Raw genomic sequence first — 115,343 nt, 5'->3', positions numbered from 1 at the left:
GTTGGTCAAGAAATTTACAGTAAGACTGGAACACCAATTCACCCAATGGCACCTTTGTCAAAGTTGCTTTGGTTGAAAGCAGAGCATGCTGATATTTACAATAAGGCAGCTCATTATCTAGGAATTAAGGAGTACTTGTTTAATCGTTTGTTCGGTGCAAACCGCATGGATTACTCAATTGCTTCAGGTACTGGATTATTCAACATTTTTGACCTAGAGTGGGATAAGCAAGCTTTGTCAGTTACTGGTGTTACTGCAGAACAATTGCCAGAACCAGTGGATCCATACACGATTGAAACTGGTATGAATAAGGCATATGCTGCCGAAATGGGCTTGGATATCGATACGCCATTTATTTATGGTGCTGGAGATGGTCCATTGTCAAACTTGGGTGTTAATGCTATTCAAAAGGGTGTTGCCGCTGTAACAATTGGTACATCAGGTGCTATTCGTGTTGTAACTGACGCACCTAAGATTGATCCAAAGGGACGTACATTTACATACGCACTTGATAAGGATCACTGGGTAGTTGGTGGACCCGTAAACAACGGTGGGGATGTCTTCCGTTGGGCTCGTGACAACATGTTTGATTCAGAGAAATCAACAGCCGAACTATTGGGAATTGATTCATATGACTTGCTAACAGAAATCGCATCTAAGATTCCAGCCGGTGCAGATGGTCTATTGTTCCACCCTTACCTTGGTGGAGAACGTGCCCCAATTTGGGACGCAAACGCACGTGGATCATTCTTCGGCTTGACGCACAATCATACTCGTGCACACATGGTTCGTGCCGTTCTTGAAGGTATTATTTTCAATATCTACATGGTTTCACTTGCTTTGGAAGAAGTTGTTGGTGATTTGACAGCCATTCAAGCTACGGGTGGTTTTGCTCGTTCACCTTTGTGGCGTCAAATGGCTGCAGATATCTTTGAGCAACCTGTTACTGTGCCAACAGCATTTGAATCAGGTGCGCTAGCTGCAACTGTTATGGCACAAAAGGCTTTGGGTCTTGTTGATAACTTAGAAGTTATCGGTGATATGATTGGTGAAGCTAATACTTACCAACCAAACCCTGATAACTATGAAGCTTATCGTGAATTGACACCAATCTTTATTCGTTTGTCACGTCAATTGCAAACAGAGTATTCAGCAATTGCTGATTACCAACGTAAGCACATTCAGAAATAAAATATTTAATATTTAAAATATAAAGCAGCTAAATTCTTGTTGAATTTAGCTGCTTTTTTAATATGAACATTTTTTTGGTAATGAAAATTATTTGTCATCAAAAAACGACCATGATATCGTATAACTAGTTAAATAAGGGAGTAGGTATTAATTAATGGGACAACAGTTACCTGAAAGTATTAAATCAGTCTGGCGATTGCAAGCATTATTGAATTTATTAATCGAAATTATTATTACGGTGGCACTATTTTGTGGCTTTTATTTTTTTAAGTGGCCAATGTGGATTGTAGTTATTATTGCGGTTATTTTTATTATTTGTTCAATTGGGGAGTTCATTTTGATATCGTATCGCTATCAATTTTGGCGTTACCAAATTTCAGATCACGATGTTGAAATTACAACAGGCTTCTTTATTCGTAAAACAACAGCTGTGCCAATTTTGCGTATTCAAGATGTTACCTTGTCAGCGGGACCACTATTGCAATTTAAAAAATTGCAGTCAGTCAAGATTCATACGGCAGCTGCGGTTCATGAAATTGGTGGTGTTGATCATCAGACGGCAACCAGATTAAAAACAAAAATTATGGATCTTGCAAAAGAGGAGGATGTTTATGACAGCTAAGCCAAAACATTTACATCCGGCGGCAATGATTGTTTTTTTGATTCAAGCTGTCAAAAATTGGTGGCTGCTATTGGTATTGGGAATTGCTAATCAATTATGGTGGTGGCTTTTAGGTGCAGTATGTTTAGAACTAGTCTTTGAAGTCATTCGGTATGTGACGTTTACTTATACGATTGGTGAACACGAGCTTGTGATTAAAAGTGGTTTAATTAATAAGCAGCAATCACATTTAACGTACCCTAAGATTCAAACTTTCCAAACAAAACAATGGTTTTTCATGAAACCTTTAGGGTTAGTGAGTTTAAAAATTGAAACTTCTGCACAAACTAATAATAGTGCTGAGGCTAATCTACCAGTAATTAGTATGGCCGAGGTCGAACAATTAGAAAAATTGAAGCAAAATGCAACAAATAATCCTATTATCTCTGAACAGGTAGCTGATAATGATGAAATAGAGTCGCAAAATCAGAATGAAAATATCAAGCAACGCTATCAAATTAAATGGCGTGACTTGAATTTATATGCTTTAACATCTTTTAGTATTGTGCCAATTTTATTAGGAATTAGTGTTGTTTATAATCGATTAGAAGATATTCTACCAGATGATTTTATGGCCAATATTGTTGAAAGTTTTGGTCAACAAACGAATCAGGTCATTTTTTGGGACATTATTATCGTGCTACTATTAGCAGTTCTTGCTTCATACTGTTTTATTGTGCAACGTTATTATCACTTTGAGATTACAACGCATGGTGAGCAGTTAACAACGCAAAAGGGATTTTTTCAAACTGATAGAGTGACCGTTCGTTTAAATCGAATTCAAGGTATTGTTTTTGTACAATCTTGGTTACGACAGTTACTACATTTGACGACAGTTCAAGCATTAGTTGCTGCTAATGCATCTGATAATGAAAAAAGTGGTGACGTAACTGTTATACCAGTTGCAGAATCCAAGGCGGCCCATGGGATAATACAGCGATTCGTGACGTGGTTACCTTTAGAGCATGTTGCATCAGCAAATTGGTTGCAAGCAAGTCGACGTGGTAAGTGGGCGATGATTCGTAATGTTGGATTACCTGCGTTGGTGATTAGCATCATTATCTGTATTTTATGGTGGCCGTATGGCATGATTTCATTGTTGTTACTACCATTAGCGTGGGCACTAGGCAGTTATGTTGGTCGCACAAATGGTGTGGGTATCTTAAAGCAGGATATGTTGCTTGTTCAGATTGGTCATTTCTTCGGTAAGAAAACGTATTATGTGCCAAAGAAAAATATCCAATCTTGTCAGGTTAAGCAAAGTATTTTTATGCGACGTACTACACTAGCACATTTAACGATTAGGGTACGTAACGGGGACGTCGAAACTGTACTCGAAGTTCGTTATTTACCACTGCGAGATGCAAATAAAATATATAAATGGTTTATAGGATAAGTCATCAAAAGTCCTGTATTCAGGAAAAAATGCTATAATATTCTTAGAGTATTATAACATTTTTATTATATTTTAATAAAAGCAGTAGGAGGGGCTTATGGTAATGGGTAATAAAAATCATTTGAACCGACTAATTTGGTTATTACCATTAGTGGTCTTTTTAAGTTTTGTAGTACCGAGTACAACAATTCGTGCGGAACAGACGGTTAAACGTATGGGGGTTGACGTTGCGTTAGATAAACAAGGAACGGCAACTTTTACTGAAAATTGGACGGTTACCGCTGATGAAGGTAGTGAAATTTATAAGACGATTAATTTGGTAGGACCACAAGAGTTATCTAATTATCAGGTTAGTATGGATGGTCATACATTTAAACGTGTAAGTACATGGGATCCTGATGCTGACAGAAAACAAAAAGCGTATCGCTATGGTCAAAACGAAGATGAACTGAATTGGGGAATTACCAAGTATGGTACGCATCACTATAAAATTCAGTATAAAGTGACTAATTTTGTTGAACAGACAAAAACCAAACAAATGATTGCTTGGCAATTTCTTAATAGAGATGTTGCCATTTCGCCACAGCATTTAACAATAAAGCTGCATGATAACAATAAAAGTTTTGCAGCCAATAAAGGTTATGGTATTTGGGGATTTGGTTTTGAAGGAAACACAAAGTTTAGTAAGGGTGATGTGTTAATTAAAAATACGAAACCTTTGGATGAAGATAATCGTGTCAAAATCATTATGAAACTGCCACGTCATACGTACGCAACTGCTAATAAATCTGAACGTTCATTTGATTCATATATAAAAGAAGCATTTAAGGGCAGCAACTTTGATTATGACAAATATAAGGCAGGTAAGACTGAGACAGAAAAATCATTTAGTTGGGATTGGTTATGGGACGTTGCATATGTGACACCACTTTTCATTGTTATTTACTTCGGTGTTAGAAGTGTTATCAAGAAAAGAAAGTATCAAAAATATTATCCAAGTTTAAGGAAATTAACCAAGGAAACACAAGGACAGTATGAACGCGAATTACCAACAAGTGACATTTGGCAAGCCTATTCCTTTATTGCCTCACTAGTTGATAAATATAAACTTGCTAAAAATTATTGTTCTGTCATGGTATTAAGTTTGATGAAACGTAACCTAATTACCTTATCTGAGGTGGATGATGAGACGGTTATACATCTTAATGACACATCAAATTCTGAACAATTGCCATCAGGTTTGGCGAAGTTTTATGACATTTTACAAACAGCTGCAGAAGATGGCGAAGTAACAAATGAAATGTTAGCTAATTATTTTAAAGATGATTTTGAATCTTCGCAGGAAATTTGGCGTCTGCTCCTAATTAATAGTAATGATTATGGTGAGCAACATAATCTTATTTATCCTATCAATCAGTATCAGACAAATAAGAAAAGTGAAACTAAGGCAAATAAGTATGCGCAAATTCATAACGGCAGTGCTTTAACACCTGATGGTTTGGCCGTTCGTAAAGATTTTGTTCGATTGAAAAATTATTTACAAGATTTTACGTTATTAGAAGAGCGTACACCTAAAGAGGTCGGTTTGTGGGATGATTTGATGTTAGCGGCAGCAGCATTAGGCATTGCTGAACAAGTTGCAACTGACTTGGAAAAAATTTATCCAACATACCGTGAAGAAAGTATCTACTATCAGTCAGCTACTGATCCGTTCCACTATGCTTACGCCTTTAGCACACAGTCACTAATGAGTGACTCTGATAGCAGTGGTAGTGGTGGATCTACCAGTTTCGGTGGTGGTGGAAGCTTTGGTGGCGGTTCCGGTGGCGGTGGTTTCCGTTAGCGATAACACACTATATTGTTACAAAAGTAGGTAAATAAAGGGGGAATTTAGATGGTTTGGATTATTATTATCGTGCTTGTTGTATTAATAGTTGGTTGGTTGATTGCTATTTACAATAATTTGATAAAGTTACGAGAAAATGTGCGTAATGCAATGGGCCAGATTGCAGCACAGGTTGAGAGTCGTTGGGATGCCATTACTAATCTAATGCAAGCAACACAGAAGTATCAATCATATGAACAAGAGACGTTAGAAAAAATTGTTAACGCACGAACAAGTGTGACAGATCATGCATCAGTGTCAGACATTGATGATGACCAGCAACAATTTGCAAGTGTCTTAGGGGTTGTGAATGCACTAGCTGAGCAATACCCAGATTTAAAAGCTAGTGGTGTGTACCAACAGACCATGACAGCTGTTGATGAATTTGAGAATAAAGTTCGTTTATCACGAATGGTTTACAACGATACCGTGACGAAACTTAATCGAGCAATTCAAATTTTTCCTAACTTTTTAATTGCTGGACCAATGGGCTTTACCAAGGAAACGTACTTTAAGAACACTGAAGGAAAGCAGGAAATGCCACAATGGGAGCAAAAAAACTAAAAAAATATGGTATTTTGACGAGTATTCTCTCGTTAATGGTATTTTTCTTAGTATTTCTGCCTAAGGTAGCGGCTGATCAGACTGTTAATAGTATGAATATTAATGTTGCGTTAGATGAACAAGGAACGGCAACTTTTACTGAAAATTGGTCAGTCACCGCTGATGAAGGTAGCGAAATATATAAGACGATTAAATTAGTAGGACCACAACAGTTATCCGATTATCAGGTTAGTATGGATGGTCAGACATTTAAACGAGTGAATACTTGGGATACCGATGCTGACAGACAACAAAAAGCATATCGTTATGGTCAAAATGGTGATGAATTGAATTGGGGAATCACTAAGTATGGAACACATCATTACACAATTAAATATAAGATAGCGAATTTTGTCGAACAAACCAAAACTAAGCAGATGATTGCTTGGCAGTTTTTAAATAAAGATGTTGAAATCGCACCGGATCATATAAAGGTAACAGTCAGTGACCCAAGTCATCCGCTATCAGTCGATAATGGCTATGGTATTTGGGCTTTCGGATTTGAGGGAAAGACCGCTTTTAAGAATGGTCAAGCGACGATGCGCAGCACGACAGCAACTACTGAAGACGATTATGTGAAAATGATTGTGCAGATTCCTAAGAATACTTATCAAACAGCGTATAAAACAACACGTAGTTTTGATTCGTATATGAAGGAAGCGTTTAAGGGCAGTGATTACGATTATCACGATTATAAAAATGGTGAAACCATTGGTAATGATAAAGGGGTCAGAATTGCTTATATAGTGATTGCTATTATCGGTATTGGCTTCTTTGGCATCATATTCTGTTTCTTTAATAGTTATCGCACGTATCGTAAATACTACCCAAAGATGACGACATTACAAAAACAGACTAAGCAAGAATATTATCGTGAAATACCAACAAAGAGTATTTATAATACGTATGTTTTCTTTAACGCCTTGTTACCGGCGACTTCGGTACTAGATAATTTCTTAACAGTGGCATTGTTACAATTGCTCAAAGATGGTCAAATTGTCATGCAAGATGAGCCAAGAAAACATGGCAAAGATCGGGCACAATTTGTATTGACTGATAAGGCTTTGGCAGATGATGCGCCTGCACCAATTAAGAAGTTTTATCAGATAATGACTGAAGCAGCTACTGATGGTGTTGTCACGCAGAAGGCTTTGGCAAAGTATTTGAATGGCGACAGTAAGCGTCATCGTCAATTAACCAAAGCTTATACAAGATATAGTCGTGAATATGGTGAAAGTCATAATCTAATTTATGCTAAGAAAACGAAACGCACTAAAACAGGTGATCGTAAGCGTGACCGTGCCAATAAAATGGCATCTTGGCTCGTTGATTTTCAAATGAAACCTGCCGGGGAAGAAGTTGAAAAAAACCTGGCACGTTTAAAGAACTATTTGCAAGAGTTTACCTTATTAGATGAACGAACACCACAAGAGGTTGGTTTGTGGGATGAATTGATGATTGCAGCAGCAGCTTTTGGTATTTTAGAGGAAGTGGCTGATCAATTGGAGCAAGTTTACCCTAATTACAGACAGGATAGTGTATACTACTACGGTTCGCTACATCCGTTTGTGAGTGTTAGTCACTTTAGTAGTACAGTAGCAACTCAAACGCGTTCTTCCGGTGGCGGTGGATCAACCAGTTCCGGCGGTGGCGGTAGCTTTGGTGGTGGATCCGGCGGTGGCGGTTTCCGTTAAAATAATTAAAATGTGAAGAAAGGATGACTATTTTATGAAATAAATGGTCATTCTTTACTATATTTGTTGTGTTTAGTTCGTGAAAAGGTGTACAATAATTTGGTTGAGTAATCGCTTACAATTTCATGTATGCGAAAAAAATTTTTGATTGTAGAGGTTAGTAGATATGTTTACTATGCTAACAGGATTGACGATTGACAAGTCAACAGGACTATATCAATGGTTAATGAGTGGCTTTAACGTTTGGCCATTTTTGATTTTGATATTAGGTATTGCTGTTTTGTTATTCTTCATCCTAAAGATGAACGTTAATACTTTCGTAGCATTAATTATTACATCTATTTTAGTTGCACTTGGCTTGGGAATGAATCCAGCCGGTATTGCCGATGCCTTAAAGGATGGTATTGGTGGTACGATGGGGGAGCTGATCATTGTCTTTGGATTTGGTTCAATGATTGGACGTTTGGTATCTGATTCAGGTGGATCATACCGAATTGCCACAACTTTAATTAACAAATTTGGTAAGAAACGTTTGCAGTGGGCTGTTGCCGGAGCATCGTTTATTATTGGAATTTCGTTGTTATTCGAAGTTGGTTTGGTTGTCTTGATTCCGATTGTTTTCACAATTGCGCTTGAGGCTGAAGTTCCTTTGCTTTATCTAGGTATCCCAATGGCTGCAGCTTTGTCAGCAGCTCAAGGATTCTTGCCACCACAGCCATCACCAACGGCTGTTACCAACATTTTGGGTGCCAACATCGGTATCGTTTTGATGTATGGTATTGTGGTTGCCATTGTCGCAATGTTAGTTGCCGGTCCTTTGTTTACACGAGTTATTCAAAAGATTGAACCTAAGGCATTTAAGATCACTAAGAAATTGGATGCTATTGGTGAAGTTAAGCACTTTAAGTTGGAAGATACACCATCATTTGGAATGGCAATTTTGACATCATTGATGCCTGTGTTCTTCATGCTTATTTCAACCATTTACACTTTAACGGTTAATGGTGGTAAGCAAGTTTATTCAGGTAAGATTGGTGACGAAGCTTGGCAAGCAATGACGCATGCCGCACAAAGTGGTTATATTACTGACCCATCAGTCTTAGATAAGATTATCGCAATGTTTGGAAACCCAGTTGTAGCGATGGTTATCGCAATGGCATTTGCCATCTGGTCAATGGGGCCAAAGCAAGGGCGTACGATGGGTGAAGTTGGTGACTCAATGAGCAACGCCTTAAAGTCAATTGCTAACTTGTTGATGGTTATCGCTGGTGGGGCTGCATTTAAGGGTATCTTAACTGCTGGTGGTATCTCTGATGCTATCGCTGCAGCCTTCTCACACACATCACTTTCACCAATTATTTTTGCTTGGTTGATTGCGATTATCTTACGTGTATCTGTTGGATCAGCAACGGTTGCTGGTTTGACAACTGCCGGAATTGTTGCACCATTGGTTGCTAGTCAATCAGCTGTTAACCCAGCCTTTGTTGTTTTGGCAATTGGTGCCGGTTCTGTTGGTATCTCACACGTTAATGATGCGGGATTCTGGATGTTCAAGGAGTTCTTCGACTTGGATGTACCACAAACTTTGAAGATTTGGACAGTTCTAGAAACATTAATTTCTGTTGTGGGATTAATTGTAATTCTAATTTTGTCAGCTATCTTCTCATAATTATTAATCAACCGTTATCATGGGCAAAAGACTCTGATAACGGTTTTTTACTATAAGGTTTTTTAAATACGTGATAGAAAAGCTGGTAACTCAAAGTTGGTAAGTTTATACTTGAAAACGATTGCTTATATAAGTAGTAGATAATTTAAATGAAAGCGAAAATACAAATAAGGTGTTTTCATTAGAGTAGGTACCTTTGTGTTTACAAAAGAAATTCAAAAAGGGGTGTTTGTACATGTGTTACCAACGCAACAATTTGCAACAACCCACATTGCGATAAACTTTACGCAACAATTAAATCAAGAAACGTTGGATGGTCGTGTGCTAGCAAGCAATATGCTTGAAACAGCATCAAAAAAATATGACTCACAAACTAAATTATCACAAGTTTTAAATGAAATGATGGGAGCCGCCTTCGGTACTGAGGTCTTTAAAATTGGGCAACTTCATACAGTTAGATTACAGCTTAATTTAGTGCATGATAGTTTTGCACATAGTGAAAATACATTGTTAAATGAAGGCTTTAACTTTTTAAATGAAGTTATTAATAGTCCTATGGGGAATAAAGCGGATGGTTTCACAGCGGTCATATTTAATCGGCAAAAAGAAATTGCCTTAGATGAAATCGCAGGTTTGAAAGAAGATAAACCGTTTTATGCTTTGCGCCAAGCTTTAAATGCTTATTATGGGACTAGTGTGCAAGCATCGCCAGCATTTGGAACAGCTGAAAAAATAACAAACGTGACGCCGCAAACGGCATGGCAAATTTGGCAAAATAGTGTCGCTGGTGATCGCATTGATATCGTGGTTGTTGGGGATGTTAATCGGGATGAGGTATTTACGTTAGCACAAATGCTAAATTTTGTACCACGGACAATTAGGCTAGAAGCACATTATCATCAAGCTTTATTACCACAGGTTAACAAAATTACGGCAGTTGATGATGTTGTGCAAGCACGTTTGGTGTTAGGTTATGTATTACCTGCACAAGCAGGTGAACATGCTATTGCAACTGTTTTTAATGGTATTTTTGGTAGTTTAGCTAATTCACGTCTATTATTAAATGTGCGTGAAAAGTCAGGACTTGTTTATGGTATTTCGTCTGATTATAATCCTTATACTGATTTGTTATTAGTTGAAGCTGGGGTTGATCAGACGAATTTGACACTTACTGTGGCTAAGGTCAATGAAGAATTACAGCGATTACAACAAACGTTAGTCTCTGACGAAGAATTGAAAATTGCAAAACAGCTGATTAAAAATGCTTATACGATGACATTAGACCAACCATTATATTTAGCTGATCGAGTATATAATCAACAATTATTACAAAAAGTCATGAGCACTGAAGAGTTTTTGCAATGTATTGATGACGTAACTGCAACTCAAATTCGTGATTTTGCGAAAAAAGCAATTTGGCAATTACATTATGAAATGGTTGGAGGAAAATAAAATGGCTAATAAAACGCATGATTTTTTACCGGTTGAACATCATATTACGCTAGATAATGGATTACATGTTCATTTATTACCACGACCTGAATTTCATCAAATTGTTGGTGTAGTCGGTGTTGATTATGGTGCGCGTGATAGTTCGTTTATGCAAAATGATAAAAAAGTGACACAACCAGCAGGAATTGCGCATTTTGTTGAACATCGCTTGTTTGCACAACCAGATCATGATGCGTTTGCTCGTTTAAGTGATCTTGGTGCAATGGCAAATGCGTTTACAACACAAACTCGTACTAGTTACTATGTCGCAACAGCTGTGGATAATTGGGCGCCACTACAGGAACTACTAACTTTTACGCAAGAGCCTTATTTTGATTTGCCATCAGTTCAACGTGAGCAAGAAATTATTACGCAAGAGATTGATATGTATGAAGATGATATTAACTCGCGTGTTTACCGTATGATTTTAGCACGTTTATATCCAGGCGATCCGCTTGGTTTAGATATTGCAGGAACGGCTGAATCTGTTCACCAAATTACACCGGAACAGTTAAACTTCGCGTTTGCAGCTTTTTATCAACCACAAAACATGGATGTTGTCGTTACGGGTGCCTTTGATGAACAAAAAATGTTAGCATTCATTAAACAATCACCAGCAGGACAACGTAAAAGCGAACAGTTGGTTACTAAAATTACACCCACTTTACAACCAATTAATACAGATACTTTGGAACTAGAATTACCAGTTGCTCGTAATAAAGTCGTATTAGGACAGCGTTGGGAATTAGATTTTGACACAATGAATCGACGGGACATATTAAAAACGGCGATTGTCGGTAGTTTAGCGATTGATTTGGTCTTTGGTGATTTTTCACCTGTTTATATGACGTGGTATAATGATGGCCTAATAGATGATAATTTTAGCGCAGAATTTGATACAGAACGTCAATTTGCTTATATTACAGTTGTGGCAGATACGGCAGAACCTACGGAAGTGGTCGATCAAGTTTCATATATATTGGCTAATTTGGTAGACGAAGTAACTAAGTTACAAGCTTATTTTGAATTAGTAAAGAATGGCATGCTGAGTCGGTTAATTAATAAGCTAAATGAATTAGAGGAAATTGCGATTCGTTTTGAAGGTCAAACGTTTGATGATGCAACATTACAAGTTGAAATTGCGACCCTTCAAGCATTAACATTTACCGATATGTTAGCGGTTTTGAAAACAATACCGGCTAGTGATATTGCCAGCATAATCATTCGTTCGGATATGACAGAATTATGTTAAAATAAATAAGAATGCAATTATAATTATTATGCTAAATTTAAAAAGTTAGGATGAGATATTTATGAACGAGGAACGCAACAGCACGATTGGACAAGAGCTCCAACAGGCTCGTCTTGATAAAGGTTTGTCATTAGATGATATTCAACAATCAACAAAAATTCAAAAACGTTATTTAGCAGCAATTGAAAGTGGCCAATTTGATCAATTACCAGGTGCTTTCTATGAGCGTGCGTTTGTGCGACAATATGCAACAGCTGTCGGTTTAGATGCGGTTGCTTTCATGAAAAAATATGAGAATGAAGAAGAAACACCTGCAGAACCCGATTTAAGTGCTGCACGAGTTGACGCTGATAATGTTACCCGTACTGGCATGCACCAACCTGAAGAGACAGTAGCTGATAAAACGCGTAATATGATGCCTAAAATTATCATTGGGGTCGTTATTATTGCCATTATTGCCATTATTTGGGCAGTTATATCTTCCTTTGCTGGTTCTGCTAAGGAAGAGTCAAAGCAACAGTCAAATGTTTCAGTTTCAACATCAAAGGTTGTTGAAAAGTCTTCTTCAAAGTCATCTAAAACGACAGCATCATCTGTTAAGTCAGATAAGTCATCATCAAAGACGGCTTCTGCAAAGTCATCATCTGAAAAGAAGCCTGCTAAAGCTGGTAAGATTGACCTAGGTACTGGAGAAGTTAGTGGTGCTGCTATTAACTATGGTTCAGTCAAGGTGCCAAACAAGGCAGTGAAAATGCAATTAAAGGCTGTTGATGGCTCATCATGGATGCAAGTTAGCGATGCTTCAGGCAAGGTTCTATGGAATGGTACAGTAGAGGATAAGGATACGCAAGAAGTTGAGATTCCAGAAACTGCAACTGGTGTAGTTGTCTCAATTGGTAATGCATTAGCAACGCAAGTATCATTGAATAACCAAAAAGTTGATTTGCAATCACAAAATGCTAGTGTATGGCGTTTGGGCATGACTTTTACACGATAAAATATAGGAGTAATTAAGAAAATGAATTTACCTAATAAACTAACTGTATTTCGAATTATTTTGATACCAGTGTTTATGTTGTTATTGTCGTTACCACTTGATTGGGGTACGATAACATTTGCTGGTGCAACTTTGCCAGTAACACATTTAGTTGGCGCAATTATCTTTATTGTTGCTTCACTAACAGATTTGGCTGATGGTAAGATTGCACGTAAGCAACACCTAGTAACAAATTTTGGTAAATTTGCTGATCCATTAGCTGATAAGTTGTTGGTTATGACAGCTTTGATTTACTTTGTTGCATTTGGTTGGGTACCAGCTTGGATGGTTGCAATTATTGTTATTCGTGAACTAGCCATTACTGGTTTGCGTACTTTGATTGTTGAAAACAATGGGAAGGTATTGGCTGCTGCCATGCCTGGAAAGATTAAGACGATGTCACAAATGATTTCAATTTCTTTCTTCTTGTTGCATGACATGATCTTTGCAGCAGTAAATATTCCATTCGCAATGATTATGATGTGGATTGCTTTGATTGCAACAATTTACTCAGGTATTGATTACTTCTACAAGAATCGTGAAGTATTCTCAGATGGTTTTAAATAAAAATTTTTAAAATAATATTGAGGTTAAGGCTTTTGTTCGTCTTAGCCTCATTTTTGTTCTATACTAATAAAGGACATTTTTACTAAATTATGCCTCTTTATTTGCTGGAAAGGAGATTGACCATGCAACAACAATTAGTTGGTCAAACGTTAATTGCTAAAGATCAAACAATTACCTCTGCGGAATCGCTGACAGCGGGGTTATTTGCGGCAACATTAGCGGAAGTTAGTGGGATATCAGCAGTGTTACCAGGTGCATTTGTGACCTACGCACCGACAGCTAAAACACAGTTAGTTGATGTTCCTAAAGAAATGATTGATACTTATGGGGTTGTTTCTGGCCAGGTAGCGAAGGCGATGGCAATGGGAGCAAAAAATAAATTAAACACTGATTGGGCAATTAGTTTTACTGGTGTTGCTGGTCCTGATGCATTAGAAAATCATCCGGCAGGAACTGTTTTTATTGGTGTTGCGACCCCTATGGGGACTGCTTTAGCGCAGGAGTACCATTTTAAAGGTAATCGTCAGTCAGTTCGTGAGGCAAGTGTTGCAGCCGGATTTGATTGGTTAGCAACATTATTAGTATAAGAAACAACAAATGGTTAAACGTTGAAAAAGCGTGTTGATTAGTTTATACTATAAATACGTTAAGTTAAAACTAACAAGTGGAGGCCTAGATACATGGCAACAGGGAAGAATATTAATCCAAATAAAAAATTAGAGGGTAAAATTACTGATCCAAAAGAGCGTCAAAATGCGTTAGATGATGCTTTGAAGAAAATTGAGAAGTCTTTTGGTAAGGGGTCAGTTATGAAGCTTGGTGATAGCAAGTTCACTAAGGTTGAATCAACACCAACTGGTTCATTAAAGTTAGATGTTGCTCTTGGAATTGGTGGTTATCCTAAAGGTCGTATTGTTGAAATATATGGTCCTGAATCATCTGGTAAGACAACTTTGGCACTCCATGCGGTTGCTGAAGCACAAAAGAATGGTGGTATTGTTGCCTATATTGATGCGGAAAATGCAATGGACGTAACATATGCTAAGGCGCTAGGCGTGGATGTTGATGAATTGCTACTATCACAGCCTGACACTGGTGAGCAAGGATTGGCTATTGCCGATGCCTTGATTGCATCTGGTGCAATTGATATGATTGTTGTCGATTCTGTTGCGGCTTTGACACCTAAAGCCGAAATTGATGGTGAAATTGGGGACTCATCAGTTGGGTTGCAAGCACGTATGATGTCACAAGCATTGCGTAAGATGTCGGGTGCTATCCTAAAGACTGGTACAACGACAATCTTTATTAACCAATTACGTGAAAAAATTGGAGTTATGTTTGGTAATCCTGAGACAACACCTGGTGGACGTGCATTGAAATTCTATTCATCAGTGCGTTTGGATGTTCGTCGTAAGGGTGGTATCGATGCAACTAAGGCAGATGGTGATAACGTAAAATCTGTTGGTAACCTAACACGTATTAAGGTTGTTAAAAATAAAGTTGCTGCACCATTCCGTGAAGTTGAAGTTGAAATTATGTTTGGTAAGGGAATCTCAAAGACAGGTGAGATGATTGACTTAGCTGCTGATAAGGATATTATTATTAAGTCTGGTTCATGGTTCTCTTATAAAGGTGAAAAGATTGGTCAAGGAAAGGTTAATGTTATTCGTTGGCTAGAAGAACCTGAACATAAAGCTATTTATGATGAAATTTATGATCAAGTTCGCTTGGCATATATTGGTAGTCAAGACGGTTCAGCAGATGCACCGGATGCAGCAGATGCTAAGCAATCTGAAGATGATACACCGTTGGAAATTGACGAAAAATAATAACGGTCGTTATGAAATACAAAGAGACTAGATAGTTTTATCCTGGTCTAAAAAAGACTTGTAATCTTATTGATGTTTATTCAGTAGGTTACAGGTCTATTTTGTTGTCATTGAATTTTTAATTGTATAATAATATGTTGGTATATATGAATTTATAGCATTAGATGTTACATGATAGTTTTATAAATGACTGGCTTATCAGTCTAAAGTGGTGTAACATAGAATCACTAATTTTATTGGGGGAAGTTGTTATGACGCCGTACGAGGCAGAACAAAAACGTTTAGATTTTGTATTGGAAAAAATTCAAGATGCTAAAGCGGAAAACAAAGCGCAGATGACAAGTGCAACCGCAAAAAAAGCTGATGTAGATGATGGTTGGAAAGATGTTCGCTTCAAATCATCAACATACAGTAGTTTATTTGAAACAGCGATGTCTGTGCGCCAACAACAACAAATGCTACAAGAACGTGAATTAGCGATGGACTCAGCTGAGCATCAAGCAGTTGTCTTAGATCGTTTACAAGAACGTCCTTATTTTGCACGAATTGATGTCCAAGAAAAGGGGACAGATAAGGTTGATCAAATTTATATTGGATTAGCTTCATTTTCTGATGGCCCAGATAACTTTTTGATTTACGACTGGCGTGCACCAATTTCTTCCATTTATTATGATGGTGGTTTAGGTCATGTAACTTATGACACACCAGATGGTAAACAAGATGCTGAAGTTTCATTAAAACGTCAATTTCAAATTGAAGATGGTACGGTCGTGACAATCTTTGATACGGATGAAGCTGTTGGTGACCAGATGTTGTTGAATGCCGTTTCTGGTGAATCAACGACTAAGATGAAGTCAATCGTGACAACGATTCAAAAAGAACAAAATAAGATTATCCGTAACACAGCAGATGATTTATTATTTGTTCAAGGTGCAGCCGGTTCTGGAAAAACATCCGCTGTATTACAGCGAGTAGCTTACTTGTTGTATCGCTATCGTGGTCATTTAACTTCTGGACAAGTCGTCTTGTTCTCACCAAATCAATTATTTAATGATTATATTGATCAAGTGTTACCTGAACTAGGTGAACAGAATATGGTGCAAATGACTTTCTATCAATATGCATCACGTCGTCTGCCTAAGTTACAGTTAGAAACATTACAGGAACGTTTTGAATCACAACCAGCTGGTATTGAAAAGCAAATTATTGATCTAAAAGGTACGAGTGTTTACTTTAAGGCTATGCAACGTTATGCAAAAACGTTAAATAAACAACATATTAAGTTGCGTGCAATTAAATTTAGAGGTAAAGAACTAATTAGTAAGCAACGTATTGCCGAAATTTACTATTCATTTAATGAAAATTATAATCTAGGTAATCGTCTTCAAGCGACTAAAGAACAATTAATGAAGATTTTGCAGGGTAAAGCAGGTAACGAAGTACATGCTGATTGGGTTGAAGCTGAAGTGCAAAACCTAAGTAAAGAACAATATGATACGATGTTGCGTGATAACCCACGTGAATTCGAATCAGATGAAGCAGAATATAAATTTATTGCTAAGCAAATCGTGATGAAGGCATTTACGCCAATTATTCGTGGTGTTAACCGCAATCACTTCATTAATATAAATGAACAGTTTGTGCACTTCTTGAAGTCAATGCCTAACTTTATTGACATGTCAGCATATCAAATAACTGCCAACGATTGGCAAACTGGTATTAAACAAACTATTGATAAAATGCGCCAAGGTGCTTTGCCAATGGCTGACATGACACCATACATGATGCTCTTTGATTTGATAAAGGGTAGCCGTGGTGAACGTGACATTCGCTTTGTCTTTATTGATGAAATTCAAGACTACACACCATTCCAATTAGCCTTTTTAAAGTTCAGTTTCCCTAAGGCTCGTTTTACGATGTTAGGTGACTTAAATCAGGCAATCTTTACTAAAGAAAATGCTGTTAGTTTGCAAGACGAATTGGCACAACTATTTGATCCAGAAAAGTCTGAATATATTGAATTGACACAAACGTATCGTTCAACACAACAAATTACAGACTTTTCTAAAGATATTTTGTTGCATGGGGCCCAAATTGATGCGTTTGAACGCGAAGGGGCTTTACCTGTTGTATCAGTAGTAAATTCATTAGACGAAATGATTGACGGTACGGTGCAACAGTTAGCTGATAATTCGGCAGCTCATGAAACGACAGCGATTATCACGAAAACATTAACTGATGCACAGACTGCGTATGCAGCTTTACGTGATAAGGTTGACGTGACAGTTATTCGAACTGAGAATCAACGTTTGGTACCTGGTACGATTATTGTGCCAGCTTATTTGGCAAAGGGGCTAGAATTTGATGCAGTTATCATGTGGGATGCTTCAGCAAAGGTTTATAATGGTGATGACGAACGTCAATTGGTTTATACAATTGCGTCACGTGCAATGCATCAGTTAACGGTCTTTGCAGTACAAGAATTAACACCATTGTTAGCTGGTGTGTCAGATGACTTATACGAGAAGAGGTAACACCCATGGCAACAGCACCTTTGAACTTTGCTGTTTTTGATAGAAAAGATTGGCAACAACTAACGAGTAAATACGTTGCGCCTGACAGTCTGAAAATGACGCCACAAATATTGCAAAATATTAAAGCTTATAATGACCGTATCGCCGTAGATGATGTTTTTGATGTTTATGGACCGTTAGTAAGCTATATTAAGTTGCGCTATGACCAATACCATCGTGATATTAATGAACGGGCTGATTTTTTAGGTCGCCCAGCGGCACCAGGCCCTTTTATTATTGGCATTGCTGGTTCAGTTGCTGTTGGTAAGTCAACCACGGCTCGATTGCTACGGTATTTATTACAAGTTGCTTTTCCAAAGAAGCAAGTTGCATTGACGACAACTGATGGTTTTTTGCTTCCAAATGATAAATTACGTCAAATGGGGATCTTCGATCGTAAAGGGTTTCCTGAATCCTATGACATGACGGCTTTGCTATCGTTTATGAATGATTTAAAAGAAGGTAAGTCGCAAGTGCAATCGCCTAAATATTCGCATGATCAATCTGATGTCTTGGTTGGAGAATACGATGTTTTTGAAAACCCTGATATTTTTATCATTGAAGGTATTAATACTTTGCAAGCATCAGCTGCAACACCAGTGTATATTTCGGACTTCTTTGATCTATCAATTTATGTAGATGCAAAAACCGAATGGATTGAAGATTGGTATATTGATCGATTCAAAGCGTTGCTGGCAGCAGCTGTGGCAGCAGGGGATGATAATAATTTTTTTGCGGCATACACTAAAATGCCAACCGATGAAGCTGTTTTGGCAGCAACAAAAGTTTGGCGAGATGTGAATTTACCAAACTTGAATGAATTCATTTTACCTACTCGGGAACGAGCTGACTTAGTGTTGCATAAGCAAGAAAACCATGAAATCGACACAATTTGGTTGCGAAAATTCTAAAAACATTACTTATCAAAGTGACAACAATGTAACAAAAAATAATAAAGGTCGGAAACTAACAGGTTTTCGGCCTTTATTTTTGATTAATTTTGTTAAAAAAGGTTTATTATTAACCAGTTAAATAAAAGTAAGAAGAATTCTAAAACCCCTTTACGTAAAGGGTATAGACCGATATGTTACAAAAATGTTACTTAAAAGAATCGTAATAAACGTGCAGTACAAGTTTGCTTAATATAATCGTAATATTTAGCACGCTCATATTGGTAAACTAATAAATGTCGTTGGGTGAGTGACATCCAAAAATAAAAACCCGAGAGTCACGGGTTATAAGTAATGTAAATAATAAGATTTTTTTCAAAATAGGAGTTAATATTCAATTTATGAGTAAAGTTAAGCAAACAGCTTTAGCAGTTGCCGGTGTTGCATCAGTCTTCGTTGCTGGTTCATCAATTGTAGATGCTGCATCAACATATACCGTTAAGCAAGGTGATACATTGTCACAACTTGCTGATAAATTTAACATGACTGTTGATGACTTGGTTAAGTCAAACGACATGAAGAATGCTGATATGATCTTTGTTGATCAAAAGATTCAAGTACCAGATGAACAAGATTTGGATGCTGCTGATGTTTCATCATCAGCAGATGATACTGCGAGTGAAGCAGCTTCAGCCGCTATGTCACAAGCTGCATCATCAGCTGCCGCAAGTTCTGCTGCCGCTGCATCATCAGCCGCTGCTGCAAGCTCAGCAGCTGCATCACAAGCAGCTGCTGAAAAGGCTGCTGCAAGTGAGTCAGCACAACAAGCTGCTCCTGCAACTACGCAAGCTGCAGAGCCTGCACAACAACAAGCTGCACCAACGCAACAAGCTGCTCCAGCACAACAAGCTCAAGCTGCTGCACCTGCAGCAGGTGGTTCAACAAAAGCACAATTCTTAGCTGCTGGTGGTACCGAAGCTTTGTGGAACACTGTTGTTATGCCTGAATCAGGTGGAAATGCTAATGCTGTTTCACCAAACGGTTACCGTGGTCTTGGTCAAACTAAGGAAGGCTGGGGAACTGGTTCAGTTGCTTCACAAACTCAAGGTATGGTTAACTACGCTAACTCACGCTATGGTTCAATCCAAAACGCAACAGCTTTCCGTGCTGCTAACGGTTGGTGGTAAGATTACCGCTTGATAAAATAATAATTTATGAGGAAGATTGAAATTAGTATGTTTCAGTCTTTTTTTTTATGGGATTTAATAAAATCTTAAATAATAATTTGATTAAATTGTGAAATAATCACAATTTAAGTAATTACTTTAGTTGTTTTTTGTAAGTGGTTTCATTGCTTATCTAATTGTATGCTTGATTATCATAAACTTTTTGTTGATTGGTACCATTGTGTTTATAATCACAAAGGTTGTCAAATTACTTGACAAAAACGCTTGATAAAAAGATAAATGAGTTCTAAAATTATAACTTGTGATTAAAGAGAAAAAATATGGAGGAAAAAATGGCACAAAGTAAACAAACAACGCTTGACATGAACGGTAAACCATTTAACCGTACAGCCATGGTTGCTGTATTGTTGATTGGTACATTTGCGGGTGTGTTAATGCAAACGTCATTGGGTACGGCTATTCCAACCCTAATGCATGATTTTGACATTTCATTTGCAACGGCACAGCAGGCAACAACATGGTTTTTGCTAGCAAATGGGGTGATGATGCCCGTATCAGCCTTCTTGTCAACGCGTATTAAGTCAAAAGTATTATATAATATAGCTTACGCGCTATTAACAATTGGTATGGCTGTGACGGCCTTTACACCGGCACAATCAAACATGTGGTGGCTATTCTTGGCCGGTCGTATTATTACTGCGATTGCCGTTGGTGTAACGATGCCATTGATGCAAGTGGTAATGATCAACATTTATCCAGTTGCAGAACGTGGTGCAGCCATGGGATTAAATGGTATCGTTATTGGTTTGGCGCCTGCCATTGGTCCTAGTTTGTCAGGTTGGATTCTTGAAAAAGATCACGTATTCTTAGGATTAACGATTTCTGATTCATGGCGGACAATCTTTATTTTGCCGCTAATTGTTATTGTTATTGCATTTATTTTATCGTTCTTCTTCGTTAAGAATGTGTTACCAACTAAAAAGATTAAACTTGATGTTCTATCATTTATCTTGTCAATCTTAGGATTTGGTGTTTTCCTTTGGGGATTCACAAACGTTGCTACCGATGGTTGGGGCGACATTGCAACAGTTGTCACACCAATTGTATTGGGAATTGTTGTTATTATCCTGTTTATTTGGCGTCAACTTAAGATGGATGTACCATTTATGGACGTTCGTGTCTTTAAGAACAAGCAATTTACGATTACAACCGTCGCCGTTATGATGACGATGATGGCAATGATTGGTGTGCAAATGATGTTGCCAACATATTTGCAAAACGTACACGGTATGTCAACGCTAGATTCTGGATTAGTATTGCTACCAGGTGCTTTGTTAATGGGGATTATGGCACCAATTGCTGGTCGTTCATATGACCGCATTGGTGCAAAGCGTTTGTCAATTGTCGGTTTCGTTATTTTGGCAATTAGTACATTCCCATTCATGTTTATTACAACAACGACACCGGGTGCATTTATTACAACTTTGTATGCAGTTAGAATGTTTGGTGTTGCGATGGCAATGATGCCTTTGACAACGATGTCAATGTCAGTTTTGCCACCTAATGAAGCAGCAGATGCAACGGCTTCAAACAACACGGCTCGTCAAGTAGCTTCATCAGTTGTCGTGGCATTGTTGACATCAGTTACACAAAATATTATTACGAATAATCAACCAAGCAAGGCTTTGCAAGCCGCTAATCCATTACAATATGGTTCAGATATCTTAGATGCTTCAATGAAGGGATTCCACGTATCATTTGCGATCGGATTTGCTTTCTCAATCGTTGGTATTATCTTGGCATTGTTCATTAGTAAGGGTCGTGTTATTCCATATGGTATGACTAACGGTGCAACTATCAAAGGTGAGAAGGAGGCCTAAGTTAATATGATTATTATTGTTCTAACAATTTTAGCGATTTTGACGTATGTCTCATGGATTAACATAGAGCACGTACCAACGCGTGTTATTGCGGGAGTTATCTCAATGGCTTTGTTGGTTGCTTCTATCTGGTTGTTGACTGCAAACATGAGTAATCACTACGGCATGAAAAAAGTTACGACAACTACAGAAAAGACAATCTACTCTGCAGGTGGATCAAAATCACCAGCTGGTATGTTAATTACGCAAGAGTTGGGTACGAAGTCAGACAATTATGTGATGATTTATGCTGATCGTGAAGATGGTAAGGCAAAAGCACATTTTGTTCCTGATAAGAAAAATATGCCTGAATCAGTTAATAAGACGGCAACTTATAAGACAGCTAATGTTGATAAGGCAACTGTTAAGACTGTTACCACTCGTTGGGAATGGCGTAATCACTTCTTTAAGTCAATGTTAGGCTTTGGTGGCGAAGGTCATTCATTGTATAAGCAAAAAGCAACTGTTACAATTCCTGATAATACTTGGGTAGCTTTGTCTGCAAAGCAGGCTAAGCAAGTAACGGCAAAGCAAAAAGCAGCAGCTCAAGATAAGACGGCAGTTGCTGCACAGCAAAAGCAAATGCGTGAAGCTGTGCAAGCTAAGGTTGCAGCATATATGAAGAATAACCCTAAGGTTAGCGCTAATGATGTTGCTGATTACACACGTGAAGCAACTGCTGAAATGACGGCAGATGCAATGAAGCAAATGTTAAAGTAATGAATGAAACATTTATCAAATTATTAATGGGTAACTATTGATATTTGGTAAATGTTTTTTTGTTTTTAATTGATGTTTGTATAACAAAAAATATATATTGTAAAAACAAGTATCATTCATTCGAGACACGTGTTATACTAAGTACATAGTTTGAAAGATTTTGTTTTATGTTTCTAAGAAATAAGGGCATCTTCGTTTTGGATTATTAATTTTTTATGGCAAGATGCCAGGAGGTTTCAGACATGGAACAAGGAACAGTAAAGTGGTTTAACGCAGACAAGGGTTACGGTTTTATCTCACGCGAATCTGGTGATGATGTATTCGTACACTTCTCAGCAATCCAAAGTGATGGCTTCAAGTCATTAGAAGAAGGTCAAGCTGTATCATTTGAAGTACAACAAGGTGACCGTGGTTTGCAAGCAGCTAACGTTACTAAGTTGTAATTAGCGTGCTTTAACCAAGAAAAAGTCTGGGAGATTTCTTCCAGACTTTTTTGTTTGTATTTTTTTGGAGATTACATCATGAAATCATGGACGAAAACAATCGTTTTGCCGGCTGACCAACCAGCAATTTCAATTAAAGCACAATTAATCAGTTGGCAAGTGCCTCGTCGCATACGTGGTAATTTTCGTATGGAACGTCGCATTCTTTTAAATGATTGTTATCAGCCAACGTCAACACTGTTAAAACCATTTGATAGGGTACAGATGACATGGTTAGAAAACGATTTTATAACACCGGATTCGCATTATTTACCTGATGATAGTCAAGTGCTGGATGTTTTATTTGAAAACGATGACTTTATGGTTGTTAATAAGCAAAAAGGCGTTAAAACCCATCCTAATTCTCCTGGCGAGGATGGCACAATGATGAATTTTGCACAGGCATATTTAATGAAACAAAATAAGCATGCTTATATGGTACATCGTTTAGACGGACAAACAACGGGTGCTTTAATTATTGCTAAAGTACCGTATGTTGTGCCAATGCTGAATCAAATGTTACGCGATAAAACGATTAAACGTACCTATTTGGCGTGGGTTGACGGTGTATTAAACGATAATAGTGGTGTTATTCGATTACCAATCGGTGATCATCCGACGAATAGTCGCTTACGAAAAATTAATGGTGAACGTGCCAAAAATGCTGTGACCCATTGGGAGAAAATAAAAACAGTTTATCAACATACGTTGGTACGTTTAAATTTAGAAACTGGTCGTACACATCAGATTCGATTACATATGGCGGCAATTGGGCATCCGTTGGTCGGGGATGACTTATATAATACGCAAACGAATGTGACGGGATTATTATTACATTCTGCTGCTGTTAAGATTCCAATACCATTTTCTACACAAATAAAGTCAATTGGTGCGCCATTACCAGTTAGTTTTCCAACAAATATTAAGTAATTACCGTTATTTATTAAGAAATGTAAAAGTTTTTTCTTGAATTGTAATGATTTTGTTAAGAACATTTGTTATTATTAAAGAACGTTATAAAAACTAATGGAATTAAAAGCACATGAAAGTGTTAATGATTAAAGGGGAAACTTCATCAATGGAAATCAAGTCACACAAGAAAATGTATAAAGCAGGAAAGCAATGGGCCGCAGTTGCAGTAGCAACAACCGCAGCAGGTGTCGCTTTCGTAGGTAGTAATGAGTCTGCTTCTGCAGATGTATGGCAAGCTAACACTGTTGATCAAGTTGCATCACAAGTGTCAAGCAACGGTGGTGTAAACAATTATCAAATTCAACAAGGTGATACTGTTTGGGCGCTAGCAATGGCTACGAATGATACAGTTGATAATTTTGCTGCTGTTAATGGTATTGTTAATCCTGATTTGATTATTGCTGGTCAACATTTTAATGGCGCAAGTGCTGCACCAGTTGCAACAACGGCACCTGTTAACCAACAACCAGCACAGCCAACGCAAACAGCTTATACAGCAGCACCATCTGCTGATGAAGTTGCTGCTTCGCAAGCTGCAGCTAACGAAGCTGTGGCAGCCTCACAAGCCGCTCAAAGTCAAGCCGCTGCTTCACAAGCAGCTGCATCTGAAGCTTATGCTGCTAGTGTTGCTGCTTCACAAGCCGCAGCCGCTTCAATGGCTGCTGCTGAGTCAGGTGCTACTGCTGCAAGTGAAGCTGCAGCTAAGGCCGCTGAGTCACAAGCAATTGCTGAAACTGCCAAGGCTAATGCTGCTGCGCAATCAGCACAATCAGCTTCAGCCGCTAATAACGCTGCCGCAAACGCAAGTGCCGCAGCTAGTCAATCAGCTGCTACTGCACAACAATCACAAGCATCACAGACTTCAGCTACAGCTGCAACGTCAGGTAATGTTGATAATTCAACATTTAGTGCTTTGAAGTCAAAGCGTAGTGGTATGACAACAGAATGGTCATCTGACTTGGCAGCAAAGGCACAAGCACGTGCACAACAAATTGCCAATGCTGGTGGTTCAATTCCAAGTGAACACTGGAGTAATCCAAACGAAGTTATCTCAATTGGCTTTGGTTCAGGCTCACCAGTTGTGGATGCTTGGTATAACGAAACAAATATGACTACTGCATCAGGTACTGGTCACCGTGACTGGGAGATGCGCGCTGGTTCAACTCACTTTGGCTTTGCTCAAGTTGGTGATGTTATCGTTGGTGTTTCAAATTAAGCATATAAATAAACAGGTTGCTTTCTACACTATATATAATAGTAGAAAACAACCTGTTTTTATGTGTATATGAGATTCATTAAGCCCAGTTACCATTACGGAAGACAGGGACAATGCTACCGTCTTGACTAACACCATCAATATTCATGTCAGATGAACCAATCATGAAATCTACGTGAACTAATGAGTCATTTTGCCCCTTAGCTTGGCGTTCAGCGACAGAAATTTGAGTACCATTTTTAACGTTAGAAGGGTACGCTGCACCTAGTGCTAAATGATCAGAAGCATTTTCATCGATTAGTGTTGTGTAGAACACGATATTAGAATTTGAGATAGGTGAGTCGTGAGGTACAAGAGATACTTCACCAAGTGAGGCTGCACCATCATCAGTTTTAATTAGTTGTTCTAGCGTTTCTTTACCGTTAGTTGCGTCAGCGGCAACAACACGACCTTTTTCAAAAGTAAGTTTGATATCAGTAATTAAAACACCAGAATATGAAAGTGGCTTGGTTGATTGTACGGTACCCTCAATATGACGATAATCGGGTGAAGTGAAAACTTCCTCGGTCGGCATGTTGGGTACAAAACGATTACCTGCTTTATTGAATGATTCGGCAGCTTCCCAAACATGATCTTCTGCTAACCCAATGGTTAAATCAGTTTTGGCTGAGTGGTAACGTAATTCTTTAAAGTTCTGGTTATTTAACCAAGTGGCCTTTTCATTAAGGGTATTAATGTGTGCTTGCCAATCAGCAATCACATCGTTATCCAAGCTAATACGGTTAATGTTAAAAATTTCCTGCCATAGCTTATCCTGAGCATCGGTGGTTGAGAGTTCAGGGAAAACTTTCTGAGACCATTCTTTACCTGCAGCAGCGACAACTAGCCAGGCAACGTCATTATTCATTGTTGCTTGACGAACAGCGCTGTTAGCACGTTGATAAGCTTGTTCGTATAATGATACACGATCACTGGCAACGTCACTTAAACCGTCAGGATCATTTGAAACAATGGAAATACGTGATGTGTGATTAGCCATTAATGATTCAGCACGCACAGAGAACCAAGCTGGCATGCTTGAAAGTGTCGCTTCATCAGCATGTTTTAAGAATTCACGTTGTAAAATAGTATCTTTCCATTCCACAATTACTTGGTTAGCGCCAAGTTTATAAGCAGCATCCATGATACGATGCACCAAATCGGCTTGGTCAATTTCAGCGTATACGATAATATCTTGGCCAGGTTTAACGTTGATACCAACCTGGGCAATTAAATTGGCGTATTTATTTAACAACTGATCGAAATGTTTAATTGTCATTGTATTTTCTCCATTTTTTAAGTTAAATTTCATTTTACAGGAAAACATAATGTGAATAAACCATTACGTCAATATTAAGTGGATGTTAAGTATATGAAGTAATTGAATTGTTGCTTAAATATAAACATGATATAATGCTAAAACTACCTATTTAAGGAGGGTAATATGAGTCGTAAGAGAATAATCATAGCTGCAATTGGCTTAGTAATTGTAATAATTGCCGGTTATGCAGCGATTATGTGGTTTAGCGATGATCGTACGTATAATAGAGAATTAAATAAAGCACGGGATGCCGTGGCGGTTCAAGATTGGCAAACAGCCAAGCAACATTATCAGGCATCACGTAAGGTACGTGTTTCGATAGAAAATCGAACAGCGAGTGAACAATTAGATTACCTACAACGAGCTGATAGTGCTATTAAGAAACAAAACTGGCAATCAGCAAAAAGCTTGTACCAACGGGCAATTGATACGGATGGTGGTATTCTTTTGTTGAAAAAGGCCGCTAAGACAAACCAACGCATTGTTAATGCTGAACAGGATACCAATAAATATAAGGCATCAGTATCTTCATTAGAAAAGTCAATTGGTCAAAAAGATAAAGACATAAAGAACTTGAAAAAGCAGGCGAGTGATACTGATGCATCCGTACAGGCAGTTCAAGATTCAGCAAATAAAGCAGTTGCAGATGCAAACGCAGCAGCTGATAAAGCGAATGCAACTGCTGATTCAGCTAACAAGCAAGCGCAAGATGCACAAAAAGCAGCACAAAAGAGTGAAAGCAGTAATAAAGATGACCACAAAGATGACGATAAAGACAAGTAATTTATGGTGTTAGTGGTATCCTATAGTTGAGGGGGTGTGTAAAATGACGATGCAAACAGCAATTTTTGCTGGTGGATGTTTTTGGTGTATGGTTGAACCTTTCGAAACACTACCAGGAATTGAAAAAGTACGCTCAGGTTATACGGGTGGTACAGTAGTAAACCCAACTTATGAACAAGTAGCAGCCCATATTACAGGACATACTGAAGCAGTTAAAGTTTGGTTTGATGATGAGATTGTTTCATATGATTCGTTAGTCTCTCTCTATTGGCAGTTGGCAGATCCGACTGATGCAATGGGACAGTTTGCGGATCGTGGAGATTCGTATCGTCCAGTTATTTTTGTTAAGGATGATGAACAGCGACGAATTGCCGAGGCTTCTAAACAAGCATTAAATGAATCGGGGCGCTTTGATAGCCCTATTGTAACGACGATCGAAGATGCTAAGCCGTTTTATGATGCAGAAGAAGAACATCAACAATTTTATAAGAAAAATCCCTTACGTGAAATGATGATGATGATACCACGTAAAAAGTATCAAAAGAAATATTGGTCAGATAAGGAGCGTAAGTAAGATGACAAAACCAACGGATGCAGAATTACGCGAAAAATTAACGGCTGAACAATATGCCGTAACACAAAAAGCAGCAACTGAAACACCATTTAATAATAAGTATGATGCTTGGTTTGATGATGGTATCTACGTAGATGTTGTTAGTGGTGAACCATTATTTAGTTCACTCGATAAATATGATGCAGGTTGTGGTTGGCCATCTTTTACAAAACCAATTGAAAAGAAAGCTGTTAAGCGACATTTAGATACTTCACATGGTATGTATCGAACTGAAGTCACTTCACAAGATGCAGATTCTCATTTGGGTCATGTCTTTACTGACGGACCGATGGCTGCAGGTGGGTTACGTTATTGCATTAATTCAGCAGCTTTAAAATTCGTACCAGTTGCTGAGTTAGCAGCACAAGGTTATGGTGAATATGCTGCATTATTTGATGGAGAATAGTCGTTCAGTTAAACAGTTGCTTTAAACTGTGAAGGCCACTTTCATGGTGAAACATGATGGTGGTTTTTTGTTTTAATCGCTTTATTTTTATTTTTGAAGAAAAATAAAGTCTCAAAAAGTATTTTAATCTGGTTATGATAGATTTATGACTATTAAATAGAGAGAGCAGATACGATGAATTGGTTACTTTCAAAAAAAGACGAAGAACGTTTAATATTACATCGATACTTGATGACACACCACAGTAGGACTTTTTTAATCAAAGACTTAATGGTGGCAATTAATTGGTCACGATATCGTATTTTACAAGCAGTTCAACAATTAAATATTGACTATCAAAGTATGACACAATCAAAACAAACGTTTATTACGGTTAGTGATGCTAATCGAACAATAACGTTAACAAATTTGCAGTTGATCAGTACTGCATCATTAAAGGGATTTTACTTACGACAATCATTGCGGTTTGAACTATTACTAGATGTTTTTTTAGAGGATATTCATTCTAATGAAGCCATTGCCTTTAGGCATTCATCAAGTACGACCGTTGTTCGCATGACCAAAGAAGCAATGCGATCTGAATTAAAAAGGCAGAAAATAAATATTTCTGAAAACTATCAGCTAATCGGGGACGAACAACAAATTCGAACAGTTATGATTGAATTAATTTATCTAGCATATGCTGACCAACCGCTACCATTTCCTGATGCAACTAATCGAGCCATTGAACAAGTGCAACAAAATTTGATGCCACTATTAACAAAACGCTTAACAATTCAGCGAATTTTATCGATTGTATTTGGTGTGTGGTACACTCGTGTGCAGAATGGCCATTACTTAGGTAAGGTAAAAGATGCTTTATTACGACCAACTAAGGACTTACAAGATAGTGTACAAGAATTATTGGCACAGATGACCCCATATTTAGAACGCTATGCGACAGATGATTCACAGAATCTAGATAATGAACTACGTTATGGCGTGGTGGTGTGTTATGCATTAGGTATTGGTGATACCAGTGATTATTTTGAAAATTTAACTGCCAAAAGTAAACGTCGCATAACCGATTTGTTTGATCAGGTTGGATTGTCATATCGTTTGTTCTTTAATCAAGAAATGTCAGAAGAGCAACATGCGACAATGACAAAGCTGTTAATACCATTGTTTATTAGGCTGAGTTATTTTCCACCACAAGATGATAATTTGCCAACGGATGTTGCATTCCAAACTGATACCTATCCGATTCATGCAGCTTTTACGAAGTCAGTAATTCAAAACTTAGCACAGGTTTCTCGTTATGACGTGACACATTTAATGGGGATGATGTTTAATCCGTTGCTTAATGCTGCGGTGAAGTTGATTTCTGTAAAAGATGTGTTGCCTGTTATTACAATTACCATTGATTTGATTGATATGCCTGCTTTAGAAGAGTATTTAATGCAAATGGTTCAACAATGGCATTCATTGAATGTTCACGTGACAAATGAATTTACGGATAAAACGGATATTTACTTATCAAATGTTATTTTAAGTCAAAAAGTACCTGGCTTTGCGTGGCATACGATACCTGAATGGTCAGAGAGACTTGCTTTACGGCAATTAATTATTGATTTAACTTTAGATAGATTTGAAAACAATGAATTGTTAAGAATTAATCATGATTTTTAGTTTTGGTTTTTCAAGGCAGTGTTTTATGACATAGTAATAGTATTACTTAGCAGGAATAGAGGAGGGGGTATAACTCATGTCAGAAAAGGTATTAATTGCAACTACGGAGTCAATTGCGGGTTATCGCACTGTAGAAACATTTGGTGAAGTTTTTGGATTAACAACGCGTTCACGAAATGTTGTGTCGTCGTTTGGTCAATCAATTAAAACATTAGTTGGTGGCGAAATTAAAGGTTATACCAAACTACAGGATACAGCACGTGACGAGGCAATTGATCGTTTAAAAACGGCGGCAGCCAAATTAGGGGCTAATGCTGTTGTGATGATGCGTTTTGATTCATCATCAGGAGCAATCGGTGACTCAGTAGCTGCTTATGGAACTGCTGTGAAGATTGAGAAAAATTAAAATAAGGCATAGTAAAAATCTTAAACCTATCGTGTTCAACAGATAGGTTTAAGATTTTTTTGTTTATTAAAGGTTTGTGGCTTTAGAAAGCTGCATGCCGTAAGTTGCACATAAGTATTATTTGATATAAAAATAATACATCAGTGGCGACTTTTATGACTCCTTTAAGCCATTTATAGTCGGAAATTTAGCAACTAAGATACCAATTATTTGGTATGAATGATTTGTTTAGGAATTGGGGTAAGTTAATGGCGCAACAACAAAATTATTTAACTGTACCTGATGTACAGAAAATTATGTTAGCCATTTTAAAAGATGTTATAACGTATTTTGATACACATGATTATCATTATGTTTTAACTGGTGGCAGTGCGTTAGGTGCTGTGCGTCATCAGGGATTTATTCCATGGGATGATGATGCTGACGTAGCCTTACCACGTCATGAGTATGAACGGTTTATTCGCGAGTATGAGCCAAATGATACACGGTATAAAATATTAACACCATTAAATACTGAAAATTGGCTGTATGGTTATGCCAGAGTAAGTGATACATATACACAAGCTGACGGTAAGTGGGCAACCGTTAATAATGGCGTTTACGTTGATATTTTTCCAATTGATGCAGTACCGTCATCTGGAATTGGACAAAAAATCGCTTATTATCATATGAAATATTTAGATGTGATGCGAAATTCAACACGACGTTTAGCAATTTCACATAAGGAACCGGCTTGGTGGCTAAAACCTTTGTTAATCAAGTATGCAAAACGACATACAACCGCCTGGTGGGTTAATAAAATGAATCGATTAGCACAAAAAACGAATCGGCGAAATGAAAATAAATCTGATATCTATAGCTTATATATTGTGCAAGGATTGAATAAAACCAGGGAAAATTTTCCTTTGTCAATTTATCAGCAACGTCAGCTAGTAAAGTTTGAAGATTTAAATGTATACATACCGGCTGCCAGTCAACATTATTTAACGCAAATGTATGGCGATTGGCAAGCTTTACCATCTAAGAGCAAGCGTAAAACGCATGCCCGCTTTTATTATAAAGGAGTAGAAGTACATGATTAGTTTATACATACTACTCATTGCAATTGTTGTCGCTATTTTTGGTCTATTTGTAACTATTTTTTCTTGGGTCAAAAAGATTGATCGTTCAAAAAGAATGGGTCACTTTTTTCTTTTCTTCGGTATTATTGTCGCGTTAGTGGCCGGCTTTTCAATTAATAAAGAGCATGATGCTCATCGGGCAGCAGTTGAACATCAAAAGCAAATTCGTGCTGATCAGATGTACGATGCCGAATTGGTGCATTTAAGCGCTAAAAAAGTTCGTATTAAAGATGGTCAAGCCAAAATTAAAATTCATGTGTCAAAAAATACGGCAATTAAGATTACAAGTAGTCATAAGCAATTGCATGATTTGAACTATAAGCCTAATGAAGTAAAAAAAGATATTTTGATAACTTTTGTGATGCCAGGTAAGTATACGGTGACGGCAACACGTGGTGAAAATAAAGTTGTGAAGCATATGACGGTTTTGAAGGATAATGGTAAACAAGTATCAACATCAAGCAGTGAGTCATCTTCAAGCGTAGAGGTCAGTGAATCATCATCTTCTGAGCCAGAAGAAGTCGTACCAGATACAGAAGAGGCAGTTAGTGAAGAGTCAAGTAGTGAGGAAGTCGTACCTAGCGAACCTGAAGCTTCTGAAAGCACAACGCCTGCTCCTGATACCGGTGTTGCACAAGATCCGGTTCCAGCACCATCTTACGAACCCGTTTGGACACCATCATCTGAGGCACCAGCAACTGATAATAGTGATGTAGGCAGTTCCGATAGTACAAGTAGTGAGGCTAGTGAAGATACGAATGCTTCTGATGGCGAGTCAGCATCGATGGAGACAGAATCTGTTGATGAACAAGACATAGCACAGTAAAGATAGGTTAGAAAAATGGTTGAAAAAAAAGTAACCGTTGCAGCAAACCATGTCACCAAGCGATTTGATTTGGCTGAACGACAATCAGATAAAGTAAAAGCTGTCTTTAAATTTTGGGGTAAAGGTATTCCAAATTTTTGGGCAGTTAAAGGGGTTTCTTTTGAAGCCCATGCAGGGGAAACCATTGGGGTAATTGGAACCAATGGTTCTGGTAAATCTACCTTACTAGAAATGGTAGCTGGTCTAACGCAACCAACAAGTGGACAAATGACTATTAATGGGTCAACATCAATTATTGCAATTGGTGCAGGTATGCGTCCGCAGCTAACTGGACGCGCTAATATCCGTTTGAAGGCTCTCATGCAGGGGATGACTGAAAAAGAAATCGATGAAAAAATGGATGACATCATTGAATTTTCTGAATTAGGCGATTTTATTGATCAGCCTGTAAAGTCATATTCATCTGGTATGAAGTCAAAGTTAGGTTTTGCCATCTCAGTTTATTCAGATGCTGATATTGTCATTATTGATGAGGCTTTGTCAGTTGGTGACCCAACCTTTACGCAAAAGTCAATGGAACGTACCAAGCGCTTTAAAGAAGAAGGGAAGACCATCTTCTTCGTATCACATTCGGCAGCTCAGATGCGCCAAATGGCGGATCGGGTAATTTGGATGCACTATGGTGATATCCGCATGGATGGACCTATCGATGAGGTAATGCCTGAATACGAACACTTTTTGAAGCGATTTAATCGTTTTTCAGAGAATGAACGATTAGCATATCAAAAACGTTATAAAGATGCGCAAAAGTCGTTTACGTTAGAACATTTGAAACAGATTGAACGTAATCGACAGCTATTAGATGATCCGACGATGGCAATGCAACGTCAAAAAGAAAATGCGCATGCCTTTATTGAAGATAATGAAAAAATGGGTTGGGTAACCCGTATCTTCTTAGTTGTAATGATTGTGTTGACTGTTGGCTTAATTAACAAGCAATTATTGAATATGTCATGGGCAAATGTTATGGCACATCCAACACATTTGGTGACAAATTTTGCACCATCAAAGTTAGCGCAATTAGACCGTCGTCATGGGCGTGACGGTTCGGCAAGACCACAAGAGGCTCCTGTGTATAAGGTGGCTCAGAATACTTATACCGTTCAAGACGGTGAGACGCTGGCAGGCATTTCACAAAAGACTAATATATCAGTGGAAGCAATCATGCAAGCTAATCAGTTAACAGATCAAGTGGTAACACCCGGGCAAGTGTTAACCTTACCGGTTGAGAGGTAGACGTTTTGAAAGATATTTGGAAAATTTTTAAAGAGTTGGTCAAAAGTTGGCCGGTCGTTCGTCGAATTGCGCGCTATAATAACGATCAAACGTATCGTCAAAATTACTTAGGTGATTTTTGGCACTTTGCGGATCCTGCATTACAAATTGGTATTATGATTTTGATGTTTGCGGTCCGTAATGGTAGTGATAAAGGTAACCCACATGCAACTGGGTTAGCTGGCTATATTGCTTGGATTGCGTTAGGAATGGTGACGTATTTCTTCATGCAGTCAGCGATGTAAAAATCAGCTAAGAGTATTCAATCACAAGTGAATATGCTATCACGGATGAAGTTTTCATTAGCTGCAATTCCATTGACTGAAATTGTGACCGAATTACGTCGGTACTTTGTAATGTTGGGAATGGCCTTTTTCGCAATATTATTTATGAATGTTAAACCATCAATTTATTGGTTGCAGTTCTTTTATTATTTTATTGCCATGTTTGTTTTCTTATACGCATTATCGCTAGTAACATCAACAATTACAGTGTTAGTGCCCGATTTTTATAATGCATATACGGCTGTATTACGTGTTGGGATGTGGATATCTGGGGTAATCATTCCAGTTGATAGCCCAACTTTCCCTTTGTTACTATCAAATATTTTGAAAATCAATCCCTTGTATTACATTATTCAAGGTTTCCGAGAAACTTTGCTAGAAAATCCCGTGTGGTTTTGGCATAATGTAACCGCTAATTTGGTTTTCTGGGGAATTACAATTATTTTGCTAGTAGTCGGGGCACATATTCATATGCGTTTCCGTAGTCGCTTCATGGACTTTGTATAAAGGATATAAAAATGAAAAAGAAATTAGGCATTATTCAGGTTTTGGCAGTTTTAATTATTGGAATTATGATTGGAGCCTTTGCGGAACGTAGCCATGTGTTTGGGTACGCTGATAATACGCCAATTATTCCCAATGGAACGTATCAAACAACCAGTACAAAACGCTGGCAAAAGATGACTGTGGCTGGATCTGAAGTAAAAAATACTAAAGGTGAAGATTTAGTAGTGGTTGATAATCGGTTTACTAATCGTACTCGCGGCCGTTTGGTACTAGCAAGTAAAGATAAAGGCAATCGTTCATGGTCATATTATGTTGCCAAAGTTAAAGAGGGTTGGCGTGTTAGTCCGATTGTAAACGGCGTACCTGATCATGATTCTCAATTTATTGTCTATGTAAATTAGGCAGTTTTAAACCAGGTTAATACCTGGATACATATAAAAATTAAAGAGGGACATACACATGGATAATCAAGTGAAAATAATCATTGATAAATTGGAGAAAACTGATATTAGTGCAATTAAAAAGTATGTTGCCAATATGAGTCAATTAATTGGTAACTCGTTAGCGTTAACTATTTTGGATCCACGTTATAAGGGTGATTATAATACGCTTATTCATGAGTATGAGCAATTATCAAAAGAATTGCCTGGTGTAAAAATTGAAGGTTTTTACGTATCACAATACCTACATAGTGATGTTCGTGATAATGTTAATAAATTTACAAAGGATTACATTGGTGATCAAAAGATGACTGTCGAAAAGAAAGCAGACGGTCAACGTTTGTTTAAGCAGAATGGTGATGTAAGAATTGCCATTATTACAAATAAAGCGGGTCATGTAACGGCTGTTGATTTTGCTAAGCCCGGTGAAAAACGACCTCATCAACGTGTTTCAGTTAACAGTTCTGGCAATATCCAAGTTATTCGTCACTTTGACACAAAAACAAAGTTACCATTGTCTGATGAATATGTTGATACCGAATTAGTGCCACAGTTAATTGTTCACTTTGACGAACGTGGTTTACGGTCAGACTATCAATTAGTTGGTTGGGATGAACCAGTTGTTTATGATGAAGTTGGTTTATATGAGCAATGGTTTGATCAAATCATTGCACCGGATGACTATGTCATTAATTTGAACCGACACTATGATGTGTTATTTGAAAGCAAACATGACGTTAAGAAAGTATTTTTAATGTAAGACTTGGTGGATATGAGTATGGATTTGAAGAAAAAAGCAAAAAGATTGGCTCACGTTGCTGAAGTGGCAATGACGTATAAATATTCTGATCTAAAGAAGACACGCGAATACTATATTCGTCATTATGACCAGTCAATAGTCGATGATAATGTTGTCCTTTATGAGGCTCGTGACGGGCAATCAATCACTGATTCGCCGTTGGCAATTTTTCGCTACTTGGCGTCACATGAAGACTACCATGATTTAAAGCATGTTTGGGTCGTCACAGATAATAGCCAAGAAAATTTAAAGCGTATGGTTGCAAACATTCCGGTTGCATTACAGCGTAAAATTATCTGGGTTAAGCGTAATACTACTGAGTATGCAAAGTGGTTATTACGCGCAAAGTATTTAATTACAAATTCAACATTCCAGTCATTTTGGCATAAGAAACCAGATCAAGTGTATATCAATACATGGCATGGAACACCCCTGAAATTTATGGGGTATGATATTCCGGGCTCAAAAACGTCGTTAAAAAACGTGCAACGTAATTTGTTGATGGCTGATTATATTATCTCGCCCAATGAACATACTTCGCATGTTTTTTTAGATAGGTATAAACTTAATGGTTTGTACCAGGGTGAGGTATTAGAAGGTGGTTATCCACGTATTGATTTAACCTATGCTGATGAAAATGAACAAACGATTAACTATTTAAAACATCATCAAGTTGTTATTGATGAGACAAAGCCGGTCGTGATGTATACACCAACATGGAAGGGTACGTCAATTTCTAACCCATCAGGTAGCATTAATCAAATTTATGAAGAGATTAAAGTACTCCAACGATTAAATCCCGATAAAAATATTTTGGTGAAAGTGCACCCGTATGCATATAAGTTAGCCAGTCAACACCAGGCATTAAAGCAATATTTAGTTCCTGATGAGATGGATGCTAATTTGATTTTGGGTATTACTGATATTTTAATTACGGACTATTCAAGTATTTTCTTTGATTTTATGGTAACTGATAAGCCAATTATTTTTTATGCTTGGGATCATGAACTCTACAGTAGTTATCGTGGTATGTATTTTGATGATGAAGAACTGCCAGGTCCTATTTTAGATGATATTGAGGCTGTGGGGCTAAGTCTACAAAATGTTGATCAAATTCAACGTGAGTATACACCAAAATATCAAGCATTGAAGGATCAAGTTGTGCCATATGATGATGGTCATGTGACAGAACGTATGGTGACAACAATTTTTGATCAACAATTTGTGAAGGGAATTGTACATAAACGTGCCGTTGGTTTAGATAAGCCAAAAATTCTAATCTATCCTGGTGGGATGGGCAACAATGGTATTACAACCAGTGCTATTAATTTGAGCCATAATCTTGATTATGATCGTTATGATGTGACTTATTTTCTGTGGGATAACAATAAAGATGAAATCACTAATAATGTCGATCAACTAGATCAACGTGTACGATTGATTTATCGATTTGGTGTTACGGCCTTGACCCGTCCTGAGCATAAACGGGATCGTTTTGTAAGTGACCATGGTATTAAAGGTTGGTCAGATAGTAACATTCCTAAGCAAGGGTATTTACGTGAGGTTGATCGTTTATTTAATAGTGTTCAGTTTGATACTTTAATTGATTTTTCCGGCTACTCATATAATGGTTCAAAGTTATTTGCAGTTATGCCAAGAAAGCAATTGGTTGTTTATCAACACAATGATTTGTACGCTGATTCACAAAAAGTGATTGATGGTAAACAAGTACATGCTAAAAAATTAGGCGCTTTGTTCACACTTTATCCGGTGTTTGATAAAATCGTGTCGGTTTCAGAAACACTAAAACAAATTAATCAAAAGAAATTAGCGAAGTATGTGCGACCGGAGCAAATGGTAGCAGTGCCAAATTCATTAACGTTGCCTAGTGATGACAAAGAAGAAGATACGGATAACGGCGTCATTATTGAAGATTATCAAGCATCAGCAAAAGCTAATGAATTAACTATGCAGATGTTTCATTCATTAATTGACGTTTCTGAACAAAAGGTGACAATGATCCAGTTGGAACAGCAGGATACGATTCGAGTGCTTGGTCGTGCGCAAATAAATCAGCATTATGTTTATAAATTAGCAATTAATGACTTACCACGTGGTTGGGTGATGGCGCGAGACATTAGTGTACAAGAAAATAATGAGTTACTTAGTCAACAAAATCAAAATCAAATTGGTTGGGTCTATAACAATAAACGTCGCTTGTTTAAAACACCTTATTTAAAGGGAAACGATACAACTGATGTTATTGGACAGGCAAAGTGGTTGAATCACACTTTTGTAAAGATTACAGCGGAGGCGGATACAGCTGATGGTCGTTATTATCAAGTGAAATTACCGCGACAGGCACAATTAGGATGGTTGAAAGCATCCAGTGTGTTGCCTATGCAAATGAGCAATCATTTTGCCATTTATCAATGGTTATGGAATAAGCTTTCGCATAAAGTACCAGAGCAACGTTATGATGTTGGGATTCGTCAATTATTTACTATTGCAGGACCCGTAACGCTAACTAATCAACCATTAGGATTAACAAAACGTGGCTTAAAGCAACGTCAGCTGAAAGTAACTAATCAATTTTATTTGGCAACGGCCATGGCTAAAACTAAAATTGGTACGTATTACCGTGTTAAAGTCGGGAAGAAACAATGGTGGATTGATGAGAGTGCCATGAATTTTCAGTCGGTTGATGTACCGGTAAGTGGCAATAATGTAATTCAATTACAGGATTATTTTGATCAATCATTAATTATAAGTGCGGATGCCGAAGATAATGTGCGAGCAGCATTTGGATCAGTACCGACAGATTTGCAACTTATTGCCGGATACGCAACTGCCAAATTTGTAGATGATAAACAAGTTTATGTGTTAGGTTCTGAATCATTTGGTGAGCAAATAACCTTACCAATTACAATGGTGACAGTGCTGGATACAACGCACTTTAATTATTATTACGAGGTAATGGAGTCGTTTGAGACAAGTTGCTATATCACGCTAGCAGATAGACAAACACAAACATTGGCGGTTACAGGCCAAATTATCGAACTTGCTCGAGTTTGGGATTGGCAGGCAAAGCAGTACATGATTTTTGTTTTAACTGCTGATCGATATGTTTGGGTAAAGGAATCAGTAATTCATAATGACCATATTCGACAGACGACGTTTGAAGAGACAAAACCGGTTGATGAACAATCGGAAGTTCAGTTACAAGCCGATGTTTTGCCAGTTGATGAAGTTAAACCAGTATCAATATTAGATAAACCATGGATAACACGAAAAATTGATATGCATTTTGAAGATAGTCATTTTATTAGCCTAATTAGACAAAATGGTATGACAAATCTAATAACCGATGATGGTCAAACACGCCATATTTCTGAAGTACCTCAGGGTGTTTCAAAGCAGTTGATTTATGCAAATGGACGTAATTGGGCAACTTATGACCATTTTGTATTTGTAGCTGTCGGTAGATTATCACCTGAAAAAAATCAAACGATGCTGCTTGATGCCTTTGCAAAAGTTTACCAGCAACATCCAGAGGCTGAATTGATCATTGTGGGGGATGGTGTCATCCGTAGTGATTTAGAAAACCAAGCTGTCCAGTTAGGGATTGCTGATGTTGTTTTGTTTACAGGACAGGTTGATAATCCTGCTGATTATTTGGCAGTCGCAGATGTTTTTGTTCATCCTTCGTTGTATGAAGGACAACCGATGGTATTACTTGAGGCTATGATGCAACATCGATTAATTGTGGCAACTAATATTGCCGCTAATGTTGGTGTATTAGGGAATCAGACTTACGGTTTGTTAACACAAGATGTCACAACAAATGCATTTGTTATGCAGATGTTATTTACAATGGAACAACAAACAAATATAAAAGAATTTGATATTGCGCATTATCAAAATAGTGCAAAGTTAGCGTTTTATAATATAATTAAGTAAATGATAGAAAAGTAACAAAAAATAATTAAAAAGGATACAAGGATATGAAGCGAGTTATTACATACGGAACGTTTGACATGTTACATTATGGGCACATTAATTTACTACGTCGTGCAAAACAGATGGGGGATTACTTAATTGTGGTTTTGTCATCTGACGAATTTAATTGGGAATCAAAACAAAAGAAAACTTATTTTTCATATGAAAAGCGTAAGCAATTGTTAGAAGCAATTCGCTATGTTGATTTGGTAATTCCTGAAAATAGCTGGGATCAAAAGGTATCGGATGTGAAAGAATACCATATTGATACGATGGTTATGGGGGATGACTGGGCTGGAAAGTTTGATTTTATTGAAGATGAAACAAAGGCTGAAGTTGTCTACTTACCACGTACACCGGAAATTTCAACATCACAAATCAAAAAAGATTTGAACGCAAAGAAATTAGCAACCAGTGTTGACACGTCAACTATTGATGTATCAGGTAAGTAATATTTTTGGTAACCAGAAAATGGAGCCGTTAACTGTATGCAAGTGAAAAGCAGAATAAAAGCACTTTTAAAAAAAATTATAAAACAAAAAACAGCTCGAGATGACTGGACGGATATGAACGTGGTTGTTTTTGGTGACAGTATTGTCGCTGGTCAAGAATTAATCAGGGAAGAAACACCTTATCGAGATGCTGTTTATGCTAAATTGGCTTCTTATTATTTAAATGCACATAAGTTGGAAAATTTTGCTGAAACAGGTACAGGTCAATTTAAAGGACAGCATAATTTAGATCGACTTGCTGGTTGGACCCATAGTTTTGAAGGTAGCATTAATTATTATAAGCAAGAAATTAAACAGGCGGATGTTGCAATAATTGCGTATGGTAATAATGATTGGAAACAACCTAATCCGGATGGATCATTACACGGTTTGACTGAGGTGAAAGATAAATTACGTCAAAATATTAATCGTATTAGAGCAATTAATTCGAAAATTCAGTTAGTCGGTGTTATTGAAACGTTAGCTTTTAGAAAGCATCAACCTGCTTGGCATTTGGAAGGCCCAAATGGTTTTACCTATGCTGATATGGTTGCTGCATACATAGAAGTTTATAAGGAGCAAGGTGTTCCCGTATTTGATATTCGCGATTATCATTTAGGTAATCATATTGATGAATATGTTGATGATCGTGACCATTTTACGTTAGATGTTCATAAACAAATTGCAAAGTCATTGAAAGATTTTGTAAAGCATGGCTATCAATCACCAGCACAACGTTTTGGTGAGACAGATAAATATGTTTTTACAGGTAATTTATTTGCAGATTCTAAAATGCGCCAGGAACTATTTGCAAGAATTAAGAGAAACACCCAAAAAGGAAAGCATGCTGAAATTTTATGGTTCGAGTTGCACTTGAATAATACGGATGATTTAAGTTTGTTAATAAAAGAAAATGGCTTACCGTCAGATATCCAAGTTACTAATATTTATCAGTATTACGCAGCACCGTTGCGCTACGATGGTGGATTAGATAGTTTAACTTTAGAAAATGATATCTTATTAAACGAACGTCAGGTACCATTTATAAAATTTAAAGACGATACTATTTCATATTCTACTGACGGAGAAAATTGGTCTAAACCACTTCAAAAGCAAGATTTTAATGATTTGTGGGTAGCTCATTATGTGTCGTTAAAAGATCAAGTCTGGACTTGGCAAGATGATAAATATGTTAAACGTGGTTAGGTAGTAATCATAATTATTAGGGAGAAGAGTGTTATGAAGTTTTTAGACGAAACAGGGCAAGAAATTACATTAAAACGTTCAACTACATTACCAGGTTATGAAGTAACTTTGGCTGAAGATACTGTTATTGATTCCGCAGTTAATAATCCTTTTTTTAAGGGTATTAACATTTTACAGTTACCTAAGAAATTAAAAGGATTTCGTGATAATCCTGATTTAAAGACGTTGTTAGAACCTAAATCTTTGAAAACAGGTATTAAGCTAGAATTAGCTGATGATGAATTTGCGTTATTTGAGCCAAATTTAGATTTTGTAACTAATAAAAGATTACAAAATGTTAATCGTATTTTTGGAAATGGTCAAGAAATTGTGCCACAGTTTGTTAATTTTGGGTTGAAGAAGGTTAGTTTGAGGTCAGGAATGGCTATTGGAACAATTACTATCATCTCAACGAAGTAGTTATAAGGAGTTAGGATGTCATGGGATTAAAAGAAGATTTTAGAAATGGAACGACCTTGGAGCAAAGATTAAAATTAAAAGCGAAATTAGGCTTGAATATTGACACAGAATATAAATTTGGAAATAAGTCTAAGAACATTAATAATTCAAATAATATGTTTTTAGATAATGATTTGAATGTTTCTTATAATAAATTTTATAAAAATTTTGATGCGGAAGTAAACAAGAGAAAATCATTTCAATATAAAACATCTTATGGGCATTTCAGAGAAATGCCCATAATCGAAAATATGATTATGTACGAAACGTTTCATGGAAATTCAATGACAGATAATCCGTTTGCATTATTTTTAGAAATTGTAAAACAAGACGTTGAAAAAAAATACATACACGTATGGGTATTAAGCCACAAACCAGAAGAAGATATTCAAGTTCAACGATTTATTGAAATGGAGAATTTGTATTTTGTTGATCTTTACAGCGATGAATATCTATCGGCTATAGCTAGAGCTAAATTTTTAATTAATAATACATCATTTCCACCATATTTTTTCCGTAGAGAAGAGCAAATTTATATAAATACGTGGCATGGGACACCTTTAAAGACTTTAGGTAAAGATATGGCAGGTTCGTACGGTCAACACAAAAATCTGGCGCGTAATTTTCTTCAAGCAACGCATATTCTATCTCCAAACCGTTTTACCGGAGAAAAAATTATTTATAGTCATGATATTGATGGAGTTTATCAAGGGGAAATAATCGAAGAAGGATATCCAAGGATTGATTTAGCTCAAAGTACCACAACTAAATATTTAGATGATGTATTGATGAAGGATGTGAAATTTGACAAAAATAAAAAAACTATTCTTTATGCACCAACTTGGCGTGGCGAAGTAGATAGTGTAGGAAATATTAACGATGAACTGTTGGAAAAAGTTTTGATTATGAAAAATTCGTTACCGGATAATTATCAAATTCTATTAAAGGTTCACCCACTGTTGTATAAGTATGTTAAAAATGATAATAGATTTGAAAATATCGTTATTTCAGATTATTTAGATATTAATGAGATATCAGCATTTATTGATGTATTAATTACAGATTATTCATCAGCATTTATAGACTTCTTAGCAACAAAAAAGCCAATAATTTTATTTCAATATGATCAAGAGCAATATTTAGCTGATAGGGGGGTATATATTTCGCTCGATAAGCTCTCAATTCCTATTGTAACTTCTGATGAAGAATTGGAAGTGCTCTTAAGAGATGTAGATAACCTTACTTCTGAGTATATTGAATTTGATGAATTTGCATATACTCAAGTGGGAAATTCAAGCGAAAAAATTATCAATCATATATTTGCAAATCAAAAAGTTGTAACTGTAGATTATAGTAATAGTTTAAAAAATATTTTGGTATGGACGGGTAAGTTAACCAATGAGAAGGTTTACCAAATAAATAAATTAAGTGTATTAAATAAAAATATATTACTTTGGCATCCAGCAAAAGTTTCAGTTGAAGAAGAAGAGTGTATAAAAGGTCTTAAAAGGAATATCAAAATTTTTTACAATGTGGGTGAAATTGTTTTTGACCAAAAAAATTATGCGCTGTATACATTAATTAGAAAAAATGAAGTTCATCAGGAATTAATAACTGATGCTCAGCAAATCTTTAGTTCCAATGTTCGTAGAATGTTTGGGTCTTTACACTTTGAAACAGTAATAGATTTTGATGGAATAAGTGATTTTTGGATTCAACAGTTCTATTATGGATTTCCGGAAGCAAAAAAAATCTTATATCTATCATTAAGTGATATAAATAAATTTGAAACTATTAATAAAAACGTAACAAAACTTATTCCCATGTTTAATAACGTGGTGTCAACTAATGTATTAATTCGTTCTCTAAAGTTAGAAAATACTATTAAGTTAGAAATAGATAATGATTTGAATGATTATAGTTTTAGTGAAGTCAATATTGATGGGAAAAAATATATAGTTAATATACCTTCAAATGATGCAATAGTAACTAATTTTAAGAGCGAATTAGTAGATAGTAAATTTGTTAAAAGTCAAAAACTTTCTGTATTAATTTTGGAACACAATCGAGATAAAAATTTAGTATCCATTCTTGATAAGTACTTTAGTGAAGTTGATAATGAAAAAGATGATTTAGTCATTTATGGAGATGAAAATCAAATAATTAATTATTTACATGATAATAGATTATATCGGAGTAATATACTTGTTTTGAGCAAGAAAATTGATATAAATATAGTTCGTGCTATGTTTACTAACGCTAAAATAATATTTGATTTGGTTAATTTGAAATATGATAATAACTTCGAAGATTTCACGCATAGTATTTCCCAAAATACTAAAATAATTAAGTATGACTCATCAAATGTGCTTAAAAAATATGACGGGTTATATAATACATTTGGCTTCAATAGTATTGATGAAGGGATATTTACTATTAAAGAGTTTAAACATTATCTATCATTACTAAATATATTAGGGAATGATTATATTAATGTTTTGGACAGCGAGTTTAAGTTTAATACTAATAAATTAGCAGATAATAACTCTGCTAATATAAATAATTTGATGGATATCAGTAGGAGTTAATAACATTATGGGAAAAAATTTTAGTAAACTTACTGACAATCAATTAATTCAATATCAAAATAATGATAAAAAAGTTAAGACAATAGCTGATTATACTACATTGTATAATCAACCAATCCCTTTGAAAGAAAATTTATTGTTTGCAGAATCATATTCAGGAAATTATCTATCATATTCCATTGTTCAATTTATTAAACAAGTTATTAAAGAATTTAAAAATATGAAGGTTGTTTTATCAACAACGAATATGCAATCATTTTATAGTGCGTTTTCTGAAAAAGAACAAAAAAGTATTTATGTTGTTAAGCGGGACTCATACAAATATATTTTTGCATTAGTACAATCAAAGTTCATTATAAATGATGGTGATTTTCCTGACTATTTTATTTCAAAAAAGAATCAGATAGTTATTAATACAGCAGAAGCATTTTTAGGATTTTATACCGATGAACTATCAATGTTTGAAAAACGATCACAACGAGCAATCTTACAAAGTGATTATCTATTGATGACAGACTTTGAACAGCAAAAATTGTTTGATAGAATTAAACTTCATAATATTAAAAACTTTTATTTATCTATAATGAAATGCAATTTAGCGAGTCAAAATCCAAAATGGAATGTAATTTTTTTAAAAAAGAATTCTAACCTAGATTCGGATCAACAATTAAAAAAATTTATAAAGGTAAATAAAATTGAAGGTAAAGTAGTACTTCTTGTTCACCCAAGCGAATTGAAGTTTTATAAGTCTCTTGCTGATTTTGGTAAGTATGTTAGACCATTTGATTATTCTATTGTAGATTTTTTAAATAATATTAAATCTGTTTATTCCGATAGTGATATTTTATTGAGCAAAAATATTTTCAATTCATTTGATAAATTTATTATTTTAGAAAATCAAACACTTGAAAACTATTCTCCAGTTCTTCAGAATTCGTCGCATACTGTTAAAGATTTATTAACAAGTAACAAAATTTGGAATGAAGTATCAAACGGTAAGAAAAATATTATTATATATGCAGGTGGTTTCCAAAATAATGGGGTTACGACATCTGCTATAAATCTTTCATATAATATTGATTATAAAAAGTACAATCTTATTTATATTGATAAATCAAAATATGACGAATCTAGTAAAAAAAATGTATCTAGGTTAAATAAATTAAGTACTTTAATTTTTCGGACAGGTGCTACTGATTATTTAATGGAAGAACGCATACCAGCAAGTAAGCTCCAGGCTGTTGAGGGTTATGATTCCTTAAGTAAAAAAGAAAAATCTTATGCTATAAATGTATTTCAACGTGAATTAGTTCGATTATTAGGAAATACAGCAATTGATGTAGCAATTGATTTTTCTGGATATGTTGTTTTTTGGACAAGTATTATGGCTTTTTCAACTGCAAAAACTAAATTAATTTATCAACATAATGATATGTATGCTGAATTGACAAAAATAGTTGATGGTAAGTTAAAGCATGCTAATAAATTGCCACAAGTTTTTAAGTTATATAAGTTTTTTGATTCTATTGTTTCTGTTGGTAAAAAAACGTTAGAATTAAATGCTGAACATTTATCGAAATATGGAAACATTTCACAATATAAGTATGTTGCAAATTCCATAGTAGTTGATGATATTTTGTCAAAAAGTAGGGATAACTCTAATGTTATTAGTTTAAATAACCATGATTATTTGGAAGAGGAAGGAATATTTAAAATGCTTCCAGATATAGATGAATTTAATTTAGTTAATATAGGTAGAATGGGACCTGAAAAAGATCAACAAAAATTAGTTAAAGCTTTTGATAAAGCTAAAAAAGAATTAAAAATTCCGATGAAACTGTTTATCTTGGGATCAGGTGAATTAGAGAAAAAATTAAAAGAACAAGTTTCTATGCTAGGTTTAGAAAGTGATGTTGTATTCGTTGGTCAAGTAGCTAATCCATATATTTTCTTGAAAAGAGCAAGCCTTTTTGTACTAAGTTCAAATCATGAAGGGCAGCCTATGGTGTTGTTAGAAGCATTAACGCTAGAGAAGCCAATAATTGCGACTGATATTGCAGGTAACCGTAGTGTTCTAGGGGATGATTACTCTGATTGTTTAGTAGATAATTCGGTTATAGGTATAAGTGATAGAATAGTATCTTTATATAAAGAAAATAAGATTAATAGTTCGAATGTTTTTTTTGATAGTAATAAATACAATAAAGATGCTATGTCACTTTTTTATTCAATAATTGATGAAGATAATTACAAAGGCCATAAATATGAAAGTTAAAAATGTATCATTAACATTAGTTGGAAATGAGCAGGATATAATTGAAACATTTGTTAGAACAAATATGAATTATTTAGATGAAATGTATATTATTTTCTGGAATAGTATAGACAATTCAAAAGCAATAATTAATCGTTTAATAAACGAAGAACTAAATATTCACGTTTTGAATGGTGTAGGAGAGGTTTTTTCTACTTTTCAACAGGAGAAAATTGTTACCTGGGGTGTTAGAAAAATCCAAAAAATTTTTAATACAAATTTTAATCTATTTGTATTAGATTCAGATGAATTTATAGTAATTGAAAGTAAATTTACTGAGAACTTTATTAATAGAGAAAACCAAGTGTATAGAGTGCCAAGACGTGAAATTATTTTTGATGGGTATAATTATGAACACTGTAATCCGCTATTAAGAGAGTATATCGCTAGAAAAAAATTACAATCTCAAAAGTCTATTATTTTTAATTTAAATCCTAATTTTAATGTAAATTTTGGTATTGGCCAGCATTATATTAGGTATAATAACGAACGAATGTCTACTGAAATCGAATATACGGGCATCGATAAAGGGATTAGAATTGATCATTTTCCCGTGCGATCTCCCGAACAATTTATTAGTAAAAATTTAATTGGCTGGTCGGAATATTTAAAGGCTTATAGTCATATTGCTGAACAAAAAAATCCTGTTGGAGTACATTGGAAAAAAGCTTATAATTGGATTATTGAAAATGATTATAAAATAACATCTTCAATGCTTGAAGAATACCTTTATCATACTCATTTCAGAGATGAAAATGGAATTTTAAATAATGATTCTATCTATATAACAAATAGTGTTCCTTTTAAGAATGTAAAAATAAAATATGGTTACTTAGCTAAAAGTTTTGTGTCTACGTTAGCTTCAGCTATAACGTTGATAGAAGCGAATAAGAAAAAAACAAATAGATCATTCAGTATAATGGATTCTCCACAGGAAAATCTTGAGTTGGTAGGTAATTCAAAAATTTTTGCTTTAGATACAATACCTATCATTAGGAGAGATGGGAATACGGTTTATATTTCGGGCGCAGTGAAGGGTGTAACAACAATAAATAGTGTGGTTGCAAAGGTTCCCATCGAATTAGCACCTAATCGAAATACACAGTTTGTGTCTGTTTCTAGTAAAAATGGAGTGTCTGGTTGGCAATTAGATCCACATGGCAATTTAAAAATTATATTTAATTCTTTGCCCTTGAAATATAATACTTGGTTGCCCTTTAATTTTACTTACATTATATAAAATAGTAGCTCATGTACTAGAGTAACTAATTCATTAAAAATCAAGGGATTAATATTTTTATCTGTTGAATCAACGAAATTAAATATAGCATTCATTGATAGGCATCAATAAATACCTCGTATCTGTGTTTTCATCGATTACATTAGACACCGGTATGTTACTGGTGTCTTTTATTATATAAATATGATTAAAATCCGAATTTATTTTAAAAAATATATAAATATTTTAAACCATTTTAAGCTGAAAATAAAAATACTAAAAGCATAAAAAAAGATATTTTTAATATGTTTTGACAAACAATTCTACTTTTTACACGCAAATCATAGCGACAAAAAACGTTTACATTCCTGAATTTCGGACTTAAAATAATAAGTGAGCCATAATAAAAAATTATGAATACAATAAAATATAATGGAGATACAAATCATGAAGATTAAGTCAGCGGTTTTAAATGGTGTGGATGAAGAATTCAAGTTAACAGATATGATTTTGGATGAGCCCCAGGCTGGTGAGGTGCTAGTGAAGATTGTTGCATCAGGTATCTGTCATACAGACTCAACAGTAAAAGATGGTACAGTACCAATGCCATTCCCAGCAGTTCTAGGTCATGAAGGATCAGGAATTGTTGAGAGTGTTGGTGATGGTGTTACTAATTTCAAGAAGGGTGACCATGTTGTTGTTGGATTTGCTTCATGTGGTGAATGCCAATTCTGTCGTGCAGGAATGCCCGGTGCATGCGAACGCTTCAATGAATTGAATATGGGTGGTGCTATGCGTGATGGTTCACACCGTATTCATACGGTTGATGGTGATGATGCAAGTGTATTCTTTGGTCAATCATCATTCTCAACATACTCAATTGTACAAGAAAACAATCTAGTTAAGGTTGATAAGGACATGGATTTGCGTATCCTAGGACCTTTGGGATGTGGTTTCATGACTGGAAGTGGAACTGTTTTGAACTCTTTGCAACCAGAGCCAGGTTCAAGCCTAGTTGTATTTGGTACCGGAGCTGTTGGCCTTGCTGGTATGATGGCTGGTGTCATTTCTAATGCTGCTCACGTTATTGCCGTTGACATTAACCCTGAACGTCTAGAAATTGCTAAGAGCTTGGGTGCTACTGAAACCATTAACAGTGCTGAAGTTGATCCTGTTAAGGAAATAATGGCTATTACCGATGGTAAGGGTGCTCAATATGCGCTAGATACAACAGGTGTGCCTGTTGTTATTAACAGTGCTATTAAGAGCTTAGCTATTAAGGGTGAATTAGCAACTGTCGCTGTTGGTAAGAAGCCAGTTCCAGTTGACTTTACTAATGATATTGTAACCTTCTCACGTACAATTAAGGGTGTTATCGAAGGTGACGCTATTCCACAAGAATTGATTCCAAAGTTGGTTGACTTCTATCACAAGGGTCAATTCAAGATTGATGAGTTGAGCAAGTTGTATGCTTTTGAAGACATCAATCAAGCTTTCGAAGATTCAAAGAATGGTACGACCGTTAAGCCTGTACTTGTCATCGATGAGTCTTATTCAGCTTAATTTATAAAATATAAGTAATTTAGCTTGTAAAATCTGCGTTTATGTTGGTTTTACAAGCTTTTTATTATCGGAGCTTTATTTTTGACAGCGCTTTCATTTTCATGTATTCTTACTCATTGATGAATGAGCGTGTTACCAATTTATTTGGGCATTAACTCATAATTTATCGCACGTTTTTGTGTGGGTAAATTATGGGTTATTTTTTTAGTAAGTGGTATTTCGAATTGTTTATCATCATATTTTTAAGTTTATCGTTTAATGTTAGAGGGGTTATTTTTATGAATAGAAAGTTATTAACACTTATTGCAAGTGCAACGCTAGCAACGATGGTAGGTGGTGGGAGTATCCACGCAAAAACAACCGATAAAGGATCAGATAAAGTTGTTATTTATTTGACACGCCATGGTGAGACAACAGCTAACGTGATGCACCGGGCACAAGGGTGGAGTGATTATACGTTAACGTCTAATGGGGTTAAAGGGGCTAAGTATCTTGGCGAAGGTTTGAAAGGTACAACGTTTAAAGCAGCTTATTCTGGTGATTTAACTAGACAAGAGAAAACTGCTAAAGGCGCTTTAAAACAGTCTGGTAATAAAAAGGTGACATTGCAAGTAAATCCAGATCTACGTGAAGATAACTATGGTAGTTATGAAGGACGGCCCGATATGGATAAGAATGTACCTGAAATTGCTAGCCATTTTGGGTATAAAAATACCGATGATTTTATGAAAGATAATGGTAAATATGCACAAAATAAAATGCAAGACGGCTATTATGAATTAGATAAAGCCAATGCTTTAAAGACAGATCTACCAAAAGAATACCGTGCAGAAAGTTCTAAGCAAGTTGAAAAAAGGATGACACAAGCTTTAACTAAGATTGCAAAAACACAACAAAAAGATGGCGGTGGTAATGTTTTGGTAGTTAGTTCAGGTATGGCAATCAACCTATTCTTGTCACAGCAAGATATCCCTGAATTTAAAGGTGTCGGCTTAGAAAACGATGCTGTTACAAAGCTAGTTTATCATGACGGTGATTTTAAGCTTTCTGGTAAGATTGGTTCATTAAAGTACTTTAATGATGGTAAAAAAGCACTAGATAATTAAAACTATTGACAGCGCTTTCATTAAAAACTATACTTTACTATATAAATGAGCGTGTTACTAATTCGATTAGGCATTAACCCATAACTTACTTGTATAAGGTGGCCAATTATACGGGTGAATTGTGGGTTATTTTCATTTATACGGTTATTTATGAACCAGCAACTAGAAAACATGGAGACCGTTTAGTAGATATGAAATTTATTAAAAATTTTAATAATAATGCGGCCTTAGTAACTGGTGAATTTGGTGTTGAATGGGTTGTTGTAGGCAATGGTGTTGGCTTTGGAAAAAAGGTTGGCGACCAAATTGATGAGTCAAAAGTAACCCATCGCTTTGTAGCGGCCGATAAGACGGAAGCATTATTAGATAGTATTGCGAATGTCTCATCAGAAACGTTGGCGCTAACAAAAGAAGTTGTTCATTTAGTAGAAGCTCGTCAGGAGACAACGTTTAATGACTACGGTTATTTAGCCTTAATTGATCATATTGATTTTGCATTACAACGTGCTCACAAAGGAATTGATATGGCGGGTGGGACATCGGATTGGGAAGTTCGCAAGTTATTTCCACAACAGTATCAAGTTGCTAAAGAAATGGTTCAATTGATGGAAGATAGAACAAACTTAACTTTTGGCAATAGTGAGGCGGTTTATTTAACTTATCATTTGTTGAATATGGAAACCGATAATACGGATTTACAAGATACGATGCGTATTACGAAAATTATTCGTGCGATTGTTGATATTGTACAATATCAATTTGGTATGCAACTAGATCAGGATTCGTTTAATGTTGATCGCTTTGTCACACATTTGCGGCGATTTATTATTCGACATATGAAGCAAATAACAGATGAAACGGATGAGTTAGATCATGGTTTGTTAGCGTTAATGCAAGCAAAGTATGCGGATGCTTATGCAACAGTTGAAAAGATTGAGACATATCTTGATAAGACTGAAAACTGGCAGTTAACATCTGATGATAAGTTATATTTGACGTTACATATTTGGCGCGTAACGCATCGACAAAACCAGACGCCAAGTTAATAATAGATTTTAATATTTTATAGCGTGTTACTAGTAATAGGCATTAGCTCAAATATATTAAAAAACAAATCAAGTAATTACTTGTGGTGTTTTTTGATATGTTTGAGCTTTTTTGTTAGAAAATTGAGGATATTTTGATGGCATACGAAGAATTAAGTAAAAATATCATTGCAGATATTGGTGGTAAGGATAACGTCCAAAGTGTTGTTCATTGTACGACACGTCTACGTTTTAAGTTAAAAGATGAGTCAAAAGCAGATGATGAAAAAATTAAAAATCTGGATGGTGTCCTAACCTTAGTGAAATCTGGTGGTCAGTACCAAGTTGTGATTGGTAATCATGTAGCTGATGTTTATGAAACGTTAGTGAAAGAAGGGGGCTTTGCTGACGGCGGGACAGTTCCTGATGATTATGAAGAGAAGAGTGATATGAGCGTAATGGATCGCTTTATCGATCTTATCTCTGGTATCTTTAATCCAATTTTAGGACCATTATGTGCCGCCGGAATGATTAAAGGTTTCGATGCATTGTTTGCTGCGCTAGGTTGGTTAAGTACTAGTTCAGGAACATATCGTATCTTATATGCAATTGGTGATGGTTTTTTCTACTTCTTACCAATTATGTTAGGAATTTCAGCAGCCAAGAAATTTAAAGTTGATGAGTATATTGGTGCGCTAATTGGAGCGGCGCTAGTATATCCAGATATTGTTGGTATGGTTAACAGTAAGACGACATTGTATACATTGTTCTCAGGCTCATTCCTAGAGTCACCAGTCCATGTAACGTTCTTAAAAATACCAGTTATCGCGATGAACTATACGTCGTCAGTTATTCCAATTATCTTGGCCTGCTGGTTTGCATCTAAGGTACAAAAGGTAGCTAAGCGTTATATTCCAACAGTGGTTAAGACTTTCTTGGTACCACTCGTAATTCTATTAATTACGGTTCCAGTAACTTTCTTGATTATTGGACCAATTGCTACCTGGTTGAGTAATGGTATTTCAGCATTGGTTGTCGGTATTTATAATTTCAGTCCAATTTTAGCTGGTGTGCTAATGGGTGCTTTCTGGCAAGTATTTGTTATCTTTGGTGTTCACTGGGGATTCGTGGCTGTCATGATGGCCAATATTGCAGCATCTGGTTATGATCCTTTAGTCGTATTATCATTGGCCGCTTCATTTGCTCAAACCGGTGTTGTTGGGGCAATTATTATGCAAACTAAGAGTACAAAGACACGCTCAATTGCTATTCCAGCATTTGTTTCTGGTATTTTCGGCGTTACGGAACCGGCTATTTATGGTTTGACGTTACCTCGTAAGCGACCATTTATTTTAAGCTGTATCGCATCAGGAATTGGTGGCGGTATGATTGGTTGGTTTGGAACCAAGTTATATATGATGGCTGGTATGGGAATCTTCTCAATTCCAGGTGCATTTGGTAAAAATGGCATGGATATGGGTGTTTGGGGCTTAATCATTTCGATGGCTGTTGCCACTGTCCTAGGTTTTGTACTCCAATTAATGTTTGGTAAGCAAAGTGTTGATGCGGATGAAGTTGTCACTGAAAGTTCAGATGCGGATGTATCAACGTCAGCTAAAGAAGTAACAGCGGCCACAAAAGTATCAACAACGTTGCAAGCGCCTTTGGATGGTGAGATTGTGCCATTGACGGCCGTAAAGGATGAGGTATTCGCATCAGGTTCAATGGGACAAGGTGTCGCCATTCAACCAAGTAAAGGTGAAGTTGTTGCGCCGGCAGATGGTGAAATCATTTTAGTCTTCCCAACTGGTCATGCGGTTGGTATGCGGACAAACGATGGTGCCGAGATACTTATCCATATCGGTATGGATACGGTTGCCTTAGATGGTGAAGGTTTCCAACTTCACGTTGAAAAAGGACAACATGTTAAAGCGGGCGATTCGTTAGTGTCGTTTGATATGGCGTTTATCCAAGAAAAGGGTTATGAAATTACGACGCCGATTATTGTAACGAATTCATCTGATTATCAAGCAGTTAATGTATTAGCAACGGGTAAAGTTACTGAACAAACGCCATTGCTATCGTTAGAAGTTTAGAAAAGTGAGGGGAAATATAATGTATTCAAAGAACGTATCAACTGGTTTTAAAGATGGTTTTTTATGGGGTGGTGCAACAGCCGCTAATCAAATTGAAGGTGCTTTTAACCTTGATGGTAAGGGGATTACGACGGCCGAAGTTGTTAAAAAAGCTGAAGATCGTAGTAATTCAATGGCGATGAATGAAGTTACGCGAGAGATGTTAGATGAGGCAATTGCTGATCCATCAGATACGCATTATCCAAAGCGTCGTGGTAATGATTTTTATCACCGTTACCAAGAAGATATTAAGTTAATGGCTGATATGGGCTTCAAGGCATTCCGAATGTCAATTGCTTGGAGTCGTATTTTTCCGAATGGTGATGATGCACAACCAAATGAAGCTGGGCTAGCTTTCTACGACCGTGTATTTGATGAATGCGCAAAGTATGATATTGAACCAGTGGTAACTTTATCACATTATGAAATGCCGATTGCATTGACTATTAAACAAAACGGTTGGGCCAGTCGTGACACCATTGCAGCATTCACTAAGTATACTGAAACGGTATTTAATCGTTACCAACATAAGGTTAAGTACTGGATGACATTTAATGAAATTAATGCGGGTACATGGGGCTTTAATGCAACTGGTGCACTAGAAGATGGCTTGTCAGCAGACGAAAAGATGCAATTACACTATCAATCATTGCACCACCAATTTGTTGCTAGTGCGATTGCGGTGCAACAACTACATGCTATCGATCCAGATGCGCAAATTGGTTGCATGTTAGCTCGTATGCAGAATTATCCTAATACGCCTAATCCAGTTGATGTGTTGGAAACACAAAAACAGGATGAATTGAATCTGTTCTTTACCGATGTACAAGTACGTGGTGAGTATCCTGAATTTATGAACCGTTACTTTGCTGAGCATCATGTTGTAATTGATATGGCCGACGGTGATGAAGAATTATTGCGTGAAGGAACAGTTGATTACCTATCATTTAGCTATTACATGTCAATGGTTGCGTCTGCTGATCCTGACTTTGAAAAGACAAGTGGTAATCTAACATTTGGTGGTAAAAATCCTTACCTAGAATCAAGTGATTGGGGTTGGCAAATCGACCCAGTTGGTTTACGAATTACATTGAATGAATTCTGGAATCGTTATCATGTACCATTGTTTGTGGTTGAAAATGGTTTGGGTGCGCAAGATGTCATTGCTGAAGATGGTCATATTCATGACGATTATCGTATTGATTATCTACGACAACATATTATTCAGATGAAAGAGGCCGTTAAGGACGGGGTTGATTTGATGGGTTATACAACTTGGGGACCAATTGACTTAATTAGTGCCGGTACTTCTGAAATGTCAAAGCGTTATGGTTTTGTCTATGTTGATCAAGATGATTCTGGTAATGGTACATTAGACCGTATGCCAAAGGATTCATTCTATTGGTATAAGCAAGTAATCGCATCTAACGGTGCCGAGCTTGATTAATTAGTAAGCAGTTCGTGTATCAAATGATGCGCGAACTGCTTTTTTATAGGTATTTCGAATTTATGCTATCCTTGTAGTAAGGGGGAAAAATTATGTTTGAAAGAATCTGTGGTGTTATTGGTATTTTGATTGGTATATGGCAGTTTTATGCTGTATTTCGGGCGTTTCAAGAAGTAAAACAGCATGCAACTAAGAGTACATCAAGTTTCTTACCAATTGCATATTTTAGTGGGCTAATATTTGGTGTTGTGATGTTTATATTTGGAATTTTATTATTATTTAATTGGCTTTAACGAGAAAACGAGCATGAGATGTAAATCCCATGCTCGTTTTATTATGCCTGATCACTATAATAGATAGTTGTTTTAATGCCCTGATCATGGTTACCGAATTTATGACCAAAAATGGTGCAACCACCAACGTTTTCGGCATCATCTTTGACTGCAATACGTAAAATCCACGAACTTTTACTTGTATCAATCATATCGATGGTCGTATCAGATGATGATTTACCATCGATGGTTGAACCATGATTAGATATGCGCAATGATTTTAAAATACCGTATTGATTCATATCTTCATCTAACCATTTTGGCGTATAACGACCGCGTGTATCGGAAAAATCACCAGGACTAGTCCAAGTACCTAGTTCGTGACCATCCAAAGAAATGGTAATATCTGATTTCCAATTATTATTAGAAAAGGGAAACTCGGAACTTAATTCAAGGCTTAGTTCTAACATTTCTAGGGCTTGATTTTTTTGTAGATAATTGGGAATCTGATATTCAACAAACCCCTGACCAAACCATAACATCCCCGCCTGATACCGCTTAGGATCCATGAAATAACCGGGTTGGTCTAGCTTACCAATGAATCCCTTACTGTCGGCGAGTCCACAAGTAGGAGCGACATCGTACGACGTATATTGACCAATCGGAATATCAATATCCAAGTTTTTGAATGGAATATAGAGTTTCGTTGGGAAATTAACATTAATGGTATCGATGGTTAGTGTAGATACTCGTTGATTACCTTTTTTCTCAGATTGAATGAGGTGGGCTTCTTCTAATTTGTTTAAATGCGCAATAGTGATAGTGCTACTGATACCAAGTGCTTTTGATAGTTGTGAAACGTTCAATTTATCTTTGGAAAGTAATTGAATGATTTTCACTCTTACTGGACTTGCGAGTGCACGAAATACAGGTACTGATTCATCAGATATATCCAAATCCATTTTAATGGCCTCCAGTAATAAATGTCGCATAATTCATTAATCAATAATAATTAGGTTATCGACTTTGTAAATAGTAATCTTATCGCCTTAATCTTATCAACAAAAACGTTTACGTTCAATAATTTATTTTAACAAATCAACCTAAATGTTATTTACTACCGTGCATGAAAGCGCTATCATATAATTAACGATTAAAACGTTAATGAGGAGATTGAGGGAGGAAAGTAATGCAAGGAAAACTTTACGCTAATGACTTGTTTAGTGTCGGTAAAATTGACCATCGCATTAATTCAGCTTTAGCAGAGCACATGGGCCGTAGTATTTATGAAGGTATTTATGACCCAAAAAATAAGTTATCTGATGATGCTGGTATGCGATTAGACGTAATCGATGCTGTCAAAGAATTAGACGTACCAATGATTCGTTATCCAGGTGGTAACTTTGTGTCAACGTATCGTTGGGAAGATGGGATTGGTCCCAAAGACCAACGTCCACAGCGGGTTGATTTGGCTTGGCAAAGTATTGAGACCAATCAATTTGGCCTTGATGAATTTATGGACTGGTTACCAAAGGTTAATTCATCAGCGATGATTGCTGTAAATTTGGGTACGCGTGGGATTGAAGAAGCATGTAATTTATTAGAATATTGCAACTTAGACACGGATACGTACTGGGCTAATTTACGTCGCCAAAATGGTCATGATAAGCCATATGGTGTAAAGACGTGGTGCTTAGGAAATGAAATGGACGCCGAATGGCAATTTGGTCATAAGTCAGCTCATGAATACGGACAATTAGTTAATGAAACGGCTAAGGCTATGAAGGCACTGGATCCAAGTATTGAAACGGTGGTTTGTGGTAGTTCCAATGAACATATGCCGGAGTTTGGTAAATGGGAAACGGCCGTCTTGCAGGAGTGTTATGAAAATGTTGATTACATTTCCATGCACCAATACTATGATGCACCTGAACAAGGGACTATGCATCATGTTGCAAAGTCTATTCGCATGGATAAGTTTATCGATTCAGTTGTTGCTTTAGCCGATGCAGCGAAGGCAACACAAAAATCTGATAAGACATTGAATATTTCATTTGATGAATGGAATGTTTGGTATCACTCGAATGAAGCTGATGAGCATAACGAACCCTGGCAACAAGCACCACATTTGTTGGAAGATGTTTATGATTTTCAAGATGCGTTATTGGTTGGTTCAAGTTTGATTACATTATTAAAGCATGTTGATCGTGTTAAAATTGCCTGTTTTGCGCAGTTAGTGAATGTGATTGCGCCAATCTTAACAGATGAAACGGGATTGATTAAGCAAACTATTTTTACACCGTTAGCAGATGTATCAAAGTACGGTTACGGTGAAACACTATTAACGAATGCAAGTTCTGATACGTATCATGTGGCAGAATTTGGTGATGTGCCATACTTGGATGCCGTGATTGTTAAAAATAATGCTGATCAATACACTGTCTTTGCGGTTAACCGTCATCAGACTGAATCGTTAACTTTGGATATTGGTTTGAATGCAGGCGATAAATTAACAAATATCACGCAACGTAGTTATACATGTGATGATCCACATCTTACAAATACCAAAGAACAGGTTATACCGGTAACGGTTAAGGAAGATTTGCATGAAGTCACATTGCCAGCATTTTCTTGGAACGTTATTCAGTTTCAAACGTTCGCTTAGTTTTAAAGATAGGTTTTAGAGGATTTTTCATTTATTAGGAGGATGAAAGATTATGAGTAGCAGTAATACCGCTCAAAAGAAGAGCAACTTTTGGTCGATAACGAACTTTGCCATTGGTAATTTCGGACATTCGGCTTTGTCAATGACATTTAGTACTTACTTTATGGTATATGTAACGTCAGCGATGTTTACAGGTATCTCAAAAGGTGAGACGACAAAACTAATCGCGATGATTACATCGTTGATATTTATTATTCGAATTGCAGAAATTTTTATTGATCCATTGATTGGAAACATCGTTGATAATACAAACACACGATGGGGAAAATTTAAACCTTATCTAATTGGAACTGGTGTTTCATCAGCGCTATTGATTGTTGTATTATTCTCAGGTATTTTTGGACTATCACACATTAGCCCAATTTGGTTTACGATTTTATTCATTCCACTATTCTTGATTTTTGATATTTTATACTCATTTAGAGATGTGTCATATTGGGGAATGGTACCTGCATTGACTGAGGATAGTCATAGTCGTTCTGTCTATACAGCTTCAGCTAACTTTACAGCGTTTGGACAAAACATTGTTACCATGATTATTGTGCCAGTTGTTACGTTTGCAACTTTTGTGTTTACTGGTAAGCATGAAGAAGGTCAATCAGGTTGGATTGTCTTCGCAATTATTGTTGCAATCGCCGCTATCTTCTCATCATTAGTTGTTGCCTATGGAACGCATGAAAAAGATGATGCGATTCGTTCAGTTGCTAAGGAAAAGACTTCCGTAAAGGATATGTTGGGAGCGCTAAAAAGTAACGACCAAATGCTTTGGACGGCTTTGCCTTACTTAGTTTATGGTTTTGGAAACGCTGCGACTGCCGGTTTGATGTTCTACATGTTTAAGTACGTTTTGGACAAGCCGGGACTATTCTGGGTTGCTGGTATTATTCCAACAATCGCTGGTTTCTTTACGTCACCACTATACCCAGTTATTAACAAGTGGGTTAGCCGTAAAATGATTTACTCAGTAAGTATGATTGCAATGATCATTGCTTACATGCTATTGATTTTCACAACTGATAATTTAGCAATTGTTATGATTGCCCTAGTTTTGTACTATGTACCACAGGGATTCATCTTTATGGCCGTTATCTTGACTTTGACTGATACGATTGAATATGGTCAATTAAAGAATGGTTCTCGTAATGAGGCCGTGACTTTGGCAATTCGTCCAATGTTAGACAAGGCTTCAAGTGCTATTTCAAACGGTATCGTTGGTTGGGTTGCGGTTGCAGCTGGTATGACTGGTACTGCAACGGCCGCTTCAATTACTTCAGGTGGTATCGCTTTGTTCAAGGGTGTTGCTTTCTGGGCTGGATTGATTTTGCACGTGATTGCATTGTTAATCTATGTCTTTAAGGTTAATATTTCAGAAAAGCGCCATGCTGAAATTGTTAATGAATTGCAAGCAAAGTTGGTTGCTGAAGGTGTAACAGGTGAAGATGATAAAGATTTGCTTGCTGCTAATGGCACTAATGTTGAAGCAACAATCAAGGCACCAGTTGATGGTATTGTAATGCCATTAGCAGACGTTGTTGATGAAAATGGTCATCGTGGTTTGAGTGGTCAGGGTATTGGAATCCAACCTAGTGATAATCATATTTATGCACCATTTGACGGTGAAGTTGTATTTGTCTTTACCACAAAGCACGTTATTGGTTTACGTTCAGACAATGGTCTAGAGATATTGATTCACGTTGGCCTAGGAACTGAAAAGATGCGTGGTGAAGGATTTGTTAGTCATATTGAGACAGGACAACCTGTTCACCAGGGAGACTTGTTACTAGAATTTAATCGTGATCTGGTTACTGGACAAGGTAATCGAGACACTGTCATTATCTTGTTAACGCAAGGAAACCAAATCAAGCAAATGACAACAACGAATGATGAAGTTGTCACTCATCAAGCAGATTTGTTGAAGGTTAACTACGAGCAAGGCAAGTAATTTAACAGTTTAGATTGAGCAACTTAATTTTATAAATTAGGTTGCTTTTTTAGTTGGCTCTTACTTTAAATAAGTTTGTGAAGAATGTATAATGAAGGTGTTGAGGGGATATTTAAGTATTTTAGACTGATTGATAGAAAGGACCATATTTTGAAAAATTATTCTTTTTTAAAGCCATATACATTTGCTAATGGTATGCAAATTAAGAATCGGATTGTGATGCCGCCAATGACGGAAGTATCTAGTTTTCATGATGGAACCGTTACAAATGACGAAGTCGCTTATTATGCAAAACGTAGTGGTGGTGTCGGAATGTTAATTACCGCTGTTGCTAACGTTACAGATGGTGGTAAGGGGTGGGCTGGTGAATTGTCAGTCGCTGATGACCGTTTTATACCTGGACTAAAAAAGATTGCACAAGCAATTTATCAAGATGATACTAAAGCTATTTTACAAATTTTTCATGCTGGGCGTATGACAAGTTCGGCAATATTAAATGGGCGACAACCTGAGTCAGCAAGTGCCGTTGCGGCATTACGGTCAGACGCTGAAACACCACGAGAGTTAACAGATGCTGAAATTGAAACGATTATTGATGCATTTGCCGCAGCTACTAAACGTGCTATTTTAGCAGGATTTGATGGTGTGGAACTACACGGTGCCAATACGTACTTGATGCAACAATTTTTCTCACCACATTCCAATCGTCGGACTGATAAATGGGGAGGTTCGTTAGAAAAGCGGATGCGATTTGCATTAACCGTGATTGAACGTTCGCAAAAAGTTATTGAACAGTATGCAACAAAGCCATTTTTGTTAGGTTATCGTATTTCACCGGAAGAACTTGAAACGCCGGGTATACGTTTAGTTGATACATTAAAATTTATTGATGTATTGGCTGATCAGCCGCTTTCTTATATGCATGTTTCAATGGGGGACGTTTGGCAAACGTCATTAAATGATAAAACGGATAAAACACCAGTTATTACCCAGATTGCACAAGTTATTAATCACCGACTACCTATCATTGGAGTCGGATCGTTGAATAAACCTGTTGAAGTTGAAAAGGTTATGGCGGCAGACATTGAATTTGCAGCTCTAGGAAAAGAAATGTTGCGTGAACCACATTGGGTGGAAAAAGTGATGGCGGATGATGAACAAGCAATTCGTTATACAATCTCACCACGCGACCTTGATGATTTAGGTATTACACCGGCGCTATGGCAGTTTATCTTAAGCGGTAGTTTGAAAAAACATATGAATATTACGGCTAAATAAGCAAGGTCGCCAATCTACTAAGTGTTAGTGGTAGATTGACGACCCTTTGTTTTATTTATTGTTTAATAGATTGATGATTTTATCATTTTGTTTCATTAAAACCCAGTTTTGGTTCACTAAAGTTTCAGCATTATCAACCAATAGTGCGATATTATTTTTACCAAATGGACTATTTAGGTCTTGTTCATTATGAATTTGGTCCATGTTCAGAATGTTTTCTAGTTGTGTAAGTGTTTCTGGATTTAAGTCAGTTAAATTTTTAACCTTGATAAATTCTTCAAAGCTGATAGGTTCTTTACTTGCCATGAATATTACCTCCTAACTTTATCTTATTATCATGGTATAAAAAGCTGTTGGTGCATGCAAATGATGTGTTTGATTCATAATGCGTAAGCGTTTACATTATAAGAGCGACAGGTTAAAATGATAATAAAGAAATCATGTAATTGAGGGGAGAATATGATGGCAAATAAATGGTGGCAAGAGGCGGTTGTTTATCAAGTTTATCCACGTAGTTTTCAGGATAGTGATGGGGATGGTATGGGGGACATTCCAGGTATTATCCAACGTTTACCTTATTTGAAAAAGTTAGGTGTTGACGTGATTTGGCTAAGTCCAGTCTACAAATCACCAAATGCGGATAATGGTTACGATATTAGTGACTATCAAGCTATCCAACCAGCTTTTGGAACGATGGCAGATATGAAACAGCTATTTGCAAAGGCTCATGAACTAGGTTTAAAAATTATGATGGATTTAGTGGTTAACCATACTTCTGATGAGCATGAATGGTTTCAGCAAAGTCGTCAATCAAAGGATAACCCATATCGTGATTTTTATATTTGGCGTGATCCAGTTGATGGTCATGAACCTAACAACTGGGCGTCAGACTTTGGTGGTCCAGCGTGGGCATTTGATGAACAAACAGGACAATATTATCTACATATCTTCTCAAAGAAACAACCGGATTTGAACTGGGAGAATCCTAAGTTACGCCAAGCAATTTATGACATGATGAACTGGTGGTTAGAACAGGGCGTTGACGGTTTCCGGATGGATGTCATCAACTTGATTTCTAAGGCTATGCAATTCCCAGATGATCCGAGCGTTGATTTTGGTAAGCATAGTTCATCAATGGAAATGGTCGCTAATGGTCCACGTGTTCATAAATTTTTGCGTGAAATGAATGAACAGGTTCTGTCAAAAGCTGACATTATTACGGTTGGCGAAACACCAGGGGTAACACCGGCGGATGCGATTAAATATACCGGTTTTGATGCCCATGAATTACAAATGGTTTTCCAGTTTGAGCATACCGTCATTGATGATAGTAAAGATGGTTTAGGTAAATGGAGCGATGAACGTTTTGCATTAACTGATTTAAAACGTGTCTTATCAAAGTGGCAGGTTGAGTTAGACGGCAAAGCTTGGAATAGTTTGTATTGGAATAATCATGATCGTCCGCGTGTGGTGTCACGATTTGGGGATGATCGACCTGAATATCGTGAATTGTCAGCTAAAATGTTGGGAACGGTCTTGCATTTTATGCAGGGAACGCCATATATTTATCAGGGTGAAGAAATTGGGATGACCAATATTGCTTATGATAAGATTACAGATTACCAAGATATTGATACTTTGAATGCGTATCAAGATTTAGTAGTTGATCAAAAACTAGTGTCACCTGAGCAGATGATGACTTATGTTTATCATTCATCACGTGATAATGCGCGAACGCCTATGCAATGGGATGCGACAACACAGGCCGGATTTACAACTGGAACACCGTGGTTAAAGGTTAATGAAAATTATCCGCAGATCAATGTTGCTAAAGCAGTTGATGATTCGAATTCAATATCCTATTATTACCAACGATTAATTGCGTTACGTCATGAATTATCAATTATGACAACTGGTCACTATGAATTATTGGAACCGGATGATACAGAAGTCTATGAGTATAAGCGTGTCACTGATGATGAAGAATTATTGGTGATTGCTAATTTTACAAATCACAATGTACAACGTGATTTTGTGGTGCCTGCTGGTGCAACGCAAGTAATTAGTAATTATGAAGATGATGCTGGCAACATGTTACGTCCGTATGAGGCGAAAGTTTATCAGTATCGTAAATAACATAGCGTGAAGTTAGCTCGCAAGTCTGATGGTGTTGGACTTGCGAGCTTTTTGGTATTAGGTAGAATTATAAACTAATTTATAGCGTTGTTAGGATGAAAAGGATAAAGTAATATATAATTAAAAAATAATATATATGAAATACAAAGATGTTTGACTAAAATATAGGAGATGATAGTTATGGAATTTTTAGTGCTTGGTTTTATTGTCATTTTTGGTATTATTTTGATCATTGCTTCTTTTAAAGAATCAGACTTTGACATTCAAGATGTTATGGATGCCTCTGACGGTTTTCTAGCAGCTTTACTTGCAGTAACAGATAAGGTTGGTACGAAAATGAAGATTAAGAATCCGGTTAAAAAAGGGGCTTTTATATTTGGGGCTGCAATGATTTTGATTGGTGGATCTTTGTTTATTTATAAAATTTATAATTAAAAAAGTAAGATAGTCTATGATTTTTATAGAATATCTTACTTTTATTTTCGTTTTTCATTTTCTTTTTTATCGAAAATGTTATCAATTGTTTTAATTATAAAGACAGGTAGTACTATAAATAATAAGATTATTTCTATACCCGTTAATTTATCGTAAAAAATAACTAACGCCATAAAAATAAGCCATATCAGAAATAGAGCAATAAATTTAGTGATTTTTCTATTGTCATGTATATATCTTAATAGGCTCCTTTCATGTTGAATTTTATTAGTGATAAGTACCTAAAACTATATATTTATTGTAACAAAGACAAAAAATCCCTGTAAAATGATTTGTTCGTGTTTAGAGATGCTGAATAAGTTAAGTATGGGCGTCGTTTGCTATAATAAAGGTAAACAAAAGAGAGGGAAAATTAGCATGTTTGATCATATTTTAGGTATAATTTTTACAATAATTCTTGGTTATGTCTTTTATAAATGGTTTATCACGCCTGATGGACCACCTATCTTTAAGCCATCAAATAAACGTAAATTTAACCCAAATTCACCTGATAACCATTGGTACTTTAATCCAGATGGGACACCAAAAACTGCTGAGGAAAGTAGAGCGTACGAAGAAAAATTTAAAAAACAACATGTTCCAAGTCCTTCTGATTCTGAAGACATTGATGATCGACATGACGTCGATGATATTGAAGCTTACATTGCTGCTAAAATAGTGATGGATGATCATGATTTGGATGATTAGTATCTGTTAAACTCAATTGTCATAGTATCGGCAATTGGGTTTTTATTTTGTATGCTATGGTAATTGTATTTATATTAAGTATGTTAGAATAATGCCAAGGGGGAGATTATGAGAAATAATTTGAAGTATGTACTTTTTATCTTGGCATTGACAAGCTTAATATTGGCAATTTTAATTACTCAGCTGAACTTTTTGAAATTTGATGATGCAATTGCCATGTCCTTAGGTATATTTGCAATGGTAACGTCGCTATTTTCTGCATTTTTAGGTTTACATAAATAATTAAAAATTTAAATGTTGCAGCTGAAGTTATTTGACATTTTAGCGCACTTTATTGAGATGGATGACCATGACCCAGATGATTAACGTCAGTTAAACCCGATTGTCATATTATTGGCAACCGGGCTTTTATTTTGTACGCTGTGGTAATTGTATTTATATTAAGTATGCTAAAATGATGCAAAAGGGGGATATTATGGCAATTAATCGTATTGAGTTTTATTCGGAAAAATTACAGATGAATACGCGAGTTAATGTGATTTTACCTGATTACCCAAAAGAGAAAGGTAAAATATTATTATTACTCCATGGATTACATGACGATGAAAATTCATGGATAGATCAGACACGCCTAGTTTCATATGCAAGTAAAACGCAGATAACTATTATTATGCCCCGGGCTGACCGCAGTTATTATACAAATCGTGATGGTGATAGTCAGTACTTCGATTATATTGGGGAAGAAGTATTGCAACGTTGTCAGGAATGGTTTAACTTATCACGTAATCCAGCAGATATTTTTATTGCAGGTGTGTCGATGGGTGGATTCGGTGCTTTAAAAGTTGGTTTAACGCACCCAACACAGTATCGACAAATATTTGCTTTGTCAGCTGTGCCGGACATCAATAAACAATGGGAAGATAAACCGCAACGTGAAAAGTGGTTTCGAAGTTTGTTTGGTTCACCTGAGCAAGTAAAAAATTCAAATAATGATATTGCATACTTAATTTCACAACAAAATACTGATGCACCAGCTATTTGGCAACTATGTGGTGTTGATGATCCGTATTATCAAATGAACATAAATTTGCATGAACAAATAGAGCATCAGGGCTTAAATCATGAATTTATTGAAGTACCTGGTGGTCATGAATGGGATGTGTGGGATCCGGCAATTAAACAAGTTTTACAGTGTATTGAACAAGCTTAATTTGAAAGGACGATAAAATAAATATGCGCAAGAAAAATGTAATTGTTACTGGTGCTTCTGATGGAATCGGCGCGGCAGCTGTTCGACAGTTGGCTAATAATCAGAATTATAATTTGTATTTAGTGGGTCGTAATCGTGCTAAAACTGCGGCGGTTGCTGATGAAGTGAATGCACCTTACTTTATTGCAGATTTTGCAGATTTAGAACAAGTTCGTCATCTGGCAACGGCATTGAAAAACAGTTTAGGGACTGCACCAATTGATATTTTGGTAAATAACGCCGGTGGTTTGTTTGACGATTTTGCTTTAACAACAGACGGTTTTGAACGGACTTTCCAAATTAATTACTTGGCACAATTTTTGCTAACGCAGTTATTATTACCGCAATTTAGTAGTGAAGTGGCAGTTATTAATACTTCAAGTATTGCTCATAAATTATATGGACATTTGGATTTAAATGATTTAAATAATCAAGAGCATTATAATGCTAGCAAGGCATATGGTGACTCAAAGTTAGCTGATTTGCTATTTACTAAGGAATTACATCGTCGCTACCATGATCAAGGATTGACGACAGTGGCATTTCATCCAGGTGTTATTAGAACTAATTTTTCTAATGGACAGAAGAATTGGCGCCAGGTTTATCAATCAGCTTTAGGTAAGCTAGTTTTACCAAGTGCTGATGCTGGTGGTAAGACGCTACGCTACTTTATTGAAGGAACGCCAGATGTTACTTGGCAATCAGGTCAATATTACAGCAAGCGCCGGTTGTCTAAAAAGGTAAACCCACAAGCTAATGATATTGTATTGCAACAACAATTATGGGATAAAACAATGACTTTACTAGACTTGTAGGTTTTAACTATAATAATTAACAATCAAAAACAGGTACTCTCGCATCAAAGTGAGGTACCTGTTTTTGATTATTTACGAATAAAGTCACTATCGGTATCGTCAGGTGCATCATCTTCACGATAACGCTCAACATGCATATGTAGATCATATTTATCACGCAGGGTAGCAATAGTCGTCATCATAGGCGATTCATGATGTTTGTCTAAAGCTACCTGATTTTCCCAGCTATCAATCAGTAAAATTGTTTCAGGGTCTGATAATGATTGGAAATAATGATACTTTAGATTACCAGGCTCTTGACGTATTTTCGCAACAACACCACTACTAATCATCTCATCAACAAATCTCTTGGCGCTACCATTTTTGCCAGTATAGTATAGATTTACAGTTAAACTCATTTGAAAAGTCCCCTCATTATTTTTAACTATATTATATAGCTTTTATAGCTGAATTTATTGCTAGAAGAGATTATTAATGATTAAACGAAATGCTTGTTTTTTAAAATGAAAACGTTTACGCTAGTCCTGAGTGCGAGAGATGTAATTCAGCAGAGGGGAGTGTTTTTAATGGCAAAAAATATCGTTCAAGGTGAGAATTATCGGTTTACTTTGTTAACGGATCGATTAATTCGTTTGGAGTATGCAGCAGGTGGTCATTTTGAAGATCGTCAGACGCAGTTAGTTCAAAATCGTGAATTTGGGGATGTTGACTATACATTAAAAGAGCATAATGATGGTCATTTAATAGAGATAGAAACGAAGTACTATCACTTGTACTATGATGGTGGTGAATTTGCTGCCAGCAATTTATGGATTGATGCGAAATATCAGTACAAGTTGCATGATAGTCGTTGGTATTTTGGGGAAGATGAAGATGGTAATTTAGGTGGTACCTATGCGACGCTAGACCATGCGGATGGTGAGATTCCAGTGGAAACTGGCATAATGAGTCGAAACGGTTATGCTTATTTGGATGATACTGACTCATTTGCGATTGCCGATAATGAATTTACACCACGTGTTGTAGAGCAAGTTGATGGTTATTTCTTTGCATATGGACGTGAGTATCGTGAAGCTTTGGCTGATTTTTATAAATTGAGTGGTAAGACCCCAATTTTACCTCGGTTTGCATTAGGTAATTGGTGGAGTCGCTACTATAAATATACACAAGATGAGTATCTACAGTTGATGGCTGATTTTGATAAGGAACAAGTACCAATTAATGTGTCAGTTATTGATATGGATTGGCACCGTACGACTGACGTACCATCACGTTTTGGTAGTACTTGGACCGGATATTCTTGGGATAGGAACTTATTCCCAGATCCGGATAGATTTTTGACTGAATTAAAGAAACAACATCGTCATGTAACGATTAACACACACCCGGCTGGTGGTATTAGGGCGTTTGAAGATAGTTATCCTGCTGTTGCAAAGCATTTAGGTTTAGACAGTGAGCATGAAGAACCAGCACCATTTGATTTAGATAATCAGAAATTTAGAAAGGCTTATTTTGAAGATGTCCATCATCCATTAGAGAAACAAGGAATTGATTTTTGGTGGATGGACTGGCAACAAGGGACGAGTCGTAATAAGGAGAAGGTAGAACCACTTTGGAATTTGAATCATTACCATTATCTTGATAACGCGCGTTCGCATGATGGTGAGGGCCTTATTTTGTCACGTTATGCAGGACCGGGTTCACATCGTTATCCAATTGGCTTTTCTGGTGATACCATTTATTACATGGGCCTCGTTAAACTTCCAACCATACTTTACTAGTATGGCTACGAACATTGGTTAGACTTGGTGGAGTCATGACATTGGTGGTCATATGAAAGGAAGCTTTGATCCAGAATTAGCACTTCGCTGGGTTCAGTACGGTGTCTTTAGTCCTATTAATCGTTTACATAGTTCAGATAATCCATTTTCGGGTAAAGAACCATGGAAGTTCCGTGAAGATGTTCGTCAATATATGGATAATTATTTGCGTTTACGTGGCAAGTTAATACCATATTTAGATAGCGCTAATATTATGACAAATTTGCATAATCGCGCATTAATAGAACCAATGTATTATCAGTATCCAGATAATGCAGAAAGCTATTTGTATAAGAATCAATACTTGTTTGGTAGTCAATTGATGGTTGCACCAATTACGACGCCACAAAATCAGGTAAGTAATACTGGAACTGTAGACGTTTGGTTGCCTGAGGGTCAGTGGATGGATATCTTCAATGATATTATTTATCAAGGGGATGAGACTGATAATCAGCCACTTGCATCAAGTACTATTTTAGTTGGTCAGTACAAGAGTGGTGCAACAACTGTTAAAATGTCACGTACTTTGGCAAATATTCCAGTACTTGCTAAGGTTGGTGCAATTGTACCAATGGTAGCCGATCCAATGCAGCAAATTGATGAGCTACCTTCAGAGATTGAAGTTCATGTATATGGTAATGCTAATAATGCATATACGATGTATGAACATGTAGGACATGCAATTGCTAAAACAGAGATAACGATAATTGATGGACGCTTTAAGACGGTTGTTGATGATCCAAATAATATTGTGCCAAGTGACCGTCAATATCGGTTTAAGAGTCACGCATTTACAGTAGATGGTAATTCTGAATTAATATTAGTAGGTAGTGATGAAAAGACAGTAATCGTGCAAGATGATAATCGTCAAGCAGAACGTGCTCGCCAACAATTAATTACACAGTTACAAGGTGCTGAAATAGCATATGAAGAAAAACGTAATATTTTAGATAAAATTGATAACCAACAAGTAACACCGTTGAAACTAGCAACATACGCACAAACCTTACACGATGAAAGTTTGCAAGCAATGGTTGTTGAATATGCAATGATATTGCAATCACATCATTAAATAATTGAAAGATGGAACAGGATATTGTTTCATCTTTTTTTATTAAGTAGGTGTCTTATGGATGTATGGTATATTAATAATGTATGATTTAAATTTTAATTTTCAGTCGATAGATAAGAGGGAACATCTTTAATGAAGAAAAGTAAGCGACGTATCGTTATTAAACAATCAACACAATTACAACAATCAGCTAATTTTGCCATCATATTATGGGTAGTACGCTTTTTAAGTAGACATTTTATTAACCATCAACTGTCAAAGAAGTTGGCAGTAAATGATGTGTTTACGGTAAGTCAAACAATTTCACTAACTAATTATCAAGAGTTACGTTCAGACATGAATTATTTGGTCTGCAATGTTGAACCGGCTGTTGTAACGGTTATGCCATTAGATAGTGTTGATAATCGTCCATTTAAAGTTATGAAAAAAGCCATAAAACGTGCATTAATTCGTAAAGATATGTAGTATTAAACATTATAATTCAAATTTTTGCGACAAATGGAGGATAGCTACCCATGATATTATTCAAAAAAATTTATCTTATTGTGATAGCTATCATAATGAGTAGTGGCTTAGCAGTACAAACGGTCTATGGGGAAACAATCCAAAACTTAACAAGTGTTAATTTAAAGCAAGATATACAGTTACAGACTGGTAGTGATGAAATTAAAGGGACTATTAATAATTCACAGTCAACTGAAGCTGAGGCTTATATGCTGGTTGTTAAAAACAAGCAAGAGACCTTACTAAAACAGACTGTTGTTTTAAATCAGGCGTTTGAAGCACGTTTAAATAGGAAATTAAAACCACAGGATCAGATAACTATCCAATTAGAAGATCAAAACGGTACACCAGTTATTGATGCAGCGAAAATGGCACTAACTAAGTGGCGTGTATTGAATAGACCGACAAATAAAGTTAAGACTAGCAACTGGGGCAATGTTTTTCAAAATAGTCGAATAGAACCTAAAAAATATCAAGTTGTGCAAGCGCCTAAGACTGGTTTGTCATATTTAAAGAAACCACATTATATTGCGAGTCGTCGTGAGGTCACTACTTTTAAAGAAAATGATCGTTCGGTAAATAACACAATTAAAGGTTATCAGACGGCATTATTATTACCAACAAGATCGACTAATCTTGTAAATTGGCAGTTGCCACAGGGAAGTGTGATGCATAATCAGTACTTATATGTGATGTATGAATCTCAAGAACATAAAAGCTATGGCCGGATTGTTCGCTATGATATTGGTAAATTAAAGCAATTGGGAGTTTGGCAGAACGGGCAGGATAATTTACGCCAGTTAGAACAGAAAGTAAATCAGCACAATTTTGCGACGACGACAGATGAACAGCTGTTGCAAACAATTGTGATCGGTCCAGAATTCTATATGGGTCACGGTCAGGCGGTTTCTTTTAATAAGCGCTATAACCAGTTATGGTTAGTATCATTAACTAAAAAATCACGGCAACAACAATTAACGCAAGTAGATTTAAATACGTTATATCCTAAAGAACGACATAATTTTATTTTTAAAGACACAAAAAATAAGCAATCATTTCACGGTGAACATAATTTAAGTATTGATGATCAAGGAAATGTTGCGATGGTCGGAATGATTTCGGATAAAACAGCAAAACAATTGGCTGCTAAAAATGTGCGAGCTGGTGATTTGATGTTATATCACGGCTATATGCAGAATGGTCGTTTACGAATGGCAATTTCAAATACAGTGGTTCGTCAAAAGCCGGGCTATTTTGGGCAATTTTTAGCTGTTAAAAGTCAAACGAAGCAACTTTTCTATTTGTCTGATGGTGTTTACTATGCATTACCAGCTGATAAGTGGGCCGATGGCACGTTAAATCAATCGGATATCAATAGCGGTGTTTACACTGAAAGCTATAATACACGTGAATTTGAGTCACAAGGCTGGGATAGTCAAGGAAATGCTTATTTGATTGTTAACCGTGGTGCCGAAGTGATGCAAGAAACAAAATAAACACAAATTTCTGTTTTGTGATATGAAAGCAACATATCTTTGATATACTTAGAATAATTAAACTTTAAGGGCACATGGTAATTAAATGGGTAGAGCACAAAAAATAAAGAATCGTATTAAAAATTCGTCCTTTTTTGGAATGAGCTATCTTATGGGCACATTGGCTATGGTTAAATTTTTACAGTTATTTATCAAGCCAAATGAAAAACAGATATTATTCATTTCATATAGTGGACGACAATATTCAGACACACCTAAAGAAGCATATAATATGTTGCGCAATGACCCAGATTTTGCGGACTATGAGTTGGTATGGGCATTTAATAAGCCGAAGTTGTATAAGCAGCCAGAATTAGGAAGAAAAATATCTTCTAATTCACCAACCTTTTTTTATCATCTATTGAAATCAAAATACTGGATTGCTAACTCAAGTATTGATCGTTTAATACCGTTTGAGCATAAACAGTATGTGTATATTCAATTTTGGCATGGGGTTCCACTTAAATCGTTGGGACATTCAGAGGTGGGATTGTCTAAGTTAGTTCAGTATTGGTATGACCATGTACAATTTGACTTTATGTTTACGTATAGTGATTATGACTTAGAAAAGTTCAAGGCAGTTTTTCCTAGGACAAAAAAGTTTGTGACGCAAGGACAATTGCGCAAAAATATTGTTAAACGGTATGAACAAAATATTACACCAGCAAGAATTAAGTATCAGTTAGGCATTAAGTCGGATAAACCGGTATTACTATATCTACCTACTTTTAGAGGGTATGATGCTAAGGAACAGACAAATCTAACTGAGGCAACATTGAATAAATTGTCTGAGACATATACTGTGATTTATCGTGGTCATTATTTCACGGATGGCACAAGTAAAGGACAGATTATTACTGCACAAAATTATTCGTTATATAAAATGTTTATGATAGCAGATACGTTGATTACGGATTTCTCAAGTGTCTTTTTTGATTTTGTGGAGTATGGTAAAAAGGTGTATTTGTTTCAACCAGATGTTAGTGAATATACTAAACGACGTGGTATATATTTGGATGCAAAGAATGATTTGCATCTGCCGGTCGCTTATTCTGAAGTTGAATTAATGAATCTGATGCAGGCTGACAATTATGATTATCAAGTTTTGCAACAAATTAAAGAAAAGTACAATCCTCATGATGGGGATGAAGCAGCAAGTGCATTGAAAAAAATTTTGATGCAATATAGATAAAATGATGAGAGCTGAATTCGTTTGGAATTCAGCTCTTTTTTTACACACTGTGAGAACTTTTTTATTGTTAAATTATGTTATATTTAAGGTATTAAATGAGTAAAATTTGAAAATGGGGTAGTTTAAATTATGAAAAGCAAGCGTATTTTAAATAGTGCATTAATTTTGGGCTTTGGATTATTAGTGAATGCACAAGTTGTTAACGCTGATGAAACGAAGAATGTTGTCGATAGTGAAGTTGTTAACAGTAGTAGTATATCTGATAGTCAGGTTTCTGATGATGAGCAAACTGATTCGGATTCGACAACAATTCAAAATAGCGCCGATGTAGTTACATCAGAACCAACTACTGGAAATGCGATTTTAAGTACGCAAGAATCAGAATCAACTACTAGCGATGAAACAAAAAATGACGTTACACCTAGTGTCACGCCTCGAGCAAGCGTAAACAGTCAGAGCGGTTATATCAATGTTCCAGGAGTAGGTTGGCGATGGTTAGAAAACGGTCAGAATTTTACAGGATTCCGAAAGTACATGGGCTCATATTACTGGTTCCAAAATGGTGTGCGCCAAGAAAATAGTTGGGAAATGGCTTGGGGCAATAAATACTATGTCGGTGCAGATGGACGAGCAGTACAGGGAATTGTGACGATTAACGGTCAGAAATATGATTTTGGTAAGAACAACACTTTTTATCTACGTGGAAAAGTGACAATGCCAACAAATAAGACAGGTTATATTAATGTACCAGGTGTCGGCTGGCGCTGGTTGGAGAATGGCCAGAACTTTACAGGATTCCGAAAGTACATGGGCTCATATTACTGGTTCCAAAATGGTGTACGCCAAGAAAACAGTTGGGAAACAGCCTGGGGCAACAAATACTACGTTGGTGCAGATGGACGAGCAGTGCAAGGAATTGTGACGATTAACGGTCAGAAATACAATTTTGGTAAGAACAACACTTTTTATCTACGTGGAAAAGTAACAATGCCAAATAAGACAGGTTATATTAATGTACCAGGGATAGGTTGGCGCTGGTTAGAAAAGGGTCAAAACTTTACAGGATTCCGTAAATACATGGGTTCATACTACTGGTTCCAAGATGGTGTGCGTCAAGAAAATAAGTGGGAAACAGCCTGGGGCTATAAATACTATGTTGGTGCGGATGGACGAGCAGTACAGGGAATAGTAACAATCAATGGACAAAAGCATAACTTTGGTAAAAATGGTACGTTCTATGAGCGCCCAATGCCTATTAAGGTAAATCGCCCAACTTATTTCTCACAGTGGGATAACCGTTGGGCTAATACCTGGTTAAGTGGTGGTACTTTTGGTGCTACCGGTTGTGTACCAACGAGTGCAGCAATGGTTCTTAAAGGTTCATACGTCGTAAATGTGACACCTCGTCAAGTGGGAAATCAAGTATCAAAATTCCACGAAGCCTATGGTGCTTCTGGTCTTGATTTGCAAACGATGGTTAATGCTTACGGTCATTCTGCAAAAAGCCTTTCAACACCTAATGCTGTTAAAAATGAATTAAAGCAAGGTAAGCCAGTTATTTTCTTTGTTAATGTTGGAATTGGTCATGCTGTTGTCGGTTATGGTTATAACCAAGGAAAGACTGAAATTTTTGATCCTTATAATCAACAATTTTATAAAGGTTGGAATAGTGTTGATGGTGTACTGGGACGTTTGTCACAGGACCCACAAGATTGGGATGCTGGTACACCCGCATTTGTCATTAATTAGGGGCTGTTATGAAAAATAAAAAAAATATATTTTGGTTAATTGTATTAATCGTTATTATTGGTGGTGCTATTTTTGGGATGCAACGCACTTTTTTAAATGATAATCAAACAAAAGGTGAACCACAACAGATCAGTCAAAAATCAAGTCAAAAAAGTACCAGTAAAGCAACTAGTCAGTCAGATAAATCGGATGCAGCGACTTCTTTGTCGGGGGATAAAGAGTTAACTTTAGATTCAACCATGAGTGGTAGTAGCAGTAGTGATAGTGATACTTCTGAAACAGGTGTAGATGTTCAAGCAGCTCGTATAAAGTTATATCAAGCTGGTATTGATTCATCGGGTATTGATGATGCAACTATTACTGAGTATTGGCAACAGGCTCAAGAAAAGCAAGTTGACTTTGCAGAATATGTGAAATCACAAATGCAATAAGAAAATTGACTAAAAATTTAATGTAACGAAAATAGTTATTCATATATGGATTGCTCGATATAGTATTCTAAAAAAGCACTTGTGCACAGTGTTAATTTTATTATTCTAATGAAAGCAGCGAATTAATTATTGTTAAATAATTAAGGTATAAACAATGAATAACTTTAAAAAAATAGTGCTTATTATTACAGCTAGTATAGTTGGAACTTATGTATCAGCGCCACATCATATAACAGCAAATAGTGTGCCAAATATTACGGCTGGTGAAGTGAATAAACCTCGGATGGATTTAGTTGATGTTTCTTCTTGGAATAAAGCCTTATCAGTGTCAGATTTTCAAAAAATGAAAACATATGGTGTTCGTGGTGTTATTGTTAAGGTAAGTGAAGGATCATATTATGTAAGTCCAGTTGCGGAAGCACAGATTAAAAATGCTCGGGCAGCTGGACTAATTGTTTCGGCTTACCATTATGCAAAATATCGTTCGCCGCAAGAAGCAAGCCAAGAAGCAGATTATTTTGCGAATCAAGTTCAAAAACTTGGCCTACCAATGACAACGGTATTGGCAAATGATTTAGAAGACTCGCAGACACAAACAGGTAATGTGACTGCAAATGCTTTGGCATTTCGTAATCGTCTGACAGCGCGCGGTTATCAGCGACAAATGCTTTATACAGCACCGTATTATATTTCACAAACGCAATTAGATGTTAATTCGTTTGGAAATCGGAACATATGGATGGCTTCATATCCGTATAATCCCTCAAGTGACAACCTATGGCACCAGCAATATGGTGCTTGGCAATGGAATTCAAATACCAATTTTCCAGGTGTAACGGGTGTATTTGATGTTTCCGTTGATTATGGGTCACAATTTTTAGAAGAACATGTTACAACAACTAATACAAATGGTGCCGTGACGAATAATAATAGATCAGTTCCAGCAAAACCAGTTGTTCCAGCAAAGCCAGTGCAAAAGCAGATACCTGTAAATTATAGTGGATATGCTAGTGATGGTATCGGTTGGCATTGGTATGAAAAGGGTCATCGCTTTACAGGATTTAGGTATTATATGGGAGCTTATTATTGGTTTGACAATGGCGTTCGCCAAGATAATCAATGGAAGAGTGCTTGGGGAAATCGTTATTATGTAGGCAATGATGGGCGAGCTGTGCAAGGATTAAAAACAATTAATCAAAAGCAATACTATTTTGGTGATAATAAAACGTTCTATTTGCGTACAAACCAAGATGTTTATATTGGCAATCAACATTTTATAGCTGATACACAAGGTGTTTTGACTAAAGTGAGTCAGTTACGGCAAGGCTATTTAGATACACCAAATGGTTGGCGTTGGTATGAAAAAGACCGTTTATTTACAGGATTTAGGTATTATATGGGAGCCTATTATTGGTTTAACAATGGCGTCCGTCAAGAAAACAAATGGCAACAAGCTTGGGGCTATCGCTATTACGTTGGTGCTGATGGACGTGCAGTACAGGGACACAAAAAAATTGATGGTCGTTGGTATTACTTTGGTAATAATAATACATTTTATCTGCGATAAAACGTTTAATATAGATTGCTATTAAGTAGCATAAAGAAGGGGGTTGGAACAAAAAATGTTTCAGCCTTTTTAAATAAAGATATATTAATTGTAAATCTGTCAGTTTTACAGCATAAACCGTTACATAGCGATTTCAAAACGACTTTTGTCTCGTTTTCTTTTTATAAGATAATTTAAAAATTGGCGACAACAGTTCAAGAAAGCGTATAATACTAGTAATTAAACGGAAATAAGAAAAGTAGGTTATAAAATAGATGATTACAATAAAATCGCAACGAGAAATCGAAGGTATGAAGAAATCCGGTGCTATTATTGCAGGTATGCATCAAGCACTTCGTAATCTAATTCAACCCGGTATTTCGACATGGGAAATCGAGAAGTTCAGCCGTCAGTATATTGAAAATCATGGTGGTCGTGCTGCTCAGATTGGTTTTGAAGGCTTTGAATATGCGACAACTGTGTCGGTTAATGATGAAGTTGCACATGCATTTCCACGTAAGCATTTGTACCTAAAAGAAGGTGATATTGTCAAAGTTGATACAGTTGTCGACTTAGATGGTTATTATTCTGATTCAGCATGGACGTATGCTGTTGGGAAAGTGTCTGATGAAGTTAAAAAATTGATGGCTGTCACTAAAAAGGCCCTTTATATCGGTATTGATCAAGCTCAGGTTGGTAATCGTGTTGGCGATATTGGTGCAGCAATTGATCAATATGTGACAAAAGAAAATGGTTACGGTAATGTCCGTGAGTATGTCGGTCATGGTATTCAACCAACAATGCACGAAGAACCAGCAATTCCACATTACGGTATTGCCGGTCATGGTTTGCGTTTAAAGCCTGGTATGACGATTACTATTGAGCCAATGGTTAACTTAGGTGGTTGGAAAGTGAATACGTCAAAAGAAGATGGTTGGACAGTTACAACTGCTGATGGTTCTTGGTCAGCACAGTATGAACATGTGGTTGCAATTACTAACGATGGGCCGAAAATTTTGACATCACAAGATTCAGAGTATGACGCAAAGTACCTGTAATACTTCGTTGGTTGTAAAAGGAGATTTTGATTTGTCAGACAAAAGTTATATTTTTGCGAAACGGTTTTTGGATATTTCAGTTGCGCTGTTTGCGTTGATTATTTTATCACCAATTTTCTTGGTTATATCGTTATTTTATTTGTTCGGTGATAATAAAGGACCTGTATTTTATCAACAAAAGCGAATTGGTATGAACCACAAAGAATTTGGAATTTACAAGTTTCGTTCAATGGTTGTTGGGGCTGAAGAAAAGTTGTACGCCAACAAAGAATTGTATGCAAAGTTTGTTGCAAATGGATATAAGTTGCCAACAGAAGAGGATCCACGGATTACGAAATTTGGTGCTTTTTTGCGTAAAACGTCAATTGATGAATTACCACAATTTATTAATATTTTGAATGGTGAGATGAGTATTGTTGGACCTCGTCCGGTAGTTGAAAAAGAGCTAGTTGAATACGGGGATGAAGTTGACAAATTTTTGTCAGTTAAACCTGGTGCGATGGGCCTTTGGCAAGCTAGTGGACGTAGTGAAATTCAATATCCTGAACGTGCGCAATTAGAGATTGGGTATGTCGATCATGCTGATTTATGGTTTGATTTTAAAATTTTGTTTATGACGGTCATTGCTGTGTTCAAGGGTGAAGGAGCAATGTAACGTTTTCAAACTATAAAACTCACTATTTCTCATGTATAATTAGAAATAGTGAGTTTTAATTTTTAACTGATTAAGATTTAATCAGAAATCTTTAGTTTAAAAAGGAATTATAGAAATGGATAATCAATTTACTGTTACTGATTTATTTAAGCACTTATTCCGTAATGCTTGGTGGATCGTTATTTTAGGAATTATTGGTGCGCTGGGGATGTATTTTGTTAATAAGCAACCATCATCGATCAACGTTAGTGCAACACGAACGATGTATGTTGGTAAAATTGACAGCAATGCCAAGGATCCTAATTCACAAGTTAATGGAAATGCTTGGATGTTGAAGACTTACCGAGAAATTGGTAAAGATCGTACTATTATTAATCCTGCTGTTGCACAATTAAAAAAGCAACATGTTAAGGTGACTGCAGCTGAACTACGATCAACGTTAGAATTGTCATCACCAGAAACAACTTTGTTGATTAAAGCAAAGGTGTCAGGTGTAGATAAAAGTTCAAAAGCAGTTAAGATGGTAAATGCATATACTGATTCATACGCTAAAAATGCGCCTAAGTTAATTGCTGATATGCCTCAACCAGAATTAATGTCAGCAGCTAAAAGTGCACAAACAACAACGATTGTTTCGGGTGGTTCGCCAAAGAAGGCAGCGTTGTTTGGCTTGGTTGTTGGTTTGGCCTTCGGAATTGTTTTGGCATTCTTTACAGGGATTTACAAAAATATGAAAGCAGTAAAGAATTAAAAAGGAGTTTTATATGATGTCTTGGTTAATGCCATTCGCGATACTTCCAAAGACGTATACATTTTTCTTCTTTGATTCGTTTGCTCAAATTGCTATTGCGGTTTTTGGATTATATATATTAAGTAAGTTGTATGTACAACCACAGTTATTAAGTACAGTATTACCAAAAACAACAACATTACGTCTTTGGGGTGTGTTTGTTGTTGTCCAGTTATGTTTAATGGCATATCAGTCAGTAAAGATGGGGAATAGTCAGCAAACTTACGGTTTATTACATAGTTTAGTTTCCTTTATTCAAATGATTTTGGTCATTTGGGTAGCATATACTGTTCAAAAAATGGCTATTCAGTCATATGATGATGCGAAGAAATTTGCTAAAAGCGTCATTTGGACGCTTGTTGGATATTCAGTTATTGTGCTTTTGCCACAAATATTTTTCTTGTTAGGGATTGGTCGTTTGGGTCGAGTCACAAACTTGATTGCAAAATTGTTTGAACGTCATTGGTTAGATCGTGATTTTTATAATAATGGTAGTTATGTCACAACATTATTTCGTTTGAATGGTCTAGAACCAGAGGCTTCTTTTTTGGCATTATTGTTAGGTTTAGCATTTGCGCCATTATTGTTGATGATTATTCAAGAACCAATTAAGTCGTTCAAAAATCATCGAAAGTTGTATATGTTGTCATGGGTGATGGTCGTTTTTATGGCGTTGGTACTTCTATACGCTAAAACAACTACTGGATTTTTGATTATCTTTATTTTGGCATTACTATATTGGTTAATGGCACCTAAAAATCAAAAGATATGGTTATTTGGTTTAGGTATTGCTGCTTTAGTATGTGTAGGACTGGCGTATGAAACAATTCCAGCGGTTACTGAATTACTGAATCGATGGTTATTTGAAAAGGGTGGTACCGATAATCGTTTAGGTGGTACTCTTGGCTTGATTGGTGCATGGGTACATCATCCATTGTTTGGTGTAGGATATGGATATGAAGGCCCATATATTGTACAGAATTTACCAGAGTGGTCTAAGAATAATTATGAATATTTAGAAGTTTATAAAAACCAATCGTATCCTATTTTAAATGATGTATTTGGTTGGTTAGCGCGATACGGACTAGTATTTATGGCAACAGGTGCTTGGTTACTGTTTGGCTTGATAAAGCGGGCGATGGTTGTCTTGAAGTCATTGGGTCAGCTAAGCAATAATGAACATATTGTATTCTATCGTATTGTTATTAAGGCATTCTTTGTAACGCTTGTATCCATCTTATTAGTAGCGGCAGTAACGCCAGCTAATGTGACGTCGTGGCCAATTTTATTAATGCTTTTCTTCTATTGGCGTGTTATCCACTTAGCTGAAGATGAAGTTAATGGCAGGTAAGGAAATATAATAGTATGAAAATTTTGATAGCAACACATAAACCATATCAAATGCCTGATGAACCAGGTTATTATCCAATTATGGTTGGATCGGATTTACGAGATCAAATTCCGGCAGGCTATCTAAAAGATAATGCTGGTCAAAACATCTCAAAAATGAATCCATTTTATAATGAGTTAACGGCGCTGTACTGGGCAAAATATAACCTACAAAATGAAGATATTGTTGGATTAGTACACTATCGTCGTTATCTTGGTAGTAAAGCTGGTCATGATTTAGATAATATTTTATCAGAATCACAAATTCGTGAGGATTTAAGTAAAGTTGATGTATTACTACCCAAGCAACGTAATTATTACATTGAAAATCAAAAAAATCATTACTTAAATGCTCATAAAAATGAACCATATTTTGTGATGGCAGATGTAATTAAGGAAAAATTTCCAGATTATTACGATGCTTTTATAAAAATGGGACAATCAAAACGTGCTCATTTATTTAATATGAGCATTATGAATCAAAATAATTTTCAGGCATATACGTCATTTATGTTTGATGTCTTAAAAGAGGTTGAACAACGAATTCCATATCGTGAATATGAGGGACAAGAACAACGTGTTTTTGGCTTTTTATCTGAACGATTAATGGATACATGGTTGTATACTGAACGGAAAACATTTTCTGAGTATCCTGTTGTTACAATTGAAAAAACAAACTGGATTGATAAAGGAACACAGTTTTTGAAAAGAAAGTTTTTCAAAAATAGTAGTAAAAAAGTTCATTTTTAAGGTTGGATAATCTTAAATTATGATAGAGTATATTTAATGTATTTTATATAAAGATATAGGGGATAATAAAGATGACTTTAAACGATAAAAATTATGACTATCTAGTTGTTGGAGCGGGACCTTTCGGGGCAATTTTTGCTTACGAAGCAGCTAAGCGTGGTAAGCGTTCACTAATCGTTGAAAAGCGTCCACACATTGCAGGTAACACTTATACACATACTGATCATGGTATTACGGTACACGACTTTGGTGCTCACATTTTCCATACAGATAACAAAGAAGTTTGGGAGTATATTAACCAATTTGCTGAATTTAATGGTTATCAAAATCAAGTTGTTGCTAACTATAAGGGTGAGCTATATAACTTACCATTTAATATGAATACGTTCTATGAGATGTGGGGAACAAAGACACCTGCAGAGGCACAAGCTAAGATTGAAGAGCAAAAGAAGGCTGCTTTGGCGGAGCTAGGTGATCGTGAGCCACGTAATTTGGAAGAGCAAGCTATTTCATTGATTGGAACGGACATCTACCAAAAGTTGGTTAAGGGTTATACTGAAAAGCAATGGGGACGTAAGGCAACTGATTTGCCAGCCTTCATTATTAAGCGTTTACCAGTTCGCTTTATTTATGATAATAATTACTTCAATCACCGCTATCAAGGTATTCCTGTTGGTGGTTATACACAAATCTTTGAAAAAATGCTTGATAACGATTTGATTGATGTACGTGTCAATGAAGATTTCTTTGATCACAAAGCTGAATACATTGCTGAATTCCCTCGTATTGTTTATACGGGAATGATTGATCAATTCTTTGACTACAAGTATGGTGAGCTAGAATACCGTTCAGTACGCTTTGAGTCAGAATTGAAGCATGTTGATAATTATCAAGGAAATTCAGTTATTAATTATACTGATGCTGAAACGCCTTATACACGTGTTATGGAATGGAAGCACTTTGATGGTTTGTCAGATGATGGTGTAACAATCGTGACAAAGGAATATCCACAAGAATGGGATCGCTCAAAGGAAGCTTATTATCCTGTTAATGATGAAAAGAACACGAACTTGTATAAGCAATATGCAAAAGAAGCTCGTAAGCATTCTGATCAATTTATCTTTGGTGGTCGTTTGGGTCAATATCGTTACTATGATATGGATCAAGTTTTCAACGCAGCATTTAATACTGTTAAGAAAGAATTTGATATACCAGCAGATTTTAATTTTGCACACGACGAAAAGCACTAAAGTATTTAGAGACTCAGTCATCTTCGGTTGATTGAGTCTTTATTTTTGGAAATTATTTATAGTGTTGTTTATATTATGTGAATTGATAAGGTTTAATGGATTGTGTATATTTGCCATTTAACTGGAAAATTATTAAAATAGCGAGTAAACGGTCGTGAAGGGGCAAAATTAATGGAAAAATCAACAACTACTCATCGGCCCCATTATTACTATATGGATATATTAAACATTATGGCTACGATGGCTGTATTGTGGTTGCATACTTCAGAGTATGCTTTTCAGTATGAACCAAATCATGTTAATTGGTATGTTAGTTTAATTATTCAGGTACTATTTATTTGGGCTGTACCAATCTTTTTTATGATATCTGGTGCAAACTTATTTAATTACCGTGATCGTTATGATACGGTAACGTTCTTTAAAAAGAGAATTATGCGTGTTTTAGTGCCATTTATTGTCTGGTCAATAATCTGGTATGCATGGAATCATTTTGCCTTACATCAGGATGATTGGTCGATTAAAGGCTTTATCAACGGTATGGAATACGATACAATACAACCTATTTTTTGGTTCTTTTATTTTGTAATTCCAATTTATATTGCAATGCCTTTCTTATCAGTATTAGCGACGAAGGCTAATAAAAAAGTTGTGGAATATATCATTGCCTTATATGTTATAGGAACGTGTGTTATTAATTATGGTTATATGTTATTACAAAGAACACCAGATCAGATGGTTAATAATATTCCCTTAGCACTTTCAACGGGTGTTGGTATATTCTTTGTTGGTTGGTATTTACATACTTTTAAGATAAGTAAAAAAGTACGATACTGGTTGTACGTAGGTACTGGTTTGAGTATTATTTTTATGATTTTAGTAACAATTATATTGTCTAGTTTTCGTGGAGAAACAGTGCGTGATGCTTATAGTGTCTTTTCAATTGGTGGTTTCTTTATTCCATTAGGCATTTGGGCATGGACACAGCATCATTTTGGGGAAACGTGGCAACCATCACCAAGTATCGCAAAATGGTTACGTAAATTATCAGGTGTTTCACTTGGTGTTTATGTGATTCACGAGTTTTTGATTATGATAATCGAACATGTATTTAGTTTACCAGTGTCATCATGGGTACACTTATTCATCTTACCATTGGTAGTTTGGGTGTTTAGTGTCATAATTATATTAATCTTACAAAAGATACCAGTTGTTAAAAAGTTATTACCATAATAATAGGAAATACAGGTGAATTATAACTCTGTATGAATAGAGGAAAATATGCAAGTTGTTAAAAATTATTTGTACAATGTATTTTATCAATTGCTAACGGTGTTAGCGCCGTTAATTACAATGACCTATCTTTCACACGTTCTTGGTGCATCAGGGATGGGGGTTCAGGCGTGGACAAATTCAATTGTTAGTTATTTCCTATTGTTTGCTACATTAGGGATTACACTTTATGGACAACGTGAAATTGCTTACGTCCGTGATGATGTTGCATTACAAAATAGGCGCTTTTGGGAAATTCAAATTCTACATACACTTGTTAGTTTGGTTTCGATTGCGCTTTATATTTTATTTGTTTATAGTATGAGAAATGTGCCAGGTGAATTTAGTCAAAATAATCATCAATTATATTTGCAAACATGGGTGATTGTTTCAGGTTTACTTGATATTTCTTGGTACTTTATGGGTTTGGAAGATTTTAAGAAAACAGTTATTCGTAATTCACTAGTAAAAATTGCGATGGTCATTTTAATATTCTTAGTTGTTAAATCACCAGCTGATGTTAATCGCTATATCTTGTTGCTAGCATTAACGCAAGTTGTTGGTAATGTTACAATGTGGTTCTATATTCCTGGCAAGGTTAAACTACCTAAAATCAATACTTTGAATTTACGACGTCATTTACTACCAACGATTGGCTTGTTTATTCCGACAATTGCAACACAGGTATATTTGCAATTAAATAAAACGATGTTACCTTTGTTTCAGAATAGTGCGATTGATTCAGCAGCTTTTTATGAAAATGCGGATAAAATTGTAAAAGTGTCGTTGGCATTGGTTACAGCGATGGGAACAGTTATGTTACCACGAGTTGCTAATTATTTCTCAAAAGGTAATATGAAGGCCGTTAATAAAGCAATTTATCTATCAATGGATTTTGTAACTGCTCTAGCTATTCCGTTGATGTTTGGTATGATCGCATTAGGTCCTAAGACGACTATTTGGTACATGGGGGCTAATTTCTTACCTGCAGGTTGGACAATTTCTTTGTTAGCACCAATTGTGTTGTTTATTGCCTGGAGTAATGTTATTGGTACGCAATATTTGATGCCAATTAATCGAACAAAGGATTTTACGATATCTGTCACGGTAGGTGCTGTTGTTAATATTTTGTTGAACTTTATTACAATTCCTCTTTGGGGATTATATGGTGCAGCAATTGCGACAGTTATTTCAGAAGCAGCGGTAACTTTGTATCAATTTTGGGTTGTTCGTTACGATCTATCCTTTGCGAAATTGTTTAGTGGTGTCTGGAAATATTTTGTTTCTGGAATGGTGATGTTTATTGTTTTAATTATTATGACTACACATATGGCAGCAACACCAGCTAGGTCAGTTATTCAAATTGTTGTTGGTGTTGTTATCTACTTTGGATTAACGATTTTATTGCGTGCAAATTACATTGGTAATGTAAAAAAGTTTGTTACTGAACATTTTAAGAAATAAATGAATAAAAAAGTGCCGATTATGAGGCACTTTTTTTGTTATACTTATAACTAGTAGAATTAGCGAGGAAGAAAAATTTATGTCTAAGTTATCATTAGTAGTTCCTGTTTTTAATGAACAAGATACAGTTGAACTATTTTATAATGCGTTAGAAGCAGAACATCAAAATTTTTTGGAGTACGATTTAGAATATTGGTACATTGATGATGGATCTACGGATAATACGATGGTTGAAGTAGAGAAATTAGCGGCTAAAGACGAAAAAGTACATTATGTATCTTTTTCGCGTAATTTTGGAAAAGAATCAGCTTTATATGCAGGACTGGAGCATGCGACAGGTGACTATATTGCAGTAATGGACGTCGATTTACAAGATCCCCCAGAGATGCTGCCTGAAATGTTAGAAGGCGTGTCATCGGGTGAATGGGATGCTGTTGGTGCGCGACGTACAAGTCGTAAGGGAGAGCCTATCCTTCGATCATGGTTTTCTAAGCTGTTCTATAAATTAATTAATGCGATGTCTGATACGCATATTGTTGAAGGTGCTCGTGATTTTCGTGTAATGACACGACAGATGGTTGATGCTATTTTAAGTATGCAAGAATATAATCGTTTCTCAAAAGGAATATTTTCTTGGGTTGGCTTTAAGCAAAAGTATTTAGAATATGAAAATAAAGATCGTGTGGCTGGAAATACATCTTGGTCATTTTGGGGATTATTAGGTTATTCAATTGAAGGCTTTATCGATTTTTCTAGAGCGCCATTAGTATTAGTTTCATTTTTGGGGATGTTTTCATTTGTGTTGGCATTAATTGGGGCAGTTATTGTGTTTGTTAGAGCTATCGTACATCCGGAAACTTCAGTATTTGGTTGGCCATCGATGGTTGTCATTGTGTTAGCCCTGGGGGGAATACAATTATTGAGTATTGGTATTGTTGGTCGGTATATTTCTAATATTTATTTGGAGTCAAAGCATCGTCCAATTTATGTTTCGCGTAAAGAAAAATAAGTAGAGTGAATTTATTAGGTTATTTAGATGGAATAATTAGATTTTCATTTGATAGTGTTAAATTATTATATTTAGTTTGGAGAAAAATAATATGACAGTTAGTGCTGTGGTAGTGACATACAATCGCTTGCCTATGTTGAAAGAAGTAATTGCAGCTTTGCAAAATTCGGAGACTAAAGTAGATAACATTATTATTGTTGATAATAATAGTGAAGCGGATACAGAAAAATATTTAACAAGTTTAGGCAATCAAATTCGTTATGTACGGTTACCTGAAAATATAGGTGGTGCAGGTGGCTTTAATAAAGGTGTTCGTTACTTCATGGAAGAAACTGAAGACGACTATGTATGGTTAATGGATGATGATACTGTACCAACGCCATCGGCATTAACGGAGCTTCTAAAAGCAGCTGACAAGGTTAATGATCAATTTGGCTTTTTGGCATCTGATGTTCGCTGGACGGATAATACGCGTGCAAAGATGAATTTACCATTTCCGATTAATCGATTTAAGAAAATTCCATTGGATGCAACAGAAATGGAACAACTACGAAATGCAACTTTCGTTTCAGTAATGTTCACACGTGAAATTGTGGCAAAAATTGGTTTGCCAGTTAAGGAATTCTTTATCTGGGGAGATGATATTGAATATACTGAACGTGCAGCACGTCAGTTGCCAGGCTATATGGTACCAACATCACGTATTATTCATAAAATGGCACAAAATGTTGAGTCTAATGTTTCGTTAGATTCTATTGATCGTGTACCAAGATATTTCTATGCTTTTAGAAATCGCATGTACTTTAGTCGTAATCGCGGCTTTATCCGTTTTTTGCGTGCACATATTCGTATTGCCTATGAAATGTTAATGATTTTCTTTAATGGTCAACCTAAAAAATGGCTACGCGTTAGAATGGTAATTAAAGGTGTTGTTCATGGTTGGTTTTTCCATCCAGCAGTGGAATTTGCGAATAATAAGGTAAAGGAGTAGTCAAATGGGAAAAGTAAGTGCAGTTATTGTTACCTACAATCGTTTGCCAATGCTTAAAGAAGCCATTGCGGCGTTAGAATCAGTTGAACCAAAGCTCTCACATTTAATCGTTGTTGATAATAACTCGGATAACGATACTAAGGAATATTTAGAATCATTAGGTGATCGTATTGAATATGTGCGTCTATCTGAAAATGTTGGTGGTGCAGGTGGATTCAATGCAGGAATTCGTTATTTTTATGAGCAAACGGATGACGATTATGTTTGGGTGATGGACGATGATACTATTGTGCACCAAGATTCATTACAACCATTGTTAGCATTCGCTGATGAAAATAAGAATTTTAGTTTCTTATCTTCAAATGTTCTATTTACTGATGGTAAGCCATCGGTAAGAAATGTATTACGTCAATACGGTACGTTCAACACGACATTAAACAAAAAATTTACTAAGCCGGTATTAGTAGAAAATGGAACGTTTGTTTCTGTATTATTCCCACGTTATATAGTTGGAAAAATTGGTTTGCCAATTACGGACTTCTTCATCTGGATTGATGATTTAGAATATACAGAACGTGCATTGAGAGTTGCGCCTGGTTATTTGGTACCAGCTTCTAATGTTACACACAAGATGCGTTCTAATACGGAAGACGATATTACTAATGATATTCCAGAACGAGTACCACGTTACTTTAATATGTATCGTAACCGTGTTTACACAATGAATAAGCGTAATTTTTATCGTCGTGTTCGTGGTGAAGCAAAAATTAAGTGGGACTATATGCGTTTAAAGACAGGAAAAATGCCAGATAAAGCAGAGCGTTTAAAAGTTATGCGTGATGGTATTGCTGCCGGTAAGCAGTTTAATCCAATTATTGAATTCCCCGATGAAAAGCCCGAGGCTAATTAGCGACATTAAAATTTAAGAATATTTGATGGACCAGTGTTTAGTACTGGTCTATTTTTTTGTCTTACAGAGTTTATAATGATGTGGTAACTATTTTTTTAACAGCCGTTTAATTTTATTTTTTTTGCACAATTTGTTTCATAGTATGATGGGACAATAAAATAAATGAGGTGATAGGCATGTTATTAATAAGATTTCTTTGGACACTTTTAATTGGCATACTTGTTTTTACGATGGAAAGTAAAGTGGTCAGAGCTTATGAAGGGCGGCTTGTTAATGCAAATTATAAAAAGGGAATGTATATAAACGAGGGCAATAAAAATTGTCCTAGTTTAACAGAACTAGCATATTTTACAGATAAGAATATCTGGATAATCGGTGATTCATTAATGATTGGTTGGGATGGTAAGCGGGTTGTTAGTAATTCGTGTCCTAAAATTATAGAGCGTTTATTGCAACCGAATTTATTAGATGCACGCTATTCTTTTTCAGGAGCGCAAATAAGTGGTAACAGAACAGTTAAAACTGTCGATTTAACGAATAACGTTACTAATATTATAGAAGATAATGAATTTAAAAATGCTGACTATTTGTTGATTGCACTAGGTGTGAATGATTTAAACTATAGTGACAATAATCTTGGTTATGTTCAACAACGATTGCAATCAAATATTTGTCGTTTAAAGCAAGTAAATTCTGACTTGAAAATTATGGGAATTGTGCCATTTGATTCATATTTAGAAAAGAAAGCAAGTAAGTATACACTCAGGGAATTACAGAATGCATTAATTGAAACGTTTAATAGTTTTGGAATTCCAGTAATCAATTGGCAACAATCATCTTTTTCTTATAGTCAATATTCTTTAAATGATGGTGTTCATCCAACGCAAGATGTTTATCAACAAATGGGCTATATGATAGCTAATTTTATCGTTCATAGTCGTAGTATGATGCCAAATGTTAACGATAAAAATAACACACTTTTTTTATCTAACGGTTGGCAAACCAATGAACTAGGAGACAAACAATACGCTCAAAATAATATGTTGCTCGTAGATTGGCAACTAATAGATGGTGTTTGGTATTATTTTGATCCTAAAACGAAGGCTTTAAAAAATTAAAATTGGTAATTTAATAGACAAAAATTTATTTTTAACGTCCTTATATATTGTTGTTGAATAGACAAAGGTATAAGGAGAATCTTTATGAACAAAGGCTACTATATTACTGGCATGATATTAATCGCTATTTCCATGGGTAACATACTAATTACTGATAGGTGTGTTTTGGCTGAAAACAAGAATGGTTATGTTAATAATGATTTTTATCAAAATGGTGTGCTAGGTAATGGTTATCTAAATGATGGTCATAATTGGTATTTATTTAAAGATGGCAAAAAACAAACAGAAATTCAGCGATGGTATGGGCATTATTATTATTTTGATGTTACCACCGGATTACGTCAGAATAATGTTTTTAAAAATCAATGGGGAAATACGTACTATTTTAATGGGGATGGTGTAGCTGTCTCGGGATTGCAGAATATTTCGGGAAATAAATATTATTTTGGTGAAGATAATACGCATTATCTTCGTAAAAATCAGTGGTTAAAAATTAATGGTAAAAGCTATTATGCAAATAGTGAAGGTGTATTATTGGCGGGAATTCAAAAAATAAAAGATAAATATTATTATTTTGATTTAAAAACAAATCAATTAGCAGATATGAGGAATTATGTACTATCTCAATGGGGAAAATGGTATTTAATTGATAATGCTGGTGTTGTGCAAAGTGGCTTACAGCGATGGCATGAAAATTATTATTACTTTGATCCAATAACGTATCAAAAAGTTACAAATCAATCCATTTTTATAGGAAAGGATAAATGGTCTTTTGATAGTGAAGGCGTTGGTCATAAGCATGAAGAAAATGATGCAACGCTTCAAGCGTTGAATAAAGTACGGCTAGCTAATGGTTGTAACCCACTTGTTTGGGATAAAGAACTAGCTGGCTTAGCAACTGTTAGGGCCAATTTTACAAACGTTCATGGTATTCCTGCGGATCATTGGCGAACAGCGGGTGAAGTGATAGGAATAGGGTGGCATAAAGGCCATAGCATAATTAAGGCATGGTACAATGAAACAAACATGTTACCAGTCGGTACGAAGGGACATTACAACTGGATAATAAAAAAAGATGCCACAAAAGTTGGTTTTGGATATGCTGGTAACGTTATTGTGGGTATAGCCCAATAAAGAGTAAGATTAATACAAAAAGTAAATCCGTGAATCGAGTACAATGTATTAGATTCACGGATTTTTAAGTTGCAATAAATATAAAAAAGGCGGTTATGACAAGTTTTTTCAAATCAAATTAGCACTCTCAAACAAATAGTGCTAAAAGTGTTGACATTTAGTTATAAGGCGTGTACTATAATAATTGTTAGCACGAAGGAGTTGAGAGTGCTAAGGAGGTGGCGCGTATGTTAACGGAAAGACAGCAGCTTATATTAGCTACAATAATTCGCGATTACGCAAAAACCGGCAGGGCTGTTGGATCTAAAACTTTATTAAATGAATTAGATTTGACAGTAAGTTCAGCAACTGTGCGAAATGAAATGGCACTATTAGAGGAATTGGGCTTACTACAAAAAGAGCACACTTCATCTGGTCGCGTCCCTTCACAACGGGGCTATCGCTACTATGTTGACGAATTGATGCGTCAACATCGTTTATCAAAAGTTGTTCAAGAATCTTTAGAACATGTGTTTAGTCGTAATTTTCAAGAAATTGATGATTTAATGCAGACGATGGTAAATGAGTTAGCAAGCCTAACGGGCTATACAGTTCTTGCTTTAAAGCCTGAATCAGCAGATATTCGCTTATCAGGTTTTCGCCTAGTACCAATTAATGGTCAGCAAATTATGGCAATTATTGTTACTAATGATGGACAAGTTACAAGTCAAAGTTTTCGATTACCAGAAGGTATGTCCGTAAATAATCTTAATGACATGGTTGATTACATTAATAAAACATTAGTCAGTCAACCAATTGTCGAAGTATTACGAACATTGACTGGTGACTTACCTTGGCAAATGGAACGAACAATTCGAACGCCGGTTGCGTTTTTGCAACTGTTTGGTGATGTATTGGCACGTTCTATTCATGATAAAGTGTTCATTGGCGGTTATTTAAACGTTTTAGACTTCACGACAGATTCTAGTTTGCAAGATATTAAGCAATTGTATCAATTGCTTGATTCAGCTATAGATATGCGTCGAGTAGTTGGAACAGCAAATGACGGGGTAATGGTACAAATTGGTGATGAGAATGGTAATAGTTTATTGTCACCGTATAGTCTAGTATCAGCCACGTATCGTGTTGCACAGTACGGTGTTGGTGCGATCGCTATATTAGGTCCAACATCAATGCGGTATGCTGACATGATAGGCTTGGTTGATGCGTTCCGAGGTGCTTTAGCACAACAGTTATTAGAATATTATCGTTAGAAAAGAGGTGTTGATATGTCAGAGGAAAAGCAAACTCCTGAAGAAGAAGTCGAAGTTACCAGTGAAGAAAACGTCGTTAATGACGATGTTGATACTGATAATGAAACAAAAGTTTCTGAAGCAGATCAAATTTCTGAGTTAGAAGCAAAAGTTTCTGAAGCAGAGGATAAGTATTTGCGTGCACATGCAGAAATGCAAAACATGCAATCACGATTTGCAAAGGAGCAATCACAAGCTGTTAAATTTGCTAACCAAAAATTAGCAAATTCAATTTTACCAGCTGTGGATAATCTAGAGCGTGCTTTGCAAGTTGAAGCTGACGGTGATTCGGCACAACAAATTAAAACTGGTGTTGAAATGGTGTACAAGACACTTATTTCAGCCCTTGAAGAGCATGATGTGAAAGCAGTCGGTGAGGCTGGTGAAGCATTTGACCCTAACTTCCACCAAGCAATTCAATCAGTACCTGCGGATGATGATCATCCAGCTGATACCATTGCAACGGTTCTTCAAAAGGGTTACGTCTTAGCTGATCGTGTTATTCGACCAGCTATGGTAGCTGTTTATAATTAAACTGCTAGACATTAACATTAAAAAATAACAAAAAATATAATCAATAAGAGGTAAATATTATTATGTCAAAGATTATTGGAATTGATTTAGGAACTACAAACTCAGCTGTTGCCGTTATGGAAGGTGGCTCACCAAAGATTATTACTAATCCAAATGGTGGACGTACAACCCCATCAGCTGTTTCATTTAAGAACGGTGAGACGCAAGTTGGTGATACAGCAAAGCGTCAAGCAATTACTAACCCTAATACTATCTTGTCAATCAAGTCACACATGGGTGAAGCTGGTTACAAAGTAACTGTAGATGGTAAGGATTATACACCACAAGAAATTTCAGCTATGATTTTGCAATACATCAAGAAGTATGCTGAAGATTATCTAGGTGAGACAGTTGATAAGGCTGTTATCACGGTACCTGCTTACTTTAATGATGCACAACGTCAAGCAACTAAGGATGCTGGTAAGATTGCTGGTTTGGAAGTTGAACGTATTGTTAACGAGCCAACTGCTTCTTCATTGGCATATGGTTTGGACAAACTAGATGAAGACCAAAAGATTTTGGTTTATGATTTGGGTGGTGGAACTTTTGATGTTTCTGTCCTTGAATTAGGTGATGGTGTGTTCGAAGTATTGTCAACAAATGGTGATACTCACCTTGGTGGTGATGACTTTGATCAAAAGGTTATTGATTGGTTGGCCGATGGCTTCAAGAAGGAACACGGTGTTGATTTAAAGAATGACAAGCTTGCTTTGCAACGTTTGAAGGATGCAGCTGAAACAGCAAAGAAGACTTTGTCATCAGCTACTGAAGCTCAAATCGACTTGCCATTTATTACGGCTACTGATGAAGGTCCTTTGCACTTGCAAACGACTTTGTCACGTGCACAATTTAACCAATTAACAGCTGACTTGGTAAAGCGTGCTGAGGCTCCTGTACGTAGTGCTTTGAAGGATGCTGGTCTATCAATTGATGAAATCGATAAGGTTATCCTAAATGGTGGTTCAACTCGTATTCCAGCCGTTCAAGAATCTGTAAAGAACTTGACTGGTAAGGAACCAGATCACTCAATTAACCCTGACGAAGCTGTTGCCCTTGGTGCAGCCGTTCAAGGTGGTGTTATCACTGGTGATGTTAAGGATGTTGTTTTGCTTGATGTTACACCATTGTCATTAGGTATTGAAACAATGGGTGGTGTCTTCACAAAGTTGATTGATCGTAACACGACTATTCCAACTTCAAAGTCACAAACATTCTCAACTGCTGCTGATAACCAACCAGCTGTTGATATCCATGTTTTGCAAGGTGAGCGTTCAATGGCCGCTGACAACAAGACATTGGGTCGTTTCCAATTAGCAGATATTCCAGCTGCACCACGTGGTGTACCTCAAATTGAAGTTAAGTTTGATATTGACCGTAATGGTATTGTTTCTGTTTCTGCTAAGGACTTGGGAACAAACAAGGAACAAAAGATTACTATCCAAAGCTCTGGATCATTGTCAGATGACGAAATTGAACGTATGATGAATGATGCAAAGGCTAACGAAGAAGCTGACAAGGCACGTAAGGAAGAAGCTGACTTGCGTAACGAAGTTGACCAATTGATTTTCCAATCTGAAAAGACTTTGGAAGAAGTTGGCGACAAGTTGCCTGAAGATGAGAAGAAGCCGGTAGAAGACGGTGTTGCTGATTTGAAGGCTGCTAAGGAAGCTGATAATCTAGAAGATATGAAGGCTAAGAAGGAAGCTTTGGAAAAGGTTTCTCAAGAATTAGCTGTTAAGTTGTATCAACAAGCACAACCAGCTGAAGGTCAAGAAGGTGCTGCACAAGATGGTAAGTCAGATGACAATACTGTCGATGGTGACTTCGAAGACGTATCAGATGATGATAAGAAGTAATAAATGATTTAACGATCTGAACACCCCTACGTTACAGACCGTACGCGATTGTGAGAATAGCAGCTCATAATCGCGATACATATTAAATTTTTAGGAGGATTTGCCTCATGAATAATAGTGAATTATATGAGCGTTTAGGTGTTGATAAAAATGCCTCACAAGATGAAATTAAGAAGGCTTACCGTAAGTTATCTAAAAAGTATCACCCTGATATCAATCATGAGGCAGGTGCTGAAGAAAAATATAAAGAAGTTCAAGAAGCATATGAAACGCTAGGTGACGAGCAAAAGCGAGCAATGTATGATCAATATGGTGCGACTGATGGTCAACCTGGTGGTCAAGGCGGCTTCGGTGGCTTTGGTGGTTTCGGCGGTAACGCTCAATACGGTGATTTCTCCGATCTTGGTGATATCTTTAGTCAGATGTTCGGTGGTGGGTTCCAAGACCCTAACCGTCCACGTAAAGGACAAGATTTGCAATATCGAATGAATCTAACCTTTGAAGAAGCTGTTTTTGGTAAAGAAGCAACAATTTCATATACTCGTTCAACAGATGATGGCAAGCAAGAAAGTAAAGAACTAAAGGTTACTGTTCCAGCCGGTGTTGAAAATGGTCAACAGATGCGTTTGTCTGGTCAAGGTGAAGCTGGTTTCAACGGTGGACCTTACGGAGATTTGTTTGTTGTCTTCCGTGTCTCACCATCAAAGGATGGCTTTGAGCGTGACGGTTCAACAGTTTATTCACGTATGCCAATTGACTTTACAACTGCAGCTTTAGGTGGAGAAATTTCAGTTAAGACCGTTCATGGAGATGTTAAGTTGAAGGTTCCAGCTGGTACGGCCACTGAAACTAACTTCCGTCTACGTGGTAAGGGTGCGCCACATATGCGTAGTGGTAACAATGGTGATCACATTGTGACATTGTATGTGGATGTTCCAAAGAAATTGAATAAGGAACAAAAGAAAGCACTTGAAGCTTTTAGAGAAGCAATGACCGGCGAACATAAAAAAGGATTTTTCAGTTAAAAAATAAGAGCAAGTGACTTTGTTTAAGGTTACTTGCTTTTTTATATGGCATAATTGATAAAGGAATTGGAGGTTACTATGCGCCTAGGCGATTTGAAAATTTCTTTAGAGGGTATGCCTTTGGAGCGTCCTTTAGCGACAAAACTATTTTCATCAGGGTATACCTTCATTAGAATTGTTGGAAAAGATAGTAATAAATTAATTTTGGAATTAGATGCTAACCAAATAACTACCATTAATGATTTAAAAGCGTATCATGAAGATGATTCGGAAATAATGATTCGTGATAGCGAACAATTATTACATAAAATATATGGTTATCAAATTATAGACAACATTATTGTGTTAGCCTAATTAAGGAAGGGTAGTATGCAAAAACGGATGGGCTGGCTTTTAACAACCATAATTGTTATTGTGGCACTCATTATGGTGTTAGTATTATATCGCAATACTGGACAACCAACCCGTGTGCGAACAATGGCAGAAGAAACATTAAATCATAGTAAACAGCCTTTTGCCAAAAAAGGGCAAGATAGCTATGAAGAATATCAACCTACAAAAAAAGACCTTGCAAATAAAAATTATGTTAAACGTGGACAGATAAATAAAATCGGCCAATATCAATTGACAGAGTCAGGTCTTGAACAGAAATGGGTGGGTGTGAAAAAAGTTAATAGTACGATTACTAACGGTGATATGACTTACCATGTTAGAAATATTAATATTATTAAAAATACTGCACGAACACGGACAGCTCTTTTATCGGCTAGACGTACATTAAATGATCGAAATTTGAATACTAAGTTTGTGACATTAGTGATTAACTACGATGTCACAAATAATAATGTCGTGACAGCAATAACACCTGGGGTAACGGCCGTTAAGTATTCGAATAGAACAACAATGTCTATATTAAGCGGTATCTACAATGATGGCCGACTAAATACGTCAGGGATTGTACCCTATGAAACGACATCAACGACAGCAACTGTGTTAGTGCCTGAAAAAATGGAGCGTCACTTAACTTCGCTCGATATACAGTTTGCAACGGTTAAGGATTCGGCAGGTAATGAAATTGTAAAACCATCATCAGTAAGGACAATTACTTTTTAGTACTGTTAAACTGCTGTATAAAGTGGTTAAAAAATGGTAAAATTATAACTAGTATGAACCGTCGTTTAGGCGGTTTTCTTTTTGAATTAAATTCAAAAAGAAATAAGCACAAATAAGTTAAAAAGATAAGGAGTTCCTAATTATTATGCAGATTGAGTTTCTAGGGACTGGTGCTGGATCTCCAGCACGTTTTCGTAATGTAACAGGTATTGCTTTACGATTACTTGAGGAAATAAATGAAGTTTGGTTGTTCGACGTGGGTGAAGGGACACAACGTCAAATGTTACAATCAACCATTCGACCACGTAAGGTTACTAAAATATTTATTACACATTTACATGGTGATCATATTTATGGATTACCAGGACTATTATCTTCACGTTCTTTTCAGGCTGGCGATGAAACTTTAACAATATATGGTCCAAAGGGAATTCGTCAATTTGTAGAGATTAGTCTACAAGTTTCACAAACACATTTAACGTATCCGCTTAAGTTCGTTGAATTACCAGAAACTGGTGGTGAAGTGTTAAAAACTGATAAATTTACGGTTACAGCATTACCGTTAGATCATCGAATTCTATCATTTGGTTATCGTGTTGTTGAGCATGCTCATCCAGGTGAATTGTTAGTAGATCGAGTACGTGAATTGAATGTGCCAGAAGGCCCACTATACGGACAACTAAAACGAGGTAAAGACATTACTCTACCTGATGGACGAACGATTTATAGTAAAGATGTCATTGGTGAAGCTCAACCTGGCCGTTGCGTTGCTATTATTGGTGATACGCGGAAAAATGAAAATACAGTGTTGCTTGCTAAGAATGCTGATGTCATGGTACATGAATCAACATACGGTAAAGGCGAAGGTAAACAAGCACGTAATCATTATCATACAACTAGTGTTCAAGCTGCTAAAATTGCCGCTGAAGCCGGGGTTGGTCGTTTATTATTAACGCATATTTCAGCGCGTTATGCTGGTAAAGCAGCAAATGAATTGGCCTATCAAGCACGTGCAACCTTTGAAAATACACGTGTGGTAAATGATTTTGATGTGTATGATGTACCGTTTGGTAAGCAGACGAATTCAAAACCAATGGCATTACCTGAAACAGATAATATTTAATAGAACAAGGAGGCATTTATGATTAATTCACGTTATCAATGGGAAAAGCCAAATATTCAAAACCAAAAAGCCGTGAATGAACTTAGTGAAACATTTGGTATTTCTAAATTAATTGCTAAAATTTTGGTTAACCGAGGTTACGATACCGTTGAAACAGCAAATGCCTTTTTAAGACCTGAAATTTCTGACTTATACGATCCATTTTTGTTGCATGATATGGATAAAACCATTGAACGTTTATTCCAAGCCATTGATAATGGTGAGAAAATTGTTGTTTATGGTGATTATGATGTCGATGGTATGACTAGTACAGCGATTATGACATGGGCACTTGAATTAATGGGGGCAAATGTATCTTACTTTGTTCCAAGTCGATTTAGTGATGGTTATGGACCTAATTTAGCTAACTACCAAAAGTTGGCGGCTGAGGGGATGCAATTACTTGTTACGGTTGATAATGGTGTTTCGGGTAAAGATGAAGTTGCCTGGTTAATGTCCCAAGGCATTGATGTTATTATTACAGATCATCATGAGTTGCCAGCAGAATTACCAGTAGCAACTGCTATCGTGCATCCACGTCATCCAGAAGGTTCATATCCATTTGGCGGTTTGTCAGGGGCTGGTGTTGCGTTTAAAGTTGCGTCAGCACTATTAGAAGAACCGGCAGATGAAGTATTGGATTTAGCTGCTTTAGGTACGGTAGCTGACGTGATGTCATTAACAGATGAAAATCGTATTATCGTAAAGCAAGGACTTGAAAACTTAAAGTTAGATCCGCGTCCCGGTTTGTCAGCATTATTGGCGGCTTCAGGAACACAATTGTCAGATATCGATTCATCAACGATTGGTTTTACAATCGCACCACGTCTTAATTCTTTGGGACGTTTGGAAGATGCAACGACGGGTGTTCAATTATTATTAATGGATGATATTGAGAACGCGAAACCACTAGCTGAACATGTTAATGAGCTAAATCAAAATCGTCAACAATTAGTAAACGATATTACGACTGCTGCGCAGGACCAAGTAGAAAAATTAATAGATGATCCTATCTTAGTGGTTGCAGGTGAAAACTGGCACGAAGGTGTACTAGGGATTGTTGCTAGTAAATTAGTTGAACAAACAGGTAAACCAACGATTGCTTTGACGATAAATGGTAACGAAATGAAAGGCTCAGGTCGATCAGTACCGGCGTTTGACCTGTTTACAGCTTTGGATGGGCATCGGGATTTAATGGTAGCATTCGGTGGGCATGCTAGTGCAGCTGGTATGACTATTCCAACAGATAATTTGCAAGAAATTAGATTAGTGTTGCGAGAAGAAGCAACTAAGCAATCCTTAGCTGGTGCTCAAAAGCCACAACTTCAAATTGCTGCCGAAGTAACAGCTGATGATTTTACACAGCAAAATTTTGATAATTTACAGGTGTTGGCACCGTTCGGTGAAGGTAATCCTGAACCCTTATTTATGGTTAATGTTAATAAGGTTGATAAGGTCAAAACAATGACAGAAGGTAAGCATTTACGATTTACGGCACAAACAACTACGGGCGCACTACCAGTTATTGCGTTTGGATGGGGGCATCAGGCAGTAGCTTTAGATGGTCATTTTTCATCACTTCAAGTTGCTGGAACAATGAGTCAAAATACATTCCGGGGTAGTACGACTTATCAATTAATGTTGCAAGATATGGTTGCTCAGGGTGCTGCAGTCTTAGATAAACGAACAAGCCGTTTAACTAAACAAACATTTGCACCGAATGCTACGTATGTATTTTTTAATGTTAATCATTATCAACAATTATCTGGTTACATTAGTCAACCATCAAAAGCCGTAATGTGGCAGGATATTAGTCAACAACTACACATACAGACGATGGTTTTGGTTGATCTACCAGAATCATTATCACAATTACAACAATTATTGCAAACCGTTGTACCTGGACGTTTGGTCCCTATGTTTTATGTTAAAAATCCTGTATATTTACAGAAAATGCCTGATAAACAGGCTTTTGCCAAAGTCTTTAAATTTGTAAATTCTTTTAAAAATATTGATTTAAATACGCAATTTGATGCTGCTGTAAATCACTTAAAAATGCATAAAATGACTTTACAACTGATATTAAAGATGTTTTTAGACGCAAAATTTGTTATAATCGAGAATGGTGTTTTAAATGCTGTGCCAAATCCAACGCCAATGAATCTAACAGAAACAAAGACGTTCCAAAGATTTATGGCTCAGCGAGATCTTGAACAGCAACTAATTTACAGCACAACAGCTGAATTAGAAACATTATTAATGAATTTAAGTAAGCAGGAGAGCTAAACAGATGTTGGATTTGAATGACTATATTGCCTCTATTCCGGATTTTCCTGAAAAGGGTGTTATCTTCCGTGACATTACGCCATTATGGGGTGACCCAGAAGCGTACGCCGAAGCAACTCGACGCATTACGCATTTTGCTAAAATGCGCGATGTAAACGTGGTAGTTGGTCCCGAATCTCGTGGTTTTTTGGTTGGGGCACCAGTTGCTAACGAATTAGGAACTGGTATTGTCTTGGCACGTAAACCTGGTAAATTACCAAGAGAAACCGTTAGTGAGACATATACTTTAGAGTATGGTGAGGCCGCATTGGAAATGCATAAGGATGCAATTAAGCCTGGTGAAAAGGTATTAATTACTGATGATTTACTTGCTACAGGTGGAACTATTGCCGCTACGATTAAGTTGGTAGAGTCTCTGGGCGGTGAAGTGGCTGGTTTGGCTTTTATGATTGAATTAAAAGATTTACATGGTCGTGAAAAACTTGAAGGATACGATATCTTGTCATTGATGAGTTACTAAAGTTATAGTTTAAAAGAGGCTCAGACGCTTGTTTGAGCCTCTTATTTTTATAAATGGGGGAATATATGGATAAGCAAAGAAACCGTATGAGGTCACTGGTTGGTCTAGCTTTTATCATACTATTTATTGAGCAGTTAGTTAATGCGCAGCAGCATATACATATTTATCAATTTTTAACGATAGTTACCGTGCCAACTATCTTTTTTGCGGTTGGCTATTTTATAGATGTAGCTGGGTCGTTTAAATCTTTTTTGGTAAACGGACTAAAAAAATTTGTAGTGCCTTATGTTGTCACGGGTATTGCCGTGATTGTTTTGAATATCTTAGCTGGACATTTAACATGGCTCAACCGACCATTTATAGATACAAAAACAATTATTAAAACATTTGGTTATGGTATTGGTTGGCCAACCGATACTTTACTTGGACAAAGTAGTTTTGGTGTTGGTTTGGTTTGGCTATTGTTAGCAATATTTTGGGCAACACTAATTTTTAAGGCACTTACAAAATTTAAAAAGCGTTGGTTAATCATAACAGCAATTATTTTGGTTACAGCAGCTGGTTATTGGTTTAGAACCCTTGTGCAGTTGCCTTGGTCGTTTGAAGCAGCAATGATTGCACAACCATTTATTTATTTTGGTTTTCTTATTAAAGAACGAGAAAATATGCCGATGAGTATTGCAGCTTTTTTTGTTGGTATTATTTTTTGGTTTATTAGCGGTGTTAGTGGCGCATTTGATTTTACAGTAGCTTATAATTTTCATCCAATTTTTGGTACGGTCGCTAGTCTATTTGCTGTCAGTGTTATTTACATATGTCATAATAAATTTATTTATCCAATAAAACCAGTGAAAGTAGTTTTGACGTATCTTGGTAATCATTTAGTGTTGGATATTATAATAGCAACGTTGGTGTTGGATTTTACTCAAGGAGTGGGTAAGATAGCAATTTTTTATAAGTTACTTATTTTAATGATTGGCATTATTGTCATGACTGTATTGTTAAAAAGGTTAGCTAGGTTAATTAAAAAAGACGAAAAGATGGTTAAAAGATGACAAACAGGGGTTAAAAATGACTGGAATTAACAAAAAAAGAAAATCACTAATGAAACCTTTGAACTATATTGGCATGATGCGTGTGACGCTAACGGGATTACTTTTAGCGATTGCGACAACAATTATGTTACAAGTAGCAATGTTTTTTCAGGACTGGGGTCGTTATAATCAGACAACAGACTTTATGAAAGCCTTAAGTGAATCACTTAAATTTATGTTGGCACCACGTGCTTGGTATTCTGTATTTGTTTGTTTTGCATTTTTTGTTTTAATTTATGCAATTTTAAATCGTTTTTTTATAACGATAGCAATTTATTTGATAACAGCGATTGTTGTTTTTGTTGCAGAGTATATGAAAGTTAAAGCACGAAATGAACCGATTATGTTTAGTGATATGTCCGAAGCTACTGCAGTTGGTGGTTTAACAGGTATGGTTGATCGTAGCCTACTAACTGGAGCAATTGGTTTAGGGCTAATCGTAGTTATTCTTGCTTTAATATTGGAGTATTTAACGCATAAACAAAAACTAGGTAGACTAAACTATTTCTTCAGTCAATTAAAGTTTAAAAATAATTTGTTTCGTTTAATTATGATTATTATTACGTTTTCATCGTTGTCAGTCTCATTTGTAGTTAATGCGGATCATAATCAAGCTTGGTTACAAAAATTTGGTTATCAACGCGTTGTTTACAGTTCAGGGGACGATTCGCTTTGGAATGGACCAATTGCAACGTTTATGTCAAATGTTTCAACGGTTATTATGCGCGAACCAGCTAACTATTCGTCAAAAGAAATGCGACGGATTGAAAAGGAATATGATAATTCAGCAAAGAATATTAATGAAACCCGTCACGGTTCTACATCTGGACAAACGATTGCTTATATTTTAAGTGAGTCCTTAGCAAATCCTAACGATATTAAAGGATTTCATTATAAAGGGGCTAATGTTTCTCAGCATCTAGAAGAAGTTAAACAACGAGCTACGGTTTCTGGTAAAATGTTGTCTTCTGGATATGGTGGTGGAACTGCAAATATTGAGTATATGACTTTAGCTGGATTTCCATTAGCAACATATGCGCCGGAGATGACGGTACCTTATGTACAGTTAGTACCGTTTGCTAATACAGTGCCTAATATTTCACAGTTGTTTGATAAGAAAGAAGTATTACATCCATTTGTGGGTAGTTTATATAATCGTAAAGAAGCGTATAAAAAAATGGGTATTAATCATTTTTATACAACCGATAATAAAGAAGATACTTACCCTAAAAAATATAGGGGTGGTGCTTCCAAAGATGCATATCCAAAGGATGATAATGCATTTAGTTACCTAGAAGATAAAATTCTTAAGCAAAATAATAAGAAGTCGCAGTTTGTACAATTAATGACAATGCAAAATCATATGCCATACTATCAAGGTGAGTATCCTAATAATCATTATCAAATGACCAAACCAGTGGTTTCTGGAAGTACTAAGACACAGATTGAAAGCTATTTAGCAGGAGTTCACGAATCTGACTTAGCATTAGAAAAATTAATTAAGCATGTTGATAATTCAAAGCGGCCAATTACTTTAGTATTTTATGGTGATCATTGGCCAGGAATCTTTACTTTTGTTGATCCACAAAACCAAGCTGAAGAGGCACATGAGACGGATTATTTTATTTACCAAAATGATGCTGCGAAAAAGAGACGACAGGCACAAAGTAATATTAGTCGACCTTATGCATCCCCAAGTGATTTCCCAGCTTTGGCGCTAGATGCAATGAATGTGAAAATTTCACCGTTCTATGCTTTGCAGACGCAAGTTAGTGAGCAACTGCCAGCTTTTGCTAATTATACACGTGGCAAATTTGTTGATGAACAAGGAAATACTATTAAAACTAAGCAGTTAACAAGTAAGCAAAAACGTTTATTAGCAGATTTTAAGTTAGTACAATATGATTTAAGCGATGGTAAACATTACCTATCTCAAAAATTTACTAAGCCTGTGAAATAAAAGCGATAATTTTTAAATTATTAAGAAAAGTGATAATATATAAGAGTTATTAAAGGAAAATATGTTAATTTTATTGATTAGCATAGCTACTTAAGATTGAAGTAAAATGAAAAGGCGGAGGAGCTAGTATGTTTTTAACTAGCTCCTTTTAGTTAGTAAAATTTAAAAGGGGAAATATTTTGCAATTACTTGAAAAAAATAGGATTGTTAAGATCTTAGCCAGTATTGTTATAATCATGTTATTGTTAATGCAAATGATTACGATTCCAGATCATCCGGCAATTTATAATTTTTTAACTTGGTTAACGTGGCCAGCGTTATTTTTTATTGCTGGTTATTATATAAGTGAAAAGGGTATTAAAGCAAATGTACGACACATTGTAAGATGTTATTTATTACCATATATCGTAACAGGGGTACTAATTATCGTTGTTAATAAGATAACGCAAGTTTTGCGTTTAAATGGTTGGATAAACACACCTTTTCCATCAATGAAAACTGGTTTAGTGACGATGCTGTATGGCAATGGTTGGCCAACTGGTACTTTGATAGGCCATCGTGATTTTGGTATTGGTTTGCTTTGGGTTTTGCTGGCATTGTTTTTTGGTGTTGGCATTCAATTAGTGATAAATAAGATTCGGATACGATCCGTTAAAATCGTTATTAGTTTGGCTTTGATGGTATTAGGATTTTATTTAGGTACAAAAGTACAATTACCTTGGTCATTAGATGCGGCATTAATTATGCAACCATACATCTTGTTGGGACAATCTTTTAAAACGGTTTCAATAACCAATATTAGTGTGCCAGTTACAATTGTTGTGGGTCTGCTAAGCGTTTGGGTAATGGCGATTGGTAGTGGTCCTTTTGAATTAACTTTGGCAACAACGCGTTATTGGTTTTTAGGTACTGTAACTGCGATGTTAGGATTAATTATGTTAATTTTAATTGCTAGTTATATGACTAAAATGTTGTCTAATCGTTTCTATGATTGGTTTATTGAATTAGGTGATAAACAATCAGTTAATATTGCTATACTAGCCTTTGTTATCCTGATGCTTCCTGTTGGACAGTTAATAAAAGTACCATATGGTGCATTTATAATTATTTATTTAATTACGTTTGCCATTGTTTTAGCAGGAAAGTTTGTCATTCGCTATATTGGTCAACATTATTTTAATTGGCTTGAAGATGAGGAGATAAGTTAAATGAAAAAGAAATTTCAAAATTTTAAATTAACTGGTCCTTCATTTAATGGTTGGATGAAGTTATTGTTGATTGGTTTAATTTTTAGTATTTGTACAACAGTATTGTTACAGTTTGCAATGTATTTCCAAACATGGGGTCGTTTTGATCAAACGACTAATATTGGACAGGCGTTTCAAGCAGCATGTCGATTCATGGAACGTCCGCAAGCATATTTTTCAGTGTTGGTGGGTTTAATCTTATTTATTTTTATTATCGTATTAATTAACCATCTGTTCATTGGAATCGCCACTTATTGGGTGTTGGTGATTGTCGCATTCGTTGCAGAATATATGAAGATGAAGGCACGTAATGAACCAATCTTATATAGTGATCTATCAGAGGTCACAGCGGTTGGCGGTTTAACACAAATGGTTGATAAAAAATTGCTCTTTGGGGCAATTATATTTATTTTACTGTTAGTCATTATAGTTGTTGGTCTAGAAACGTGGATAAGTAAAAAACGGACTAGTAAGTTTGCTGAATCAGTACACGGTATGATGTTCCAAAAAATGGGGGAACGTTTGTTGGTACTATGTGTATCCATTGTGCTACTGGGAACACCATTCTTAGCAAGTGCTGATAATAATCGTGCATTATTGGAGCATTTTGGTTATAAATGGCAAAGTGTTAATACTGGGGATGACACCATGGAAAATGGACCGATAATGACTTTTGTTTCTAATATTGCAACGGTTATTATGCGTGAACCATCTGGTTATTCAGCCAAAAGCATGGCTAAGCTGGATCAAAAGTATGAAAAATATGCGGCTGATCTTAATAAAACACGAACTAATAATTTATCAGGTCAAACGGTTATTACACTTTTGAGTGAATCACTAACAAATCCTAATAAGGTTAAAAACTTAAAGTATACTGGTACAGACGTTTATAAAAATATTAATCAACTAAAAAAGAATGCTGTTATGTCTGGAACAATGTTGTCATCCGGTTACGGTGGTGGGACAGCTAATATTGAATATATGACTTTAGCAGGGTTCCCACTTAATACGTATGCACCAGAAATGGTGGTACCTTATACGCAATTGGTACCTTTTGCTGACAAAGTGCCAACATTACCCGGCTTATTTGATAAGCGTGAAGTTATTCATCCATATGTTGGTACATTTTATAATCGATGTGATGCATATAAGAAGATGGCAATTCAAAAATTCTATACAACTGATGGTCAGACATATAAGTATCCATCTTCATATGCAGGTACCCTAGGTAAGTCAGGTTATACAGCTGATAAAAATTCATATCGTTACTTGTTAAAGAAAATTGCTAAGTCATCAAATAAGAATTCACAATTTTTACAATTAATGACAATGCAAAATCATATGCCATATGAACCTGGTGAGTATGGTAATAGTAAATATAAGGTGACATCACCGACATTATCGGATACGGCGCAAAAGCAAGTTGAAACATATATTACGGGTGTTCACTATACCGATGTTGCAACGAAAAAATTGATTGCTGAATTGGATAAGATGCAGCGTCCAGTTACGATGATTTTTTATGGTGATCATTGGCCAGGCGTCTTTACTTTTGTTGATCCAAATAAACAAAAGGAACGGTCACATGAAACAGATTACTTTATTTATCAAAATAAGGCTGCTCGTGAACAAAGCAAGCAGACTTTGAATCAACATGAACGCGCTTATGCTTCGCCAAGTGATTTCCCAGCATTAGCTTTGCAGGCAACTAATAGTAAGGTGTCACCGTTGTTTGCTTTGCAAACTAAAATTGTGAATGAGTTACCAGCGTTTGCAAATTATCAACGCGGTCGCTTTGTCGACAACGATGGACATCAGTTATCAACAAAAGATTTAACTAAGAAACAAAAGACGTTATTGCATGATTTGAAATTAGTGCAGTATGATTTAAGTTCTGGTAAACATTATTTAAAAGATAGTTTTACCAAGCAATAAATAACAAGGACCGGGGTAACATCTTAGTACCCCGGTCCTTTTAGGTAGCGGAAGGATTTATTTTTCATGATATAATAGCAAAAGTGCTATAAAAAGGCACTTATTATTTTGAATAGAGTGATAATTTTTTAAAGGAGTAAACACGGTGATTAATGCAAGTAAAAAATGGTTTTATTATTTAATACCAGGTTTATTTTTTGCGATGATGTTAGCATATGTCGGGCGTTTTGGCTTTCTATATTCAGGCGCAGATCTGCAGTTTCATGCTAACCGAATATTTGAATACTATAACCATCTAAAGGATGGTAACTTAATACCTGTTATTTCAACATTTTCGTCAAATCAAATTGGTAGTTTGGTACCAACTATGTATCCATCTTTACCAGTATATGTGGGGGCTATTTTACAGTTTATTTTTCCACCTGTGGCAGGAATGTATGTCTTAATGTGGTTACAGTTAATGGTGCAATTTAGTGTTGCAAAATGGGTAGGGAAAGAACTATCGTTATCGTCACTAGAAAGTACCGTTGCTGCTTTTATTTACACTGTAACAACGCCAATTATTTCTCAAATAATTCAACAATGGCTGTTTGGAGAAGTATGGGCGATGTCGTTTATGCCGCTTGTAGTTTTAGCTTTGATTAGATTAGCTAAAAGCACAAAAGATAATGTTGTGGGGTTAGATAAAAAAACCATTCTATTATTAGTAGTTGGATTTACGCTAATCATTTTGTCACATATGTTGTCTTTTGTAATTGTAACGGGCTATACGGCGATATTTACAGCTTTTTTGTTGATTTTCAGAAAAAATAGATTAAACGTCCTGTTTAACTTGTTTGTCGCAGCTATTATTACAATATTATTATCGATGGTATTTTTAATGCCATTTGTTATTGCTATGTTAGGTAATAAGTTAGCAACTCCTGGTGCAACTACGTTAACACTTTGGTCAGCACCAGATATTCATGAATTATTTCAGACGGCTTTTTCATTTAAATCAGACGTTATCTTTAAAACAAATAGTATTGGTATTGTGGCATTTTTAGCAATATTTGGTGTTATATTTACTTGGTGGAAACAAGATCGTTTTACTAAATATGCAACAGTTGTATCAATTGTGATTATTTTTAGTGGTATGAGTTATATTTGGAAATATTTGTATGCAACGCCTTTAGGGGTTATTCAATTTCCACATCGTGTATTTATTATTGCCATCTTTTTGTTGAGTTTAACGTCAATTTTTATGATTCGTAATGTCTTTAAGTCTAATCGATTACGACATATTTTATATGCAGGGTTAACTTTGTTATCTGTTTTCGTTACGTTGTTTAGTTTGAAATTTGGCTTTTTAGATCCCGTTAACGCATTGGCTGTACGCACGGATTATAAACCTACGTCTAAAAGACCAGTTAGTTATACACCGATTGCTAATTTTAAAATTAAAAATGATGATTTTCAAAATATTATGGGCTATTGGACGACATATGGGGCGTTTGATTATATGCCTGCTAATTTTCAATTTAATAAGGCTTTGCAAGAAAAGAAAGTTATTCAAAGTGGAAAACTAATTAAGACAACCGTTAAACCTATTAGTAATGGGGTAATTTATACAGCTAACTTAGTTAATCGGGAAAATACAATCTTACCTATGGTAGGTTATAAGAGTGTTAAGTATGAAATAATGGATAACCAACATCGCCATTATAGCTATACGATAAATAAAAATAAGCAATTGGCTATTAAAACGAAAAATGCAGATGTTAACAAACTTATTGTTAAAGCAAAAACTCCATTAACAACATATATTGCTTGGACAATTAGCTTAGTAACGGCAGTATTTTTGTTGGTTATTGCATTTAGAAATAAGAATAAACAAAATATATAAACGTGTAAGCGTTGTAAGGTACTGAATCATTTTGATTTAGTACCTTTTTGTTATGGCTTGATATGAAAGCATTGTAGAGGCGTTAGTTTGTGTTTTATTAATTAAAAATGGTAATATAATAAGTATGTTTTTTCAAAAAAATTGATTTAATAATACATAATTAACATTTTTATTTTGTAAGATTGGGTGGAATCAGAAATAATGGATAGCAGAAGAAAAACTGTTAATGTTTTAACGGGATTTGTAATTATACTGTTGATTATGATGCAAATGATTGATAAAGAACAAAATATGGTCTGGTATCGTTTTCTAACCTGGATTACTTGGCCAGCTGTGTTTTTTATTGCAGGATATGCAATTAAGATTAATCAAAAATTTATGCAGATAATTAAGCAATCGATATTAAGGTATTTAGTACCGTATTTTTTAATTAGTATTCTTTTAATTGGTAGTAGTAAGATCATACAGAAGTTTGGGTTAACATCACTGTTTATGCAACCATTTCAAGCAATTCGAGTGGGTGTAAAAGCAATGCTGTACGGTAATGGTTGGCCAGGCGCAACATTACTTTGGCAATTTGAAACAGGTATTGGGTTAAGTTGGATTTTGTTGGCTTTATTTTGGGGCACAATTATTACAACTTTAGTAATTAAAATTAAACCATTGTTTCTCCAAATTGTATTTGTTGCATTACTCACGTATGGTGGCTTTTATCTATCAAGTATAGTGCAATTACCATGGTCATTTACATCGGGGTTGGTAGCACAACCGTTCATGTTGCTAGGTTACTATTTTAATGATGAGGAAAAAGCGTGGCAACCAGCACGAGCAACTGTTTTGGCTGGTGCTATTATTAGTTGGGTGATGGCACACAATGGATCATATGAGCTAACGGTAGCATTGATTAATCATTGGATTATAGGCACAGTTGCGGCTATGATTATGCTCGAAGCGATGTTATCAATTGTTTGGTACATTAACAAACGGTTATCTCGCTTTTCAGATTGGCTAATTAAATTAGGAAAATATTGGTACGTTGATTTTGTAGTTCTAGGTTATATAACAATGATAGTACCAATAAAACATTATCTGAATAATTTGATTGCAATTGAATGGCTTGATTTTGTAATTGCGTCTTTAGCTGTGTTATTTATTATTATCATTATTAAATGGATAGTTATTAAAGGTGTCAGTTATTGGGAAAAGAAGGGGACGAATTAAATGAAGAAAATTTTTAAAAAATCTGAATTTAATGGTCCTTCTTTTAATGGCTGGATGAAATTGCTGATTATCGGTTTAGTTTTAAGTATCGTGACGGTTTTTTGGTTGCAGTTTTCTATGCATTTTCAAGTGTGGGGACGATTAAATTATCAATCGACTGATATACCAGTTGCGTTAGACTTTGTACGTCAGTATATGATGCGTTCGCAAGTACTGTATTCAATACTTGCCTGCTTAACGCTATTTATCTTTATAGTGGTCTTAGTTAATCATCTGTTTGTAGGTATTGCAATATATTCATTATTGGCAATCGTAGCTGTTGTAGCTGAATATATGAAGATGAAGACACGTAATGAGCCTATTATTTTTAGTGATATGTCAGAAGTAACGGCTGTGAGTGGGTTGACTAAAATGGTTGACAAAGACCTCTTAGTGACAGCTGTTGTGGGTATTGTTGTGTTACTCATTCTTGCAGTTGCTTTAGAATTGTATATTCGCCGTAAAAAAGTGGGAAAATTTTCTGAATCAGTGCAAAGCATGATGTTTAAACAGGCAGGCAGTCGTTTGGTTGTGTTGCTTGTTACCTTTTTGATGTTGGCAACACCATTTGTGGTGAATGCTGACCAAAATAGAGCGATTCTAAATCATTTTGGTTATCAATGGCGAAATAAAATTGGTGTTGATGATGCAATGGTCAATGGACCAATTATGACATTTGTATCAAATATTTCCAGTGTTATCATGCGCGAGCCTGATGGTTATTCTGCTAAGGAGATGGCGCATTTACAAAAAAAGTATACGCAATATGCAGATAAGCTAAATGAAACTAGACAGGATAATTTAAAGGGTCAAACGGTTATTTCTATTTTGAGTGAATCGTTAACTAATCCTGATGATGTACCAAATTTGTCATATAAGGGTCCGGATGTCTATAAAAACATTAATGCTATTAAAGATAAAGCAACGATTTCAGGTAAAATGCTATCATCAGGCTATGGAGGCGGGACAGCCAACATTGAGTATATGACAATTGCTGGATTGCCTTTGGCAACTTTTGCACCAGAAATGGCGGTACCATATACCCAAGTTGTACCATTTGCGCACAAGAACCCAATCTTACCAAGCTTATTTGATCAGCGAGAGGTATTACATCCGTATGCTGGTATGTTTTACAATCGCCGTGATGCCTATAAAGATATGGGGATTCAAAAATTCTATACAACCGATGGATTAACGTATAAGTATCCGGATAAATACACGGGTAAATTATCAGCTAATGCAGAATACCCGGCTGATGAAAATGCTTATAAGTTTTTATTAGATAAAGTTGATAACGCTACAAATAAAAAGTCTCAGTTTCTGCAGTTGATGACCATGCAAAATCATTTGCCATACTCAGCTAAGGAATATCCAAACAGTCCTTATAAAATGAGGGAACCAGCTGTTTCGGATGCAACTAAGGATCAGGTTGAAACTTATATTACAGGTGTTCATCAAACTGACTTAGCAACTAAAAAGTTAATTGATAAAATTGAAAACATTAAACGTCCTATTACAATGGTTTTTTATGGTGATCATTGGCCAGTTGTATTCACATTTGTGGATCAAGATAAGCAAATGAAAAAAAGCCATGAAACGGATTACTTTATTTATCAGAATGCGGCAGCTCGTAAGGCAAATAAGACATCATTAAAACATGATGCTCGGCCATATGCATCGCCAAGTGATTTCCCAACGTTAGCGCTTAAAGCAACGAATAGTAAAGTAACACCATTTTTCGCGTTACAAACCAAGTTTGTTGATGAATTACCAGCGTTGGCAAATTACACGCGTAATACATTTGTGGACAGAGATGGGAAAAAGTTAAAAACTAAAGATTTAACTGCAAAACAAAAAAAGTTACTACATGAATTTAAATTGGTGCAATATGATATTACTGCTGGTGAACATTATCTAGATGATGATTTTACTGATAAGCAATAATATAATTAGTATGATAAAGTAGTGATTATATTTGTATGATTCAGGGGGGATTCAATGAAAACAGAACGTGAAATTATGTTGTCTGGTAAGTTATATAAGTCAGATGATAAGGAATTAATTGCAGCTCGTAAAGCTTGTAAAAGACTTGTAGCACTGTATAATCAAACGGCGCATGAAGATGAAGAGCAAGTACAAGAACTATTAGAAGATTTAATGGGGAAAATCGGTAAAGATAGCTATATTGAGCCTGATTTGTATATTGATTATGGTAAAAATATCTATATTGGAGATACCTTTTACGGGAATACGGGACTAACAATTTTGGATACGTGTGAGGTCCACATTGGAAATAATGTTATGATTGGACCGCGTGTTAGCTTAATTACAGCTGGTCACCCAATTGATGCCGGTGTGCGAGTGCGTGGCTTAGAATACGGTAAACCAATTACTATTGGGAATAATGTTTGGATTGGTGCTAATGTGTTCGTTGGACCAGGTGTAACCATTGGTGATAATGCCGTAATTGGTGGTGGCGCTGTTGTTGTTAAGGATATTCCAGCTAATACGGTTGCTGTCGGTAACCCGGCTAAGGTGATGCGTGAAATCACGGCGGCAGATAAGTTGAATTGGGAACAACAAGAAAAAGATTATTACGATAATCGTGATAAATAAGAAAATGAGTGATGCCGTACAGCATCACTCATTTTTAATTGATTTCATTTCGATAAATACCGATAACTTTACCAATAATATTGACATTATCGGCAATGATTGGTTTAAGGTTACTATTTTCTGGTTGTAAACGAATTTGATTACCTTCTTTAAAGTAACGATAGACATCGTTTTGGAGCTCACCATCGTTATTTTTATCTAATTTTACGGCAACAATTGAACCATCAATAATAGTAGCATCTGTTTGAATTAATAAAAAATCGTGGTTTAAAATACCGATATTAATCATTGTATTACTATGATGTTGCAATATAACAGTTTGATCGTTTATAGAAGTTAATATATCTTCAGGAGTATCAATCTTGGGGGTAGGTGTACTATTCGACATAATGACGTCAGCTTGTTTAAGAGCTTGAAGGCCAGCGTTTGTAACTGTAATAGCACGCGTCTTTTCCGCTTTTTTTTGAATAAAACCTTTATTTTGTAATCTGGTTAAGTGACCATGAACAGTTGAAGAAGAAGCTAGGCCAACGCCATCCCCAATTTCACGGACAGTAGGTGGATAACCACGTTGTTGTTGCTTTTCATAAATAAACTTCAAAATATCTAATTGTTTGGTAGATTTATTAGGCATAATCAAGGGCTCCTTTTATTATCAATAGTTATTTTACGCTAAATAATGTATTTGTTGGTAGTTATATAATTAATTATGTAATGAAAACTGCAATTTATGTTAAAATAGTAGCATTAACTTCAAGGAAAAGGTGGGAATGGACATGGCTGAAACAGAACACATGATGGCTGTTCGTACACGCATTAACGAATTGGCTGCTAAGGCAAAAACCGCAGAAGGATTAACAGAAGAAGAAATTGCAGAACGAGCTGAATTACGAGCTGAGTTTTTGGATAATTTTAGAAAGTCTTTCCGTTCGCAAGTAGAAATGCTTCAAGTTTATGACGATGATGGTAATGAAGTTACGCCAGAAAAAGTAAAGAAAATTCAACGTGAAAAGGGCCTTCGTGATAATTAAGATTTATAGTATCTGGTAAAAAGGCGCATAGTTCGCTATAATAATACTTGAATATATTTTTGGAGTAATAAGATGAACACAACAATTTGGATTTTTATTGTCATTCTTGCTGCGATACTTGGCGCTGTCGCTGGTTTCTTTATTGCACGTCGCTCAATGGAGACGTACATCAAGAATAATCCGCCAATTTCAGAAGAAATGATGAAATCAATGATGACATCAATGGGACAAAAGCCTTCACAAAAGCGTTTGAACCAAATGATGGCACAAATGAAAAATCAAGCTCAAACTTCTTCAAAGAAGAAATAGTTTGGTTAAAAAGTTGAGTTGACAACAACTCAACTTTTTTATTAGGTTCGATTTATGTAAGTAAATAAAAAAAAGGTAAAAGCATTCGTTTAGAATGATTTTACCTTTTTATGTGAAAATGTATCACATTTAGTTATTTTGTTTTTCTTTTTTTGGTTTAGGATCTACATAAACCCAGTCTGGATCAATTTCTTTATCTAATTTATCAAACGTATCTTGAAGAGTGTCGCCAAATTCGGCGGTAGATTCTTCGTTAAGCTTTGTTCGTTTATCAATGTAAATTGGGTCACCGAAAGCCATTGTTACGTTGCTACGTTTAAATAAGTTAGAGAAGCGGACAGGTCCTTGATAAACAATTGGGACTAAAGGTGCACCTGATAATTTAGCAATCATCAATGCACCACCCTTCATTTGTTCAGAGTGCCGACTGCCTGATGGAAACATAATTAGACTTAAATCAGTCTTTTTAAGATTTCGAACAGGTGTCTTAATGGCTGAGGGTCCAGGGTGCTTACGGTCAACTGAAAAGGCGTTAGCATGAATCAAAATCCAACCTAGGATGGGGTTTTTGAAAAGCTCCTTCTTGGCCATGAAACTAAATTTATGTGGCCAACCTGCCAGTGCAAAGAAAACTGGTTCCCACCAAGTACGATGTGGACCTACTAAAATGTAGTTGCCTTTAGGTAATTTTTCTGTGCCAAGTAGTTTATAACGACCATTAATTAGCCAGACAATTCCTGCAGCAAAATAACGCATGAATGAATAGAACATATTTTGTTCATCCTCCCTAATAATAACGCTTTATTATCCCACAAAAATAGCGTTTTTGGCAAACAATTATGAAACAAGGAGTTAATTTTTATGAAAATTGAACTGTTACCTGATGAACGTGTTGATATGTTGTACAACGATGATGTTCATATTATTCAAAGCAAAAGTGTATTCTCTTTTTCACTGGATGCAGTATTATTAGCTAATTTTGCTGAGCCTCGTAAAAGGGGGCGTGGTTTGACTGTTGATTTAGGCACGGGAAATGGGGCAGTTGCACTCTTTATGGCTCACAAAGTTACGGGTAAGATTGTTGGTGTCGAAATTCAAGAACGACTTGCAGATATGGCGAAACGCTCAGTTATGATGAATGATTTAACTGATAAGATTAGCATTATAAATGCTGATATGCGCAATGTTTTTGATGATATTCGACCTGGATCAGCCGATATGGTTGTTTCCAATCCACCATATTTTTCAGTTGATAATGAAAATACGATTATTCATGAGAATGAACATTATGCAATTGCCCGCCATGAAATAATGGCTGATTTGGAGCTTGTTACATATACAGCGAAAAAATTATTAAAAAATAAAGCACATTTTTATATGGTGCATCGGCCTGATCGATTGTTTGAAATTTTGGCTACCTTGCAAAAAAATCATTTAGCACCAAAGCGTATTCAATTTGTTTATCCTAAAGCGGGTGAACCAGCTAATGTGTTATTAATTGATGCCATTAAAGATGGTAAATTGACAGGTGCTAAAATATTGCCGCCGATAATAACACATAATGCAGATGAT

General features: G+C 36.0%; 102 protein-coding genes (2 of these 102 only partly in view). 96 read left to right on the top strand and 6 right to left on the bottom strand.

What is annotated here, in order from left to right; all coding sequences use genetic code 11:
• The 21 genes from gntK to GA0061074_RS01965 all read left to right on the top strand — a co-directional run.
• On the top strand, positions 1-1,191 hold the 3' portion of the coding sequence (gene gntK, locus GA0061074_RS02065) for a gluconokinase (RefSeq protein WP_092461445.1). 342 nt of this gene lie to the left of the window's left edge; 1,191 of the gene's 1,533 nt are visible here — the last part of the coding sequence; the start codon falls outside the window, past its left edge; the stop codon is at positions 1,189-1,191.
• 154 nt (positions 1,192-1,345) lie between these two features.
• Entirely contained in the window at positions 1,346-1,813 is a 468-nt protein-coding gene (locus tag GA0061074_RS02060) for a PH domain-containing protein (RefSeq protein WP_092461444.1), read from the top strand.
• On the top strand, positions 1,803-3,248 hold the full coding sequence (locus GA0061074_RS02055; RefSeq protein WP_159426641.1) for a PH domain-containing protein: 1,446 nt from the start codon (positions 1,803-1,805) through the stop codon (positions 3,246-3,248). Before GA0061074_RS02060 ends, GA0061074_RS02055 begins: the two co-directional genes overlap by 11 nt.
• Positions 3,249-3,351: 103 nt before the next feature.
• A complete protein-coding gene (locus tag GA0061074_RS02050; RefSeq protein ID WP_159426640.1) occupies positions 3,352-5,091 on the top strand; it encodes a DUF2207 family protein in 1,740 nt (579 codons plus the stop codon).
• Positions 5,092-5,142: 51 nt separating this feature from the next.
• Positions 5,143-5,697 (top strand): LemA family protein, encoded by a 555-nt coding sequence (locus GA0061074_RS02045; protein WP_092461441.1) that lies wholly within the window; start codon positions 5,143-5,145, stop codon positions 5,695-5,697.
• Positions 5,679-7,430 carry a DUF2207 family protein gene (locus tag GA0061074_RS02040; RefSeq protein WP_092461440.1) on the top strand — a complete coding sequence of 584 codons (1,752 nt, stop codon included), beginning with the start codon at positions 5,679-5,681 and terminating at the stop codon, positions 7,428-7,430. Before GA0061074_RS02045 ends, GA0061074_RS02040 begins: the two co-directional genes overlap by 19 nt.
• A gap of 166 nt (positions 7,431-7,596) precedes the next feature.
• On the top strand, positions 7,597-9,099 hold the full coding sequence (locus GA0061074_RS02035) for a gluconate:H+ symporter (protein WP_092461439.1): 1,503 nt from the start codon (positions 7,597-7,599) through the stop codon (positions 9,097-9,099).
• A gap of 198 nt (positions 9,100-9,297) precedes the next feature.
• A complete protein-coding gene (gene yfmF / locus GA0061074_RS02030) occupies positions 9,298-10,551 on the top strand; it encodes an EF-P 5-aminopentanol modification-associated protein YfmF (protein ID WP_092461438.1) in 1,254 nt (417 codons plus the stop codon).
• A 1-nt stretch (position 10,552) separates the two neighbouring features.
• On the top strand, positions 10,553-11,842 hold the full coding sequence (yfmH, locus tag GA0061074_RS02025; RefSeq protein WP_240005836.1) for an EF-P 5-aminopentanol modification-associated protein YfmH: 1,290 nt from the start codon (positions 10,553-10,555) through the stop codon (positions 11,840-11,842).
• A 61-nt stretch (positions 11,843-11,903) separates the two neighbouring features.
• Positions 11,904-12,839 (top strand): helix-turn-helix domain-containing protein, encoded by a 936-nt coding sequence (locus GA0061074_RS02020; protein WP_092461436.1) that lies wholly within the window; start codon positions 11,904-11,906, stop codon positions 12,837-12,839.
• 21 nt (positions 12,840-12,860) lie between these two features.
• Positions 12,861-13,445: a CDP-diacylglycerol--glycerol-3-phosphate 3-phosphatidyltransferase gene (pgsA, locus tag GA0061074_RS02015; protein WP_092461435.1), complete on the top strand. Its 585-nt coding sequence runs from the start codon at positions 12,861-12,863 to the stop codon at positions 13,443-13,445.
• Positions 13,446-13,567: 122 nt separating this feature from the next.
• Positions 13,568-14,032, top strand: a complete 465-nt coding sequence (locus GA0061074_RS02010) for a nicotinamide-nucleotide amidohydrolase family protein (RefSeq protein ID WP_092461434.1) — start codon at positions 13,568-13,570, stop codon at positions 14,030-14,032.
• A 93-nt stretch (positions 14,033-14,125) separates the two neighbouring features.
• Positions 14,126-15,274: a recombinase RecA gene (gene recA, locus GA0061074_RS02005; RefSeq protein WP_092461433.1), complete on the top strand. Its 1,149-nt coding sequence runs from the start codon at positions 14,126-14,128 to the stop codon at positions 15,272-15,274.
• A 251-nt stretch (positions 15,275-15,525) separates the two neighbouring features.
• Positions 15,526-17,808, top strand: coding sequence for an RNA polymerase recycling motor HelD (gene helD, locus GA0061074_RS02000; protein ID WP_092461432.1), 2,283 nt, complete (start codon positions 15,526-15,528; stop codon positions 17,806-17,808).
• Between the two features lie 5 nt (positions 17,809-17,813).
• Positions 17,814-18,758 carry a type I pantothenate kinase gene (gene coaA / locus GA0061074_RS01995; protein WP_092461431.1) on the top strand — a complete coding sequence of 315 codons (945 nt, stop codon included), beginning with the start codon at positions 17,814-17,816 and terminating at the stop codon, positions 18,756-18,758.
• Between the two features lie 380 nt (positions 18,759-19,138).
• Positions 19,139-19,924, top strand: a complete 786-nt coding sequence (locus tag GA0061074_RS01990; RefSeq protein WP_092461430.1) for a LysM peptidoglycan-binding domain-containing protein — start codon at positions 19,139-19,141, stop codon at positions 19,922-19,924.
• 332 nt (positions 19,925-20,256) lie between these two features.
• On the top strand, positions 20,257-21,804 hold the full coding sequence (locus tag GA0061074_RS01985; protein WP_092461429.1) for an MDR family MFS transporter: 1,548 nt from the start codon (positions 20,257-20,259) through the stop codon (positions 21,802-21,804).
• A 6-nt stretch (positions 21,805-21,810) separates the two neighbouring features.
• Positions 21,811-22,563, top strand: coding sequence for a DUF4811 domain-containing protein (locus GA0061074_RS01980; protein ID WP_092461428.1), 753 nt, complete (start codon positions 21,811-21,813; stop codon positions 22,561-22,563).
• A 242-nt stretch (positions 22,564-22,805) separates the two neighbouring features.
• Positions 22,806-23,006 carry a cold-shock protein gene (locus tag GA0061074_RS01975; protein WP_075269406.1) on the top strand — a complete coding sequence of 67 codons (201 nt, stop codon included), beginning with the start codon at positions 22,806-22,808 and terminating at the stop codon, positions 23,004-23,006.
• A 78-nt stretch (positions 23,007-23,084) separates the two neighbouring features.
• On the top strand, positions 23,085-23,975 hold the full coding sequence (locus GA0061074_RS01970; RefSeq protein ID WP_092461427.1) for an RluA family pseudouridine synthase: 891 nt from the start codon (positions 23,085-23,087) through the stop codon (positions 23,973-23,975).
• A gap of 148 nt (positions 23,976-24,123) precedes the next feature.
• Positions 24,124-25,233: a LysM peptidoglycan-binding domain-containing protein gene (locus GA0061074_RS01965; RefSeq protein ID WP_159426639.1), complete on the top strand. Its 1,110-nt coding sequence runs from the start codon at positions 24,124-24,126 to the stop codon at positions 25,231-25,233.
• A 79-nt stretch (positions 25,234-25,312) separates the two neighbouring features.
• Here the strand turns inward: GA0061074_RS01965 and GA0061074_RS01960 are convergent, their stop codons facing one another.
• The gene (locus GA0061074_RS01960; RefSeq protein WP_092461425.1) at positions 25,313-26,551 is read right to left on the bottom strand and encodes an aminopeptidase; all 1,239 of its coding nucleotides are present in this window, start codon (positions 26,549-26,551) and stop codon (positions 25,313-25,315) included.
• A 165-nt stretch (positions 26,552-26,716) separates the two neighbouring features.
• Between GA0061074_RS01960 and GA0061074_RS01955 the strand changes: the two genes are divergently transcribed.
• The 25 genes from GA0061074_RS01955 to GA0061074_RS01835 all read left to right on the top strand — a co-directional run bounded on the left by GA0061074_RS01955 (position 26,717) and on the right by GA0061074_RS01835 (position 55,665).
• Entirely contained in the window at positions 26,717-27,376 is a 660-nt protein-coding gene (locus tag GA0061074_RS01955) for a hypothetical protein (protein WP_092461424.1), read from the top strand.
• Between the two features lie 43 nt (positions 27,377-27,419).
• A complete protein-coding gene (gene msrA / locus GA0061074_RS01950) occupies positions 27,420-27,950 on the top strand; it encodes a peptide-methionine (S)-S-oxide reductase MsrA (protein WP_092461423.1) in 531 nt (176 codons plus the stop codon).
• Position 27,951: 1 nt separating this feature from the next.
• Positions 27,952-28,395, top strand: a complete 444-nt coding sequence (gene msrB / locus GA0061074_RS01945) for a peptide-methionine (R)-S-oxide reductase MsrB (protein WP_092461422.1) — start codon at positions 27,952-27,954, stop codon at positions 28,393-28,395.
• Positions 28,396-28,569: 174 nt separating this feature from the next.
• A complete protein-coding gene (locus tag GA0061074_RS01940; protein ID WP_092461421.1) occupies positions 28,570-30,063 on the top strand; it encodes a helix-turn-helix domain-containing protein in 1,494 nt (497 codons plus the stop codon).
• A gap of 76 nt (positions 30,064-30,139) precedes the next feature.
• Entirely contained in the window at positions 30,140-30,469 is a 330-nt protein-coding gene (locus tag GA0061074_RS01935) for a heavy metal-binding domain-containing protein (RefSeq protein WP_092461420.1), read from the top strand.
• 248 nt (positions 30,470-30,717) lie between these two features.
• Positions 30,718-31,551 (top strand): LicD family protein, encoded by an 834-nt coding sequence (locus tag GA0061074_RS01930; protein ID WP_159426638.1) that lies wholly within the window; start codon positions 30,718-30,720, stop codon positions 31,549-31,551.
• Entirely contained in the window at positions 31,544-32,416 is an 873-nt protein-coding gene (locus tag GA0061074_RS01925) for a hypothetical protein (RefSeq protein WP_092461418.1), read from the top strand. The genes GA0061074_RS01930 and GA0061074_RS01925 overlap by 8 nt, the downstream gene beginning before the upstream one ends.
• Positions 32,417-32,431: 15 nt before the next feature.
• Complete coding sequence (locus tag GA0061074_RS01920; protein ID WP_092461417.1) at positions 32,432-33,712, top strand: ATP-binding cassette domain-containing protein; 1,281 nt, start codon at positions 32,432-32,434, stop codon at positions 33,710-33,712.
• A 5-nt stretch (positions 33,713-33,717) separates the two neighbouring features.
• On the top strand, positions 33,718-33,996 hold the full coding sequence (locus tag GA0061074_RS01915) for a hypothetical protein (protein ID WP_092461416.1): 279 nt from the start codon (positions 33,718-33,720) through the stop codon (positions 33,994-33,996).
• 33 nt (positions 33,997-34,029) lie between these two features.
• Positions 34,030-34,542 (top strand): ABC transporter permease, encoded by a 513-nt coding sequence (locus tag GA0061074_RS01910; RefSeq protein ID WP_092461415.1) that lies wholly within the window; start codon positions 34,030-34,032, stop codon positions 34,540-34,542.
• 11 nt (positions 34,543-34,553) lie between these two features.
• A complete protein-coding gene (locus GA0061074_RS01905; RefSeq protein ID WP_092461414.1) occupies positions 34,554-34,943 on the top strand; it encodes a hypothetical protein in 390 nt (129 codons plus the stop codon).
• Between the two features lie 58 nt (positions 34,944-35,001).
• On the top strand, positions 35,002-35,742 hold the full coding sequence (locus tag GA0061074_RS01900; RefSeq protein WP_092461413.1) for a hypothetical protein: 741 nt from the start codon (positions 35,002-35,004) through the stop codon (positions 35,740-35,742).
• 18 nt (positions 35,743-35,760) lie between these two features.
• Positions 35,761-39,741 carry a CDP-glycerol glycerophosphotransferase family protein gene (locus GA0061074_RS01895; RefSeq protein WP_159426637.1) on the top strand — a complete coding sequence of 1,327 codons (3,981 nt, stop codon included), beginning with the start codon at positions 35,761-35,763 and terminating at the stop codon, positions 39,739-39,741.
• Positions 39,742-39,785: 44 nt separating this feature from the next.
• Positions 39,786-40,232 (top strand): glycerol-3-phosphate cytidylyltransferase, encoded by a 447-nt coding sequence (gene tagD / locus GA0061074_RS01890; RefSeq protein WP_092461411.1) that lies wholly within the window; start codon positions 39,786-39,788, stop codon positions 40,230-40,232.
• A 36-nt stretch (positions 40,233-40,268) separates the two neighbouring features.
• Positions 40,269-41,477: an SGNH/GDSL hydrolase family protein gene (locus GA0061074_RS01885; RefSeq protein ID WP_092461410.1), complete on the top strand. Its 1,209-nt coding sequence runs from the start codon at positions 40,269-40,271 to the stop codon at positions 41,475-41,477.
• A 33-nt stretch (positions 41,478-41,510) separates the two neighbouring features.
• Complete coding sequence (locus tag GA0061074_RS01880; protein ID WP_092461409.1) at positions 41,511-41,936, top strand: hypothetical protein; 426 nt, start codon at positions 41,511-41,513, stop codon at positions 41,934-41,936.
• Positions 41,937-41,956: 20 nt separating this feature from the next.
• Entirely contained in the window at positions 41,957-44,563 is a 2,607-nt protein-coding gene (locus GA0061074_RS01875) for a CDP-glycerol glycerophosphotransferase family protein (protein WP_092461408.1), read from the top strand.
• A 7-nt stretch (positions 44,564-44,570) separates the two neighbouring features.
• Positions 44,571-46,838 (top strand): glycosyltransferase, encoded by a 2,268-nt coding sequence (locus tag GA0061074_RS01870; protein ID WP_092461407.1) that lies wholly within the window; start codon positions 44,571-44,573, stop codon positions 46,836-46,838.
• Entirely contained in the window at positions 46,828-48,117 is a 1,290-nt protein-coding gene (locus tag GA0061074_RS01865; RefSeq protein ID WP_092461406.1) for a glycosyltransferase family 2 protein, read from the top strand. The genes GA0061074_RS01870 and GA0061074_RS01865 overlap by 11 nt, the downstream gene beginning before the upstream one ends.
• A gap of 426 nt (positions 48,118-48,543) precedes the next feature.
• The gene (locus tag GA0061074_RS01860; protein WP_092461405.1) at positions 48,544-49,659 is read left to right on the top strand and encodes an NAD(P)-dependent alcohol dehydrogenase; all 1,116 of its coding nucleotides are present in this window, start codon (positions 48,544-48,546) and stop codon (positions 49,657-49,659) included.
• Between the two features lie 278 nt (positions 49,660-49,937).
• The gene (locus tag GA0061074_RS01855) at positions 49,938-50,765 is read left to right on the top strand and encodes a histidine phosphatase family protein (protein WP_092461404.1); all 828 of its coding nucleotides are present in this window, start codon (positions 49,938-49,940) and stop codon (positions 50,763-50,765) included.
• A gap of 191 nt (positions 50,766-50,956) precedes the next feature.
• Complete coding sequence (locus tag GA0061074_RS01850) at positions 50,957-51,811, top strand: PRD domain-containing protein (protein ID WP_092461471.1); 855 nt, start codon at positions 50,957-50,959, stop codon at positions 51,809-51,811.
• 137 nt (positions 51,812-51,948) lie between these two features.
• Positions 51,949-53,886, top strand: coding sequence for a beta-glucoside-specific PTS transporter subunit IIABC (locus GA0061074_RS01845; protein ID WP_092461403.1), 1,938 nt, complete (start codon positions 51,949-51,951; stop codon positions 53,884-53,886).
• 19 nt (positions 53,887-53,905) lie between these two features.
• On the top strand, positions 53,906-55,372 hold the full coding sequence (locus GA0061074_RS01840; protein ID WP_092461402.1) for a glycoside hydrolase family 1 protein: 1,467 nt from the start codon (positions 53,906-53,908) through the stop codon (positions 55,370-55,372).
• 92 nt (positions 55,373-55,464) lie between these two features.
• The gene (locus GA0061074_RS01835; RefSeq protein WP_092461401.1) at positions 55,465-55,665 is read left to right on the top strand and encodes a hypothetical protein; all 201 of its coding nucleotides are present in this window, start codon (positions 55,465-55,467) and stop codon (positions 55,663-55,665) included.
• 41 nt (positions 55,666-55,706) lie between these two features.
• Here the strand turns inward: GA0061074_RS01835 and GA0061074_RS01830 are convergent, their stop codons facing one another.
• Positions 55,707-56,606, bottom strand: coding sequence for an ArsR/SmtB family transcription factor (locus GA0061074_RS01830; protein ID WP_092461400.1), 900 nt, complete (start codon positions 56,604-56,606; stop codon positions 55,707-55,709).
• 227 nt (positions 56,607-56,833) lie between these two features.
• On the opposite strand from GA0061074_RS01830, the gene arfA reads away from it, so the two are divergent.
• From arfA to GA0061074_RS01815, 3 genes are all read left to right on the top strand, one after another.
• Positions 56,834-58,309, top strand: a complete 1,476-nt coding sequence (arfA, locus tag GA0061074_RS01825) for an arabinosylfuranosidase ArfA (protein ID WP_092461399.1) — start codon at positions 56,834-56,836, stop codon at positions 58,307-58,309.
• Positions 58,310-58,361: 52 nt separating this feature from the next.
• The gene (locus GA0061074_RS01820) at positions 58,362-60,311 is read left to right on the top strand and encodes a sugar MFS transporter (protein WP_092461398.1); all 1,950 of its coding nucleotides are present in this window, start codon (positions 58,362-58,364) and stop codon (positions 60,309-60,311) included.
• Positions 60,312-60,461: 150 nt separating this feature from the next.
• A complete protein-coding gene (locus GA0061074_RS01815; RefSeq protein WP_092461470.1) occupies positions 60,462-61,589 on the top strand; it encodes an NADH-dependent flavin oxidoreductase in 1,128 nt (375 codons plus the stop codon).
• Between the two features lie 51 nt (positions 61,590-61,640).
• Here GA0061074_RS01815 and GA0061074_RS01810 read toward each other — a convergent pair whose 3' ends face one another.
• Positions 61,641-61,895: a hypothetical protein gene (locus GA0061074_RS01810; protein ID WP_092461397.1), complete on the bottom strand. Its 255-nt coding sequence runs from the start codon at positions 61,893-61,895 to the stop codon at positions 61,641-61,643.
• Between the two features lie 153 nt (positions 61,896-62,048).
• On the opposite strand from GA0061074_RS01810, the gene GA0061074_RS01805 reads away from it, so the two are divergent.
• From GA0061074_RS01805 to GA0061074_RS01785, 6 genes are all read left to right on the top strand, one after another.
• A complete protein-coding gene (locus GA0061074_RS01805; protein ID WP_092461396.1) occupies positions 62,049-63,725 on the top strand; it encodes a glycoside hydrolase family 13 protein in 1,677 nt (558 codons plus the stop codon).
• Between the two features lie 180 nt (positions 63,726-63,905).
• Positions 63,906-64,160, top strand: coding sequence for a hypothetical protein (locus GA0061074_RS01800; RefSeq protein ID WP_092461395.1), 255 nt, complete (start codon positions 63,906-63,908; stop codon positions 64,158-64,160).
• 417 nt (positions 64,161-64,577) lie between these two features.
• Entirely contained in the window at positions 64,578-64,907 is a 330-nt protein-coding gene (locus GA0061074_RS01795) for a hypothetical protein (RefSeq protein WP_092461394.1), read from the top strand.
• A 108-nt stretch (positions 64,908-65,015) separates the two neighbouring features.
• Positions 65,016-65,189, top strand: a complete 174-nt coding sequence (locus tag GA0061074_RS09090; RefSeq protein WP_159426636.1) for a hypothetical protein — start codon at positions 65,016-65,018, stop codon at positions 65,187-65,189.
• Positions 65,190-65,382: 193 nt separating this feature from the next.
• A complete protein-coding gene (locus GA0061074_RS01790) occupies positions 65,383-66,117 on the top strand; it encodes an alpha/beta hydrolase (protein ID WP_159426635.1) in 735 nt (244 codons plus the stop codon).
• Positions 66,118-66,140: 23 nt separating this feature from the next.
• Positions 66,141-66,971, top strand: a complete 831-nt coding sequence (locus GA0061074_RS01785) for an SDR family NAD(P)-dependent oxidoreductase (RefSeq protein ID WP_092461392.1) — start codon at positions 66,141-66,143, stop codon at positions 66,969-66,971.
• A gap of 68 nt (positions 66,972-67,039) precedes the next feature.
• Here GA0061074_RS01785 and GA0061074_RS01780 read toward each other — a convergent pair whose 3' ends face one another.
• Positions 67,040-67,369, bottom strand: a complete 330-nt coding sequence (locus GA0061074_RS01780) for a putative quinol monooxygenase (RefSeq protein ID WP_092461391.1) — start codon at positions 67,367-67,369, stop codon at positions 67,040-67,042.
• 168 nt (positions 67,370-67,537) lie between these two features.
• Here GA0061074_RS01780 and GA0061074_RS09275 point away from each other — a divergent pair, with 168 nt between their 5' ends.
• From GA0061074_RS09275 to GA0061074_RS01595, 38 genes are all read left to right on the top strand, one after another.
• The gene (locus GA0061074_RS09275; RefSeq protein ID WP_275668781.1) at positions 67,538-68,752 is read left to right on the top strand and encodes a TIM-barrel domain-containing protein; all 1,215 of its coding nucleotides are present in this window, start codon (positions 67,538-67,540) and stop codon (positions 68,750-68,752) included.
• Between the two features lie 52 nt (positions 68,753-68,804).
• Complete coding sequence (locus GA0061074_RS09270) at positions 68,805-69,863, top strand: TIM-barrel domain-containing protein (RefSeq protein ID WP_275668782.1); 1,059 nt, start codon at positions 68,805-68,807, stop codon at positions 69,861-69,863.
• Between the two features lie 132 nt (positions 69,864-69,995).
• A complete protein-coding gene (locus tag GA0061074_RS01770) occupies positions 69,996-70,328 on the top strand; it encodes a hypothetical protein (RefSeq protein WP_092461390.1) in 333 nt (110 codons plus the stop codon).
• A 50-nt stretch (positions 70,329-70,378) separates the two neighbouring features.
• Complete coding sequence (locus GA0061074_RS01765) at positions 70,379-71,863, top strand: hypothetical protein (RefSeq protein WP_092461389.1); 1,485 nt, start codon at positions 70,379-70,381, stop codon at positions 71,861-71,863.
• 166 nt (positions 71,864-72,029) lie between these two features.
• The gene (locus GA0061074_RS01760) at positions 72,030-73,094 is read left to right on the top strand and encodes a CDP-glycerol glycerophosphotransferase family protein (RefSeq protein ID WP_159426634.1); all 1,065 of its coding nucleotides are present in this window, start codon (positions 72,030-72,032) and stop codon (positions 73,092-73,094) included.
• 129 nt (positions 73,095-73,223) lie between these two features.
• Positions 73,224-74,843, top strand: a complete 1,620-nt coding sequence (locus GA0061074_RS01755) for a C39 family peptidase (RefSeq protein ID WP_092461387.1) — start codon at positions 73,224-73,226, stop codon at positions 74,841-74,843.
• An 8-nt stretch (positions 74,844-74,851) separates the two neighbouring features.
• Complete coding sequence (locus tag GA0061074_RS01750; protein ID WP_092461386.1) at positions 74,852-75,274, top strand: hypothetical protein; 423 nt, start codon at positions 74,852-74,854, stop codon at positions 75,272-75,274.
• Positions 75,275-75,428: 154 nt separating this feature from the next.
• Positions 75,429-76,841 carry a GH25 family lysozyme gene (locus tag GA0061074_RS01745; RefSeq protein ID WP_092461385.1) on the top strand — a complete coding sequence of 471 codons (1,413 nt, stop codon included), beginning with the start codon at positions 75,429-75,431 and terminating at the stop codon, positions 76,839-76,841.
• A gap of 254 nt (positions 76,842-77,095) precedes the next feature.
• Positions 77,096-77,878, top strand: coding sequence for a type I methionyl aminopeptidase (map, locus tag GA0061074_RS01740; protein ID WP_092461384.1), 783 nt, complete (start codon positions 77,096-77,098; stop codon positions 77,876-77,878).
• Between the two features lie 31 nt (positions 77,879-77,909).
• Entirely contained in the window at positions 77,910-78,533 is a 624-nt protein-coding gene (locus GA0061074_RS01735) for a sugar transferase (RefSeq protein WP_092461383.1), read from the top strand.
• A gap of 115 nt (positions 78,534-78,648) precedes the next feature.
• Positions 78,649-79,284 (top strand): YveK family protein, encoded by a 636-nt coding sequence (locus GA0061074_RS01730; protein ID WP_092461382.1) that lies wholly within the window; start codon positions 78,649-78,651, stop codon positions 79,282-79,284.
• A gap of 13 nt (positions 79,285-79,297) precedes the next feature.
• Positions 79,298-80,674 (top strand): hypothetical protein, encoded by a 1,377-nt coding sequence (locus tag GA0061074_RS01725; protein WP_092461381.1) that lies wholly within the window; start codon positions 79,298-79,300, stop codon positions 80,672-80,674.
• 14 nt (positions 80,675-80,688) lie between these two features.
• Positions 80,689-81,462, top strand: coding sequence for a DUF4422 domain-containing protein (locus tag GA0061074_RS01720; RefSeq protein ID WP_092461380.1), 774 nt, complete (start codon positions 80,689-80,691; stop codon positions 81,460-81,462).
• A gap of 71 nt (positions 81,463-81,533) precedes the next feature.
• Positions 81,534-82,712 (top strand): UDP-galactopyranose mutase, encoded by a 1,179-nt coding sequence (glf, locus tag GA0061074_RS01715; RefSeq protein WP_092461379.1) that lies wholly within the window; start codon positions 81,534-81,536, stop codon positions 82,710-82,712.
• A gap of 171 nt (positions 82,713-82,883) precedes the next feature.
• A complete protein-coding gene (locus GA0061074_RS01710; RefSeq protein ID WP_092461378.1) occupies positions 82,884-83,942 on the top strand; it encodes an acyltransferase in 1,059 nt (352 codons plus the stop codon).
• Between the two features lie 48 nt (positions 83,943-83,990).
• Positions 83,991-85,445 (top strand): flippase, encoded by a 1,455-nt coding sequence (locus GA0061074_RS01705; RefSeq protein ID WP_092461377.1) that lies wholly within the window; start codon positions 83,991-83,993, stop codon positions 85,443-85,445.
• A 79-nt stretch (positions 85,446-85,524) separates the two neighbouring features.
• Positions 85,525-86,454, top strand: coding sequence for a glycosyltransferase family 2 protein (locus GA0061074_RS01700; protein WP_092461376.1), 930 nt, complete (start codon positions 85,525-85,527; stop codon positions 86,452-86,454).
• Between the two features lie 91 nt (positions 86,455-86,545).
• Positions 86,546-87,445 carry a glycosyltransferase family 2 protein gene (locus tag GA0061074_RS01695; protein WP_092461375.1) on the top strand — a complete coding sequence of 300 codons (900 nt, stop codon included), beginning with the start codon at positions 86,546-86,548 and terminating at the stop codon, positions 87,443-87,445.
• Between the two features lie 4 nt (positions 87,446-87,449).
• Positions 87,450-88,355: a glycosyltransferase family 2 protein gene (locus tag GA0061074_RS01690; protein ID WP_092461374.1), complete on the top strand. Its 906-nt coding sequence runs from the start codon at positions 87,450-87,452 to the stop codon at positions 88,353-88,355.
• Between the two features lie 176 nt (positions 88,356-88,531).
• On the top strand, positions 88,532-89,473 hold the full coding sequence (locus GA0061074_RS01685; protein ID WP_092461373.1) for an SGNH/GDSL hydrolase family protein: 942 nt from the start codon (positions 88,532-88,534) through the stop codon (positions 89,471-89,473).
• 84 nt (positions 89,474-89,557) lie between these two features.
• On the top strand, positions 89,558-90,607 hold the full coding sequence (locus tag GA0061074_RS01680; protein ID WP_092461372.1) for a CAP domain-containing protein: 1,050 nt from the start codon (positions 89,558-89,560) through the stop codon (positions 90,605-90,607).
• Between the two features lie 227 nt (positions 90,608-90,834).
• The gene (gene hrcA / locus GA0061074_RS01675) at positions 90,835-91,860 is read left to right on the top strand and encodes a heat-inducible transcriptional repressor HrcA (protein WP_092461371.1); all 1,026 of its coding nucleotides are present in this window, start codon (positions 90,835-90,837) and stop codon (positions 91,858-91,860) included.
• Positions 91,861-91,875: 15 nt separating this feature from the next.
• On the top strand, positions 91,876-92,433 hold the full coding sequence (grpE, locus tag GA0061074_RS01670) for a nucleotide exchange factor GrpE (RefSeq protein ID WP_092461370.1): 558 nt from the start codon (positions 91,876-91,878) through the stop codon (positions 92,431-92,433).
• A 62-nt stretch (positions 92,434-92,495) separates the two neighbouring features.
• Positions 92,496-94,328: a molecular chaperone DnaK gene (dnaK, locus tag GA0061074_RS01665; protein ID WP_092461369.1), complete on the top strand. Its 1,833-nt coding sequence runs from the start codon at positions 92,496-92,498 to the stop codon at positions 94,326-94,328.
• A 107-nt stretch (positions 94,329-94,435) separates the two neighbouring features.
• Positions 94,436-95,353 (top strand): DnaJ C-terminal domain-containing protein, encoded by a 918-nt coding sequence (locus GA0061074_RS01660; protein ID WP_092461368.1) that lies wholly within the window; start codon positions 94,436-94,438, stop codon positions 95,351-95,353.
• 78 nt (positions 95,354-95,431) lie between these two features.
• Positions 95,432-95,707, top strand: coding sequence for a hypothetical protein (locus GA0061074_RS01655; protein WP_092461367.1), 276 nt, complete (start codon positions 95,432-95,434; stop codon positions 95,705-95,707).
• Positions 95,708-95,722: 15 nt separating this feature from the next.
• Positions 95,723-96,466, top strand: a complete 744-nt coding sequence (locus GA0061074_RS01650; RefSeq protein ID WP_092461366.1) for a hypothetical protein — start codon at positions 95,723-95,725, stop codon at positions 96,464-96,466.
• Positions 96,467-96,611: 145 nt separating this feature from the next.
• Positions 96,612-97,589 carry a ribonuclease Z gene (rnz, locus tag GA0061074_RS01645; RefSeq protein ID WP_092461365.1) on the top strand — a complete coding sequence of 326 codons (978 nt, stop codon included), beginning with the start codon at positions 96,612-96,614 and terminating at the stop codon, positions 97,587-97,589.
• An 18-nt stretch (positions 97,590-97,607) separates the two neighbouring features.
• Complete coding sequence (gene recJ / locus GA0061074_RS01640) at positions 97,608-99,914, top strand: single-stranded-DNA-specific exonuclease RecJ (RefSeq protein ID WP_092461364.1); 2,307 nt, start codon at positions 97,608-97,610, stop codon at positions 99,912-99,914.
• 4 nt (positions 99,915-99,918) lie between these two features.
• Positions 99,919-100,434: an adenine phosphoribosyltransferase gene (locus GA0061074_RS01635; protein WP_092461363.1), complete on the top strand. Its 516-nt coding sequence runs from the start codon at positions 99,919-99,921 to the stop codon at positions 100,432-100,434.
• A 65-nt stretch (positions 100,435-100,499) separates the two neighbouring features.
• On the top strand, positions 100,500-101,489 hold the full coding sequence (locus GA0061074_RS01630) for a hypothetical protein (RefSeq protein WP_092461362.1): 990 nt from the start codon (positions 100,500-100,502) through the stop codon (positions 101,487-101,489).
• Positions 101,490-101,505: 16 nt separating this feature from the next.
• Positions 101,506-103,488: an LTA synthase family protein gene (locus tag GA0061074_RS01625; RefSeq protein ID WP_092461361.1), complete on the top strand. Its 1,983-nt coding sequence runs from the start codon at positions 101,506-101,508 to the stop codon at positions 103,486-103,488.
• A gap of 179 nt (positions 103,489-103,667) precedes the next feature.
• Complete coding sequence (locus tag GA0061074_RS01620) at positions 103,668-104,696, top strand: hypothetical protein (RefSeq protein WP_092461360.1); 1,029 nt, start codon at positions 103,668-103,670, stop codon at positions 104,694-104,696.
• Positions 104,697-106,670: an LTA synthase family protein gene (locus tag GA0061074_RS01615; protein WP_092461359.1), complete on the top strand. Its 1,974-nt coding sequence runs from the start codon at positions 104,697-104,699 to the stop codon at positions 106,668-106,670.
• A gap of 145 nt (positions 106,671-106,815) precedes the next feature.
• A complete protein-coding gene (locus GA0061074_RS01610) occupies positions 106,816-108,555 on the top strand; it encodes a glycosyltransferase family protein (protein ID WP_092461358.1) in 1,740 nt (579 codons plus the stop codon).
• Between the two features lie 201 nt (positions 108,556-108,756).
• Positions 108,757-109,776, top strand: coding sequence for a hypothetical protein (locus GA0061074_RS01605; RefSeq protein WP_092461357.1), 1,020 nt, complete (start codon positions 108,757-108,759; stop codon positions 109,774-109,776).
• Positions 109,777-111,759 (top strand): LTA synthase family protein, encoded by a 1,983-nt coding sequence (locus GA0061074_RS01600; protein WP_092461356.1) that lies wholly within the window; start codon positions 109,777-109,779, stop codon positions 111,757-111,759.
• Between the two features lie 54 nt (positions 111,760-111,813).
• Complete coding sequence (locus tag GA0061074_RS01595) at positions 111,814-112,431, top strand: sugar O-acetyltransferase (protein WP_092461355.1); 618 nt, start codon at positions 111,814-111,816, stop codon at positions 112,429-112,431.
• Between the two features lie 34 nt (positions 112,432-112,465).
• Here GA0061074_RS01595 and lexA read toward each other — a convergent pair whose 3' ends face one another.
• A complete protein-coding gene (gene lexA, locus GA0061074_RS01590) occupies positions 112,466-113,065 on the bottom strand; it encodes a transcriptional repressor LexA (protein WP_092461354.1) in 600 nt (199 codons plus the stop codon).
• A 142-nt stretch (positions 113,066-113,207) separates the two neighbouring features.
• On the opposite strand from lexA, the gene GA0061074_RS01585 reads away from it, so the two are divergent.
• Both GA0061074_RS01585 and GA0061074_RS01580 read left to right on the top strand, forming a co-directional pair.
• On the top strand, positions 113,208-113,462 hold the full coding sequence (locus GA0061074_RS01585) for a DUF896 domain-containing protein (protein ID WP_092461353.1): 255 nt from the start codon (positions 113,208-113,210) through the stop codon (positions 113,460-113,462).
• A 72-nt stretch (positions 113,463-113,534) separates the two neighbouring features.
• Complete coding sequence (locus GA0061074_RS01580) at positions 113,535-113,771, top strand: YneF family protein (protein WP_092461352.1); 237 nt, start codon at positions 113,535-113,537, stop codon at positions 113,769-113,771.
• Between the two features lie 129 nt (positions 113,772-113,900).
• Here the strand turns inward: GA0061074_RS01580 and GA0061074_RS01575 are convergent, their stop codons facing one another.
• Positions 113,901-114,542 (bottom strand): lysophospholipid acyltransferase family protein, encoded by a 642-nt coding sequence (locus GA0061074_RS01575; RefSeq protein ID WP_092461351.1) that lies wholly within the window; start codon positions 114,540-114,542, stop codon positions 113,901-113,903.
• Between the two features lie 90 nt (positions 114,543-114,632).
• On the opposite strand from GA0061074_RS01575, the gene GA0061074_RS01570 reads away from it, so the two are divergent.
• Positions 114,633-115,343 carry the 5' portion of a tRNA1(Val) (adenine(37)-N6)-methyltransferase gene (locus tag GA0061074_RS01570; RefSeq protein ID WP_092461350.1) on the top strand. Its footprint extends 54 nt past the window's final position, so the window shows 711 of its 765 coding nt (coding positions 1-711); it begins with the start codon at positions 114,633-114,635; the stop codon falls past the right edge of the window.

This window comes from Weissella bombi, assembly GCF_900094835.1.
GTDB lineage: Bacteria > Bacillota > Bacilli > Lactobacillales > Lactobacillaceae > Weissella > Weissella bombi.
Note: the sequence above shows the minus strand (reverse complement) of the source record. Positions and strands in the feature narration are given on the sequence as shown.

Bases quoted from the DNA above. Each gene is read 5' to 3' on its own strand.
- GA0061074_RS02060 (WP_092461444.1), top strand. From the start codon at position 1,346: ATGGGACAACAGTTACCTGAAAGTATTAAATCAGTCTGGCGATTGCAA.
- GA0061074_RS02055 (WP_159426641.1), top strand. From the start codon at position 1,803: ATGACAGCTAAGCCAAAACATTTACATCCGGCGGCAATGATTGTTTTT.
- GA0061074_RS02050 (WP_159426640.1), top strand. From the start codon at position 3,352: ATGGGTAATAAAAATCATTTGAACCGACTAATTTGGTTATTACCATTA.
- GA0061074_RS02045 (WP_092461441.1), top strand. From the start codon at position 5,143: ATGGTTTGGATTATTATTATCGTGCTTGTTGTATTAATAGTTGGTTGG.
- GA0061074_RS02040 (WP_092461440.1), top strand. From the start codon at position 5,679: ATGGGAGCAAAAAAACTAAAAAAATATGGTATTTTGACGAGTATTCTC.
- GA0061074_RS02035 (WP_092461439.1), top strand. From the start codon at position 7,597: ATGTTTACTATGCTAACAGGATTGACGATTGACAAGTCAACAGGACTA.
- yfmH (WP_240005836.1), top strand. From the start codon at position 10,553: ATGGCTAATAAAACGCATGATTTTTTACCGGTTGAACATCATATTACG.
- GA0061074_RS02020 (WP_092461436.1), top strand. From the start codon at position 11,904: ATGAACGAGGAACGCAACAGCACGATTGGACAAGAGCTCCAACAGGCT.
- pgsA (WP_092461435.1), top strand. From the start codon at position 12,861: ATGAATTTACCTAATAAACTAACTGTATTTCGAATTATTTTGATACCA.
- GA0061074_RS02010 (WP_092461434.1), top strand. From the start codon at position 13,568: ATGCAACAACAATTAGTTGGTCAAACGTTAATTGCTAAAGATCAAACA.
- recA (WP_092461433.1), top strand. From the start codon at position 14,126: ATGGCAACAGGGAAGAATATTAATCCAAATAAAAAATTAGAGGGTAAA.
- helD (WP_092461432.1), top strand. From the start codon at position 15,526: ATGACGCCGTACGAGGCAGAACAAAAACGTTTAGATTTTGTATTGGAA.
- coaA (WP_092461431.1), top strand. From the start codon at position 17,814: ATGGCAACAGCACCTTTGAACTTTGCTGTTTTTGATAGAAAAGATTGG.
- GA0061074_RS01990 (WP_092461430.1), top strand. From the start codon at position 19,139: ATGAGTAAAGTTAAGCAAACAGCTTTAGCAGTTGCCGGTGTTGCATCA.
- GA0061074_RS01985 (WP_092461429.1), top strand. From the start codon at position 20,257: ATGGCACAAAGTAAACAAACAACGCTTGACATGAACGGTAAACCATTT.
- GA0061074_RS01980 (WP_092461428.1), top strand. From the start codon at position 21,811: ATGATTATTATTGTTCTAACAATTTTAGCGATTTTGACGTATGTCTCA.
- GA0061074_RS01975 (WP_075269406.1), top strand. From the start codon at position 22,806: ATGGAACAAGGAACAGTAAAGTGGTTTAACGCAGACAAGGGTTACGGT.
- GA0061074_RS01970 (WP_092461427.1), top strand. From the start codon at position 23,085: ATGAAATCATGGACGAAAACAATCGTTTTGCCGGCTGACCAACCAGCA.
- GA0061074_RS01965 (WP_159426639.1), top strand. From the start codon at position 24,124: ATGGAAATCAAGTCACACAAGAAAATGTATAAAGCAGGAAAGCAATGG.
- GA0061074_RS01960 (WP_092461425.1), bottom strand. From the start codon at position 26,551: ATGACAATTAAACATTTCGATCAGTTGTTAAATAAATACGCCAATTTA.
- GA0061074_RS01955 (WP_092461424.1), top strand. From the start codon at position 26,717: ATGAGTCGTAAGAGAATAATCATAGCTGCAATTGGCTTAGTAATTGTA.
- msrA (WP_092461423.1), top strand. From the start codon at position 27,420: ATGACGATGCAAACAGCAATTTTTGCTGGTGGATGTTTTTGGTGTATG.
- msrB (WP_092461422.1), top strand. From the start codon at position 27,952: ATGACAAAACCAACGGATGCAGAATTACGCGAAAAATTAACGGCTGAA.
- GA0061074_RS01940 (WP_092461421.1), top strand. From the start codon at position 28,570: ATGAATTGGTTACTTTCAAAAAAAGACGAAGAACGTTTAATATTACAT.
- GA0061074_RS01935 (WP_092461420.1), top strand. From the start codon at position 30,140: ATGTCAGAAAAGGTATTAATTGCAACTACGGAGTCAATTGCGGGTTAT.
- GA0061074_RS01930 (WP_159426638.1), top strand. From the start codon at position 30,718: ATGGCGCAACAACAAAATTATTTAACTGTACCTGATGTACAGAAAATT.
- GA0061074_RS01925 (WP_092461418.1), top strand. From the start codon at position 31,544: ATGATTAGTTTATACATACTACTCATTGCAATTGTTGTCGCTATTTTT.
- GA0061074_RS01920 (WP_092461417.1), top strand. From the start codon at position 32,432: ATGGTTGAAAAAAAAGTAACCGTTGCAGCAAACCATGTCACCAAGCGA.
- GA0061074_RS01910 (WP_092461415.1), top strand. From the start codon at position 34,030: ATGCTATCACGGATGAAGTTTTCATTAGCTGCAATTCCATTGACTGAA.
- GA0061074_RS01905 (WP_092461414.1), top strand. From the start codon at position 34,554: ATGAAAAAGAAATTAGGCATTATTCAGGTTTTGGCAGTTTTAATTATT.
- GA0061074_RS01900 (WP_092461413.1), top strand. From the start codon at position 35,002: ATGGATAATCAAGTGAAAATAATCATTGATAAATTGGAGAAAACTGAT.
- GA0061074_RS01895 (WP_159426637.1), top strand. From the start codon at position 35,761: ATGGATTTGAAGAAAAAAGCAAAAAGATTGGCTCACGTTGCTGAAGTG.
- tagD (WP_092461411.1), top strand. From the start codon at position 39,786: ATGAAGCGAGTTATTACATACGGAACGTTTGACATGTTACATTATGGG.
- GA0061074_RS01885 (WP_092461410.1), top strand. From the start codon at position 40,269: ATGCAAGTGAAAAGCAGAATAAAAGCACTTTTAAAAAAAATTATAAAA.
- GA0061074_RS01880 (WP_092461409.1), top strand. From the start codon at position 41,511: ATGAAGTTTTTAGACGAAACAGGGCAAGAAATTACATTAAAACGTTCA.
- GA0061074_RS01875 (WP_092461408.1), top strand. From the start codon at position 41,957: ATGGGATTAAAAGAAGATTTTAGAAATGGAACGACCTTGGAGCAAAGA.
- GA0061074_RS01870 (WP_092461407.1), top strand. From the start codon at position 44,571: ATGGGAAAAAATTTTAGTAAACTTACTGACAATCAATTAATTCAATAT.
- GA0061074_RS01865 (WP_092461406.1), top strand. From the start codon at position 46,828: ATGAAAGTTAAAAATGTATCATTAACATTAGTTGGAAATGAGCAGGAT.
- GA0061074_RS01860 (WP_092461405.1), top strand. From the start codon at position 48,544: ATGAAGATTAAGTCAGCGGTTTTAAATGGTGTGGATGAAGAATTCAAG.
- GA0061074_RS01855 (WP_092461404.1), top strand. From the start codon at position 49,938: ATGAATAGAAAGTTATTAACACTTATTGCAAGTGCAACGCTAGCAACG.
- GA0061074_RS01850 (WP_092461471.1), top strand. From the start codon at position 50,957: ATGAAATTTATTAAAAATTTTAATAATAATGCGGCCTTAGTAACTGGT.
- GA0061074_RS01845 (WP_092461403.1), top strand. From the start codon at position 51,949: ATGGCATACGAAGAATTAAGTAAAAATATCATTGCAGATATTGGTGGT.
- GA0061074_RS01840 (WP_092461402.1), top strand. From the start codon at position 53,906: ATGTATTCAAAGAACGTATCAACTGGTTTTAAAGATGGTTTTTTATGG.
- GA0061074_RS01835 (WP_092461401.1), top strand. From the start codon at position 55,465: ATGTTTGAAAGAATCTGTGGTGTTATTGGTATTTTGATTGGTATATGG.
- GA0061074_RS01830 (WP_092461400.1), bottom strand. From the start codon at position 56,606: ATGGATTTGGATATATCTGATGAATCAGTACCTGTATTTCGTGCACTC.
- arfA (WP_092461399.1), top strand. From the start codon at position 56,834: ATGCAAGGAAAACTTTACGCTAATGACTTGTTTAGTGTCGGTAAAATT.
- GA0061074_RS01820 (WP_092461398.1), top strand. From the start codon at position 58,362: ATGAGTAGCAGTAATACCGCTCAAAAGAAGAGCAACTTTTGGTCGATA.
- GA0061074_RS01810 (WP_092461397.1), bottom strand. From the start codon at position 61,895: ATGGCAAGTAAAGAACCTATCAGCTTTGAAGAATTTATCAAGGTTAAA.
- GA0061074_RS01805 (WP_092461396.1), top strand. From the start codon at position 62,049: ATGATGGCAAATAAATGGTGGCAAGAGGCGGTTGTTTATCAAGTTTAT.
- GA0061074_RS01800 (WP_092461395.1), top strand. From the start codon at position 63,906: ATGGAATTTTTAGTGCTTGGTTTTATTGTCATTTTTGGTATTATTTTG.
- GA0061074_RS01795 (WP_092461394.1), top strand. From the start codon at position 64,578: ATGTTTGATCATATTTTAGGTATAATTTTTACAATAATTCTTGGTTAT.
- GA0061074_RS09090 (WP_159426636.1), top strand. From the start codon at position 65,016: ATGAGAAATAATTTGAAGTATGTACTTTTTATCTTGGCATTGACAAGC.
- GA0061074_RS01790 (WP_159426635.1), top strand. From the start codon at position 65,383: ATGGCAATTAATCGTATTGAGTTTTATTCGGAAAAATTACAGATGAAT.
- GA0061074_RS01785 (WP_092461392.1), top strand. From the start codon at position 66,141: ATGCGCAAGAAAAATGTAATTGTTACTGGTGCTTCTGATGGAATCGGC.
- GA0061074_RS01780 (WP_092461391.1), bottom strand. From the start codon at position 67,369: ATGAGTTTAACTGTAAATCTATACTATACTGGCAAAAATGGTAGCGCC.
- GA0061074_RS09275 (WP_275668781.1), top strand. From the start codon at position 67,538: ATGGCAAAAAATATCGTTCAAGGTGAGAATTATCGGTTTACTTTGTTA.
- GA0061074_RS09270 (WP_275668782.1), top strand. From the start codon at position 68,805: ATGAAAGGAAGCTTTGATCCAGAATTAGCACTTCGCTGGGTTCAGTAC.
- GA0061074_RS01770 (WP_092461390.1), top strand. From the start codon at position 69,996: ATGAAGAAAAGTAAGCGACGTATCGTTATTAAACAATCAACACAATTA.
- GA0061074_RS01765 (WP_092461389.1), top strand. From the start codon at position 70,379: ATGATATTATTCAAAAAAATTTATCTTATTGTGATAGCTATCATAATG.
- GA0061074_RS01760 (WP_159426634.1), top strand. From the start codon at position 72,030: ATGGTTAAATTTTTACAGTTATTTATCAAGCCAAATGAAAAACAGATA.
- GA0061074_RS01755 (WP_092461387.1), top strand. From the start codon at position 73,224: ATGAAAAGCAAGCGTATTTTAAATAGTGCATTAATTTTGGGCTTTGGA.
- GA0061074_RS01750 (WP_092461386.1), top strand. From the start codon at position 74,852: ATGAAAAATAAAAAAAATATATTTTGGTTAATTGTATTAATCGTTATT.
- GA0061074_RS01745 (WP_092461385.1), top strand. From the start codon at position 75,429: ATGAATAACTTTAAAAAAATAGTGCTTATTATTACAGCTAGTATAGTT.
- map (WP_092461384.1), top strand. From the start codon at position 77,096: ATGATTACAATAAAATCGCAACGAGAAATCGAAGGTATGAAGAAATCC.
- GA0061074_RS01730 (WP_092461382.1), top strand. From the start codon at position 78,649: ATGGATAATCAATTTACTGTTACTGATTTATTTAAGCACTTATTCCGT.
- GA0061074_RS01725 (WP_092461381.1), top strand. From the start codon at position 79,298: ATGATGTCTTGGTTAATGCCATTCGCGATACTTCCAAAGACGTATACA.
- GA0061074_RS01720 (WP_092461380.1), top strand. From the start codon at position 80,689: ATGAAAATTTTGATAGCAACACATAAACCATATCAAATGCCTGATGAA.
- glf (WP_092461379.1), top strand. From the start codon at position 81,534: ATGACTTTAAACGATAAAAATTATGACTATCTAGTTGTTGGAGCGGGA.
- GA0061074_RS01710 (WP_092461378.1), top strand. From the start codon at position 82,884: ATGGAAAAATCAACAACTACTCATCGGCCCCATTATTACTATATGGAT.
- GA0061074_RS01705 (WP_092461377.1), top strand. From the start codon at position 83,991: ATGCAAGTTGTTAAAAATTATTTGTACAATGTATTTTATCAATTGCTA.
- GA0061074_RS01700 (WP_092461376.1), top strand. From the start codon at position 85,525: ATGTCTAAGTTATCATTAGTAGTTCCTGTTTTTAATGAACAAGATACA.
- GA0061074_RS01695 (WP_092461375.1), top strand. From the start codon at position 86,546: ATGACAGTTAGTGCTGTGGTAGTGACATACAATCGCTTGCCTATGTTG.
- GA0061074_RS01690 (WP_092461374.1), top strand. From the start codon at position 87,450: ATGGGAAAAGTAAGTGCAGTTATTGTTACCTACAATCGTTTGCCAATG.
- GA0061074_RS01685 (WP_092461373.1), top strand. From the start codon at position 88,532: ATGTTATTAATAAGATTTCTTTGGACACTTTTAATTGGCATACTTGTT.
- GA0061074_RS01680 (WP_092461372.1), top strand. From the start codon at position 89,558: ATGAACAAAGGCTACTATATTACTGGCATGATATTAATCGCTATTTCC.
- hrcA (WP_092461371.1), top strand. From the start codon at position 90,835: ATGTTAACGGAAAGACAGCAGCTTATATTAGCTACAATAATTCGCGAT.
- grpE (WP_092461370.1), top strand. From the start codon at position 91,876: ATGTCAGAGGAAAAGCAAACTCCTGAAGAAGAAGTCGAAGTTACCAGT.
- dnaK (WP_092461369.1), top strand. From the start codon at position 92,496: ATGTCAAAGATTATTGGAATTGATTTAGGAACTACAAACTCAGCTGTT.
- GA0061074_RS01660 (WP_092461368.1), top strand. From the start codon at position 94,436: ATGAATAATAGTGAATTATATGAGCGTTTAGGTGTTGATAAAAATGCC.
- GA0061074_RS01655 (WP_092461367.1), top strand. From the start codon at position 95,432: ATGCGCCTAGGCGATTTGAAAATTTCTTTAGAGGGTATGCCTTTGGAG.
- GA0061074_RS01650 (WP_092461366.1), top strand. From the start codon at position 95,723: ATGCAAAAACGGATGGGCTGGCTTTTAACAACCATAATTGTTATTGTG.
- rnz (WP_092461365.1), top strand. From the start codon at position 96,612: ATGCAGATTGAGTTTCTAGGGACTGGTGCTGGATCTCCAGCACGTTTT.
- recJ (WP_092461364.1), top strand. From the start codon at position 97,608: ATGATTAATTCACGTTATCAATGGGAAAAGCCAAATATTCAAAACCAA.
- GA0061074_RS01635 (WP_092461363.1), top strand. From the start codon at position 99,919: ATGTTGGATTTGAATGACTATATTGCCTCTATTCCGGATTTTCCTGAA.
- GA0061074_RS01630 (WP_092461362.1), top strand. From the start codon at position 100,500: ATGGATAAGCAAAGAAACCGTATGAGGTCACTGGTTGGTCTAGCTTTT.
- GA0061074_RS01625 (WP_092461361.1), top strand. From the start codon at position 101,506: ATGACTGGAATTAACAAAAAAAGAAAATCACTAATGAAACCTTTGAAC.
- GA0061074_RS01615 (WP_092461359.1), top strand. From the start codon at position 104,697: ATGAAAAAGAAATTTCAAAATTTTAAATTAACTGGTCCTTCATTTAAT.
- GA0061074_RS01605 (WP_092461357.1), top strand. From the start codon at position 108,757: ATGGATAGCAGAAGAAAAACTGTTAATGTTTTAACGGGATTTGTAATT.
- GA0061074_RS01600 (WP_092461356.1), top strand. From the start codon at position 109,777: ATGAAGAAAATTTTTAAAAAATCTGAATTTAATGGTCCTTCTTTTAAT.
- GA0061074_RS01595 (WP_092461355.1), top strand. From the start codon at position 111,814: ATGAAAACAGAACGTGAAATTATGTTGTCTGGTAAGTTATATAAGTCA.
- lexA (WP_092461354.1), bottom strand. From the start codon at position 113,065: ATGCCTAATAAATCTACCAAACAATTAGATATTTTGAAGTTTATTTAT.
- GA0061074_RS01585 (WP_092461353.1), top strand. From the start codon at position 113,208: ATGGCTGAAACAGAACACATGATGGCTGTTCGTACACGCATTAACGAA.
- GA0061074_RS01580 (WP_092461352.1), top strand. From the start codon at position 113,535: ATGAACACAACAATTTGGATTTTTATTGTCATTCTTGCTGCGATACTT.
- GA0061074_RS01575 (WP_092461351.1), bottom strand. From the start codon at position 114,542: ATGTTCTATTCATTCATGCGTTATTTTGCTGCAGGAATTGTCTGGCTA.